This window comes from Janthinobacterium goodfellowi, assembly GCF_051380695.1.
In the GTDB taxonomy this organism is placed as follows: domain Bacteria; phylum Pseudomonadota; class Gammaproteobacteria; order Burkholderiales; family Burkholderiaceae_D; genus Janthinobacterium.
In genome coordinates, this window is the sequence record NZ_JBNYXN010000008.1 from 55,158 (window position 1) to 167,522 (window position 112,365).

The following is a 112,365-nucleotide window of genomic DNA, read 5'->3' on the forward strand; positions in this document are numbered from 1 at the left end:
ATAGCAATAGCTGCAAAGGAAAATAATCTTGATTTAAGACAATACAGAGTGACGCGAATAATTCCCAGAATAAAAATTTCTAAGCAGATATCTTAATTATTATCAAAACCAATTGAATCAAAAGCATTAATAGTTGTCTTTGGGAATCGAATTAACCCATAATATTGGTTCTTCGAACTTAAATTCTCACCAAAAGTCACCAATATGTCACATTTCTCTCGTGTCCTGCCCGGCATCGCGCTGCACCAACATGGTTGCCAGCCATGAAAAACCATCTGCTTGTGGCTTTGTTTGTCGTGCTGGGCTTGTCCGCTTGCGGCGGGGGCGGCGGTGGCGGTGGTGACACGGTGGTGGCGACCACGTCGGGCAATCCCGTCGTGATTCCTGCCGTGACGGCCGTCTCGGCGGCGAACGTTGCCGTCGGTGGCAGCCTGGTGGTGACGGGCACGAATCTGAGCCGTGTGACGGCCTTCCACGTCGGGGGCGTGACGGTTGCCAGCACTGCCGTCAGCGACACCAGCGTGACCCTGACCATGCCGGGCGTACCCGTCACGGGTGCCTTGAGCCTGGTCAGCGCCAGCGGCACGGCGGCCACCAGCTATAACGTGAACGTGTACCTGCCGCTGAGCGTGAGCAGCGTTGCGCCGGCGACGGGCGGTGTCGGTTCCAGCGTGACGATCGCGGGCGGCGGCATGGGCGCCGTGACGGCGGTGCAGTTCGGCAATGGCGCGGCGGCAACGCCGCAAAGCCAGACGGCGGGCAGCGTGACGGTGCTGGTGCCTGCGGGCGCGGCAACGGGACCGCTGACGGTGCGCGGTCCGTACAACGATGTCATCAGCAGCGACACGTACACGGTCCTGGCCAGCGTGGCGGTGACATCGATCACGTCGGCCGTCAACGGCGCGACCTTGTCAGTGACAGTGCAGGGCAGCAATCTCGACCAAGTCAGCGCGGCGACGGTGGGCAGTACGCCAGCCGTCATCGTCAGCGCCAGTTCCAGCCAACTGGTATTATCCGCGCCAGCCTCGGCAACGGGCAGCGTGATGCTGTCGGCCGCTGCGCGCATCGCCGTGAATGCGGGCACGGTATCGGCCTTTACCTTGGGCAGCATTGATTTCGCGCAGGTACTGAACCTGAACGCCAGCGATGCAGCCTTGCGCCTGACGCGCGGCAAGTCGGCCGCCGTGCGCGTGTCCGTGCTCGCTACGCAAGCGGGCCAGGCCAGCCCGGCCGTGGTCTTGAATGCGACGGCCGCCAATGGCAGCAACTTGGGCAGCATCACCATGAGCGGTCCATCGGTCTTGCCGACGGTGAAAAGCGATTACAGTTTCAACGGCAACTTCAGCGCCGTCCTGCCTGCTGGCTGGATCTTGCCCGGCGTGCGCGTGCGCGTGACGGCCGTGGGCAATGATGGTACGCAAGTGAGCCAGGAAGCGGCGCCCGTCGTGGCCAGCGCGGCGAAAATCCACCTGGTGCTGGTGCCGCTGAGCACCGACGATGGCGTGGCGCAACTGCCTGACGCCGAGGTGATCCGCACCGCGCTGACCCGCGTGTATCCGTATGCGGCGGAAAATATCAGCATTACCACGCGCGCCCCGCTGAGCGTGCCGGGCAGCAGCACGGCCGACAGCTGGTGGAACACGACCCTGGAAGCCCTGAACAGCAAGCGCGCCCAGGAAGATAACGGCGCCTATTATTATGGCTTCGTGCCGAAAATGTCCTCCACGCGTGCCGCCGGTCTGGCATATGTCAATCCGGCTGGCAGCGACAGCGCCTTTACGGCGGCCATCGGCCTGGACGCCAGGTTCAGCAGCATTGCCTCTGTCGATCCGTTCGGCAATAGCTGGCCTGAATGGCTGACCACGCTTGTGCATGAGCTGGGCCACAATCATTCGCTCAAGCACGTCGCTTGCGGCGGCCCGGCCGGTGCGGTCACCGACTACCCGTATGCAAACGGCGACCTGGGGCCGCAACCGCTGTACAACAGCAGCTATGCGGGCGGCATCGGCCAGTTGAGCAAGGCAGTCTACGGCAGCACGCCGATGAAGGACGTGATGAGCTATTGCAGCGGCGCCTGGTTCTCCGACTACAGCTATGTGCGGGTGCAGCAATTCCTGGAAAGCCGCAGCACGCTGGCGACGGGCAGCAATGTGCTGGCCGCCAGCATGTCCGTGGCCGAGAACGGCTATCTGACCATTTCCGGCCGCATCACGCCGACGGGCGTGGCCCTGCGCCCTGCCGTGGCTTCGTCGACGCGCACCGGCGGCGCCGCCAGTGGCAGCGGCCATGCATATACCCTGCGCGTGTTGATGGCGTCGGGACAGACTATCGACTTGCCCTTCGATGGGGTCTCCGTGGCTGACCATGGCGGCAGCGCCATGAGCCATTTCCGCGTCAGCTTCGCCAATCCGGGCGACATCAGCGATGTACAAGTGCTGCAAAATGGCAAGGCCCTGGCCAAGCTGGAGCGTCCGGCGCGCCGCAGCAAGGCCGCCGCCAACGATGCCACGTTCGACGCGGCACAAAGCGGCGGCAAGCTGGCGCTGGTCTGGAATGCCGAGGCGGAACCCTACGCCGCCGTACTGCACGTGGCCGCCGATGGCCGCAAGACGGTGGTCGCCAGTGACTTGACGGGTGGCAAAGCCAGCGTCGATGTCAGCGCCTTGCCGGCCGGTGGCCGCTTCGAGGTCAGCCTGTCGTCGTCCGTGGGCGGACGTTTGATGAAGGTGCAGCGCCGCTAAGCCAGCGGGCTGGATGCAACGAGGGCTTGCCGCGGCAAGCCCTTTTTTGTGTGTGTGGAATATGCACAGATCCTGTACCTGGCGAGGGCTGCCGTTTTACCTTCCGCCTGCCTAGAATGGGGCTTCATCCACTTGCGGAGCATCCCATGCCCATCCTGAACCTGCGTTTGTCCACCACGCCCGATGCGCGCCAGTCGGCCGCCATCGCCGCCACCTTGAGCACCTTGACGGCACAGTTGCTGCACAAGGCGCCCGCATTGACATCGGTGGCGATCAGCCATCTTGACGCGGCGCACTGGTTTGTCGGCGGGCCATCCCTGCAGGTGCAGGGCAAGGCCAGCTTTTTCCTCGATATCCTGATCAGCGATGAAACGAATATGGCGGCGGAAAAGGCCGCGTATATCGCTGCCGTGTTCGCCGCCATGCGCGAGCATCTCGGGGCCTTGCATGACGTCAGCTATATCCACGTGCACGACGCGCGCCAGGCAGCCTGGGGCTACGGCGGCTTGACGCAGCAGTTCCGCGCCGTGTACAAGGCGCTGCAGCAGGCTTGATCAATCCCAGTGGCGATTTTGATAGTGTTGCACGGCGAAATCGACGAAGACCCTGACCTTCGGCGACAGCTGGCGGCTGTGCGGATACAGCGCGTACAAGGTGCGTGGGCGCAAGGTGTAGCCGGGCAAGACTTCCACCAGCTGGCCGCTGCGCAGCGCGTCGCGCACGATGAAGTCGGCCGCGCCGGCGATCCCCATGCCGCCCACAGCGGCCTCGCGCAGGGCGACGCTGGTATTGGCGCGCAGGCTGCCGCGTACGGCTACCTTGTGCGCGGCGCCGCCTGCGTCCGTGAACGACCACTCGGCCGGCTTCTCGCCGGAGCTGTACAGCAGGCAATCGTGCTGCGCCAGGTCTTGCGGCGTGGCCGGATGGCCATGGCGGGCCAGGTAGGCGGGCGAGGCGACGGCCAAGGTGCGGCTGCTGCCCAGCTGGCGCGCCACCAGGGTGGAATCGGGCAAGCCGCGCGCCAGGCGCAGCGCCACGTCGAAGCCATCCTCGATCAGGTCGACGATCCGGTCATTGCAGACCAGATCGATGTGGATGTGCGGGTAGCGGCGCGTAAAGTCGGGCAGCCAGGCGGCCAGTTCCAGGGTGCCGAAAGCCATCGGTGCATTGATGCGCAGGTTGCCGGACGGCTGTGCCTGGTGCATGGCGACGGCGCGGTCGGCCGCATCAAGGGCGTCGAGGATGTCGCGGCTGGCCAGATAATATGCCTGGCCGGCGGCCGTCAGGGCGAAGCGGCGCGTGGTGCGGTTGAGCAACTGGGCGCCCAGCTGGCTTTCCAGCTGGCGGATCTGGCGCGACACGATGGAGTGGGAAATGCCCAGCGCGGCGCCGGCGGCCGTGAAACTGCCCAGTTCCACGACGCGGCGCAAGGCGCGCAGGGCGGTCAGCTGGTCCACGGGCGCTTGCGGCCGGTATCGATGGCTGAATTAAACGAAACGCTTGCCTTCGAGGGGGAATCCCTTGATGAACTCGGCTGCGGGCAAGCGCTTGCCGCCCGGTTTTTGCAGTTCCGTCAGGCGCAGGGAGCCATTGCCGCAGGCCACGACGATGCCGTGCTGGGCGTCGGCCGCCAGCACCTGGCCCGGCGCTTCCTTGCTGTCCGCTTCGAGTACCTCGGCGGCCCAGATCTTGATGGTGGTGCCATCGACCTGGCCGCAGGCGCCGGGAAACGGATTGAAGGCGCGGATCTTCAGGCCCAGTTCCAGCGCAGGCTGGCTGAAATCGAGCGCCGCTTCTTCCTTGGCGATCTTTGCCGCATAGGTGACGCCCGCTTCCGGCTGCGGCACGGCTTCGAGCGGCTGCTGCTGCATCTTGCGCAGGGTCTCGACGATCATCTTGCCGCCCAGTTTGGCCAATTTGTCGTGCAGGGTGGCGGTGGAGTCGCCCGCTTCGATGGGCGTGCGCTCGATGGCCAGCATGGGGCCCGTGTCGAGGCCTTCTTCCATCTGCATGATGGTCACGCCCGTTTCATCGTCGCCGGCCTCGATGGCGCGGTGGATCGGTGCGGCGCCGCGCCAGCGCGGCAGCAGGGAACCGTGGATATTGATGCAGGGTTTGATGTCGAGCGTGCTGCGCGGCAAGATCAAGCCGTAAGCCGCCACCACCATCACGTCGTAGTCAAGGGCCAGCAGGCGTTCGTGGGCCGCCTTTGCCTCGGCGGCGCGTTGCGGATCCTTGCTGTCCATGCGCAGGGACAGCGGCTGCAGCACCTCGATGCCATGCTGCTGCGCGTACTGCTTGACGGCCGAAGCGTGCAGCTGCATGCCGCGTCCGGCGGGGCGGTCGGGCTGGGTCAGCACCAGCGGAATCTCAAATCCCGCTTCGTGCAAGTCTTTCAGTGCCGTGGCGGCGAATTCAGGCGTGCCTGCGAAGATCACTTTCATATGGTTCCTTGACGTGAGGTGCGCAGGCCCGCGCCCGAGGGCGCCAGGCTGGCGTGGTGTAACGACTACTGTTGCTGCTTAGTCTATCAGCAGTAGCTTAGAAACGGCGGTTCTGTGCGCGCAGGCTCGCTTCGCGCTCGAGACCGCGGATTTCCTTGATCATCTTGGTCTTGATGCGGTTGCGCTTGAGCGGCGACAGGTATTCGACGAATACCTTGCCCAGCAAATGATCCATCTCATGCTGGATGCAGACGGCCAGCAAGCCATCGGCTTCCAGCTCGAACTGCTTGCCGTGGCGGTCCAGGGCGCGCACCTTGATGCGGGCCGGGCGCTCGACGCCATCGTAGACGCCGGGCACGGACAGGCAGCCTTCGTCGTAGACCTGCTTTTCTTCGCTAGCCCAGGTGATTTCCGGGTTGACGAATACTTGCAGCTGGTTTTTCTCTTCGGTGATGTCGATCACCATCATCTGGATATGCGCGTCCACTTGCGACGCGGCCAGGCCGACGCCAGGAGCGTCGTACATGGTTTCTGCCATGTCATCGATCAGGGTTTGCAGGCGCGCGTCGAACTCGGTGACGGGCTTGGCGATCGTGTGCAGACGAGGATCGGGGTAACGCAGGATATTTAATATGGACATACGGATTCGACTGGTTAAGGTGGGCGCCGGTGCGCCGGATTATTCATGCCTGGGCCATGCGGACGATGGCAGGGCTATTTTATTTTTGAGTACGCTACGGTTGGGCGCGTGTGGCGCAACGGCGCGGCAGATGCGTTTGCCAGTGCGCTATTCGTTTGCTGCAAAGGGAAATTTTATCACAGACGCCCATGGCCCTGTGGACGGCGGGCCGTTTTGCGGCGCCATTGCACGCATCCTTGCGCGCGTCGGTATCGCGTGCGCGCCATGGCGCTAGCATGGGATGGCACAGTACACAACGAGGTTGTCATGCATGCAATCGCAACGAGGGCGGACACGGCCACGGAACTGGCGGGCTGGCTGCGCCTGCAGCATCTGCCCGGCGTGGGGCCGGTGGCGGCGCGCGCCTTGCTGGCCCGCTTCGGCTTGCCGCCGGATATCTTTGCCGCGCCGTTCGAGGCCTTGCGCGAGGTGGTGCCGGCCAGCGTGGCGCGCGCCATCGTGCAGCCGCCCAAGCCGGTGGCCAACAGCCAGCTGGAACTCACCCTGCAGTGGCTGCAGCGGCCTGGAAATGCCGTGCTGACCCTGGCCGATGCCGCGTATCCGCCCCTGCTGCTGGAAATCGCCGATCCGCCGCTGTTGTTATATGTGCGGGGGCGGGCGGAACTGCTGTCGCGTCCCGGCGTGGCCATCATCGGCAGCCGCAATGCCAGCGCGCAAGGCATGCAGAATGCGGCCGCCTTCGCGCAAGCGCTGAGCGCGGCAGGCTTGACCATCATTTCCGGGCTGGCGCTGGGCATCGACACGCACGCGCACGAGGGCGGCTTGCGCGACGCGGGCGGCACCGTCGCCGTGATCGGCACAGGCGCCGATCTGGTGTATCCACGACGCAACCTTGATCTGGCGCAAAGAATTGCCGAACAAGGCTGCATCGTCAGCGAATACGCGCTGGGCTTGCCGGCCATGCCGGGGAACTTTCCGCGCCGCAACCGCCTGATCAGCGGCCTGGCGCGCGGCGTGCTGGTGATCGAGGCGGCCGCGCAATCGGGTTCCCTGATCACGGCGCGCCTGGCCGGCGAGCAGGGGCGCGACGTGTACGCCTTGCCCGGTTCCATCCACTCGACTTTGGCCAAGGGTTGCCATGCGCTCATCAAGCAGGGCGCCAAGCTGGTCGAGTCGGCCGATGACGTGCTGCAAGAGCTGCAATGGCTGGGCAGCGTCCCCAGCGTGCAGGCCGCGGTGGAAGACGAACCGCCGCTGCTGGCCGCGCTGGGCCACGACCCGCACGATGCCGATACCCTGGCTGCGCGCAGCGGCCTGGCCATGGGCGCGTTGATGGGGGAATTGCTGGCGCTGGAGCTGGCGGGCCTGGTTGAACGCTTGCCGGGAGGACTGTTTCAACGCTGCAAATGACAGCTTGTCACTTGTGTGGCGGCCTTGCCGCACGGGGGCGCTTTGTCGGTGTGCGCCCTTGTGTCTTAGCGAACTTAGCTGCTAGAGTAGAGCCATGTTCGATATCCTGGTGTACCTCTACGAGACTTACTATCGCCCCGATGCCTGCCCCGAGCCGGCCGTCCTGGCGCGCAAACTGTCGGCCGTCGGTTTCGACGACGTGGAGATTTCCGAAGCGCTCGTCTGGCTGACGGACTTGAACGCCATGGCCGGCGCCGAGCAAACCCTGACGGCCAGTTCCACGGGCACGCGCTTCTATGTGCAGCAGGAAAGCGACGTGCTGGGCACGGCCGCCATCGGTTTCATCCAGTTCCTGGAAAGCGCCAAGGTGCTCTCGCCGCTGCAGCGCGAAATCGTCATCGAACGGGCGCTGGCGCTCGACGAGGCACCCGTGTCGCTGGGCAAGCTGAAAGTCATCGTGCTGATGCTGCTGTGGAGCCAGGGCAAGGAACCGGACGCCTTGATGTTCGATGACCTGTTCGTCGACGACGAAGACTTGCCTCCCCGCTTATTGCACTAATATATAGTGTCGTCATTGGCTGCGCTGCGGCTGTTGGCCTGACCCTGGCGCCGCTGCCGCGCCATCCCCTTTAAGATGCACTGCACCGGCGCGCACGCCAGACCATTGTGTTTGCGCTTGCGCATTCTTGCTTGCAGATAACTTGCCGAATTCTTCAATAGGCGCTTATCATTGGCCGCTTGACAAGACCACAAGTCACAGGGCCTTGCGCAGACAAAAGCGTCGGCGCCTGGCAATGCACTGTATGATGCGCATGCTGAAACTATCCTAGAGCATTTTTCGAGACTAAAAAATATGACAAAAACCCTCATCATCGCCGAGAAGCCTTCTGTCGCGAACGATATCGCGAAGACGCTTGGCGGCTTCACCAAGCACGATGAGTACTTTGAATCGGATGAATACGTCCTGTCGTCGGCGGTCGGCCACTTGCTGGAGATCGCCGTGCCGGAAGAATTCGACGTGAAGCGCGGCAAATGGAGTTTCGCGCACTTGCCGATGATTCCACCGTATTTCGCGCTGAACCCGATCGCCAAGACGGAAGCGCGCCTCAAAGTATTAAACAAGCTGATCAAACGCAAAGACGTAAGCACCCTCATCAACGCATGCGATGCGGGGCGCGAAGGCGAGCTGATTTTCCGCCTGATCGCGCAAAACGCCAAGGCCAAACAGCCGGTCAAGCGCCTGTGGCTGCAGTCGATGACGCCGGGCGCCATCCGCGACGGTTTCTCGCACCTGCGCAGCGACGAAGAAATGCTGCCGCTGGCCGACGCGGCCCGCTGCCGTTCGGAAGCCGATTGGTTGATCGGCATCAATGGCACGCGTGCCATGACGGCGTTTAATTCGAAAGAAGGCGGCTTCTACCTGACCACCGTGGGCCGCGTGCAGACGCCGACCCTGTCCATCGTGGTCGAACGCGAAGACAAGATCAAGAAATTCGTGCCGCGCGACTTCTGGGAAGTGCGCGCCGAATTCGTCTGCGCGGCCGGCATCTATGAAGGCCGCTGGCTCGACACGAAGTTCAAGAAGGACGAGAACGACCCCGAGAAGCGCGCCGAGCGCCTGTGGAGCAAGACGGCTGCCGACTCGATCGCCACCGCCTGCCGCGGCCGCCAAGGCACCGTCACGGAAGAATCGAAACCGACCACCTCGATGGCGCCGGGCCTGTTCGACCTGACCAGCCTGCAGCGCGAAGCGAACTCGCGTTTCGGCTTCTCCGCCAAGAACACCCTGGGCCTGGCCCAGGCGCTGTATGAAAAGCACAAGGTATTGACGTATCCGCGTACCGATTCGCGCCACTTGCCGGAAGACTACATGCCGACCGTGCTGCAGGCGCTGGAAACGGTCAAGGAAAACAGCAACTACCACCAGTTCGCCAAGCAGATCATCGACAAGGGCTGGGTCAAGCCGAACAAGCGCATCTTCGACAACACGAAGATCTCGGATCACTTCGCGATCATCCCGACGACGATCGCGCCAAAGAATCTGTCCGAGCCGGAACAGAAGCTGTACGACCTGGTCACGCGCCGCTTCATGGCCGTGTTCTTCCCGCCTGCGGAATTCCAGGTCACCACGCGCTACACGGAAGTGTCCGGCCATCAGTTCAAGACTGAAGGCAAGGTCATGACCAATCCGGGCTGGCTGGCTATCTACGGCAAGGAAGCGTCGACGGACGCCGACAAGGAAAGCAATGGCAACGGCAACCTGGTGCCCGTGGCCAAGGGCGAGAAGGTGCAGACGGAAAGTGTCAGCGCCAACGGCCTGGTGACGAAGCCGCCCGCGCGCTTCACGGAAGCGACCTTGCTGTCGGCCATGGAAGGCGCCGGCAAGCTGATCGACGACGACGAGCTGCGCGACGCGATGGCCGGCAAGGGTCTTGGAACCCCGGCCACGCGCGCGGCCACCATCGAGGGCTTGCTGACGGAACGCTACCTGATCCGCGAAGGCCGCGAACTGATTCCGACGGCCAAGGCGTCGCAGCTGATGACCTTGTTGAAAGGCCTGGGCGTCAACGAATTGACGGCGCCGGAGTTGACGGGCGAGTGGGAATACAAGCTGTCGCAGATGGAAAAAGGCAAGATTTCGCGCGAAGAATTCATGCGTGAAATCGCGCAAATGACGCAAATCATCGTCAAGCGCGCCAAGGAATACGACAACGACACGATTCCCGGCGACTATGCCACCTTGGAAACGCCGTGCCCGAATTGCGGCGGCGTGGTGAAGGAAAACTACCGTCGTTTCGCCTGCACCAAGTGCGAATTCTCGATGAGCAAGACACCGGGCTCGCGCCAGTTCGAAATCGCCGAAGTGGAGCAATTGCTGAAGGACCGCACCATCGGCCCGCTGCAAGGCTTCCGCTCGAAGATGGGCCGTCCGTTCGCCGCCATCCTGCGCATCGTGCGCGATGAAGAGATCAAGAACTTCAAGCTGGAATTCGATTTCGGCCAGAACGACGAGAGCGAAGATGGCGAAGGCGTCGATTTCACGGGCCAGACGCCTGTGGGACCGTGCCCCAAGTGCAATGCCGGCGTGTATGAAATGGGCCTGGCCTATGTGTGTGAACACAGCGTGGCCAAGCCGAAGACGTGCGATTTCCGCAGCGGCCGCATCATCTTGCAGCAGGAAATCTTGCCGGAACAAATGGCAAAACTGCTCAACGATGGCAAGACGGACTTGCTGCCGGGCTTTGTATCGCAGCGCACGCGCCGTCCGTTCAAGGCTTTCCTCGTGCGCGGCAAGGATGGCAAGGTGAGCTTCGAGTTTGAAGAGCGCAAGGCCAAGCCGGGCGCCAAGACCAAGGCCGCAGCGGCCGAGGTCGAAGGCGAAGAAGGCGCGGCGCCAGCGAAGAAAACGGCCGTCAAGAAAGCGGCAGCCGTCAAAAAGGCGCCAGCCAAGAAGGCCACGGCCGTGAAAAAGCCGGCCGCCAGGAAGGCGCCGGCGAAGAAGGCGGCAGCGGCGGAGTAATTCGACGCCAGCCAGACAAAAGCCAGGGATTTCCCTGGCTTTTTTTACGTCCCGATTTGATGGGGCAATGGTCAGGCTGGCGGTGTGGCCGGCGCCACCAGGCCCATTTCCTTGAGTACTTCATGCGCCGAGCGGAAGGCGTCGATGGCCAGCGGCATGCCGCAATACACGGCCGCGTGCAGCAGCACTTCCTGGATTTCCTGCATGGAGGCGCCATTGTTGACGGCGCCGCGCACGTGGCCGCGCAGCTCCTGGGCGCGGCCCAGGGCCGTCAGCATGGCGATCGTCGCCAGGCTGCGCGTTTTCAAGTCCAGGCCGTCGCGGCACCAGGTCGTGCCCCAGGCATTGCGCGTGACGAAGTCCTGCAAGGGCGCCGTGAAGGCGTCCACCTGGGCAAAGGCGCGCTCGACAAAGGCGTCGCCCATCACTTGTTTGCGCATGCGCAAACCATTCTCGAATTGTTCATCCATGCCGCGCTCCCGTTGCTGTACGTTTTCGATACTAGCGAGCCGGCATGGGGTGGTCAAGCTTAGTCGAGATAGTCCGAGTATTCGCGCTGCGCGTAATTCTGCAAATTCGCCCACGGCTGCGCCTTGCTGATGGTCGGCTGCAGCTTGACGTCGACCCGGCGATAGAACGTGTTGGCGCGGTCGCCGCTTTCGATGATCAGGGGAATCTGCTTTTGCTCATCCCACAGGATGCGCTGGAACACGCCATTCTTTTCCACTTCGCGCCAGCGCGCGCCCGTCACGTTCGATGCCTGTTTCGACAGCGGCATGGCGGCCACCAGTTTCGGGTCCAGCAGATAAAAACTGTTTTCCCAGGAACCGTCGAAATTGACGTTTTCGTACTCGGCCTTGGGAATCGAGACGACGATCTTGTCATGCGCGTCGATGTATTCCACGCGCACCGTGTTCTTTTCCAGCATCACGTGGCGCGGTATCAGCACGGGATTGAAGTGCTTGTGTTCATGCTGCGTGGCCGCAGTCGACGTTTTCAGGGCCACCTTGGTGTTGTCGCCATGCTTGTGGCCCGCATGCGCGTCCGTCGATGGCGCCAGCACGCGCTCGACCCACACGTGGCCGGGGCGGCGCAGCATCTTTTCTTCGTAGCGGCTTTCGCGCGTCACGCCTTCCGGCGTCAGGACGCGGCTGTAATAGGTGATGCCCAGGTCCAGGTCGGCAGGGGCGGAAGGCGTGGCGGGAGCGGCTTGGGCGCTGGCGGCAAAGCCGGCGGCCAGGAGGACGGCGATCAGGGACGATTTCATGGTGTTGCCTTTACGTGCAGAGGGGCGGAGGGCATACGCCATCCGCCCCGGTGGGGTTACCGTGTTGATGCGGATCAGAAGCCGAAGGCCGCCTTCAGCAAGTCGAACACCTTGGTGTTGTCCAGGGTGCCCTTGAAGGACTTGGCGCCGGCGCCCGTGGCCAGCAGCTTGACGTCGCCGCCGCCGTGGGTTTCGCTGGCCAGGCGCACGCCTGTTTCTTGCAGGTAGTTGTCTTTCAGGGCCGTGGCGCTGTCGACGTTGCTGCGCAAATCAGGGCGGTTCGGGCCATTGCCGAAGACCAGGGTGGTGTAGGTATTGCCATCGGCATCCTTGCTTGGCTGGTTATCCTTGTAGCCGCGGTTGATGTCGAGGATAGGGTTGCCGCGCTTGCCGTAGCCGTTGAAGGCCAGCGTGTGGTCATGGTCGGCCGTGACGACGATCAGGGTATTGGCCAGGGTCGGGTCGGTTTCCTTGATCTTGGCGATGGCCGCCTTGATGGCGTCGTCGAAGGCGATGGTGTCCGTCAGCGCGCGCTTGGCGTTGATGCCGTGCAAGGCGTGGTCGATGCGGCCGCCTTCGACCATCAGGAAGTAGCCGTTCGTGTTTTTCGACAGCAAGTCGATGGCTTTGAGCGTCATTTCCGACAGGCTAGGCTGGGTCGCGCCTTCGCCCAGCGGCGGCGTGGCCGTGCGGTCCAGTTCATATTCGAGGTGGCTGCGGGTGCTGTACAGGCCGATGAACTTCTTGCCGCTCGGCGCTGCCGCCATTTCCGCTTTCGTCGCGGCCACGGTGTAGCCCTTGGCGGCAAATTCCGTCAGCAGGTTGCGGCCATCGGCGCGGCCGTACTTGTTGCTCGTCGACCAAGGCGTGAAGTGGTTGCGGCCGCCACCCATCAGCACGTCGACGCCATCGCCGAGGGCTGCGTTGTAGCCGGCGCCGCCTGGCGCCGTTTGCGCGGCGATCGCGTATTGCGCATTGCGGTTGCAGATGTGCGAGAACGTCGTCGCCGGCGTGGCGTGCGTCAATTCCGTGGTGGTGATGGCGCCCACGGCCTTGCCCTTGGCTTTCGCCAGTTCCAGGATGGTCGGTACGGTCTTGCCGCCGGCCGGGCAATTGTCCACGCCCAGGTTGCCGTTGGCATCGCGGCCGGGTTCCTTGGCGATCGTGTCCTGCGCCATCGAGATGACTTCATTGTTCATCTTGACGCCGGTCATGTAGGCGGCCATCGATGGCGCGCTGTCCGTCGTTTGCGCATCGTTCGAGAACGTCTTGATGCGCGCCGTGCGTTCCAGCGTGTCCATCGTCAGGCTGCCGTCTTCGCCGTATTTGTAGATGCGCGACGCCGTCACGACGGACGGGCCCATGCCGTCGCCGAGGAAGAAGATGACGTTCTTGGCATCGGCGGCGTAGGCGCTGGCGACGCTGGCGGCCACGAGCGTGGTCAGCAAGGAGAGTTTCAGGGCGGGTTTCAATGCGAGTTTCATGTGCTTGTCCAATTCTTGTCTCTTGGGGATTACAGACCGCCGGCGGTCTTGACCAGGCCGAATACTTTGGTGTTGTCGATGGTGCCCAGGAAGGTTTCCGAACCCTTGCCGATGGCGCCCAGGAAGACGTCGGTGCCGCCGTGGGTTTCGTTGCCTGCCGTGGTGCGGATCACCGCTTCCTGGTGGTAGGTATTGGCGCTGGTGACGGTTTCATCGAGGCTGGCCATGGCGGCGCGGCTCGACTGCGTGCGGTTTTCGCCATTGCCGAAGCCGATGATCGAATACGGTGCGCCGTCCAGGTCCTTCTCGACCGCGCCGGTGACGTAGTTCTTCACCACGCCCAGCACGCCAGGGTTGCCGGCAGCCGTCTTGCCCGTGCGCTTGGCGTAGCCGTTCAGCACCAGGGTGTGGTCATGGTCGGCCGTGACGACGATCAGGGTATTGGCCAGGGTCGGATCGGTGAGCTTGGCTTTTTCGATAGCGGCCTTGATGGCGTTGTCGAAAGCGACCGTGTCTTGCAGCGCCTTCTTGGCCGTCGTTTCGTGCAGCGCATGGTCGATGCGGCCGCCTTCGACCATCAGGAAGTAACCCTTCTTGTTCTTGGCCAGCACGTCCATGGCCTTGGTGGTCATTTCCGCCAGGCTAGGTTCCTTGGCCGCATCGCGGTCCAGGTCGTAGCTCATGTGGCTGGAAGTGAACACGCCGAACAGACGGTCCGTCTTGGCCGGATCGACGGCCTTGAAGTCGGTGGCGTTATTGGCGACCGTGTAGCTCTTCGCTTTCAGTTCGGCCACCAGGTCGCGGTCGTCGGAACGCTTGCCGCCATCCTTGAACGGTTTGAAGAATTGCGCGCCGCCACCGAGAACCACTTCCAGGCCGGTGGTGCCCAGCGCGCTGTTGTAGCCCGTGCCGCCTGGCACCAGGGCCGCGGCGATATCGTTTTCCAGATCGCGGTGGCAGATGTGCGCGTAGGTCGCGGCCGGCGTGGCGTGCGTCACGCGCGCCGTGCTGACGACGCCGGCGGCAAAGCCCTTGGCCTTGGCCAGTTCCAGCAGGGTGGTGGCGGGCGTGCCGTTGCCGGTGCCGCATTTGTTGACCAGCTTGTTGCCGTTCGCATCCGTGCCCGGATCGATGGCGACCGTGTTGGCGGACATGGAAATGACTTCATTGTTCATCTTGACGCCGGTCATGTAGGCGGCCATCGATGGCGCGCTGTCGGTCACTTGCGCGTCGTTCGAGAACGTCTTGACGAAGGCCGTTTCCGGCAGGGTATCCATGGTCAGCGAGCCGTCTTCGCCCACCGAATAGATGCGCGCGGCCGTCATGGTGGTCAGGCCCATGCCATCGCCGAGGAAGAAGATGACGTTTTTCGGCGGTGCTTCAGCCACTACCTCTTCTTTTTTGGCATCGCTGCCGCAGGCGGCCAGCATCAGGGTGATGGCGACGCTGCAGCCAGCGACGGAAAATTTTCTGCGTGTCATGTGGTTCATCCGGCTAGGTTTGAAAGAGCTAGCAAGATAGCAATCCAATGTGACACCCTCATGACGCTGTGACATGTTTTGTGACGGCGCCACACCGCCGCAGCGGCGTGGCTTTCGCGCACGTCTACGCCGGAAAAATACACCGTACCGTGTCCGCCATCGGTAGATTACATCGAAATAAGCAACAAACTATTGCGATTTAGCGGGTTTTTCTGCCGAATAAAGCAACGTAAGATGTCCTCATCCCAATCATCTTGTGAAGGCACATCATGTTCTCCAAATCCATCAGCAGCGTTCTTGTTTCCACCCTGTTTGCCGCCGGCGCCGCTTCGGCCGCCGCCAGCGCTCCCTTGAGCCTGGAAGTATTCAACCCGGGCGAAGCGGCGATTTTCCCCGTCGCTTCCGTGCTGGTGGCGGGCAAGCATGACGCCGTGCTGATCGATGCGCAGTTTTCGCGCGCCGAAGCGCAAAAGCTGGTGGAAAAGATCCGCGCCAGCGGCAAGAAACTGACGACCGTGTACATCAGCCACAGCGATCCCGATTTTTACTTTGGCCTCGATGTGATCAAGGCGGCGTTCCCGCAGGCAAAGATCGTCGCCACGCCGGAAACCGTGGCCGAGATCCGCCGCAAGGCCGACGCCAAGGTCGCCTACTGGGGCCCGATTTTGAAGGACAATGCGCCGCACGCCATCGTCATTCCCGAAGCCTTGAAAGGCAAGCGCATCAGCCTGGAAGGCCAGTCGCTCGACATCGCCGGCCCGACGCCAGCGCGCACCTATGTGTGGATTCCATCGATCAAGGCCGTCGTCGGCGGCGTGGTACTGTTTGGCAACTTGCACGTGTGGACGGCCGATACGCAAAGCGTGCAATCGCGCCAGGACTGGCTCAAGACCCTCGATGGTATCGCGGCCCTGAAACCTGTGACCGTCGTGCCTGGCCACTTCAAGGTCGGTTCGTCCCTGACGCCCGACAGCATCGGTTTTACGCGTGACTACCTGGTGACGTTCGAAGCGGAAACGGCCAAGGCCGCCAACTCGGCCGCCCTGATCGCCGCCATGAAACAGCACTACCCGCAACTCGGCCTGGATGGCGCTTTGGAAACGAGCGCCAAGGTGGCAAAGGGTGAAATGAAATGGTAAGCGGCAACAAGGAGGTCTCCATGCCCACACTGCACTACATTTTCGACCCCCTGTGCGGCTGGTGCTACGGCGCCGCGCCGCTGGTCGAGGCGGCGCGCGCCGTGCCCGGCCTGACGGTGGCCTTCCACGGCGGCGGCATGATGACGGGCAGCAATCGCCGCCAGATCACGCCCGCATGGCGAGGCTATGTGCTGCCGCATGACCGGCGCATCGAGCAATTGTCGGGCCAGCCCTTCGGCGACGCCTACATCAACGGCTTGCTGAACGATACGACGGCCATGATGGATTCCGAACCGCCGATCACGGCCATCCTGGCGGCTGAATCGCTGGCCGGCAAGGGTCTGGACATGCTGCAGCGCGTGCAGCGCGCCCATTACGTGGACGGCTTGCGCATCGCCGACGTGCCCGTGCTGGTGTCCTTGGCGCAAGATCTGGGCATGGATGGGACGGCATTCCAGGCCGAGTATGCGCGGCAGACGGGCGCCGCCACGCAACGGCACATCGATGCCAGCCGCGCCCTGCTGGCGCAGGTGGGCGGGCAGGGCTTTCCCACGTTCGTGCTCGACGATGGCAGCGGCAAGCTGTCCGTGATCGATATCGGTGGCTTCCTGGGCCAGCCGGCGAAGTTGCAGGCGGAACTGGGCGGCGTGTGCGATGGCCACGGTTGTGCATTGTAAATAGCTATCGGTTCGATAAAATCAATTAACTTTTCCTTTGTTGTTGACCTCGTTACACTGGTTTCATTAGTCAACAACGAAGGAAAAGCAGTCATGAGCCAACAGCCGCCATTCAGTACCGCCTCGGGCATCCCCGTCGCCGACAACCAGAACTCCATCAGCGCCGGTCCCCGCGGCCCCCTGCTGCTGCAAGACTTCCACCTGATCGAAAAACTCCAGCATTTCAACCGCGAGCGCATCCCCGAGCGCGTCGTGCACGCCAAAGGCTCGGGCGCCTACGGCACCTTTACCGTCACGCACGACATCTCGCGCTACACCAAGGCCAGGCTGTTCAGCGAAGTGGGCAAGCAGACGGCCACCTTCGCCCGCTTTTCCACCGTCGGCGGCGAACGCGGCAGTGCAGACACGGAACGCGACCCGCGCGGCTTCGCCGTGCGTTTCTATACGGAAGAGGGCAACTGGGACTTGGTCGGCAACAACACGCCGATGTTCTTCATCAAGGACCCGATCAAGTTCCCCGATTTCGTCCACACGCAAAAGCGGGATCCGCAAAGCAATCTGAAATCGGCCGAGATGATGTTCGACTTCTGGAGCCATGCGCCGGAAAGCCTGCACCAGGTTACCATGCTGTTCTCGGACCGGGGCACGCCGGACGGCTACCGCCACATGGATGGCTTCGGCAGCCACACGTATAGCCTGATCAATGCGGACGGCCAGCGTGTGTACGTGAAATGGCACTTCAAGACGCGCCAGGGCATCAAGAATTTGCCTGCGGCGGAGGCGGGCCGCCTGGCCGGTGCCGATCCCGACTATGCCCAGCGCGACCTGTTCGGCGCCATCGAACGCGGCGATTTCCCCCAGTGGGAAGTCAAGCTGCAGGTGGCGACGCAGGAGCAACTCGATGCCTGGGAGCAGCGCACGGGCTGGAACCCGTTCGACCTGACGAAGGTGTGGCCGCACGCGGACTTCCCGCTGTTGCCCGTCGGTATTTTCGAGCTGAACCGCAATCCGGACAATTACCACGCGGAAGTCGAACAAGCCGCCTTTTCGCCGGCCAACGCCGTGCCCGGCATGGGATACTCGCCGGACAAGATGCTGCAAGGCCGCTTGTTCGCCTACCACGATGCCCAGCTGTACCGCGTCGGCACGAACCACCAGCATTTGCCCGTGAATGCGGCCCGTTGCCCCTTCCATAACCAGCAGCGCGATGGCGGCATGGCGATCCACAACGGCGGCGCGGCGCAGAATTACGCGAACGTGGCAGCGGCAGGCACGCAGCCGCAAGGGCTGGGCCATGGTGAGCCGGCGCTGGCGCTGGCTGGCGGCGCGGCCCGCTACGATGGACGCGGCGTGGAAGACGATTACACGCAGGCCGGCAATCTGTTCCGCTTGATGTCGGCCCAGGCCAAGCAAAACCTGTTCGACAACCTGGCCGGCCCCTTGAGTCAGGTGCGGCCGGAAACCTTGCAGCGCCAGCTCGCTCACTTCGACCGGGCCGACCCAGCCTATGGCGCCGGCGTGCGGGCCGCCCTGCAGGCGCGTGGCGTGGCCCTGTAATTGCGTGTTGCAGGCGGAACTTGCTTGTTCCGCCTGTTATTGATGTGGCACAAATTAGAGCTTGATATCAAATATTGCCGTATGGACATATTTGATATCCATGCGTAGACTTGTCGGTCTGATGATCGCGCCGCCTTCCTGGCGGCGTCCTGACTAGAAAGTCTTGCAATATGAATATGGCGAAGCTGTGCGTGCATGGGGACGACCCCACGCTCAAATCCATCCTCGAAGTCTTGCCTACCGATCCGGAGCGGCAATGGCGCAAGGGCGAGGCGAAGGGCGCGAATCGCGTGCATCTCGATTCCGGCTTCGAAGTGCTGATCGCACAGGCGCCCAAATCGCAAGTGTTGCCCTCGCGCATACGCAGCTACCTGGCCGAATGCCGCTCGCGCGGCGTGACGTTCACCATGCCGCGCATCGTGGCCGAGCTGCAACTGGAGTTGAACGGTGACGACACGGTCGATGCGCCGCTCGACCTGAGCCTGGCCGACATGCAGCACCTGACGGAAATGGGCATCAGCCTGAGCCTGGTGACGCGCTGCGCCGCAGCCTGATTCCCGTGTGACACGCAAAAAAATGGCCGCCCATCATTGAAACGGGCGGCCATTTTTCGTCATGGCTCGTCGAGCTCGACGGTGACCATATTGTCATCGGGCTTGCGGTCGATCAGCTTGTTGTCCGGATCGATGCCGGCCTTGCCGGGGCGGCTGCCGACGATGACGGTGTAGCTCGCTTCACGCGCCGTCATGCGCAGCCGTTCGCGCAGCAGCGGATGGCCATTCGCGTCGTCGACGCCGATCTCGATCCAGTCGTGCAGCGGCGCGTCGTGTTCCTCGCCCTGTTCGCCGGCCGTCAATTTGCTTGCCTGCACCTTCATGGTGACGGCGTATTTGCCATCGCTGCGTTTCGTGGCCGTGGCGGCAAGGGCGCGGTTGTCGAACAGCACGATTTTCTCGAACAGGTCATCGATCAGGTAAGCCTGCTCGGGCGGCGTGACCTGGCGCAAGCCCTGGACCAGCGCCGTCACGCTCGCATACGGCGGGCCTTTCTGGCCGTAGGTCTTGAGCAGCTCGCGCAGCACGCCGTTGACCTTGTCCTCGCCGATGATGTCTTGCAGCAAGTACATGGCCAGGCTGCCCTTGTGATAGTGGATGTAGGCCTGGTTTTCATTCTCGGCCAGCGGCAATTCCTTCTTGCGTTCCTCGCTGCGCCCCATCAGGTATTGATTCAGGTCATAGCGCAGGAAGCGGCGCATCTTGGCCGGTCCCGCGGTTTTCTTCATCACCATCAGGGCTGAATATTCGGCCAGGGTTTCGCTGAGCACGGTGGCGCCCCGTGTATTGCCGCCCACCAATTGATGCGCCCACCACTGGTGCGCCACTTCATGCGCCGTGACGTAGAACGGATAGTCGATATCCTTCGGGTTCTTGTCGTCCACCTTGGCGATGAAACCCAGGCCTTCCGAGTACGGTATCGTGTTCGGGAACGATTGCGCAAACGTGGCGTAGCGGGGGAATTCGACGATGCGCAGGATCTTGTGCTGGTAGGGGCCGAAGTTCTTCGTGTAGTACTCGAGTGCTTCCTTGCTGCCGCGCACGAAACGCTCGAGGTTGTATTCATGGCCAGGATGGTAATACACGTCGATGGCCACGTCTTGCCAGCGCTCGTGCTTGACGGCGTAGCGGGCCGACTGGAACGCGTAGAAATTCAGGATCGGCTGGTCCATCGTGTAATGGAAGTAATGGCGGCCCTTGGCGATCCAGTCGTTGTCCAGCATGCCCGGCGCGATGGCCGTCTGGCCGTCGACGGTGCTGACGGTGGCGTCGAAGTTGATGCGGTCGGCGTCGTTGCTGATGTAGTTGTCGGCCAATCCCTTCGGGTCGTCGCGCGGCAAGGCCCGTTCGCGTGCGGGCAAGCCGTGTTTCTTGCGGTCGCGCGGGTCCGTCAATTCCTGCTGCGGCTGGTAACCGATGTGCGGCAGCACGGCATTCGTGAAGAAGGTGCCGTTGGCCACCACGGGCGTGTCCTGGCCCAGGCCGAAGATGCCGCGCGGCGCGTAGCGGATGTCGAAATCGAGGCCCAGGGTGGCGCCCGGCGCCAGGGGCGCGGCCAGGCGGTAGCTGTAAAAGCCCAGCTTGCCGTCATCGAGGCCGGGATGCACGCGCGCGTCAAACCGCAGGCGCATGGTGGCCGTCGGGTCTTGTTGCACAAAAATGTGGCTGATCGGCAAGCTGGTCTTGTTTTGCAGCACATAGCGGCCCGTGACGGCCAGGGTGCGCTGCGCCGGGTAGATGGCCACGTCGAGTTTCACGTCGGTGATTTTCGGCTGCGGCGTGGCGGCGAACTTGCGGTACTGGCGCTCGATGCTGGCGCGGTCCGCATCGCGGGAAAATTCGGACTGGTAATCGTTGGCCACGTGGAACACGTAAAACAGCACGCCGCCGGCGCCGACGAAGATCAGGGCGCCGACGGCAAAGCTGGCCAGCACGCCATGCGTCAGGCCGTGGCGCGCCAGGCGCAGGCGGATGCGCCAGCTGTCCTGCGCGCCGCGGGGCCAGAACAGCAGCGATAGCACCGTCAGCATGACGGCCGCGCCGCTCCAGTACAGCAAGTACCAGCGCTCGCGCAACACAAAGTGGCCGGCGCCGTTCATGGCCGAATACACGACATCGGGCGTGCTGCCGTACAAGAGCAGCGGGTCGCCCAGACCCAGCGAGGAAAAGCTGATGCTGGCGATGTGGTACAGAATCATGGCGAAATACGCCAGGTATTTCTGATTGATCAGCACCTGCACGAAGATGGCCAGCACGGCGACCAGCGCATAGTAGGGCAGGTGCGACAGGAACAGCGATTCCACGTACAGGCCGGGGTCGAGGCGGTAATAGCCCTTGAAGACCTGGATCGACATGCCGCACAGCATGATGACCAGGCTCAGCAAGGCTTGCAGGCCGACCAGCGCACACAGTTTCGAAAGCAGGGGCAGCCAGTTCGGCACGGGCAGGGCGTCGAGCATCAGATACGTGCCCGCTTCCCGTTCGCGCCACACCAGCTCGCCCGCGTAGAAGGTGGTAATGATCAGCATGAACAGGGCGAACGAGGCGCTGACCATGTCCAGCACCTTTTCCGTCACGGGATAGGTATTCGTGCCGTACATGGAACCCATGTCCAGCGCGCCCGCATACATGGTCAGCACGCCGGCCAGCACGATGACGACAAAATAGATGTTCTTGATGGTTTCGCGCAGGTTCAGCCAGCTCATCTTGAGGAGCAGGGCGGCCAGGTTGCGCTGCGCGAAGTCCGGCGTTTCCTGCGTGGACAGCGAAGCGTTCGACAGGCGCTGCGGCGCCTCGCCCTCGCTGCGGCGCCGGGTGGCGCCCGCGTCCGTCGTCGCGTGGAACTGGAAGCGCCAGTAGCCGAGCAGCAAGGCGACCAGGGCGAAGCCGGACCAGATGGCGCGGTTCAGCAGATACACGCCTTCCAGCGTCACGAGGCGCGCGTTGCGCTCCGCGTTCGGCCAGTATTCCGTCAGGCGTATCAGCGCCGTGGTGCCGAAAGGGTCGATCAGGGCGGCCAGGGTCTTGTAGTCGAGGTCGCGCGCCAGCGACGGCGCCACCAGGTAGCCGATCAGCATGACTACCGAGCTGATGTACACGGGCAGCATGCGCCGCGTCAGGGCCGCGATGACGAAGAAGATGGCGCCGAAGATGAACAGGTTCGGCAGCAAGGTAAATACATACGGCATCAGGTAGGCCAGCGCCCGTTGCGGCCCCAGCCTTTCCGGGTCGATGCCGGGCAGCCAGGCGCCCAGCCAGGCACCGATCACGATGCTGGAAAACACCACGGCCAGCACCAGGTAGGCGCCGAGGAAGCGGCCGAACACGTACTGGTATTTTTTGATCGGCGCGCTGAAGAAGAAATGCTGCATGCCGTATTCGAAATCCTGCTGCACCGAGCGGCCCATCATGGCGGCCACCACCACGGCGCCGAAGCAGCCCAGCAGGCTGCACGTGAACGCCAGCGAACGGGGGGCGTTGATCAGGAACTTGCCGCCGAAACTGATGCTCGCTTCCTTGAAGACGCCGCCGGCGGCCGCCATCCACAGCATGGCCAGCGCCAGGAACATGGCGAAATACACCCAGGTGGACAGCAGCTTGAGCCGCTGTCGCGCTTCAAAGCGGGCGATGGCAAACATGGCCGCCCCCTCAGTCGCACTGCGGGGCGACGCGGTGGCGCCCGGCAATGGTGGCGAAATACAGGTCTTCCAGGTCGCCGATGGCTTCCTCGAAGCCGTCGCCCGGGTCGTCGTCGCTGTAGACGTGGATCAGGGTGCGGCCCGACAGCAAACGCGTGGAAATGACGGCGTGGCGCTGCTGGAAGCTGGCCAGTTCTTTCTTTTCGACAAAGCGCGCCCAGATCTTGCAGCTGACTTCGTCGATCAGTTCCTGGGTCTTGCCGCACAGCAGCAAGTGGCCCTTGTTGATGATGGCCATGTTGGCGCACAGGTCGGCCACGTCGGACACGATATGGGTCGACAGGATCACCGTCTTGTCTTCGCCGATGTCGGACAGCAGATTATGGAAGCGGACTCTCTCCTGCGGATCGAGGCCGGCCGTCGGCTCGTCGACGATGATCAGTTTCGGGTCGCCCAGCAGGGCTTGCGCGATGCCGAAGCGCTGGCGCATGCCGCCGGAAAAGCCGCCCAGGCGCTGGTGGCGCACGTCGAACAGATTGGTTTGCTGCAAGAGTCCATCGACGACTTCGCGCCGGCGCGCCCGCTGCGACAGCCCTTTTAACATGGCGAAGTGGTCGAGCAGCTCGTAAGCTGTCACTTTCGGGTACAGGCCGAAGTCTTGCGGCAGGTAGCCCAGCATGCGGCGGATCTCGTCCTTGTCGTCGAGCACGTCGTAATCGCCGAAGAAGATGGAGCCGGAATCGCACTCCTGCAAGGTGGCCAGGGTGCGCATCAGGGTCGACTTGCCGGCGCCGTTCGGTCCCAGCAAGCCGAACATCCCGGGCGGTATCGTCAGCGAAACGTTGTCCAGCGCCACCACGCCATTCGCGTAGGTCTTCGACAATTTGCGAATCTGCAATTCCATACAACTCCTTGCTCATGCTGTTGCAATCCCATGTGACGGGACTTCTCTATGCTGGCATTGTATTGAATTTAAGACGTACTGGGCAGTTGCATGCGATACACGGCATTTTCGTATGCCCAGAGTGCAGTTGGCGGGGGTGGACGGCGGGCCGCTTGTGGCCCTTTCGCCCGCCATGAGAGTATCAGTTACGGAACAACACCGACTCCCGGTTGAACCACCAGCGGCACAGCATCAGCAGGGCGCCCGCGATGACCGTGGTCGAGGCCAGGATCACGCCGAACATGCGGTAATCCATGGTCCCCTTGACCAGTTCCTTCATGGCCAGCGACACGTTGGTCAGCGGCACCATGGCCCACATCCAGTTCAGCTCGACGCCGGGCAGCATGGCCGCCACCGTGGGCAGGATGACGAACAGCATCAAAGGCGTGATCATGCCGGCCGCTTCCTTGTAGCTTTTCGCGTAGATCGAGATCGACAGCAGCAGCGAGGCAAAGATGGCGGCCGTCGGCACCAGCATCAGGGTCACCATGGCCAGGTCGGGCAAGCCGATGCTGCGCACCATGACGGCCATGCTGCCTTCGAGCGAGCTGCCGAAGATGGCCAGCAGGGCGCCCATGCTGCCGACCATCAGCACGGCCGAGGTCATGCCGACGGTAAACAGCACGAGGAATTTGGCCAGCACGATGGCGCTGCGCGGCACGGGCGCCAGCAGCAGCGTTTCCAGGGTGCCCCGCTCCTTTTCGCCGGCGCCCAGGTCGATGGCCGGGTACATGGCCGCCGTCAGGCATACCATCAGCAGCAGATAGGGCAGCATGCCGCCGACGATGGCGCCCATCTGCTCGCGCTCGTTGGCCGTCGATTGTTTGTCGAGCACGATGGGGTGCAGGGCAAAGGCCAGCTGGGCCGGACTCAGGTTCAGCGCAGACAGCGCGCTTTCGCGCAGGCTGGCGTTGTAGGCCTCGACGATCTCGCGCACGCGCTGCTGGGTCACGTCGACCGTGCTGGCGCTGTTGTAGTGCAAGGTGACCTTGGCTTGCTGCTGTTGCTGCAGCGCCTCTTCAAACCGGGGCGGAATGACGACGGCAAACTTGATGGTGTCGTCGCCGATGGCGCGGCGGATCTCCCCCTCGCTGGCCAGCGGCACTTCGCGCAGGTTGTGCTGCTGCGCAAAACGCGCGCTCAAGCCCGGCGAATGGTCCTTGCCGAACAGCGTATAGCGCATTTCCGCCGTCTTGGCGTTCTTGAACATATTGTTCGAGACATACGCAAAGCCGCCAAAGATCAGCGGCATGGCAAAGATGGGGATGAGGATGGTGAAGATCAGCGTCTTGCGGTCGCGCGTGAGTTCCAGCAGCTCTTTCAGATAAATGGTCCACATGACTCAGGCTCCCTGGTTGATGACGCTGACGAAGGCGTCGTACAGATCGGCACTGCCGCCCAGGTGGCGCAGTTCGTCGACGGTGCCATGGAAGGCGGTGGTGCCGCGGTTGATGATGCAGACGCGGTCGCACAGTTTTTCCACCTCGTGCAGGTGGTGCGTGGAAAAGATCAGCGGCACGCGCAGCGCCTTGTAGCTGGCGATGAAGTCGAGCAGGATCTTGGCCGACATCACGTCCAGGCCCGTGGTCGGCTCGTCGAGGATCACCACCTGCGGCTCGTGCACGACGGTGCGGGCGATCGCGCACTTCTGTTTCATGCCCGTCGACAACTGATCGGCCCGCTTGCTGCCGTATTCTTCCATGTGCAGCAGGGAAAACAGTTCGTCGCAGCGGCGTTTCAGCTTGTCGGCCGGCATGCCATGCAGGCGGCCAAAGTATTCCACGTTCTCGCGCGCCGTCAGGCGGCCGTACAAGCCTGTCGAGCCGGACAGGAAGCCGATGCTCTGGCGCGCCACCAGCGGCTGGCGCAGCACGTCGACGCCATTGACGAGGGCGCTGCCCGCGTCCGCCTGCAAGGCCGTCGACAGCAGGCGCAAGGTGGTCGTCTTGCCGGCGCCATTCGGACCCAGCAAGCCCAGCACTTCGCCGGGGGCGCAGCTGAAACTGACGTCGCGCACGGCGTGGAACCAGCCCTCGTGTTCGCGCGGATCGCTGACGTGCACGCCCTTGCCCTTGTGGGGCGGCATGCGGAAACGTTTTGCCAGGTGCTTGACCTCTATCATGTGTTTCATCCATTCGACGGTGAACAACGAGAGTAGCATGCAAAAAATGTAACTTGCAAGGCGGAAATATCGTTTGGTCTATTGAAAAAAACAGCATCTTCATGCAAGCTGGCCCGGTGGGCGCCGGCGGACGGCGCGGGAGAGCGCGATGCAAACGATCGATCAGGCAATGCAGGACAAGGTACTGGCCGTGGCCCGCGCCGGCATGACCAGTGCCGAAGCCATCGGTTTCTTCCGCGTCAGCCTGGGGCTGTACTATCTGGCCGGCCTGATGACGGAGGAAACCCTCGATTTCAAGCTGATCGACGCGAAGTACAACCGTTTTATTTACCACTCGCTAGGCGGCGGGCACAGCATCGCCAGCGTGCTGCAATTCATGAGCGGCGAAAAAGTCTTGCGCGTGCTGCAATCGGAGCGTTTTCGTGCCGCGTTTGCCGAATACTGCCCGGACATCCCCGTCGACAGCATTTCTTTCCTGATTTCACTGAACCTGGGCGTGGCGAAAAGCCTGTCCGGCCTCGATGCCGTCGGCCCCGTGGTGGACTGGATCGAGCAGGAAAAAGCGCGCACAGGTCAATAAAGCCCCGTTCGCCCTGCGCACGGCGTGGGGACGGCTGGCCGCTATCATCCTATAATTCATGTTTTCCCTTACATGAATAGCCCACGATGACCGCGAACCGCCATTTTGACCCCCTGGATCGTTTGATTGTTGGCGCCGACAAGGCCTTGCGCGTCATCGCGGGCGTGGCCTCGGCCTCGCGCCCCACGCCGGCCGCGCATGCGCCCGATGCGGAACTGAGCCCGGCCGAACAGCGCCACAGCGCCGGCTTGATGCGCGTCAACCATGTGGGCGAAGTGTGCGCGCAAGCCTTGTACAACTCGCAGGCGCGCTATGCGCACAGCCCGGCCATCCGCGCCCAGTTCGACGAGGCGGGACGCGAAGAGGAAGACCACCTGGCCTGGACGGCGCAGCGCCTGACGGAGCTGGGCTCGCGTCTGAGCCTGCTCAATCCCCTGTGGTATGCGGGTTCGTTTGCGCTGGGCACCATCGCCGCGCGCATGGGCGACGGCCGCAGCCTGGGGTTTGTGGTGGAAACGGAACGCCAGGTGGAAGCGCACCTGGCCAGTCACCTGCAGGAATTGCCGCCGCAGGACGCCAAGTCGCGCGCCATCGTCAAGCAGATGGCCATCGACGAAGTGGAACACGGCGCCGCCGCCCAGCGATTGGGCGCCATCGACACCCCGGCGCCCGTGAAGGCGCTGATGGGCATCATGGGGAAAGTGATGACGAAAACCGCGTATTACCTGTAGGTCGGATTAGCGCGGCAATTCCGCGCGTAAGCCGACAACATTGTTGGCGCCGTTGGTGTCGTCGGATTACGCGCTCACGCGCTAATCCGACCTACTCCTCGATGATTTCGAACGAGTGGGTGATTTCCGCCGTTTTCGCCAGCATGATAGACGCCGAGCAATATTTGTCGTGCGACAAAGTCACGGCCCGTTCCACGGCCGTCGGTTTCAGGGCCTTGCCCCGCACGGTGAAGTGGAAGTGGATCTTGGTAAATACTTTCGGGTCGGTGTCGGCGCGCTCGGCCTTCAGGGTCACTTCGCAGCCGCTGACGGCTTCGCGGCCCCGCTTCAGGATCAGCACCACGTCATAGGCGGTGCAGCCGCCCGTGCCCAGCAAGACCATTTCCATGGGGCGTGGCGCCAGGTTGTGGCCGCCGCCTTCGGGCGCGCCATCCATGGTTACCAGGTGGCCGGAGCCGGTTTCTGCCCGAAAACTCATGCCCGACGGGCCATTCCAGCTGACTTTGCATTCCATCGTACTCTCCGAAAATTGTAAGCGTTTTGTATTGTAATAGAGGAATGCTCATCCATGTGCCGGCCGCCAGCCCGCAGCCTGTCTGCATTGCGGCTTGACGCGGCAGGGCAAAGCCGCTTATACTTGTCGGCTTTCCGTTCGCTCAGGAAAAGTAAATAAGGCAGAGTCCGCATAGCAGCATCGGCGGAACCACCATTTGAGCGTGTAATCTATTAGGAAGTCAACATGAAAACATTTTCCGCTAAAGGACATGAAGTCCAGCGCGATTGGTTCGTGGTTGACGCGACGGACAAAGTCCTCGGACGTGTTGCCAGCGAAGTGGCACTCCGACTGCGCGGCAAACACAAACCAGAATTTACTCCTCACGTCGATACCGGCGACTTTATCGTCGTCATCAACGCAGGCAAACTGCGTGTGACCGGTACCAAAGCTACTGAGAAAATTTACTACCGTCACTCTGGCTATCCAGGCGGCATCTACGAAACCAACTTCCAGAAAATGCAACAGCGTTTTCCAGGTCGCGCGCTTGAGAAAGCGGTCAAGGGCATGCTGCCTAAAGGCCCACTCGGCTACGCAATGATCAAGAAGCTGAAAGTGTACGCGGAAGGTTCCCATCCGCACGCTGCTCAGCAACCTAAAGCACTTGTTCTCTAAGGAACTGACATGATCGGTAATTACAATTATGGAACCGGCCGTCGCAAAAGTGCAGTGGCTCGGGTTTTTATCAAAGTTGGCACAGGCTTGATCGTTGTTAACGGCAAACCAGCAAACGAATACTTTTCGCGCGAAACGGGTCTGATGGTCATCCGTCAACCACTGGAACTGACCGGCAATGTTGAGCGTTTCGACATCAAAGTCAACGTCCATGGCGGCGGTGAGTCGGGCCAGGCTGGTGCAGTTCGTCACGGCATCACCCGCGCTCTGATCGACTACGATGCAGCGCTGAAACCGGAACTGGCGAAAGCCGGCTTCGTGACCCGCGATGCACGTGAAGTCGAGCGTAAAAAAGTTGGTCTGCGCAAAGCACGTCGCGCAAAGCAATTCTCGAAGCGTTAATTTCCACGCTACAGCACCTTTCGGGGTGCTGCTCGAAAAGCCGCTGGACTTCGGTCCCGCGGCTTTTTTGCATTTCAGCGGGATGTGCCGTTGCGCTGTAAAATACGCGGAAACACCCATGGGTAGCGTTTCCCTTCATCTTTATGCAATCTATACACAAGGAAAGAACATGATCAAAGTTGGCATCGTCGGCGGCACTGGATACACGGGCGTGGAGTTGCTGCGCTTGCTGGCAACCCATCCAGATGTCGAGTTGACGGCGATTACTTCGCGCAAGGAAGATGGCTTGCCCGTTGCTGACATGTATCCTTCCCTGCGCGGCCACGTGAGCCTGGCGTTTACTTCGCCGGACAAGGCGAAGCTGGAACAGTGCGACGTGGTCTTCTTTGCCACCCCGCATGGTGTTGCGATGGCGCAAGCTCCAGCCCTGCTGGCCGCCGGCGTGAAAGTCATCGACCTGGCCGCCGACTTCCGCCTGAAAGACCAGGCCAAGTTCGAGCAGTGGTACAAGATTCCCCACACGGCGCCCGAGCTGATCGAACAGGCCGTGTACGGCTTGCCGGAATTGAACCGCGAAGACATCAAGCAGGCCAGGCTGATCGCCAACCCCGGTTGCTACCCGACCACCATGCAGCTGGGCTTTTACCCGCTGCTCAAGGCGGGTCTCGTCAACGCGGGCGGCTTGATCGCCGACTGCAAGTCGGGCGTGTCCGGCGCCGGCCGCAAGGCGGAAATCGGCATCCTGTTCTCGGAAAGCAGCGACAGCTTCAAGGCCTACGGCGTGGCCGGCCACCGCCACTTGCCGGAAACGACGGCGCAGCTGCAGCGTTTCACGGATGAGAAAGTGGCGCTGACCTTCACGCCGCACCTGGTGCCGATGATCCGCGGCATGCATTCGACCCTGTACGCGCAGCTGAACAAGGATGTCAGCAATGAAGAGCTGCAAGCCTTGTTCGAAGCGCAATACAAGGACGAGCCTTTCGTCGACGTGATGCCGTTCGGCTCGCACCCGGAAACACGCTCCACGCGCGGCTCGAACACGCTGCGCCTGGCCTTGCACCGTCCCGAAGGCGGCAATACCGTCATCGTGCTGGTGGTGCAGGACAACCTAGTCAAGGGTGCTTCGGGCCAGGCCGTGCAGTGCATGAACTTGATGTTTGGCTTGAAAGAAACGGCCGGTTTGCAACATATCGCATTGCTGCCATAAAAATAGGCAGCAGTGCTTGCGCAGGTCCGGCGCCTTTTTGCCGGACCTGTGCTAAATTGGACTGCCACGTACACCAACAGGATGACGTTCATGTTCGAGCGCAACGCGAAAAACCCCATCGATACCCTGATCGGCGCCTCCACGCGGATCGAGGGCGACTTGCTGTTTTGCGGCGGCTTGCGCATCGATGGTCATGTACGCGGCAACGTCACGGGCGAGGCGGGCGAGCCCACGCATGTGGTATTGGGTGAGGCGGGCCGCATCGATGGTGAAGTGCGCTGCTCGAGCCTGGTTGTCAGCGGCGAGATCAACGGCCCCGTGTACGTGTCCGAAATGCTTGAAATCCAGCCAAAAGCCCGCATTGTAGGAGAGGTCTATTACAAGGTGCTGGAAATGCACAGCGGCGCATTGGTGCAAGGCAAGCTCAGTCGCCACGACAGCGCCGACCCCGTGCTGCACCTGGCCGTGTCGGAAATGTGAGCAGGAACAACACCAGCCAGCCGTGCCAGCGGCGGCCGCAGCGCGAGTTGCGCCAACAGTCTATAATGACTTAATGTTTTCTAGTAGGAGTGCCTGATATGAATGCCGTCGCTGAAATGCAAGATGTGATCCCTTCCCCTATTATCTTTACCGATAGCGCCGCCGAAAAAGTCGCGCAGCTGATCGAAGAAGAAGGCAATCCCGACCTGAAATTGCGCGTCTTCGTGCAGGGCGGCGGCTGTTCCGGCTTCCAGTACGGCTTTACGTTCGACGAAATCGTCAACGAAGATGACACCACCATGGTCAAGAACGGCGTCCAGCTGTTGATCGACTCCATGAGCTACCAGTACCTGGTCGGCGCGGAAATCGACTACAAGGATGACCTGGAAGGCGCGCAGTTCGTGATCAAGAATCCGACCGCGACGTCGACTTGCGGTTGCGGTTCGTCGTTCTCCGTATAAGCGAGCACACCTGAGAAAACGTCCATGGCGGCGTTGCATTGCCTCGCCGTACTCTTCGTACTGTCTTCGGCAACGCGCCTTGCCCTGAGCGTTTTTCAGGCGCGCCGGTTTACAGGCGCAATATAAAAAATAGCGGATCATCGATCCGCTATTTGTGTTTCTGCGCCCGCTTAGCGCGGGTAGAGCGCGCCCAGTACCCGCAAGCCCTGCGCCCCCGTCACGGCCGGCAAGTTGCCCGGCTTGCGCTGTGTAAAGCGCCAGGCCAGCCAGGCAAACGCCAGCGCTTCGACCTGGCTGGGCGCCACGCCCAAGGCTTCCGTCGATTCCACCGCCATGCCCGGCAATGCATCGGCCAGCGCCGCCATCAGGCTGGCGTTCTGCGCGCCGCCGCCGCACACGTACACCGTTTCCGCCTGCGCTCCGTCGCGCGCGATGGCGTGCGCCAGGCTGGCGGCCGTCAGCTGGGTCAGGGTCGCCTGCACGTCGGCGGCTTGGGCGCCACGGTGATTCGCCAGCTTGCCTTGCAGCCAATCTGCGTGAAAGAGGTCGCGGCCCGTGCTTTTCGGCGCCGGCAAGTCAAAATAGGGATCGTCGAGCAAATCTGCCAGCAGGGCAGGCAAGACTTTGCCCGTGGCGGCCCAGGCGCCGTTGGCGTCGTAGGGCTGGCCCAGGTGCTGCAAGACCCAGCCATCCATCAGCGCGTTGCCGGGACCCGTGTCGTAGCCCGTCACCGTGCCGTCCGCGTGCAGCACGCTGATATTGCTGATGCCGCCGATATTGGCCAGCACGCGCGTGTGGCCGGGCAAATTGAAAATGGCCTGGTGAAAAGCGGGCACCAGCGGCGCGCCCTGGCCGCCGGCCGCCACGTCGCGGCTGCGCAAGTCGGCGATCACGTCGATGCCCGTCAGTTCCGCCAGCAGGGCCGGGTTGTTCAGCTGGCGCGTAAAGCCCAGCTCGGGGCGGTGGCGGATGGTCTGGCCATGCGCGCCGATGGCGGCGATGGCGTCCGCACCGATGCCCGCGTCGCTCAACAGCATGGCGACGCAGTCGGCGTAATGGCGCACGAGTTGATTGGCCGCCAGCGCTTCGCGTTCGATTTCATTCTGGCCGGCACTTTGCAAGGCCATCAGGTCGGCGCGCAGGCTGGCGGGAAAGGGAATATAGGCGTCGCCCAGGCTGCGCGTGCCGCCATCGTCGGAAAAGTCGACCAGCGCGCCGTCAACGCCGTCCAGGCTGGTGCCCGACATCAAACCGATATACAGCATGGGGATTTCCTTGAATGCGTCAGTGAAGAAGTGCATTGTGCCGCATTTGTGCCGGACGCAAAAGCGCGGGGGAAAAAACAAAGGCACCGGCCATCTGCATGGGCGGTGCCTTTGTATGTTGCCCGAAGGCAGTGTCGCTTAGCGCGACGCCAGTGCCGTGTCGTTCGGTCGCAGCAGGGTGAAGCGGTGCATCATGTCGGCGGAGACCATGCGGAAACGGCTCAGCTCGGCAGCCGTCAACGGCGCCTGGGCTTGTACGTTCAGCTTGCTTGGGTCTTGTGCCACGCCGCCGACGCGGAATTCATAGTGCAAATGGGCGCCCGTGGACCAGCCGGTGGTGCCGACGTAGCCGATCACATCGCCCTGACTGACTTTTTGACCTTTTTTCAAGCCCGAAGCGAAGCGGCTCATGTGCGCGTAGGCGGTGCTGTAGTTGGCCCAGTGTTTCAGGACAACAACATTGCCGTAGCCGTTCTGGCTGCCGACGGAATCGACCACGCCGTCACCGGAAGCGCGGATGGGCGTACCCGTTGCTGCGGCGAAATCGATGCCCTTGTGCGCTTTCCAGTTGCCGGAAATCGGGTGCACGCGCATGGAGAAGCCGGACGAGATGCGGGAAAATTCGAGGGGGGATTTCAGGAAGGCTTTTTTGAGGGACTTGCCGTCGAAACTGTAGTAACCGCCGCCTTGCTTGCTGGCTGGGTCTTCGAACCAAACGGACTGGTAAGTCGTGCCGCGGTTGGTGAATTCACCGGCCAGGATGCGGCCCGCTCGGACAAATTCGCCATCTTGCCAGAATGTTTCGTAGACAACATTAAACGAGTCGCCGCGTTTCAGGTCGGAGCGGAAGTCGATATTGGTCGAGAACATTTCCACGATTTGCGCGGAAATCGAGTCTGGCAGGCGGGTGCCGTCCAGGCTGGAGTCGGTCGCGGCGAACAGGGTGGAAGTAATCTTGCGCGCGTGCATTTCAACGCGGCGTTCCAGCTGGGCTGCCACTTCCGTGGCCACGAACTTGTCGCCCTTGCGGGTGATCAGAATGTTCTTGACCGATTTGTCGGTGCCGTCGACGAGGGTGGCACGCATCCAGTTGAGGTCGCCGTTTTCGGTCGTTTGCGCTTGCACGCGCTTGCCCGATTTCAGCAACATCACGCCGCGCGCGATCTTGTCGGTTTTGATGAAATTGGCGGCCGCCGGATCATCCACGCCGAGACGGGTCAGCAGGGTGGCGAGGGTATCGCCAGCGCGGACTTTTTCTTCGTGGGTGAAATTCTGGTCTACCTGTTCCATCGCGGAAATTTGCGAAGTGAGATCAGGCATTTCCAGGTTTTGGGCGATGGACGTGACCGGCAAGTCCGATGCGTCGGGCGCCATGGGCGACACAGCGACCGCGCCGAAGGCGGCTACGGCGAGCAGCACTGCGGACGCGCCGATAATGCGTGCCTTGCGTGTCGTCGTCAGCTGTGTGTACAAGCGTGAGCCTGTGATTTTATGTATAGGGTTCATGCAATCAGTTAAAATTTGCCCTTGAACGATTCGTGAACTAGTGCTCTTTGTTATTGTTATTTTGGTTCGTTTTCATACGGCAAGATTGATGGGATCGAGCATTATAGCAAACTCCGCAAACCTACTACCATTTTGAGATCTACAGTCAAATTTTATGGAAATCAACACCACCGCATCGCCTACAAAGGCTAACGCCGCTCAGACCGCGCTTCCACTGTCGGACAGAGTACAAGAAGCCCTCGCGATTACCAAGCGTGGCGTCGACGAACTCTTGATCGAAAGCGAATTTGCGCAAAAATTAGCGCGCTCCGAGAAAACTGGTGTTCCACTGCGCATCAAACTGGGCCTGGACCCGACGGCACCCGACTTGCATCTGGGCCACACTGTCGTGCTGAACAAGATGCGCCAGCTGCAAAACCTCGGCCATCAAGTCATTTTCCTCATCGGCGATTTTACTTCCATGATCGGCGACCCTTCGGGCCGCAACGTCACGCGTCCGCCGCTAACCAAGGAACAGATCGAGATTAACGCGATGACGTATTTCGCGCAAGCATCTTTAGTGTTGGACGCCAGCAAGACCGAGATCCGTTATAACTCCGAGTGGTGCGATCCGCTGGGCGCGCGCGGCATCATCCAGCTCGCTTCCCACTACACGGTGGCGCGCATGATCGAGCGCGACGACTTCACCAAGCGCTTCCAGGGCGGCATTCCTATTTCCGTGCATGAATTCCTGTACCCGCTGATGCAAGGCTACGACTCGGTGGCCCTGAAATCGGACCTGGAACTGGGCGGCACGGACCAGAAGTTCAACCTGCTGGTGGGCCGCGAACTGCAAAAGCAGTACGGACAGGAGCAGCAGTGTATTTTGACCATGCCGCTGCTGGAAGGTTTGGATGGCGTGGAAAAAATGTCCAAGTCGAAGAATAACTACATCGGCATCACGGAACCGGGCAACACCATGTTCGCCAAGCTGATGAGCATTTCCGACGTCATGATGTGGCGCTACTACGAACTGCTGTCGTGGCGCTCGATCGCCGAACTGGCGCAACTGAAGCGCGAAGTCGAGGAGGGCCGCAATCCGCGCGATGCCAAGGTTGCGCTGGCGCAAGAGATCGTCGCCCGTTTCCACTCGCAGCAGGCGGCCGAAGATGCGCTGGCCGATTTCGTCAACCGCTCGAAGGGCGGCATTCCCGACGATATCCCGGAAGTGACCTTGGCCGGCGCCCCGCTGGGCATCCCGCAATTGCTGAAACAGGCGGGCCTGTGCCCGTCGACGTCGGAAGCCATGCGCAAGATCGACCAGGGCGGCGTGCGCATCGACGGCACCGTCATTAGCGACAAGGCGCTGCAAGTGGAAGCCGGTCAGTTCGTGTTGCAAGTTGGCAAGCGCAGTTTCGCGCGCGTCACCTTGACGGCATGATCGCGCTGCTGCAAAGAGTCACGCAGGCCAAGGTCGACGTTGCCGGCGCCACCATCGGCGCCATCGACGCCGGCCTGATGGTGCTCGTGTGCGCGGAGCGGGGCGATACGGAAAAGGAAGCGGACGCCCTGCTGGCCAAGCTGCTCGGCTACCGCGTGTTTGCCGACGAGGCGGGCAAGATGAACCGCAGCGTGACGGACGTGGCCGGCGGCTTGCTGCTGGTGCCGCAGTTCACCCTGGCGGCCGATACCAAGTCCGGCACGCGCCCGTCGTTTACGCCGGCGGCCGCGCCCCAGGACGGCTTGCGCCTGTTCACGCATTTCGTGGACCAGGCGCGCAGCCGCCATGCGACCGTGCAAACGGGGCAGTTCGGCGCCGACATGCAGGTGTCGCTGACGAACGATGGCCCCGTCACCTTCTGGCTGCAAGTGAACGTCAAACAATAACGATAAGGGGAGCAAGCGATGAAATTGTGGAGCGAGACGTTTCGTGATGGCGGCCTGATGCCGGCCGACTATGCCTTTGCCGAGATCGATCCGGCCAGCCGCGTGCGCCTCGCCGGCAACCGCAATCCCCATCTGGCCTGGGACGAGGTGCCCAACGGCACCGAGTCGCTGGCCCTGTTCTGCATCGACCCCGATGCGCCGCAAGACGCCAGCCTGGCCAACCGCGACGACCAATCCCTGTCGCTGACGGCGCCGCGCGGCGACTTTTATCACTGGAGCTTGCTCGACTTGCCGCCCGCCATGCGTTCTATTGCTGCCGGGGAATTTTCCAGCGGCATCACGCCGCGCGGCAAGGCTGCAGGTACTGGGCTGCGCCAGGGCATCAACGACTACACGGGCTGGTTTGCCGGCGATGCCGCCATGGCCGGCGATTATTACGGCTATGATGGCCCGTGCCCGCCATGGAATGACGAGCGCATCCACCACTATATTTTCCGCCTGTATGCGCTCGACGTGCCAAAGTTGGCCTTGCCCGAGCGTTTCACGGGACAGCAAGCGCATGCCGCGCTCTACGGCCACATCCTCGACGAAGTCCAGCTCGTCGTCGCCTACTCGCTCAATCCCGAGCTGGCACTTACCCTGAAGAAATAACGCATGAGCACCACGATTTTATTGATACGCCATGGCGAAACGGCCTGGAATGCGGGCCGCCGCCTGCAGGGCCATATCGACATCGCCCTGAACGAGGCGGGCCTGGCGCAAGCGGGGGCGCTGGGGCAGGCGCTGGCGGACGAAGCACTGGCCGCCATCATCGCCAGCGATCTGCAGCGCGCGCAGCAGACGGCGCAAGCCGTTGCTCAATTGAAAGATTTACCCGTGCAGACGGACCCCTTGCTGCGCGAGCGCTGCTATGGCGCCTTCGAAGGCTTGCTGTACGCGGACATCGCTGCGCGCTATCCGCACGAGTATGCGCAATGGCAATCGCGCCAGATCGATGCCGTGATGCCGTCGGGCGAGCGCGACGCGGAGAGTTTCCGCCAGTTCTATGCACGCGCGAATGGCGCCATCGCCCGCTGGGCCGAACGCTATGATGGCCAGACGATCGCCATCGTGGCCCATGGCGGCGTGCTCGAGTGCGCCTACCGCGAGGCGGTCGGCATGACGCTCGACAGTCCGCGCGACTTCCAGGTCAAGAATGCCAGCGTCAACCGTTTTTCGTATGCGGATGGCAAACTGCATTTAGTGCACTGGGGAAATATCGAACACCTGAGCGCGCCCGCGATGGACGAGCTGGGCTAAGGCCCCATCCTCACTCTGACGCACTGAGCCAAAAAAATAGTGCTTATTAAATAGGCAGGGAATCGGTTAAAATAGCAGGTTCCTCCGTCCATTCCAGGTTCTTCAGTGCAAATCGGCCCTCACATTCTGCGCAACAATGTTTTCGTCGCTCCCATGGCGGGCGTGACGGATCGGCCTTTCCGCCAGTTGTGCAAGCAGTTGGGTGCCGGCTACGCCGTGTCGGAGATGGCGGCGTCGAATCCGCGCCTGTGGGCAACGGAAAAAAGCGCGCGCCGCACGGACCACGACGGCGAAATGGAGCCGAAAGCCGTGCAGATCGCCGGCGCCGATCCGCAAGACCTGGCCGACTGCGCCAAGTTCAACGTGGACCGGGGCGCGCAGATCATCGACATCAACATGGGTTGCCCCGTGAAGAAGGTATGCAACAGCTGGTGCGGTTCGGCCCTGCTGCAAGATGAAAGCCTGGTCGAAAAGATTTTGCACGCCGTCGTCAATGCCGTCGACGTGCCCGTCACCCTGAAATTTCGCACGGGCTGGAACCGTTCCAACAAGAATGCCCTCACCATCGCCCGCATCGCCGAGCAAGCGGGCATCCAGATGCTGACCCTGCACGGTCGCACGCGTGCCGATGGCTACAAGGGCGATGCCGAATATGAAACGATTGCTGCCGTGAAAGCCTCGGTGGGCATCCCCGTGGTGGCCAACGGCGACATTACCAGTCCGGAAAAGGCCCGTTTTGTGCTGGATCAAACGGGCGCCGATGCTGTCATGATCGGCCGCGCGGCGCAGGGCCGGCCGTGGATTTGCCGCGAAATCGACCATTTCCTGCGCACCGGCACCTTGTTGCCGGCGCCGTACGTGGATGAAGTGCGTACCCTGATGGATGAACATTTGCGCGCCCATTACGCGTTTTATGGCGAATTCCTCGGCGTGCGCACGGCGCGCAAGCACATCGGCTGGTATGTCAGGGATCTGGAAGGCGGCGAAGCGTTCCGCCAGGAAATGAACTTGCTGGAGTCGACGGATGCGCAATTGCTGGCCGTCGATCAATTTTTTGAGTCGCAATGGAAATTTGGCGAACGGTTACAATACCGCCTCTCCGAATCCAGTGAAAGTGGCCTGATCGATGTGATCAAACCTGCGGCCACGGCAGCATGAGCAGATAGCAACAAGCAGGTTAAATCAGTTACCAGCAGTACAAGGGCGAGCGCCTATACAGAGCGTCATGCAATATTAATTACAACACCGAGGCAAGAGGGCAGCACGCGGACCGCATGAGCGACGCGGCACCGGATAGCCAGGTGTTCAGCCGGTTGAAGCATAAAAATGAGCAAAGAAAGCATTCAGGAAGTCGTACAGAAAAGTCTAGAAGATTACTTCAATGACCTGGGCGAACAGCAAGCATCGAATATCTACGACATGGTCGTGCTGACCGTGGAAAAGCCCATCCTGGAAGTCGTGATGACACGCGCCGATGGCAACCAGTCGCACGCCGCGCAGATGCTGGGCATTAACCGCAATACCCTGCGCAAGAAATTGCAGGAGCACGGTTTGCTGTAATGCCGGCATGCAAGTGACGCCAAGATTTGAATCCGCCGCAGCGGGCCCAGCCTGATAGCTGACTGCTGCGCCATTCGCCAAGAACACTTAACCACCTAGCCACAGCCATGATCAAACAAGCTCTCCTCTCCGTTTCCGACAAGACCGGCGTTCTCGACTTCGCCCGTGCCCTGTCCGCCCTCGGCGTCAACCTCCTGTCCACCGGCGGCACCGCCAAATTGCTGGCAGACAACGGTGTTCCCGTCACGGAAGTTGCCGATTACACGGGTTTCCCGGAGATGCTCGATGGCCGGGTGAAGACCCTGCACCCGAAGGTGCATGGCGGTATCCTGGCGCGCCGCGATTTCCCTGAACACATGTCGAAACTGGTCGAGCACGACATGCCGACCATCGACATGGTGGTGGTCAACCTGTACCCGTTCCAGGGCACGGTCGCCAAGGCCGATTGCACCCTGGAAGACGCGATCGAAAACATCGATATCGGCGGCCCGACCATGCTGCGTTCGGCGGCCAAGAACCACAAGGATGTGGTCGTCATCTGCGATCCGACCGACTACGACGCGGTGCTGGCGGAAATCCGCTCGGCCGACGGCAAGGCCGGCGACGTCAGCTATGACACCAAATTCATGCTGGCGAAAAAAGTCTTTGCGCACACGGCGCAATACGACGGCGCCATCACCAACTACCTGACCAGCCTGGGCCCGACGAAGGTGCACGCTGAGCGCGGCGCCTATCCGCAAATCCTGAACGTTGCATTTGAGAAAGTGCAAGACATGCGCTACGGTGAAAACCCGCACCAGAGCGCCGCCTTCTACCGCGACCTCGTTACCACCGACGGCGCGCTGGCCAATTACCGCCAGCTGCAGGGCAAGGAATTGTCGTACAACAACATCGCCGACGCCGATGCGGCCTGGGAATGCGTGAAGAGCCTGGGCGGCTTCGAGCAAAGCGCCGCTTGCGTCATCGTCAAGCATGCGAACCCATGCGGCGTGGCCCTGGGCAAGAACGCGGCCGAAGCGTATGCGCGTGCCCTGCAGACGGACCCGACTTCGGCCTTTGGCGGCATCATCGCGTTTAATACCGAACTGGACGGCGCCACCGCCGGCGAAATTGCCAAGCTGTTCGTGGAAGTGCTGATCGCCCCGTCGTTCTCCGCCGAAGCGAAACAAATTCTGTCGAGCAAGCAAAACGTGCGCATGCTGGAAATTCCGCTGGGCAATGGCGTCAACGCCATGGACTTCAAGCGCGTCGGTGGCGGCTTGCTGGTGCAATCGCCGGACGCGAAAAACGTCGGCATCGGCGACTTGCGCGTGGTCAGCAAGCTGCAGCCGACACCGCAGCAATTGTCCGACCTGATGTTCGCCTGGAAAGTGGCGAAATTCGTCAAGTCGAACGCCATCGTCTTCTGCGGCAATAACATGACCCTGGGCGTGGGCGCAGGCCAGATGAGCCGTATCGACTCGGCCCGCATCGCCTCGATCAAGGCGCAAAACGCGGGCCTGTCGCTGACCGGTTCCGTGGTGGCGTCGGACGCCTTCTTCCCGTTCCGCGACGGCCTCGACGTCGTCGTCGACGCGGGCGCGACCTGCGTGATCCACCCGGGCGGCTCCATGCGCGACCAGGAAGTGATCGATGCGGCGGACGAGCGCGGCGTCGTGATGTTGTATACCGGAACGCGTCACTTCCGTCATTGATAGTGAAGAGCAGGTCGGATTAGCGGTACGCGTAATCCGACATGCGGCTTCTCGATAAGGTACTCAGCGGCAGGCACCGGTTATTCACCGGTGCCTGCCGTATTCATTATAGAATCTGGCGATGATTATTCTTGGCATCGATCCTGGCCTGCGCACGACCGGCTTTGGGGTCATTGAAAAACACGGCAACAAGCTGCGCTATATCGCGTCGGGGACCGTCAAGACGGGTTCCGAAGGGGAATTGCCGCCGCGCCTGAAGATCATCTTGCAGGGCGTGAGCGAGATCGTCGGCACCTACCAGCCCGATTGCGCGGCCATCGAAAAAGTGTTTGTCAACGTCAATCCCCAATCGACCCTGCTGCTGGGCCAGGCACGGGGCGCGGCCATTTGCGCGCTGGTCCACGCCGACCTGTCGGTGGCCGAATACACGGCGCTGCAAGTGAAACAGGCCGTCACGGGCCACGGCAAGGCGGCCAAGGAGCAGGTGCAGGACATGGTGTCACGGCTGTTGTCGCTGCCCGGCTTGCCCGGCACGGATGCGGCCGATGCCCTGGGCGTGGCCATTTGCCATGCCAACAGCATCGATGCGCTGGCCATGATCGGTGCGCTGGCGCCCCAGTTGCAGGGCTTGCGTATGAAGCGCGGCCGCCTGGTCGGATAGTTGCGACTGCCATGCCACGTCCATGGCGTCGTTGCACTGCCTTGCCGTACTATTCGTACTGTCTTCGGCAGTGCGCCTTGCCCTGAACATGGCCTGACAGCCGCAACACTTCAATACGCTTTTGTTTACAATTTAATTTCATTAGGAACACGCGATGATAGGCCGTCTCTCCGGTATTTTGCTTGAAAAAAATCCGCCACAATTGCTGGTCGATTGCCAGGGCGTCGGCTATGAAGTCGACGTGCCGATGAGCACGTTTTACAACTTGCCCCACGTGGGCGAAAAAGTCGTGCTGTTCACGCACCAGGCCATCCGCGAAGATGCGCATTTGCTGTTTGGCTTCGGCAATGCGGCCGAGCGGGCCGTGTTCCGCCAGTTGATCAAGATCACGGGCGTGGGCGCGCGCATGGCACTGTCCATCCTGTCCGGCATGACGATCGCCGATCTGGCGCAGGCGATCACCCTGCAGGATTCCGGCCGCCTGGTGAAAGTGCCGGGCATCGGCAAGAAGACGGCGGAACGGCTGTTGCTGGAATTGAAGGGCAAGCTGGGGGCCGACATCGGCGCCGGCGGCACGCACGCGGCGCCGGATGCGCAATCGGACATCTTGAACGCGCTGGTCGCGCTCGGCTATTCGGACAAGGAAGCGCTGGCGGCCGTGAAAAACGTGCCGGCCGGCAGCGGCGTCTCGGACGGCATCAAACTGGCGCTGAAAGCGCTGTCGAAAGGCTGATAGGGCATGAGCATCCAGACCGACAGCTTCACGGAACAGCGCATCATCGACGCGGCGCCCATCTCGCACAACGAAGAGGCCATCGAACGGGCCTTGCGCCCCAAGCAGCTCGACGAGTATGTGGGGCAGGAAAAGATCCGCGACCAGCTGGAAATCTTCATCACGGCCGCGCGCCAGCGCAAGGAAGCGCTCGACCATACCTTGCTGTTCGGCCCGCCAGGCCTGGGCAAAACGACCCTGGCGCACATCATCGCGCGCGAAATGGGCGTCAATCTGCGCCAGACCTCCGGGCCCGTGCTGGAGCGCCCGGGCGACCTGGCGGCGATCCTGACGAACCTGGAAGCGAACGACGTCCTGTTCATCGATGAAATCCACCGCCTGTCGCCCGTGGTGGAAGAGATTTTGTATCCGGCCCTTGAGGATTATCAAATCGATATCATGATCGGCGAAGGCCCGGCCGCCCGTTCCGTGAAACTCGATCTGCAGCCGTTTACATTAGTGGGCGCCACCACGCGCGCGGGCATGCTGACCAACCCGCTGCGCGACCGCTTTGGCATCGTCGCGCGGCTGGAGTTCTATAACACGGGCGAGCTGACGAAGATCGTCACGCGCAGCGCCGCCTTGCTGAAGGCACCGATCGACCCGGAAGGCGCGCATGAAATCGCCCAGCGCGCGCGCGGCACGCCCCGCATCGCCAATCGATTATTGCGCCGCGTGCGCGATTTCGCGGAAGTCAAAAGCAATGGCGACATCACCAAGGTGGTGGCCGACCGCGCGCTGGCCATGCTCGACGTCGATTCCGCCGGCTTCGACGTGATGGACCGTAAATTGCTCGAAGCCGTGCTGTTCAAGTTCGGCGGCGGCCCCGTCGGCATCGGCAACCTGGCGGCGGCCATCGGCGAAGCGGCCGATACCATCGAAGACGTGCTGGAACCGTATCTGATCCAGCAAGGCTTTTTGCAGCGCACGCCGCGTGGCCGTGTCGCCACGCCGGCCGCGTATCTGCACTTCGGCGTCAGCGCGCCGCGCATGGGCCCGGGCGGCGAAGCGTGGGAACTGTGATGGCGGAAGCTGGTGTGCAAGCGAACGTGGGCATGCAGATCTGGATCGACGCCGATGCCTGTCCCGTGGTCATCAAGGAAATCCTGTACCGCGTGGCCGACCGCCTGGAGTTGCCGCTCACCCTGGTAGCGAACCAGGGCTTGCGCGTGCCGCCGTCGCGTTTCATCCGCACCGTGCAAGTGCCGTCCGGTGCCGACGTGGCCGACCAGGAAATCGTGCGGCTGTTGAATCCCGGCGACCTCGTCATCACGGGCGACATCCCGCTGGCCGCCGACGTGCTCACCAAGGGCGGCTTTGCGCTGAACCCGCGTGGCGAGTTTTATACGAAAGACAATATCGCCCAGCAACTGACGATGCGCGCCTTCATGGAAGAACTGCGCAGCGGCGGCGTCGACACGGGCGGCCCGGCCGCCTTCAGCCAGTCGGACCGGCAGCAGTTCGCCAACAGCCTGGACCGGCATCTGAGCAAGCATCACCGCAAGCCGGCAGCGCCGCAGACGTAAAAAAACCGGCTAACAAGCCGGTTTTTTTATGCGCATGCAATTTAACGCATGACTTTGCGCGTGCCTACGACTTCCACCGTCACGCGGCGGTTCTTGGCGCGGCCGGCGGCACTCGTGTTGTCGGCCACGGGCTGCGTTTCTCCCTTGCCTTCCGTGTAGACGCGGCTCGTTTCCACGCCTTGCGCCACCAGGTAAGCCTTGACGGCTTCGGCGCGGCGCAGGGACAGCTTCTGGTTGTAGGCGTCGGAGCCGACGGCATCCGTATGGCCGACCGTGACGATGACTTCCAGGTCCATGCCGGTCAACTGACCGAGCAGCTGGTCCAGTGCCGCCTTGCCTTGCGGCTTGAGCGTCGATTGATCGAAATCAAACAGCGCTTCGGAAGCAAACGACACTTTTTCCGAGACGGGCGCCGGCGCCGGCTTTGCCTCGGCCGCAGGGGCCGGCATGGTTTCGCTGATCGGTGGCAATGCCGCCGGCACCGGCTGGTAGGCTGGCGTGGCGCTGGCCGGGCGGCCCAGTTTATACACGAGGCTGACGGAATACAGATCCGCATCGCCGCGGTTGCCGACGGCGTCGTTCAGGCGATAACGCTCGACTTCGCCGCGCAGGGCCAGCGCTTCGCTGAACTTGTATTCGAGGCCCAGGCCCAGCTTGGCATTGAGCTTGCGCTCGCTGGCATGCGTATTGGTCGAACCCAGCAGGCGATTGCCGCTGAACTCCGTGTTCGTCTTCGTGTAATGCATGCCGACACGGCCCAGCAGGGACAAACGCTGCGACAGCGGCAGCTGGCCCAGCAAGTCCAGGTTCACGCCGCGAAAGGCCGCTTGTCCGTTGAGTACGCCGTTGCCGCTGGTGGTCGATTTGAAATCGAACTTGCCCAGGTCAAAGTAACCGGCTTCCACGGCGACATACTGGTTCAGTTGCCGGCCGACAAACAGTTTATAGCCGGTGTCGCGCTGGTCCTTGCTGAAACCGGTGACGGTTTCGCCGTTGGCTGCCAGGCTGGCGCGCAGGCGCGGCTCGTCGATGGTGGCGCGCGACTGGCCCGCGCCCGCGCCGATGTACCAGGCGCTGTTGGCCCAGTCCGGATTGATGAAGGTGTTGTCCTGCGCCTGCGCCGATTGCGCCGCCAGCAAGGCGCCGGCCATCACGCTCAGTGCGCCCAGTGTGTGTGCGATAGTCATGGTCATGTCCCGTTTATTTGGTGATCTGGTTGTTGCGCAGGGTAACGGCAGCGGCCGTCAGCACGCGGCCATTGAGCAGGGTCGTGTTGTCGCCCACCGTGATGGCGGCCGACTGGCCCAGGATATTGCCCTTGAAGACGCTGTTGGCGGCGAGGGTGGTCGGGCCGACAGGCAGCCAGGTGACGTTGTCGGCCGTGGCGCCATTGTTCAGGGCCACCACCGAATTGACGGTCGAATCGAGCGTCAATGCCGTGCGGAAGATGTACACGCCGGGACCGTTCAGGGTCAGCGTGCCGGTGATGCTGATGGCGCCCGCATAGCAGTACACGCCGGGGCCGAAGGTCTGGCCGCCGAGGTCGATGCCGCCGGCAAAGCTGACGTCGCAGCTGCGGCTGTTGCCGTCCGTGATCGCCGCTTGCAGGTCCGTCATGGCGCCGGCCAGGATGGCACCCGACTTGTAGTTGGTATAGCCAGCCGCCTGGGTCGGATCGACCGTTTGCGATGGCGAACCGACGTCACCCGTGATCAGGGTGGTGCCGCCCGAGTTGTTGGTGATCGAGGTGCCGGCCAGCACGCCGAACGGTGCCGCGCGGCCCAGGATGATCGGGTTCAGGACGGGCGGGATGGCGACTGCCGTGACGGTCAGCAGCGCGCTGCCCGACTGGCCGCCGGCCGTGGCCGTGATATTGCTGGTGCCGGCCGTGATGCCGGTGGCGATGCCCGTGTTCAGCACCGTGGCGGCGGCGATGGTGCCCGAAGTCCAGGTGGCGCTGTTGGTGATGACGGCATTCGAGCTGTCCGAATAAGTTGCCGTGGCAACGAATTGCTGTACGCCGCCGACGGCGATGCTGGCGGTGGCTGGCGTGACGGCGATGCTGACCAGGGTGGCGGCAGGCACGGTGACGGTGGTGCTGGCGTTCTTGCCGTTGAAGCTGGCATTCACGACGCTGCTGCCAAAGGCCACGCCAGTGACCAGGCCGCCGCTGGCGACGGTGGCCGAGGCAGGCGTGGCGGAAACGAAGGCGCTGCTGGCGGTGACGTCGACGGTGCTGCTGTCCGAGTAGGTGGCGATGACGGCCAGCTGGCGCGTTGCGGCGATCAGCACGGTCGGGTTTTGCGGCGTGACGGCGATCGACAGCAGTACCACGGGCGGCGGCACGACAACTGCCGTCACCGTCAGGGCGGCGCTGCCCGAGCGCGCGCCGGACGTGGCCGAGATGTTGGCGACGCCGACAGCGATGCCGGTAGCGGTACCCGTATTGAGCACGGTGGCCGTGGCTGGCGCTGCGCTAGTCCACAGGGCGCTGGCCGTGATGTTGGCGGTCGAGTTATCCGAATAGGTGGCGGTGGCAACAAATTGCTGCTGGGCACCGACGACGATGCTGGCGGTGGCTGGCGTGACGGCGATGCTGACCAAAGTAGCGGCAGGCACGGTGACGGTGGTGCTGGCGGTCTTGCCGCCGAAACTGGCCGTCATGACGCTGGTACCGAAGGCGACGCCGGTCACCAGGCCGTTGGCGCCGACCGTGGCCGACGCTGCATTGGCCGCGCTGTAGGTGCTGCTGGCGCTGACGTCAGGAGTGGTGCCGTCCGAGTAGGTGGCGATGACCGTCAGCTGGCGCGTCGCGGCCATCAGCACGGTCGGATTTTGCGGCGTGACGGCGATCGACAGCAGCACGGCAGGCGTGACGGTCAGCACGGTGCTGGCGGTCAACGTTCCCGTGGTGGCCGTGATCTGCGTGGCACCGGCAACTTTGCCCAGCGCCAAGCCGCCAGCGGCGATGCTTGCCGTTGCTGGCGTCGCCGAGGCGAAGGTCGACACGGCAGTGACGTCGCGCGTGCTGTTGTCGCTGAAGCTGCCCGTCACCGCGAATTGCTGCGTGCCGCCGATGGCGATCGATGGCGTGAGCGGCGTGATGGCGATGGCGCGCAAGGTGGCTGGCGAAACGGTCAGTTGCGCCGCGGCGCTCTTGCCGCCGAACGTGGCGCTGATGCTGCTGCTGCCGGCAGTGACGCCGGCGGCAACGCCGCTGCTGGCGTTGACGGTGGCGCTGGCCGGCGTGGCCGAGGTCCAGGCTGCCTTGGCGCTGACGTCTTGCGACGAGCCGTCGCTATACGTGGCGATGGCCGTGAATTGCTGGCCGGCACCGATGGCGACCGTGGCCGTGGCTGGCGTGACGGCCAGGCTGGACAAGGTGGCGCCCGGCAAGCCGAGGATGGGCTCGCGCCCCTGATCGCCGCCGCCGCAACCGGCAAGGGCGCCCATGGCCAGCAAACCTGCCGAGATGAGCAGCGGGTTCAGATATCGCTTGAAGAGATTCATATAGTTCCTTTTTGCATGGCAATCATTGCCGGGCATCCGCGGATGAGGTCATCCGGCAGAGCCATGCCGCCTTTCGCTACAGGGCGATGGCGTCACAGGCATGCACTATTTCATTTAGGAAACTGGAGGTATGTGCGCTGGCGCGCTTAGCTTGTCTTTGACGGGAAATCGCCGAAAACGCGCGCGATTCAGCCTGGAAAACAACGGCCGTGTGCGGAAAACAGACACAAAAAAGCCGGCGCAGGGCCGGCTTCGATAGCGCAGGGGAGCGATTACTCTTCACGCAGCCAGGTTTGCGTGCGGCCCAGCATCGGTATGCCCTTGTAAGCGCGCATGCTGATTTTCTTGCCGCCATCGCTCAGACTGATTTTGCTTTTATAGACAGTGCCATTTTTGGGATCGACGATTTCACCGCCGGTAAATTCGTTGCCATCTTTTTTCAGGCCAGTCAGGATCACCATGCCGATAACGGGCTGATCCTTGCGCGCACCTTCGCACTTTTCACACTTTGGATTCTGGTCTTCATTCGGCTCGCGGAACAGCTTTTCAATCTGGCCTTGCAGTACGCCATTGTTTTCCGTGATGCGTATCAGCGCCTTTGGCTTGCCAGTTTCATCGTCGATGTTTTTCCACAGGCCAACCGGCGATACATCTGCGGCCAAGGCGAGGGCAGGGGCGACGCACAGCATGGCGCTGATGGCAAATGCGGCAAATTTCATGGTAAGTCTCCTCATTGGTTTTTGTTTGTCGAGTGTAGCAAATAAATGACCGGTCGTACTATTTTCTACTAAATTAATCGCCTAGCCATGACAGCATAGGCGCATGGCCAAAAAAAAGCCGCCCGGTAGGGCGGCTTTTCAACTGCTACATTGCTTGGGTTTTCTTAGGACGCTGACAACTTGGCAAACTGCTCGCGCATCTTTTCCAGCGTCGCGGAGAAGTTGGCGACGCGGGCTTTTTCCTGCGCCACCACTTCAGCCGGTGCGCGGGCGACAAAACTTTCGTTCGACAGTTTGCCGTTGGCTTTGTTGATCTCGCCTTCAAGACGTGCCATTTCTTTCGACAGGCGCTCGCGCTCGGCGGCCACGTCGATTTCCACTTTCAGCATCAGCTTGGTGGTGCCGACGATGGCGACGGCGGCGGGCGAGTCCGGCAGCGCGTCGACGATCTGCACTTCGGCCAGCTTGCCCAGCGACTGGATGTACGGTGCGTACGACGCCAGCGCGGCCTTTTCCGCCGCATTGCCCGCTTCGACGATCAGCGGCACGCGCACGGAAGGCGAGATCTGCATTTCACCGCGCAGGTTGCGCGTCGCATCCGTCAAGGCTTTCAGCTGCTGCATCCACGCTTCGGCCGACTCGTCGATCTTGTCGGTGTTGGCGATCGGATACGGCTGCATCATGATCGAATCACCTTCCGCCTTGAGCGTCTTGCCGGCCAAAGGCGCCACCGTCTGCCACAGGGCTTCCGTGACGAAGGGGATGATCGGATGGGCCAGGCGCAGCACCACTTCCAGCACGCGCAGCAGGGTGTGGCGGGTGGCGCGCTGCTGGCCTTCCGTGCCCTGTTGCACTTGCACCTTGGCTACTTCCAGGTACCAGTCGCAATACTCGTCCCACACGAATTTGTAGATGGTGGCGGCGATATTGTCGAAACGGAAGTCTTCGAAGCCCTTGGCCACGTCCAGTTCCGCCTTTTGCAGCAGCGAGATGATCCACTTGTCCGCTTGCGACAGGTCGGCGTCGTTCGGGGTGCAATCCTTGCCTTCTGTATTCATCATGACGAAACGGGTGGCGTTCCACATCTTGTTGCAGAAGTTGCGGTAGCCTTCGCAGCGGCCCAGGTCGAAATTGATGTTGCGGCCCAGCGAGGCATAGCTGGCCATGGTGAAGCGCACGGCGTCCGTGCCGTAGGCGGAAATGCCTTCCGGGAATTCCTTGCGCGTCGCCTTGGTGATCTTTTCCGCGTCGCGCGGGTTCATCAGGCCCGTGGTGCGCTTGACGATCAAGCCTTCCAGGTCGATGCCGTCGATCAGGTCGATCGGGTCCAGGGTGTTGCCCTTCGACTTGGACATTTTCTGCCCCGTCGAATCGCGCACCAGGCCGTGCACGTAGACGGTTTCAAACGGCACCTTGCCTGTGAAGTGCGCCGTCATCATGACCATGCGCGCGACCCAGAAGAAGATGATGTCGAAACCCGTCACCAGCACGGACGACGGCAGGAAGGCCTTCATGTCCGGTGTTTCTTCAGGCCAACCCATGGTCGAGAACGGCACCAGAGCGGACGAGAACCACGTGTCGAGCACGTCGTCGTCGCGCTTCAAGGGGCCCGTGCTGCCTGCGGCCTGCGCCTTGGCGATGGCTTCCGCTTCCGTCTTGGCAACGAAGATATTGCCCTTGTCGTCGTACCAGGCCGGGATTTGATGGCCCCACCACAGCTGGCGCGAGATGCACCAGTCCTGGATGTTGTTGAGCCACTGGTTGTAGGTGGTGCTCCAGTTTTCCGGCACGAACTTGATTTCGCCATTGGCGACCTTGTCCAGCGCCGTCTCGGCGATCGACTTGCCTGGGAAGAAGGTGCCTTCCGGGGCCGGTTTGCTCATGGCGACGAACCACTGGTCCGTCAGCATCGGCTCGATGACGACGCCCGTGCGGTCGCCGCGCGGCACCATCAATTTATGGGGCTTGACTTGTTCCAGCAAGCCTTGCGCATCGAGGTCGGCGACGATCTGCTTGCGCGCGGCGAAACGGTCCATGCCGCGGTAGGCGGCCGGCGCGTCGTCGGTGATCTTCGCGTCCAGGGTCAGGATGACGATCTGCGCCAGTTTGTGGCGCTGGCCCACGGCGTAATCGTTCATGTCGTGCGCGGGGGTGATCTTCACGCAGCCGGTGCCGAATTCCTTGTCGACGTATTCGTCGGCAATGATGGGGATTTCGCGGTCCGTCAGCGGCAGTTTGAGCATCTTGCCCACCAGCGCCGTGTAGCGCTCGTCCGTCGGATCGACGGCCACGGCCACGTCGCCCAGCATGGTTTCAGGACGGGTCGTCGCCACCGTCAGGAAACCGCTGCCGTCGGCCAGCGGGTATTTGATGTACCACATGGAGCCGTCTTCTTCTTCGGACACCACTTCCAGGTCGGACACAGCCGTGCCCAGCACGGGGTCCCAGTTGACGAGGCGCTTGCCGCGGTAGATCAGGCCTTGCTCGAACAGGCGCACGAAGACGTCGGTGACGACTTTCGAGCGCGGCTCATCCATCGTGAAGTATTCGCGCTGCCAGTCGGCCGAGGCGCCCAGGCGGCGCATTTGCCCGGTGATGATGGAACCGGATTTTTCTTTCCACTCCCACACTTTTTCCACGAATTTCTCGCGGCCCAGGTCATGGCGCGAAATCTTTTGCGCGTCCAGCTGGCGCTGCACGACGATTTGCGTGGCGATGCCCGCGTGGTCGGTGCCGGGAATCCAGGCTGTGTTGTGGCCCAGCATGCGGTGGTAGCGGGTCAGGCCATCCATGATGGTCTGGTTGAACGCATGGCCCATGTGCAGGGTGCCGGTGACGTTCGGCGGCGGCAACTGGATGCTGAAGGAAGGTTTTCCGGCATCGAGGGTGGCGGTAAAGTAACCGCGCTGTTCCCACTCGGTGCGCCAGAATTGTTCAATGTCGGCGGGCTCGAAAGACTTGGCTAATTCCATGATTTGGCGTGTGATTGGCAAAAGGAACCATTATAGATGACGCGGCAACGCCTGCAGCGTGGCAAGCGGCCTTTTTCAGTGTTTTGGCGGCCTGGCGGGGCGCGAACCAACAACAGAGGGCGCAATAAAACGGGGGAGAAAGGGCGGCCGATGCTATAATGCCGGCCTCGGCGCCTCCTGCCCCATCCTTGCGGACGGCGCCAGCAGACGCGGTGGGATCAACGTTTCATATCCAGCACCCGTCCGCGTCTCACGGCCAGCGCATCTGCGATGCCAGCCACTTTCAGCGCGTCCCCTTCGGGCCGGGCGCCTGAGCCACGCGCACCGCCAGCGGTGCACCATTCACGGCGGAATCAAAGCGGCACGTCATTGCACGCCGCTGCCGCCACAGCTTAGCCAGGATCTGTTGTCCGGCGCGTCGTCTTTTGATACGGCACACCCCGCTTGGCGCCTTGCCGCCTGTGGCCCTGCCGTGGCCGCCGCTTTCCTGGTTTCGCTTTTACAAGGAAATCACCATGAAAAAAATCGCCATCGTTGCCGGCCTTGCCACCACCCTCGGCGCCATGTCCGCCGCCCACGCCCAGTCGTCCGTCGACGTGTATGGGCTGATGGACGCGGGCCTGGTGCAGGAAGGCGGCGTCAGCAAGCTCACCAGTGGGATATCGGCCGGCTCGCGCCTGGGTCTGCGCGGCACGGAGTCGCTGGGCGACGGCTGGCAAGCCGTGTTCACCCTGGAAGCGGGCGTCCTGAGCGACACGGGCCGCTCTGACCAGGCGGGGCAATTGTTCGGCCGCCAGGCCTTTGTCGGCCTTAACAGCCCGCTGGGCATGCTGACCGTGGGGCGACAGTACAACCTGCAAAGCCAGGCGCTGACCGACGTGGCCGACCCCTTCGAGGGCGGCTTTGCCGGCGCGGCGACCAACCTGGCCGGCTATTCGGCCACGCGCATCGACAATACCGTTCGCTACACCTCGCCGGAATGGCGCGGCGTGACGGGCACCGTCATGTATGGTGCCGGCGAACACACGGGTGTGGCGGCGGACCAGCGCTCGCTGGGCCTGTCCCTGGGCTATGTCAACGGACCGTTGACCCTGCGCCTGGCGCGCCAGAGCCGTGCCGGCGAGCCGGGCAAGGCCGACGCGAACAACACGATTCTGGCCGGTAACTACAACTTCGGCGTGGCCACGGCGTTTGCCGGCTATGGCCGCAACACGGGCGAGGGCAGCTCGATGTTCTTCGCGGAAAACCCATATGGCGCGGCGCAGGCGCCCACCGCTTCGAACGACAGCCGCGACGCCATCGTCGGCGTTTCCGTGCCGCTCGGTGCGACGACCTTGCTGGCCTCGTATGTGCGCAAGGATGACCGCGATAGCGCCAACCGCGATGCGCAGCAGCTGGCCATCGGCGCCACGTACGCCTTGTCCAAGCGCAGCAAGGTATATGTTGCCTACGCGCATATCCGCAACCGCAACGACGCCGCCTACATGGTGGGCAACGCCACGGAAGTGGGCACGGGCAACCGCGCCTTCAACATCGGCTTGCGCCACGCGTTTTAACGCATGGTCAAACCATCGCCAGGGCAGGCAACATGCTGCCTTGGCGTAATAATTCTTCAAAGGCGGGCGCGGCCAGGGGGCGGCTGAACAGGTAGCCCTGCATCTGGTCGCAGCCGTGCTGGCGCAGGAAGGCCAGTTGCTGCTCTGTTTCCACGCCTTCGGCGATCACTTTCAGGCGCAGGCTGTGCGCCAGCGAAATGATGGCGCGCACGATGGCCGCATCGTCGTCGCTGTGCGTGATGTCGCTGACAAAGGTTTTGTCGATTTTTAATACATCGATGGGGAAGTGGCGCAGGTAGGCCAGGCTGGAGTAGCCGGTGCCGAAGTCGTCGATGGACAGTTGCACGCCCAGCGCCTTCAGGTTGGCCATGATGGCGGTGGCTTGCTCCACGTTATGCATGACCATGCTTTCCGTTAATTCCAGTTCCAGATGGGCGGCGTCGAGACCCGTCTCGGCCAGTGCCTGCGCCACAGCGTGCAGCAGATTCCTTTGCTTGAATTGTCGTGCCGACAGGTTGACGGCCAGGCGCAGCGGGCCATGGCCTGCCAGTTGCCAGGCACGCGTCTGGGCGCACGCCGTGCGCAGGACCCAGTCGCCGATGGGCGTGATCAGGCCCATTTCCTCGGCCAGGCCGATGAAGCTGGCAGGTGGAATACGCCCCAGCTGCGGATGTTGCCAGCGCAGCAGCGCTTCCATGCCCACCACCGCGCCGCTTGCCAGATCCAGCTGTGGCTGGTATTCGAGGTGAAATTGCCCCCGCTCCAGGGCGTGGCGCAATTCGCTCTCCAGTCCCAGTTGCTCCAGGGTGCCCGCATTCATGCCCGAGGCATAGAATTGCCAGTGGCCCCGTCCCTGTTCCTTGGCGCGGTACATGGCGATATCGGCGTGCTTGATCAAGGTGTCGGCATTCTGGCCATCGTCGGGATACACGGCCACGCCCATGCAGCAGCTGAGAAAAAATTCATACTCGCCCAGTTGCAGCGGCTGCGCCACGGCGTCCTGGATGCGCTGCAGGATGGCGGCGCCCGGTTCGCCATTGCCATGCTGGGGCAGCAGCAGCACGAACTCGTCGCCGCCCAGGCGTGCCACCGTGTCGACTTCGCGCGTGGCGTCGCGCAGGCGCTCGGCCACGTTTTTCAGCACCAGGTCGCCCGCGTCGTGGCCCAGCGTGTCGTTGACGAATTTAAAGCGGTCGAGATCGATGAACACCACCCACAGGGGCAGGCCGCTGCGCCGCGTCACGGCCATCGCCTGTTCCAGCCGTTCGCGCAGCAGGGCGCGGTTGGCCAGCCCCGTCAGGATATCGTGCCGCGCCTGGAATTCCAGTTCCTGCTCGAAACGCATGACGGTGCTGATGTCATATTGCGCCACGACAAAGTGGCTGACGGGACCATCGCCATCGTCGCGCACGGGAGCGACGAACAGCTCGCTCCAGTAGCAGCTGCCATCCTTGCGGAAATTGCGCACGATGGCCTTGCCTTCGCGCTGTTCGCGCAGTGCGGCCGTAATTTCATGCATGTCTTGCCGCCCCTGCTCCGGGCCCTGCAAGTCTTCCAGGCGCTGGCCGATGACTTCGCTGGCCGCATAGCCGGTGATGCGCTCGAAGGCGGGATTGACGTATTCGATCAGGTAGCCGGGCGCGTCGGCGCTGCACAGGATGATGGCATTGGCCGACACTTCGATGATGCGTTCGCGCAGCCGCAGCGACTTTTCATTGTGCATGCGCGCCGCGATATCCTCGGACAGGCGCAAATTGGCAAACTGCAAGGCCGCCGTGCGTTCGCCCGTGATGCGGGCAATCACGGAATTGCGCGACACCAGCTGGTACACATACGCCGTTGCCAGCAGGCTCGACAGCAGTCCGCCCAGCAGCACATACAGCGAGCCGCGATGGTTGGCGTCCAGGCTCATGCCGTTGGCCGGCAGCATGGCGGCGCGCAGCGTTTGTCCGCTGGCGTGGTACTGCAGCAGCAGCCGGGTACTTTCCGACTCGATCTGGCGCGCCGAGACATAGCACAGGGCCGTCAGGCACAGCCCGACCGCCAGGGTGATCAGGGCCGAGGTGGAAACGGAAATGGAGATACGTTTGAAGAATGATTGCATGATGGCGTCCGGTAGCAGCGCCGGCGCCGATCCATGATCCGGCAGCCTTGGCAGTGACTGAATGTAGGGCGGCAAGCGCCGCGGAGTCCGTTCGCTGGCGAACGGACAAGCATGCCTGCAAGAAATATAGTCGGGTCATTGTGCAGGCGCTGTGTTACGCTGCTGCATATGGCGCCCCTCGTTCGGACGTCTTTCACTTCTCTCCCTAGCTGACGACTGGAAACCAGGAAAACTGCCCATGTCGAGTCCGCATGCCCAGCTGCACAACCCGAATCAAAACCATTTGCTCTCCGCCATGCTCGACGCCGATTTCGCGCGCCTGGCTCCCCATCTGGAGCAAGTCTCCATGCTGCTCGGCGACGTGATCTACGATTCTGGCGACAAGCTGCAGTATGTGTACTTCCCCACCACGGCCATCGTTTCCATCCATTACCTGCTGGAAAACGGCGGCTCGTCCGAGATCGCCGGCGTCGGCAACGAGGGCATCGTGGGCGTGTCGCTGTTCATGGGCGGCAACTCGACACCGAGCCGCGCCGTCGTGCAGACAGGCGGTGTCGGCTACCGGCTCAAGGCTCACCTGCTGATGGAAGAGTTCGACCGCGCCGGCCCCGTCATGCGCTTGCTGCTGCGTTACACGCAAGCGCTGATCACGCAAATGTCGCAGACGGCCGTGTGCAACCGCCACCATACGGTGGAGCAGCAGCTGTGCCGCTGGCTGCTGCTGACCATGGACCGCCTGCCGAACCGCGAGCTGACCATGACGCAGGAACTGATCGCCAACATGCTGGGCGTGCGCCGCGAAGGCGTGACGGAAGCGGCGGGGCGCCTGCAGACGCGCGGCTTCATCAGTTACCGGCGCGGCCATATCTCCGTGCTGGACCGTGCCGGCCTCGAAGGCCACGTGTGCGAATGCTATGGCGTGGTCAAAAAGGAATTCGCGCGCCTGCTGTCGGACGTGCGCCAGCGTCAGGGTTCCTAAGACCGCAATCCCCCTTCCTATCGTTGTCATTGCCCAGGCTACCTCATGCAATCTGTTGAAAACATTCCTCCGCGCGCGCCGTCGCGCTGGCCCATGGCACTGGCCTTTTCCTTCAGCGCCGTCGCGTTGCTGGCCGTCGGCGTGCTGGCCTGGCGCGCGCCGTTCGAGACGGCCTGCGTCATCGATGCACTGGTCTTCCTGCTGCTGATGCTGCTCGTGGCGCTGTACCGGCGCACAGTGGCGGCCAGCCTGCCGCGCCAGCTGCTCAAGGCGGGCGCCTTGCAGGATGCGATTTTCAACAGCGCCAATTTTTCGTGCATCGCCACCGATGCGCAGGGCGTGATCCAGATCTTTAACGTGGGCGCCGAACGCATGCTCGGCTATGAAGCCAGCGACGTGGTCGACAAGCTGACGCCGGCCGGTATTTCCGACGCGCAAGAAATCGTCACCCGCGCGGCCGCCCTCAGCGCCGAGCTCGACACCGTCATCACGCCGGGCGTGGAAGCGCTCGTGTTCAAGGCCACGCGCGGCATCGAAGACATCTATGAGCTGACCTACATCCGCAAGGATGGCAGCCGTTTCCCCGCCATCGTCTCCGTGACGGCCTTGCGCGATGCACAGAGCAAGGTCATCGGCTATCTGCTGATCGGCACCGACAACACGGTGCGCAAGCAGGTCGAGGCGGAACAGGCGCTGCTGGACCAGCGCCTGCGCGAACAGCAGGCGTACACGCGCTCGCTGGTCGAGACCAATAATGCCGAGCTGAAGAAGGCGCGTCTGGTGGCGGAAAAGGCCAACCGCGCCAAATCCGAATTCCTGTCGAGCATGAGCCATGAATTGCGCACGCCCCTCAATGCCGTGCTGGGTTTCGCCCAGCTGATGGCGTCCGACGTGCCGCCGCCGAGCCCGCCGCAGCAGCGCTCGATCGAGCAAATCCTCAAGGGCGGCTGGTATCTCTTGCGTTTGATTAATGAAATCCTCGACCTGGCCATGATCGAATCGGGCAAGGTCACCCTGTCTCAGGAAGCGATGTCGCTGCTCGACGTGCTGCAGGATTGCCAGGCCATGATCGCGCCGCAGGCGGAAAAGCGCGGCATCCGCATGCATTTCCCCCGCTGCGGCAAGGCGTTCTATGTGCATGCGGACCGCACGCGCGTGAAACAGGTGATGATCAACCTGCTGTCGAACGCGATCAAGTACAACCAGGGCGGCGGCGCCGTCACCGTCGAATGCAGCCGGCATGGCGAGCGCGTGCGCGTGAGCGTGCGCGACAGCGGCGCCGGCCTCGACGCGGCCCAGGTAGCGCAGCTGTTCCAGCCCTTCAACCGCCTGGGACAGGAAAACAGCACGGAAGAGGGCACGGGCATCGGCCTGGTCGTCACCAAGCAACTGGTCGAATTGATGGGCGGCACCATCGGCGTCGACAGCACCGTCGGCGTGGGCACCACGTTCTGGTTCGAGCTGGCCGCCAGCAGCGCGCCGGAACTGGTGCTGGGCGACGGCGATGCGCTGCCGCAGGTGCAGGAACCGCAGGAAAGCCAGCGCACCTTGCTGTACGTGGAAGACAATCCCGCCAACCTGGCGCTGGTCGAGCAATTGATCGCCCGCCGCAGCGACTTGAAACTGCTGACGGCCATCGATGCGCACCTGGGCATCGACCTGGCGCGCACCTATCAGCCCGACGTGATCTTGATGGATATCAATCTGCCCGGCATCAGCGGCTATGGCGCGCTGCATATCCTGCATGATGATCCCCTCACCAGCCACATTCCCGTCATGGCCCTGTCGGCCAATGCCGTGCCGCGCGACATCGAAAAAGGCTTGCAAGCGGGATTCTTCCGCTATCTCACCAAGCCGATCAAGGTCGTCGAATTCATGGATGCGCTCGATGTAGCCCTGCACCATGCAGCCGCGCACGGCCTGGCCGACGACACTCACGCAATACGCTAATTCAGCACTCAATTTTAGGAATACCGCCATGCTTCAAGCCACCGAGATCCTGAACGCCAGCATCCTCATCGTCGATGACCAGGAGGCCAACGTCATGCTGCTCGAACAGGTGCTGCGCAATGCCGGCTACACGCGCATCACGTCCACCATGGACCCGCAAGCCGTGCGCGCGCTGCACCAGCAGCACCGCTACGACCTGATTCTGCTCGACTTGCAGATGCCGGAAATGGATGGCTTCGAAGTCATGGAAGGCTTGCGCGACCTCGAAGCGGGCAGCTACCTGCCCGTGCTGGTGATCACGGCCCAGCCCGGCCACAAGCTGCGCGCCCTGCAAGCGGGCGCCAAGGATTTCGTCAGCAAGCCCTTCGACCTGGTGGAAGTCAAGACGCGCATCCACAACATGCTGGAAGTGCGCTTGCTGTACCAGAAGCTGGCCGAATACAACAAGTCGCTGGAACAGATGGTGGAAGACCGCACGGCGGAATTGCGCGAAAGCGAAGCGCGCTTCCAGCGCTTCACGGAACTGTCATCCGACTGGTACTGGGAACAGGATGCGCAGGGCAACCTGACGCGCTTTTCCGGCCCCGTGGCTGAGATGCTGGGCATCGGCAGCGAGGAAGAGCCGCAGCGCTGGAATGCCGCCGAGCGCGCCTTGCTCGACGCAAAAATTGCCGCGCGCGAACCGTTCCTCGATTTCATCTACAGCCGCGCCAACCTCGACGGCAGCACGCAGTATCTGCAGGTCAGCGGCGAACCGATGTTCGACAATGGCAGCCGCTTCATCGGCTACCGCGGCATCGGCCTCGATGTCACGGAGCGCTTGCGGGGAGCGTGATTTATACTTGGTGTTATTGATATTGACCAGGAAAAATCATGACTGACAAATCACCACCGCAATACTGGTTCCCCGCCAAGACCTATGGCTGGGGCTGGGGCTTGCCCATCACCTGGCAGGGCTGGCTGGTGTTCCTCGCTGCGCTGGCCCTGTTCGCCTGCGGCGCCTTCCTGTTCCCGCCGCAAACCATGCTGCTCGGCTACATCGTCTATGAAGTGGCCATCGTTGCCGTGCTCATTTTCATCTGCCAGCTGAAGGGCGAACCGACCGCCTGGCGCTGGGGCAAGAAGAAATAATCGTGCCGCCATCTGCTGCATTGCAGCAGATGCGCAAAGACGACACCTGCAAGAAATCATCTGGCCACGCGGCGCGAACCGCGTATAATTGGCTCGCTGCCGCAAGGCGGCAAACGCTAGGGGTCCTGCCTTTCGCTGTGGAAACACAGTGCAAGCGCGGGTGAGAAATACCCTCCGAACCTGATCTGGATAATGCCAGCGAAGGGAAGCTTTAGGATGAACGCACCCCGCCTTTCCGCGTGCGCACAGCCGAACCTCCTTAGCTGGCTCCAGGCTTAAAAATAGTCTAGCCAAGGAGCCAAAATGAACGCCAACCCGAAATTCCTCTCCGCCACCGCCACGGTCGACGAAGCCGCCATCGCGCCGCTGCCCAATTCGCGCAAGATCTACGTGCAGGGCAGCCGTCCCGACATCCGCGTACCCATGCGCGAGATCAGCCAGTCCGACACGGAAGCGTCGTTCGGCGGCGAAAAGAATCCGCCGATCTACGTCTACGACACCTCCGGTCCCTACACGGACCCGGATGTGCAGATCGACATCCGCTCGGGCCTCGATACGCCGCGCCTGCCGTGGATCATGGAGCGGGCCGATACGGAAGAATTGTCCGGCCCCACCTCCGACTACGGCATCGCCCGCCTGGCCGACCCGAAACTGGCCGAGCTGCGTTTCAATCTGCACCGCAAGCCGCGCCGCGCCATCGCCGGCAAGAACGTGACGCAAATGCATTACGCGCGCCAAGGCATCATCACGCCGGAAATGGAATTCGTCGCCATCCGCGAAAACATGCGCCGCCAGGAGTATTTGCGCGAGCTCAAGGCTTCCGGTCCCATGGGCGAGCGCCTGGCCGAGCTGATGGGCCGCCAGCATCCGGGTCAGTCGTTCGGCGCCAGCATCCCGGCTGACATCACGCCGGAATTCGTGCGCGAGGAAATCGCCCGCGGCCGCGCCATCATTCCCGCCAACATCAACCACCCGGAAGTCGAGCCGATGATCATCGGCCGCAATTTCCTCGTGAAAATCAACGCGAACATCGGCAATTCCGCCGTCACCTCGTCGATCGGCGAGGAAGTGGAAAAGATGACCTGGGCCATCCGCTGGGGCGGCGATAACGTGATGGACTTGTCCACCGGCAAGCACATCCACGAAACGCGCGAATGGATCGTGCGCAACAGCCCCGTGCCCATCGGCACCGTACCGATTTACCAGGCGCTGGAAAAGGTCAATGGCAAGGCCGAAGATCTGACGTGGGAAATCTTCCGCGACACCCTGATCGAGCAGGCCGAGCAGGGCGTCGACTACTTCACCATCCACGCGGGCGTGCTGCTGCGCTACGTGCCGATGACGGCCAAGCGGCTGACGGGCATTGTCTCGCGCGGCGGTTCCATCATGGCGAAATGGTGCCTGGCGCACCACCAGGAATCGTTCCTGTACACGCATTTCGAGGAAATCTGCGAAATCATGAAGGCCTACGACGTGTCGTTCTCGCTGGGCGACGGTTTGCGCCCCGGCTCTATCTACGACGCCAACGACGAAGCGCAGCTGGGCGAACTGAAGACCCTGGGCGAGTTGACGCAGGTTGCCTGGAAACACGATGTGCAAGTGATGATCGAAGGCCCGGGCCACGTGCCGATGCAGCTGATCAAGGAAAACATGGACTTGCAGCTGGAGCAGTGCGGCGAAGCGCCGTTCTACACCCTGGGGCCGCTGACGACCGACATCGCGCCCGGTTACGACCACATCACCTCGGGCATCGGCGCGGCCATGATCGGCTGGTACGGCACGGCCATGCTGTGCTACGTGACGCCGAAGGAACACCTGGGCTTGCCCAACAAGGCGGACGTCAAGGACGGCATCATTACCTACAAGATTGCGGCGCATGCGGCCGACCTGGCGAAAGGCCATCCGGGCGCACAGATCCGCGACAACGCGCTGTCGAAAGCCCGCTTCGAATTCCGCTGGGACGACCAGTTCAACATCGGCCTGGACCCGGACAAGGCGCGCGAATTTCACGATGAAACCTTGCCCAAGGATTCGGCCAAGGTGGCGCATTTCTGCTCCATGTGCGGTCCCCATTTCTGTTCGATGAAGATCACGCAGGAAGTGCGCGAATACGCGGCCGGCATGGGCATCGCGGAAGACAAGGCGCTCCAGCAGGGCATGGAAATCAAGGCCATCGAGTTCATCAAGAACGGCGCCGAGCTGTACCGCAAGGTCTGAAGGAGAGCGTGATGCCTGCATTGATATCCATCACGCTCAACGGCGCGCCGCACCAGGTGCCGCCCGGGCAAACCCTCGATCAATTGATCGCCGCGCTGTCGCTGGAAAACCAGGCGCTGGCGCTGGCCGTCAACCGCAACGTCGTGCCGCGCAAGGCGTGGCCAGGACAGGTCTTGCAGACGCAGGACCAGGTTGAAATCGTCCGCGCCATCGGCGGCGGCTAAGTTGAGAAAAGACAAGGAACAAAACATGAATACGGCAACAAACAACGACCTGCTGACCATCGCAGGCAAACAGTATCGATCGCGCCTGCTGGTGGGCAGCGGCAAGTACAAGGATTTGCCGCAGACGCGCGAAGCGACGGACGCGGCGGAAGCGCAGATCATCACGGTGGCCATCCGCCGCGTGAATATCGGGCAGGACCCGAACGCGCCCAGCCTGCTCGACTTCGTGCCGCCGGACCAGTACACGATTCTCCCGAACACGGCCGGCTGCTACAACGCGAAAGACGCCGTCTACACCCTGCAGCTGGCGCGCGAACTCTTGGGCGGGCGCAATCTGGTGAAGCTGGAAGTACTGGGCGACGAAAAGACCCTGTTCCCGCACATGCCGGAAACCCTGATCGCGGCCGAAGCGCTGGTCAAGGATGGTTTTGATGTGATGGTCTACTGCAGCGACGATCCCATCCAGGCGAAGATTCTGGAAGATATCGGTTGCGTGGCCGTCATGCCACTGGCATCGCTGATCGGCTCGGGCATGGGCATCCTGAATCCGTGGAACTTGTCCTTGATCATCGACCAGGCGAAAGTCCCCGTGCTCGTCGATGCTGGCGTGGGCACGGCGTCGGATGCGGCCATCGCCATGGAACTCGGTTGCGATGGCGTGTTGATGAACACGGCCATTGCCGGCGCGCGCGACCCCGTGCGCATGGCGCATGCCATGAAGCTGGCCGTGCGGGCCGGGCGCGAAGCGTTTTTGGCGGGACGCATGCCCCGCAAATTTGCCGCTTCCCCATCGTCGCCGATGGCGGGCCGCCTGGCGTGATGGGGCCAACGTTGCCGACGGTGCTGGTGTTTGCCGGCGTCGATCCGTCGGGCGGCGCCGGCATCGCCGCCGATATTGTCGCAATTGCGGCGCAGGGCGCGCATGCCTTGCCCGTCGTGACGGCGCTGACGGTGCAGGACAACGACAGGGTGTTCGGCGTGCAGGCGGTGGCGCCGGAATGGCTGCGCCGGCAGGCGCTGGCGCTGATCGACAAGATCGCCATCGATGCCGTGAAGATCGGCATTCCCGGCAGCGCCGCGAATGCGGCCGTCATCGCGCAGCTGATCGCGCAATTGCGCCAAAGCCGGCCGGACTTGCCCGTGGTGCTCGATCCCGTGCTGGCCAGCGGCCATGGCGACGTGCTCAGCCGGGACGATGCCGTGCTGGCGCTGGCGCCCTTGTTGCCGGTGACTACCGTGATCGTACCGAACGGGCTGGAAGCGCTGGCCCTCGGCGGCGAAGCAGCCTTGCGCGCGCAAGGCTGTGGCCACGTGCTGGTGACGGGCGGCCATGGCGACGGTGACAGCGTCATCAACCGCTGGTTTGACGCAAAGGGCGGGGAGCGCGAGTGGCGCTGGCCGCGCCTGCCCGGAGAGTTTCACGGCAGCGGCTGCACCCTGGCCTCGGCCATCGCGGCGCGCCTGGCGCAAGGCGTGCCGATGCAAGATGCGCTCGATGGCGCGCAAGCCTATTGCCATGCGGCGCTGGCCGGCGCGTATGCGATTGCGCCAGGTCAACTCATGCCGCAACGATTCATTCAATAAGGAAATATCATGCGTGGACTGTATCTGGTTACCCCGAACTGGGACGACACCGACCGCCTGCTCGACGTAAGCGAGCAAGCCTTGCACGAAGGCGTGGCCCTGCTGCAATACCGCCACAAGAGCGCCGAGGCGCCGCAGCGGCGCGAGCAGGCGGGCGCCTTGCTGGCCCTGGCCCGCAAGTATGGCGTGCCCTTCATCATCAACGATTTTATCGAACTGTGCGAAGAGCTCGACGCCGATGGCGTGCACGTGGGCGGCCTGGACGCGTCCGTGGCGCAGGTGCGCGCGCGCCTGGGCAAGGACAAGGTCGTCGGCGCTTCCTGCTATGGCGACATGGCCCTGGCAAGGACGGCCGAGGCCGGCGGCGCCAGCTATGTGGCCTTCGGCGGCTTTTATCCGTCGCTGGTGAAAAAGTATCCGGTGACGACGCCCCTCGATATCGTGCTGCAGGCCAAGCGCGAGATCGCCTTGCCGTGCGTGGTGATCGGCGGCATGACGCCGGAGAACGCGGCGCCGCTCGTGGCGCGCGGCGCCGACATGGTGGCGGCCATCAGCAGCGTCTTTAACAATGCATACGAGGCGGACGATGTGAATATTGCGGTGCAGCAATTCAATCAATTGTTCGCGGCATGAGCATGGACATACGGGGCTGGTTTGGGGCAATAATCGGCATATAATAAGAACATCATTCATTACCGAGGTCCCCCACCCATGAGTCAGCCAGCCGCCGCGAAACGCCTTATCCTGATCGTTGACGATGACCAGCTCCTGTTGGAATTCCTCGGCGAAGTCCTGCGCCATGCCGGCTACGAGACGGCCCTGGCCCATTCGGCCGAAGTGGCGCTGCAGTTGATCGCCCAGCGCGAGCCGGACCTGGCCTTGCTCGACATCCACATGCCGGGCATGTCCGGCCTGGAACTGGCCAAGCGCCTGCATGGCGAGACGGCCGTGCCGTTCATGTTCCTGTCCGGCAGCGGCGACAGCGAATCGGGCAAGCAGGCGGCCGCCTACGGCGCCGTCGGCTATGTCGTCAAACCCGTCGACGAAGGCCGTTTGATGCCCGCGTTTGAAGCGGGCCTGGCGCGCGCCGATGAGATCCGCCAGCTGCGGCGCACCGAGCTGAACCTGAACGCGGCCCTGGCCGCCGGCCGCGAAACGAGCCTGGCCGTGGGCCTCTTGATGGGAAAATTCCAGACGGACCGCAACACGGCCTTCGAAGTGCTGCGCGACCACGCCCGTTCCAGCCGCCGCAAGATCAATGAAATCGCCAGCCAGCTGCTGCTGGCCGAGGAAACCCTGAACGGCTTGCACGGCGCATTTTTGAACCGGGCAAAGACCAAGTAAGCGTATCCTCTCGCGCCCGCATGCCTGCCTTGCTATGATGTGGCGATACGGCGCGCTGGCGCGCCTGGTTCAACCATAGACAGGACACACATGAAAACCAAAGCAGCGATTGCCTGGAAGGCGGGCGCCCCGCTGACCATCGAAGAAGTCGACCTGGCCGGCCCGCGCGAGGGCGAGGTACTGGTCGAAATCAAGGCCACGGGAATTTGCCACACCGATTACTACACCCTGTCGGGCGCCGATCCGGAAGGCATCTTCCCGTCCATCCTCGGCCATGAAGGCGCCGGCATCGTCGTCGACGTGGGCCCGGGCGTGAAAAGCCTGAAGAAGGATGACCACGTCATTCCGCTGTACACGCCGGAATGCCGCCAGTGCAAATTCTGTCTGTCGCAAAAAACGAACCTGTGCCAGTCGATCCGCTCGACCCAGGGCCGCGGCCTGATGCCGGACGCCACCTCGCGCTTTTCCATCGACGGCAAGCCCATCTTTCACTACATGGGCACCTCCACCTTCTCGAACTACATCGTCGTGCCGGAAATCGCGTTGGCGAAGATCCGCGAAGACGCGCCCTTCGACAAGGTCTGCTACATCGGCTGCGGCGTCACCACCGGCGTGGGCGCCGTGCTGTTTACGGCCAAGGTCGAGGCGGGCGCGAATGTCGTCGTGTTCGGCCTGGGCGGCATCGGCCTGAACGTGATCCAGGCGGCGAAGATGGTCGGCGCGGATAAAATCATTGGCGTCGACATCAACCCGGCGCGCCAGGCCATCGCGCGCAAGTTCGGCATGACGCATTTCGTCAATGCCAACGAAGTGGACAACGTGGTCGACACCATCGTGCAGCTGACGGACGGCGGCGCCGACTACAGTTTTGAATGCATCGGCAACACCACCACCATGCGCCAGTCGCTCGAGTGCTGCCACAAGGGCTGGGGCCAGTCCATCATCATCGGCGTGGCGGCGGCCGGCCAGGAAATTTCCACCCGTCCATTCCAGCTGGTGACGGGGCGCGTGTGGAAAGGCTCCGCTTTCGGCGGTGCACGCGGTCGCACGGACGTGCCGAAGATCGTCGACTGGTATATGGAAGGCAAGCTCAATATCGATGATCTGATCACGCACCGCTTGAAGCTCGACGACATCAACCAGGGCTTCGACCTGATGAAGAGCGGCGAATCGATCCGCTCCGTCGTGCTGTACTAATAATTTACGCCGTACCACGGCGTTTTGCGGAGGCTTCGGCCTCCGTTTTTTTTTGTGCGGCATTCCATCCATCGTCCGTGTCTGCCATCCAGGCCAGCCTTTTTGCAGCCTGTCGCACCGCGCTGGAGCCGTGCGCCATCCGCCGCTACAGTTGATGCTCCACTACTTTTGCAACGAGGCAGCCATGTCCACTTCCTACCGTTTGATCCTCAGCCTGGCCGGTATTGTGCTTGGCGGCAGCGCGCTGGCCGTGCAGCCGCCGCAGCCGCCCGCACCGCCAGCCGCACCGGCCGCGCCGAGCAAGCAGATCAATATTTCCATGGGCAGCGGCGACGGCTATGCGCTCGTCGACAGCAGCGAGGACAGCGTGACCATGGCCGGCACCGATGTCGACGGCCAGCAGATCAAGCAGCTGCAGCGTTCGCTCAAGGGGCAGTTCCTGTGGTTCCGCGACCAGGGCAAGGGTTATGTGACGCAGGATGCCGCGCTGCTGGCCCGCGTGCGCGACGCCTGGAAACCGTCGCAAGATCTGGGCTTTCAGATGAGCGGCCTGGGCAAGCAGATGAGCGAACATGGCAAGGCGATGGGCGAACTGGGCAGCAAGATGGGCGCCCATGGCGCGGCGCAGGCGAACGTCGGCGCGCGCGATGTGGCGCAACTGCAGGCGCTGGGCCGCCAGCAGCAGGAACTGGGCCGCAAGATGGGCGAGGCGGCACGCCGCCAGGCGCAGGCCACCACGGAGACGGCGCGCCGCGCGGCCGGGCGCGAGGTGGAACGCCTGCAGCAGCAGATGGAAGACGCGCAGGACGCCATGGAAGAGGTCAACGACCGCATTGCCGCCGCGCAAGAGCGCGAGGCGGACAAGGTGGATGCGCTGTCGCGCCAGATGGATCAGCGCGGCAAGCCGATGGAAACCCTGGGCAAGCAGATGGAAGCGCTGGGACGCCAGCAGGAAAAGGCCAGCAAGGCGGCCGACAAGACCACGCGTCAGGTGATCGCCCAGGCGCTCAGCGAGGGCAAGGCAAAGCCGGTGCGCTAGATTTGGTTCCAGGCGGCGGCCACGGCGCGGTAATGCGCCGGCAGCTGCTGCCTGGCCTCGTCTGCGCTCGCATACACCTCATCCTGCACGGTTTCCCAGCGCGCGTCGCAGCTGAAACGGTAGACGCGCGCTTCGCCTGCATACTGGCACACGGCCAGGCCGTGGATGGCGATGGGGGTGGTGCCGTCTTCAGCGGCGACGTGGCCGAAGGGCAAGTCGGACCAGGCCCAGGCCAGTACGCGGGCGCCGTCGAGGTGGGTGGGTGGTGTCATGGGGATACAGGCCGTTGTGTCGGATGCCGATTGTAGCGCGCGCGGGTAAAATGGCGCGACCGCTGGACAAATGCACAGTATTTTTAGCCATGCCGGTATAATCACGGCATGCAAAATCTTCTTCACAACCTCAATCCCGAACAATTGGCTGCCGTCACCCTGCCGGCCCAGCATGCGCTGATCCTGGCCGGCGCCGGTTCGGGCAAGACCCGCGTGCTGACCACCCGCATCGCGTGGCTGATCCAGACCCAGCAGGTATCGCCGCCCGGCATCCTGGCCGTGACGTTTACCAATAAAGCCGCCAAGGAAATGCTCACGCGCCTGTCGGCCATGCTGCCGATCAATACGCGCGGCATGTGGATCGGCACCTTCCACGGCCTGTGCAACCGCTTGCTGCGCACGCACTACCGCGACGCGGCCTTGCCGCAAACGTTCCAGATCCTCGATTCGCAGGATCAGCTCTCCGTGATCAAGCGCTTGTTGAAGGCGAACAACATCGATGATGAGAAATTCCCGCCGAAGACGGTGATGTATTTCATTAACAATGCCAAGGACCAGGGTTTGCGCGCCACGGACGTGGAAGCGTATGACGCGCACGAGCGCAAGATGGTCGAGCTGTACCAGCTGTACGACGACCAGTGCCAGCGCGAAGGCGTCGTCGATTTCGCGGAATTGCTGTTGCGCACGTATGAATTGCTGAGCCGTAACCAGCCCCTGCGTGAACACTACCAGGCCCGTTTCCGCCACATCCTCGTGGACGAGTTCCAGGATACGAATAACCTGCAATACAACTGGTTAAAATTGCTGGCCGGCCATGGCAGCCGCGATGGCGGGGCCCTGTTTGCCGTCGGCGACGATGACCAGAGCATCTATGCGTTCCGCGGTGCGAATGTCGGCAACATGAGCGCCTTCGAGCACGAATTCCAGGTGAAGAACTTGATCAAGCTCGAGCAGAACTACCGCTCGCACGGCCACATCCTCGACAGCGCCAACGTGCTGATCGCGAACAATAGCAAGCGCCTGGGCAAGAATTTGCGCACGGACGCGGGCCATGGCGAGCAGGTGCGCGTGTATGAAGCCAGTTCCGACCTGCAGGAAGCGCAGTGGATCATCGAAGAAGCGAAAAGCCTGATCGCCGATGGCGCCTCGCGCAGCGAAATCGCCATTCTGTACCGCTCGAATGCGCAGTCGCGCGTGATCGAACACGCGCTGTTCTCGGCCGCGATTCCGTATCACGTGTATGGCGGCCAGCGCTATTTCCAGCGCGCCGAGGTCAAGCACGCGATTGCCTATTTGCAATTGATGGACAATCCGCACAATGACTCCGCTTTCTTGCGCGTGGTCAACTTCCCCACGCGCGGTATCGGCATGCGCTCGATCGAGCAATTGCAGGGCGCGTCCGAGCAGTACGGCATTTCGCTGTACGCAGCCGTGCCGTATGTGGCGGGCAAGGCGGGCAGCGTGCTGGCCGGCTTCGTCAAGCTGATCGAGGGCGTGCGTTTCGAAACGCAGCAATTGTCCCTGCCGGAAATGGTCAGAGTGGTGCTGGAAGCGAGTACCTTGCTCCAGCATTATCAGAATGAAAAAGAAGGCGCCGACCGCATCGAGAATCTGGAGCAGATGGTCAGCGCGGCCAGCCAGTTCGTTTCCGAGGAAGGTTTCGGCCAGGCCGCACCGGCCCACCTGGGGCCAGCCGCCCAGGCGCAGTCGGGCGCGCCCGTCGTCAACCAGGACGGCATCGAGATACTCGACGCCGACGCGCCGCTGCCGGCCGTGATGTCGCCGCTCTCCGCCTTCCTCTCGCACGCGTCGCTGGAAGCGGGCGACAACCAGGCGCAGGCGGGTCAGGATGCGCTGCAGATGATGACCGTGCACTCGGCCAAGGGCCTGGAATTCGACAACGTGTTCATCACGGGCCTGGAAGAGGGTCTGTTCCCGCACGAAAGCAGCTCGAAGGAAGACAACGGCGTGGAAGAAGAACGCCGGCTGATGTACGTGGCCATCACGCGCGCGCGCAAGCGGCTCTACATGAGCTTTTCGCAGACGCGCATGCTGCACGGCCAGACGCGCTACAACATGAAGTCGCGCTTCTTCGACGAGTTGCCGGAAGAGTCCTTGAAATGGCTGTCGCCGAAGGTGCAGGCCAACTGGTTCGGCAACCGCAAGTCGGCCTGGGACGAGGCGCCAAGAGTGGCCAGCCTGGGTTCGGACAATGCGATTGCGCAAAAGATCGCGCAAAAAGCCACGGGCGGCGGCTGGCGCATCGGTGAATCGGTGGCGCACGCCAAGTTCGGCGAAGGCGTGATCGTCAATATCGAAGGCGGCGGCGGCAATGCGCGCGCGCAGATCAATTTCGGACAGCACGGCATGAAGGTGCTGGACCTGGGGATCGCCAAGCTGGAACGTCTGGGACGGTGATGTAGGACGCGGGATGGCTGACGATGGCGTCGGATTACGCGGCGTGCCGCCGCTAATCCGACATCATTGTTGGCCTTGCAAGGCATTCGATATATAAAAAAAGGGCAGCCTGCGCAGGCTGCCCCTTTTTACATCTGACCGGCGATCACTCGCCGGTCTTATCCAGCGACACCGTCTTGCTCTCATCGGCGGGCACGCCGAAGATCTGGCGGTAGGCGGCGTAGAACGAGCAATGCATGATGATGGTGAGTATCATCGACAGGGGCATCATCAGCTGCATCATCAGCGGCGTGCGGCCAAAGATGACGGCCAGCAACTGGCTGGTGACGACGCTGATGGCGAACCAGGTGGCGGCGAAGACGATGAAGGCCGACAGCGAACGCCAGACGGCGAAAAAGCTGAAGAACAGCGCCTTGCCCAGGCCGGTTTGGCGCCAGTAGATCAGCGGCGCGGCAAAGCAGAAGGCCATGGCGGCAGGCACGTACAGCACGATGGCCAGCAGGATGCCCAGGCCCAGGCGCGAGTCGGGGATGGCGGCGCGTGCCGCGTCCTCCGTCAATTGTCCCGTGACCAGTTTCCACAGCAAGCCGTCGTCCACCAGGGTCGAGGCGCCGATGGCGACGATGGCCATGAGGATGTACAACACGCCCAGGCCCAGCAGGGACGGAAAAGCGGGCTTGCGGAAGCCCGAAATCAAGAGGCTGGGCAACACGCGCTTGCCCTGGTCGATATTCAGGCAGCCTTGCACGAAGGCGACGGAAAATACGGGGACGAGAATGACGGGCAGCAACTGGCCGAGCACGGGCACGATGCTGACGGCCAGCATGCAGAACATATAGCCGAGAAACAGCATCGACATGCCGCCAGGTTGCTTGCGAAACAGGGCGAATCCTTGTTTCACCCATTGCCAACCTGTACTTGCAGGTAATTTTTCCATGTTTAAAACAGTTCCGGAGCAGGTGTGGCGATACGTTCGCGCAGAATGCGTTCGAAATGCGCGGGATCGTGCGGGGTCAGCATTTCCGCTTCGCGCGGCTGGTAATAATCGTACAGGCGCGACAGCCAGAAGCGCAGCGCGGCGGCGCGCAGCATCGGTTGCCATGCCGTTTGTTCTTCCTGCGTAAACGGACGCACGGCCTGGTAGGCGTCGAGCAGGGCGCGCACGCGCACCGTGTCGAGCACGCCCGTGTCCAGGTCCACGCACCAGTCGTTGACGGTGACGGCCACGTCGAACAGCCAGGTGTCGCAGCCGGCAAAGTAAAAGTCGAAAAAGCCCGTCAGGCGCTCGCCGTCGAACATGACGTTGTTGCGGAACAAGTCGGCATGCACGGGACCGCGCGGGATGGCCTTATACGTATCGCAGGCAGCAAAGGCATCCTGGAAGTGGATTTCCGCGCGCAGCAGGTGCGCCCTGGCATCGTCGAGGTGGTGCAAGACCAGCGGCGTGGTGGCGTTCCACCAGTCCAGGCCCCGCAGATTCGGCTGCTGCAGGGGGAAGTCCTGCGCCGCCAGATGCATCTTGGCCAGCATGGCGCCGACAGCGGCGCAATGCACGGCTTGCGGCGCCATCTGCGAGCTGCCGTCGAGTTTGCTGACGATGGCGGCCGGCTTGCCTTGCAGGGCCGTCACCAGTTCGCCATCCGCATTGGCGATCGGCGCGGGCACCAGCACGCCCCGGTCCGCCAGGTGGCGCATCAGTTGCAGATAGAACGGCAATTGCTCGAAGCTCAGGTTTTCAAAGATCGTCAGCACAAACTCGCCGCGCTCCGTGCTCAGGAAGAAATTGCTGTTTTCGATGCCGGACGCGATGCCCTTGAGCGCCAGAGGTTTGCCGAGTGGAAACTGCGTGATCCACTGGCCGATATCGTCCAGGTGTAGCGCGGTAAAAACTGCCATGGGAAAGAGAGGAATGGTCTAAAAGGTCAAAAAAAAGCCGGCTGCCCCCGCGCATGGCCGGGGCAGGGCAGAAGAGAGTGGCTGCTTACTTCGCTGGTGCTGGCGGTGCTGGCGCGTCCGCTGCCTCTTCATCGCGTTGTTTCTGTTTCTTCTTGCCCAGGTCGAATTCCAGCACTTTCCATTGCGGGCCGCGCAGGGCGTTGCCGTTGGCCTGGTCGGCACCGGCGGCCGGCTTCATGTAATAGGTGCTGCCGCCGCTGGTGACTTTCACTTCGCTGGTGACGCCTGCTTCGCGTTTTTCGGTAATCTGCTGCTTGGCCGCGGCCGGCGCCACAGTGATGGGGGCTTCGCCCATTTCCTCGATACGTTCGAGCTGTGGCGGCGCGTCGCTCGGTTTGGCCGGCGTCTGGGCGCTGGCAATGGCTGAACATGCCAGCAGGGGCAGGGCGAGGAATGTCCAGAGTGTCGATGTACGCATCATGATGGGTTCGCTTCCATGTGTGGGACTGCAGCGCGTGCAGTGGTGTAATGCCGTCAATTTATCTATAAGGCATTGTAACAAACTGATAGGCAATGCTGTTTAAATGAGCGGAAATGGCTGGCAGCGGCGGCCCGCACGCCCGTTCGGTGCCGCCAGGGTGGCAAAAACGCCAGGAACGGCATGCATGGCGGCCGGTGGCGCGGCCCTAAACTCTGCGATAATTGGACGATATTCCACCCGCCCGCCGCTCTGCTCCCTGGGCGGGCGCGCTCACCTTATTTTATTGGTATTATGCAAAACACCCTGCTGTTAGTCGACGGTTCCAGTTACCTTTATCGCGCCTTCCATGCGCTGCCCGACCTTCGCAGCCCGGACGGTTACCCCACGGGCGCCATGCACGGCATGGTCAACATGCTGCGCCGCCTGCGCGCCGACTACCCGGCCGCCTACATCGCCTGCGTGTTCGATGCCAAGGGTAAAACTTTCCGCGATGATATGTATCCCGAGTACAAGGCCACGCGCGCCTCGATGCCGGACGACCTGCGGCTGCAGATCGAACCGATCCACGAAGCCGTGCGCGCCATGGGCTGGCCGATTTTGATGGTCGACGGCGTGGAAGCGGACGATGTGATCGGCACCCTGGCCGTGCAGGCGGCCGCCGCCGGCATGAACGTGGTGGTGTCGACGGGAGACAAGGACCTGGCGCAGCTGGTCAACAGCCAGGTGACCCTGATCAATACCATGAGCAATGAAAAGCTCGACGAAGCGGCCGTGCTGGCCAAGTTCGGCGTGCCGCCCAACCGCATCATCGATTATCTGTCGCTGATCGGCGATACGGTCGACAACGTGCCCGGCGTATCGAAATGCGGGCCGAAAACGGCCGTCAAATGGCTGACCTTGTACGACAGCCTGGAAGGCGTGATGGAAAACGCGGCCAAGGTGGGCGGCGCCGTCGGTGAAAACCTGCGCACGGCCCTGCCATGGCTGCCGCAGGCGCGCGCCTTGATCACCGTCAAGACCGATTGCGATCTGTCCGGCCACATGACGACGATCGCCGACTCGCTGGTGGCGAAACATGAAGACAAGGAAGCGCTGCTGGCCTTCTTCAACCGCTACGGCTTCAAGGCCCTGCTGCGCGAACTGGGCGCCACGCCGCCGCCGATGTCGCCCGTCGGTGCACCGCCTGCCGCCGGCGCCTCCGCCGTCAACACGACGGGCGACATGTTCGCCGATGCCGCGCCAGCGGTCGAAGCCGAGTATGAAACCGTGCTGACAGATGGACAGCTCGACAGATGGATCGCGCTGATCGATGCGGCTGCCCTGACGGCCGTGGACACGGAAACCACGTCGCTGGAACCGATGACGGCGCAAATGGTCGGCATTTCCCTGTCCGTGGCCGAACATGCGGCCTGCTACATCCCGCTGGCCCACGATTATGCGGGCGCGCCCGAGCAGTTGACGCGCGAACACGTGCTGGCGAAACTGCGCCCGTGGCTGGAAGATGAAACCAAGCCCAAGCTGGGCCAGAACCTGAAATATGACAGCCACATCTTCGCCAACCATGGCGTGACGTTGCGCGGCATCGCCCACGATACCTTGCTCGAATCGTATGTGTTCGAATCGCACAAGAAACACGACATGGACAGCCTGGCCCTGCGCCACCTGAACTACACGACCATCCCGTTCGAAGACGTGTGCGGCAAGGGCGCCAAGCAGATCACGTTCAATCAAGTCGAGGTGGAGCAGGCGGCGAAGTACGCGGCCGAGGATGCCGACGTGACCTTGCGCCTGCACAATGCCATGTGGGGCAATGTGGCGAACGATGAAAAACTCACGTTTATCTATGAAAAGATCGAAATGCCGACGGCCGTGGTCTTGCAAAAGATCGAGCGCAACGGCGTGCTGATCGATGACGAATTGCTCAACATCCAGTCGGCCGAGCTGGCCGTAAAGATCCTGGAGCTGGAAAAGAAGGCGTATGAACTGGCCGAGCAGCCGTTCAACCTGGGTTCGCCCAAGCAGATCGGCGAAATCTTCTTCGAGAAATTGAAGCTGCCGGTGGTCAAGAAGACCCCGACGGGCGCGCCGTCGACGGATGAAGAAGTGCTGCAAAAGCTGGCCGAGGATTATCCGCTGCCGAAAGTGCTGCTCGAATACCGGGGCATGGCCAAGCTGAAGTCGACCTACACGGACAAATTGCCGAAGATGATCAACGTCACGACGGGCCGCGTGCATACGAACTATGCGCAAGCTGTGGCCGTGACGGGGCGTCTGGCGTCGAACGACCCGAACTTGCAGAATATCCCCATCCGCAGTGCGGAAGGCCGCCGCATCCGCGAAGCGTTTATTGCGCCGCCGGGCAGCCACATCGTTTCGGCCGACTATTCGCAGATCGAATTGCGCATCATGGCGCACATCTCGGGCGATGAAGCCATGCTGCGCGCATTTGCCGACGGCATCGACATTCACCGCGCCACGGCCGCTGAAATCTTTGGCGTGCCGGCCGCGGAAGTGCAGAGCGAGCAGCGCCGCTACGCCAAGGTCATCAACTTCGGTTTGATCTACGGCATGAGCGCCTTCGGCTTGGCCGGTAACCTGGGCGTGGACCGCACGGCCGCGCAAAGCTATATCGACCGCTACTTTGCCCGTTTTTCGGGCGTGAAACAGTACATGGAAGACACGCGCCAGCAAGCCAAGGCGCGCGGCTACGTGGAAACCGTGTTCGGCCGCCGTTTGTGGTTGCCGGAGATCAATTCGCCGAACGGCCCGCGCCGCCAGGGCGCGGAACGGGCGGCGATCAACGCGCCGATGCAGGGCACGGCCGCCGACCTGATCAAGCTGGCCATGATCGCCGTGCAAGGCTGGCTGGAAACGGACGGCTTGCAAACGAAGATGATCATGCAGGTGCACGATGAACTGGTGCTGGAAGTGCCGGACGCGGAACTGGAACTGGTCAAGCGCAAGTTGCCGGAACTGATGGCCGGCGTGGCCGCGCTGAAAGTGCCGTTGACGGCCGAGGTGGGCGTGGGACGCAACTGGGACGAAGCGCATTGATGCTGCGTCGGCTTACGCGGGGCATGCCCCGCTAAGCCGACCTACATGTTTAATTCAGCAATGACCGTAGGGCTGCTTAGCGCAGCGTAAGCCGACATTGTTTGTCAACACACCTTTCAGGAGAAACGCATGAGCGACATGATCACCGATTGTGAAAGTTTGCTGGGCCAGAGCAGCGTGTCCGGGCCGGACGGCCGGCGCGGTTTCCTGAAGGTGGCGCTGGGCGCGGGCTTTGCCGTGGCCGCGCTGCCCGTGGCGGCGCAAAACGTCATCAAGACGGATTCCGCCGGGCTCGTCACTGGCACCATGTCGGTGATGGTCGATGGCCAGGCCGTGCCCGTGTATGCGGCCCAGCCGGAAGGCAAGACGGGTTTGCCCGTGGTATTGGTTATTTCGGAAATTTTTGGCGTGCATGAACATATCGCCGACATGGCGCGCCGCTTCGCCAAGCAGGGCTACCTGGCGCTGGCGCCCGACCTGTTCGTGCGCCAGGGCGATCCGACCAAGGTGGCCAGCATCCCGGAGTTGATGAAAGGCATCATCGCCAAGACGCCGGACGCGCAAGTGATGGCGGATCTCGACGCGGTTGTTGCGTGGGCGAAACAGAATGGCGGCGACACGAGCCGCCTGGGCATCACGGGCTTTTGCTGGGGCGGCCGCATCACGTGGCTGTACGCGGCGCACAATCCCGCCGTCAAGGCGGGCGTGGCCTGGTACGGCCGCCTCGTGGGCGAACCGACTCCCTTGCAGCCGAGCAACCCTATCGATATCGCCGCCACCTTGAAAGTGCCCGTGCTGGGCTTGTATGGCGGCAAGGATACGGGCATCAGCCAGGAATCGATCGCCAAGATGAAAGAGGCGCTGGCCAAGGGCGGCAACAAGTCCGAGTTTGTCGTGTATCCCGATGCGGGCCACGCCTTCAATGCCGATTACCGTCCCAGCTATGTGGCGGCCGATGCGAAAGACGGTTACGCGCGCTGCCTGGCCTGGTTCAAAAGCCACGGCGTGGCGTAATGCCGCAACAGCCAACTACCTGAATTTTCCGGAAGTTGCCGCGAAAAGCGCACCGGGCTGTAAAATGCCCGGTTCGCGTCAATGCAGTACAATTGCATCTTCACTGCGCCACGCTGCCGCCAAGCGCGCACAAGATTGAATAATAAGCAACATTATACAGATCAAGCCAGACGCCAGCATTGCGGGCGCCCGTAGGCCGGCGCCATTTTGAGGTAAGAAAATCATCGATCCCGTCCTTATATCCATTTTGCTCGCGACCACGATCGCGGGCGTGTTCAGCATTACCGCGGCGGCGATCTTTTCGTTTGCATTCTTGTCCAAGGTGGTCGAGCGCATGGTCAGCTTGTCCGTCGGCATCATGTTGTCGACGTCCTTGCTGCACGCCTTGCCCGAAGCGTTCGAGTCGCAGGCGGATCCGCGCAGCCTGTTCGCCACCTTGCTGGCGGGCTTGCTGGCCTTTTTCATGCTGGAAAAATTCGCCATCCTGCGCCATTCGCACCACCACGAAGGCGACGGCCACCACCATGCGCACGGCCACGACAAGCACGAGGCGGGCAAGGCCGGCTGGATGATCCTGGTCGGCGACGGCATGCACAACTTTACGGACGGCATTTTGATCGCGGCCGCTTTCCTGGCCGACCCGAAACTGGGCCTGGTCACGGGCCTGGCCATCATCGCGCATGAAATCCCGCAGGAAATCGGCGATTTTATTGTACTGCTCAACGCCGGCTTCTCGCGCCTGCGCGCCTACATCTTCAATCTGCTGTGCAGCCTGATGGCGGTGGCGGGCGGCCTGCTCGGCTATTTCACCCTGGACCGCGCCAGCAATCTGATCCCGTACGTGCTCGTGTTCGCCTCGTCCGGCTTCATCTATATCGCCCTGTCCGACCTGATGCCGCAGATGCAGCGCCGCGCTACCTTGCGCGAAACCATCCCGCAAGTGCTCTTGATCGCGCTGGGCGTGTGCATCGTGCTGTTCCTGACGCACAAGCGCCACGGCGGTTGATGCCTGGCACTGCCGGTGCAGTGCCACCTATGCTATATTGCCTTTCTGACTAACTTGCACAGAAAGGAGGAAAATATCATGGAAGAAAACTTGTTGCTCGCCTTGTGGCGCGCACGCTCTTTTAGCGCATTTGCCAGCTCTTGCCCACGTTCTATCGCGCTGCGATAACCTGGCCAGAGCAAAGTTACCCTCCTAGACGAGTCCTTTCCTGGTACTCCGTTGTCGTTAGCGCTCCTGTTAACGCGGATGCTTGCATCCCGCACAAAGACAAGAGCCATGACTACCCTGATTTCTACCCAAGCTTTACAGCTGGATACCCACGACGGTTTCCTGTTCAACGAACTCGCCTTTACCTTGCGCCAGGGCGACCGCATCGGCTTGATCGGCCACAACGGCTGCGGCAAATCCACCTTGCTGGGCTTGCTCAGCGGCACGCGGGAAGCCACTGCCGGCACCATCCACTATGCCCGTGCCTGCCGCTTGCAGCACGTGGAGCAGCATTTGCCGGCCGAACTTGCCGGCCTGAGCCTGTACGACGCCTTGCTGGCGCCCGTGCTGGAGCAGCCCGAGCTGCATTGGCGGGTCGACAGTCTGCTTGCCGAGTTAGGCTTCGGGCACGAGACGGCGCAAGTGCCCGTGCACTCCTTGTCCGGCGGCCAGCACACGCGGCTGCTGCTGGGGCGCGCCCTGCTGCAGGAGCCGAACGTGCTGCTGCTCGATGAACCGAGCAATCACCTGGACTTGCCGTCGCTGCTGTGGCTGGAGCAATTCCTGCTGCGCTGGCGCGGCGCCTTCATCCTCGTCTCGCACGACCAGCGCCTGCTCGACAACGTGGCCACGCGCAGCTGGATCTTGCGCGATAGCCGCCTCTACGACTTCGACTTGCCGTGCGGCCCCGCGCTCGCGGCGCTGGCCGAAGCCGATCTGGCCGCCGCCGCCCGCCACGCGGCCGAACAGAAGGAAATCGACCGCCTGTCCGCCAGCAGCGCCCGCCTGGCCCTGTGGGGGCGCACCTATGACAATGAAGACCTGGCGCGCAAGGCCAAGACCATGCAGCGGCGCATCGACAAATTGAAGGATGCGCAATCGTTCGTCAGCGATGGCGCACCGTGGCGTTTGAGTTTGCGTGGCAAGGCGCTGGCGGCCGACCAGCTGCTGGCGCTCGATGCCCTGGACGTGCGCGCCGTGCCCGCTTCTCCCGTGCTGTTCCACACCGGCCAGCTATGGCTGAAACCGGGCGACCGGGTCGCCTTGCTGGGCGCCAACGGCAGCGGCAAGTCGTCCCTGCTGCGCCTGTGCTGGCAAGCGATCCAGGCACAGGAGGAGCGTGCGGACTTGCGCTGGCACCACGCCGCCAGCATCGGTTACTACGACCAGTCGCTCAGGCAACTGGCCGATACGGCCGATTTGCCCGACGCCCTGTACCCGTTTGCCGTGCAAAACGAAGCGGCGCGCAGCCAGGTGGCGCGCAAGCAGGCGTTGATTGCGGCCGGTTTCCCGTATGGGCGCCATGGCCAGACGGTGGCGACCCTGAGCGGCGGCGAGCGGGCGCGGCTGCTATTCCTGGGGCTGTCGCTGGCCAGCTATCATTTATTGTTGCTCGATGAACCCAGCAACCACCTGGACATGCAGGGCAAGGCGGAACTGGGGCAAGCCTTGCGCGGCTTTGAAGGCGCTTGTCTGCTGGTGTCGCACGACCGCGACCTGATCGAAACGGCCTGCAACCGTTTTTGGGTGGTGGCCGACGGCCAGCTGGAAGAGTGGCTGGACGCCGCCAGCGCATATGCGCGGTTGAGCGCGGAAGATGGGCAGGCGCCGCTGCCGGTGCCGCGCGTGCAAGCGGCTGCACTTGCACCAGCGCAAACCGACATTGATGTTCAACTGGAGCGCTTGTGCGAACTGGAGCAATTGCTGGCGGAAGACTTGGCGAGAAAGCCGCGCCACCAGAAGCCGGCCAGCCAGCAAATGTGGCAAGACGAGATCGCTCAGTTGAGTCGCAGCTTGGGCATCATGGCGTAACGGGTGTTGTCCGGGCGATTGCCTCTGCTGGTGGCAATCGCCCGTGTCGCCGGGGATATTACAGGGTGACCGCCGCTGCTGGCGGTTGCTGGCGGTCCATGCGTTCGAGTTCCTGCACCGCAGCCAGATATTCCGTATAGATGGTCAGGCCGGTCGCCCTGGTTTTTTCGAAAGACTCTCTGGCCTTGGCCTGGTCGCCCTTCACCAGATAGAACTGTCCGATATAAAAATGCGCTTCGCACAAGGCCATCAGCCTTTCGTCGCCTTGCATCTTTTGTACTTGCGCCAGCACCGTTTCGGGCGATGATGCACCGGTAAACATGCCGTAGGCGGCACGCGGCCAGGCGCCGTTCAACTCCTGGTCCAGCTGATGTTTCAGCGCCGCCGGTACCGGCTGGCCGGCGCGGCCGAGTGTCCACAAGTACCATAATTTGGCATACGGCATACCGGCATTGCCATCATCCGATAGCGCCACTTGCCCAAGATCCTGCAGGGCTTCGTCATATTTTCCCAGCTGGTAATAGACCTGTCCGCGCTGAAAATGGGCGCGATGCGGTTCGATGCCCAGCGTCAATGCTTCCCTTATCTGCTCGAGGGCGGCAGGGAATTGCCCACGCTTCTCGTAGATGATGGCCAGGTCAAGCGGATATTCGGCATCGGATGGGTCGAGCTTGACCGCTTGCAGCAGGTCGGCCAGCGCTTCGTCGGTTTGCATCAGGTTGCTGTAAGCCACGGCGCGCGCGGCATGGGTTGCCGCCATGTCCTTGCCCGTGAGCTTGCCACTCTTGATGACCTTGGTGTACGCGTCAAGCCGGCTCTGCTGCGCATCCCTCAGCCTTTTCGCCAGCAGCTGCGCCGGATCGCTATTTGCCGGTGCTGCCGCTTTCACCAGACCGGGCGTTATCGGTACGACGCCGCGTATCAACTCGCCCATCCGTTTCAGGTCGCCGAGATAGGTTTTCATGCCGGTTGCCGGCACCGCATCGGCCACGATCTTCAACTCCAGATCCATGTGATGGGTGTTGCCACGGAATCGTTCATTGAGTTTTAGCCTGAAATAGTCGTTGTTCAGCTTCTGGCTATTGGGATCGAACATGGCGCTGACGTTGCTGGGCAGCACTAGGTCAAACGAATAGCGCAGGAATTGCGGCGCATCGGGCAATACCATGGGAGTGTTGCGTTGGGCACCGCTGACGGCCCGGATGGCATCAAGAAAGTTGGACGGTGCAAAAGTGACGAAACGGATGTCTTGCCGCATTTCACCGGGCTTGTCGATAGTGTAGCGGTCCACAATGGTGAGCTGGTTCGCTGGCAAATCGTCGCTGAGGATGGCAGTGCCGACGCGGCGCGCGTCCGGATAACGCTGCGTCAGGTAGCGCGTACGCATCGCATCAAATTGCGCCGGCAAGCGCTGGGCGCCCTGGCGCATCGATTCGGCATATTTCCCACGTACGATCAGTCGGCTTTCGAACGTGGCCGGCTTATCGAAATCGGGCCAGGACATAGTTTCGTGCAATTCGCTGTTGGGCAGGGCCAGGTAGCTGTCGGTATTGCGGATCGTCACCAGGGAGCGGCTTGCCTTGTCGGCCACCAGCACTTCGGCCCCGGCCAGATACTGGGCCTTGGTTTCGAGCGTGCCTTCCTGGCCGACCTGGGTCGGATCGATGAAGTAATCCTTGCCTTGGTGGGTGAGCTTGACGATGACATGGTCGAAGACACCAGGCGAGGGTGGCAAGGCGTCCATATTCTTGTAGCGCTTGGAGGCAACGAGGACGATGTCGGCAGACACGCCGAGCCGCCTGAGCAGGCTCACCAGCAACAGCGATTTATCCTTGCAGTCGCCATAGCGGCGCTGTAGCGTCACTGCTGGCGCGGCGGGGCGGTGCGTGCTTTCGTCGAAAGAGACGGAAAAATAGCGGATCTCGTTCTGCACATAACGGATGGCTTGCAGAATTTTTTCTTCCTCCGTTGCCGCGCCTTGCAAAGCGGCGATACGGCGTTCGAATTCCGCGTCCGGCACTTCTTTATTGGCGAACATGTCCGCCGCCCAGCGCGCGACATCGTTCCACGTGCCGTACTCGGAAAATTCCAGCGACGTCATCGCATCGTAGGAAGGGGGCGTGAATTGTTCCGGCGTTACCATGGCTGGTCCGCGCTCCTCGAATTGCAGCCGTATCATGTCGCCCACCGTGCTGCGCTGCGGTTTGCCCGCATCTTCCTTGGGGGCCGGGCCGACGAAGCGGTAGCGTATGGGCTGCGCGGCGGGATATTGCAAGACCACTCGCCGCAGCTGCATTGGTAAACTAGGTGTCCATGCGGCTGATTCGAAGTATTTTCCGCCAAAGACAGGATTGACGCCCTTGGTGGTGTAGGCGAATTCCAGCGTGTCGCCGACACGCAGGTCGTCCAGCAGAATCGAGGCGGTGACGATGCCTCTGTACAAGCCCTGTTCGAGGCCGGTTTCCCGTTGCAGGAAGCGCACTTTTACCGTATCGCGCACATCGATGACGGTTGTCCCCCGTACGATGCGCAGGGCGTTCAAGGTAAGCTTCTGGTACTCCGGCACGAACGTCATGATGAGCGGGCCGAGGCTGGCCATGCCGGCCGGGCTATTGAACTGGATGATACGGCGTGAATAGAACTCTGGCGCCGCTCCCGCCATGAAGTGGGTTTCTGACAGACGCCATATGGCGTCTCCGCTCAGGTTGGTGTCGGGGATGTCGGCAGGAATGACCCAGCCAGGGGCGGGGCCCGTTGCGTACGCCCCTTGGTTTAGCTGGGTTTCTTTGTACCCGGACTCTGCCTGGGGAGATTGTGCGTGGGCGTAAGCAGACATCAACAATGACGCCACAGTTGCCGCGACCAAGAAGAACCGCATGACGATATTCCTATATCAATAATTTCATTGGTAAAAAGTTATTGTATAGGAGTCACATGTCGTATAGAAACTTTTCAGCGTGGCATATGCTGACTGGTTGCACCGTCCACAGGTACCGTGAAGCGCCCTGTATCAGGACGGCGTTTGCGTCAGGCGTTGCAGTTCGAGCAGTGCATTGCCGTATTCGGTATACATGACCATGCCGGTGGCAACCGTCTTTTCAAAGAATTCCCTGGCTTTGAGGCGGTCCTGCTGCAACAGATAGTATTGGCCGATATTAAAATAGGCTTCGCACAGGGATAGCAGGCGCTCATCGCCTGTCATTGTTTCGGCCGCCGCCAGTACTTGTTCCGGCGTCGAAATGCCGGTGAACAAACCGTAGAGGGGACGTGGCCAGGCGCCGCTGGCCTCGGCGTTCAATTCCTGCCTGAGCGTGTCCGGCAAGGCGAGTCCTGCAGGTCTCAGCGTCCACAGATACCACAGCCTGGCATACGGCTGCGCCTCGATGTTTGCCGTCGAGACGGCAAGCGGTTCCAGGTCCTCGAGCGCACGCCGGTATTGGCCCATCTGGTAATAAGTCTGGCCGCGCTGGTAGGCGACTTCGCCAGCGTCGTAGCCCAGCGTCCGGGCTTGTTCCAGCTGCGCGATGGCGGACTGGAATTGTCCGCGCTGGACCTGGATCGATGCCAGCGTCATATGGTAGACAGCCGTCGAGGGTTGCAGTGCCAGCGCCCGCGTCAAGTCGGCCCATGCCAGCTCGGCTTGCTGCAGATTCGCATGGGCCGAGCCGCGTAGCCAGTACGCCTGGGCCAGTTCCTGCTTGTCTTCCGGCTTGCGCGCGATGGTCGCGCTGTGCTCGGCGATGTCTTTTTCCAGGCTGCTGCGCATGCGCTGGCCCGGGGTATTGGCCGCAGTGCCTGGTTTGTTGCTGTTGATCCACATTTCCGGGACATTGAAGGAGCCGCCCATCATCTGGCTGATGTGTTGCAGTTGCGCGAGGAATTTGTCCAGGTCGCGCGCCGGCACCGAATCGCTCAGGAAAGTGAGTTCCAGCATGATGCGCGCCACATTTCCGCGAAATTGCTGGGACTGTTTGTAAGCGAAGAAATCGCCGTCGTAGCGCGTGGTGGTGGGGTCGAGCAAGCCGCTGACATTGTCAGGCAGGTTGATTTGAAAGGTATAGCTCAGCGTCTTGCCGGCGCCTGGCAAGACAAAGGGGACGCCGCGTGCCGCCTCATCCTTGACACGCGTCGCTTGAATGAAATTCAAGGGGATGAATGCGAAGAGCCAGCCTTTGCCCAACGCGGTCGCTGCGTGCTCGATCGTGTAGCGGTCGACTATGGTGATGTGCGCACCAGGCCGATAGTCGGCCAGTTCCGCGGCCCCAAGGCGTTGCGTGCCGGGATAGCGGGCCTGTACCAAGGCCAGGTCCAAGGGAGCATAGTCGGCCATGCGTGTCGAGAGCCTCTGCTGCACCTTATCCGCCGCCATGCCGTCGTAGCTGGTGCGCTTTTCAAACAGTACCGGCTGGTCGAACGCCCTGACGTTCATGACTTCCGTCAATTCATACGCGGCGGGTGGTTTTTGCGCGGCGGCAGGCAGGCTGAATACCAGGCATAAGCTGGCCAGTACGCTCAAGAGGGAACGTTGCATCGGCAATTCCTGAAAATGACAAAGATCGGCGACGAGACGCCGCGCTGGCTGCTTATGCTTCTCCCGTCGCCACGGGCCGCGCCGGATCGGCGCACCATTCGCTCCACGAACCCGGATACAGGGCCGCGCCAGGCAAACCGGCCACTTCCAGGGCCAGCAGGTTGTGGCATGCCGTCACGCCGGAGCCGCATTGCAGGATAGTAGATTCAGCCGTGCTGATTAGGCCCGCGAATTCCTGCTCCAGTTCTTTAGCGGATTTGAAGCGGCCGTCCGCCTGCAGGTTATCCTTGAAGAAACGGTTTTTCGCGCCGGGGATATGGCCGCCCACGGGGTCGATGGTTTCGTTTTCGCCCCGGTAACGGTCCGGGGCGCGCGCGTCGATGACGGTCAAGGCTTGCGTTTCCAGATTGGCGACGACGTCCTGCACGCTGACCGTGCGCACCAGGCTGGCTTTTTCCGTGAGATTGCCGACAGGGCGTGGCGCGACTGGCGTGACCAAGGGCAAGCCCTGCGCCTGCCAGGCGGCCAGGCCGCCGTCGAGCACGGCGACGTTCGGGTGGCCGACCCAGCGCAGCAGCCACCACAAACGGGCGGCGAACATGCCGCCCTGGCCGTCATAGGCGACCACTTGCGTGTCGTCGTCGATGCCCCAGCCGCGCAGGGCGGCCAGCAGGGCGTTGCGGTCGGGCAATGGATGCCGTCCTGTAAAGTCCGCGCCGCGCGCCGTCTTGGGGCCGGACAGGGCCGTGTCGATATCGGCGAATTGCGCGTTCTGGATGTGGCCGGCGGCAAACGCATCGCTGCCGGCCGTGGGGTTGAGCAAGTCGTGGCGGCAATCGAGAATCACCCAGTCGCTGTCATTCAGGTGGCTGGCCAGTTCGCTGGCCTGGATCAAGGTGGTATACATCAGGAACGCTCCTTTACACTTCGCTGGCGATGGGATCCGTGCGCGCGATGGCCGCGCCACGGGCCGTGTTGCGGGTATTGTAATAGGTGGCGGCGATGCCCGAGGCGAGAATGATGCCGATGCCGGTCCAGCCGTGCCAGTCGAACAGGTCGCCGAAGATCACCACGCCCCAGAAGCTGGAAAAGACGATGCCTGTGTATTGCAAATTAGCAACAACGAGGGTCTTGCCCAGGCGGTAGGCGCGCGTCATGGCCATTTGCGCCATGGTGGCGCACAGGCCGATGGCGGCCAGCAAGCCGATGCCGTAGCCGCTCGTGTGCGCGTGCCAGACGACGGGGCCGCCGCCGGCGCTGGCCACGTGGCCGATCACGCCGGCCAGGAAATTGACGACCGAGAAATAGAACACGACCCGGTATTCTGGCTCGCCCAGCAAGCCCAGTTTGCGCACCTGCAAGTAGGCGAGGGCCGACAGCATGCCGGAAATCAAGGCCGTGATGGCGCCGCTCAGCTGGTCCGTCTCGAACACGGGTTGCAGCAGCAGGGTCACGCCGACAAAGCTCATGGCAATGGCCGCCACCAGCGGCCACTCGACCTGTTGCATGCCTTTCCACCAGCCGCCGGCCAGCAGGATGACGGCGATCCAGATGGGCGCCATGTAATTGAGGGTCATGGCCGTGGCCAGCGGCAGGATGGCGATCGCATAAAACCACAGCCACAGGGCGATCACGCCCACCACGCCGCGCCACAGATGCTGGCCCGGCATCGTGGTTTTAAAGCTGCCGCCCTGGTACAGAATCGTGCAGCTCATGACGAGCATGCCGATGATGCCGCGGTACATGACGATTTCGGACGTCGAATACAGATCCGACGCCAGCTTCACGCACACGCCCATGATGGCGAACATAAAGCTGGCAAACAGCATCCAAAGTGACTGCATGAGTAAATCCTGACGATGAAAATGAAAAAGGCCGCGCAATGCGGCCCTTGAGGAAATTACAGTTCGATATTGCTGCGGTACCACTCGTGGAAATGTTGCATGCCGTCTTCCATGGGCGACTGGTAAGGGCCCACTTCGTTCACGCCGCGCTGCATCAGGACCTTGCGGCCCGCATCCATGCGCTGGGCGATTTCATCGTCCTCGACGCAGGTTTCCATGTAGGCAGCCCGTTCCGCTTCGACGAAGTCGCGCTCGAACAGTACGATTTCTTCCGGGTAATAGAACTCTACCACGTTGCGCGTTTTTTGCGGACCGTCTGGCCACAGGGTCGAGACGACGAGCACGTGCGGATACCATTCGACCATGATGTTCGGATACAGGGTCAGCCAGATGGCGCCATACGGCGGCGCTTCGCCGCCGCGGAATTGCAGCACCTGCTCCTGCCATTTCTTGTAGGCGGGCGAGCCGGCCTGCTGCAGGCCGCGGTGCACGCCCACCGTCTGCACGCTGTAGTCCTTGCCGAATTCCCAGCGCAGGTCGTCGCAGCTGACGAAGCTGCCCAGGCCCGGGTGGAACGGTTCCACGTGATAATCCTCGAGGTAGACTTCGATGAAGGTCTTCCAGTTGTAGTCGCACTCGTGAATTTCCACGTGGTCGAACATATAGCCGGAAAAATCGAGGTCTTTCGAGACGGATAAATCTTTCAATTTTTCCATCACGTTGTAGCCGTTTTGCTCGAACAGCAAGCCATTCCAGCTTTGCAGCGGCGTTTTCGACAGGTTCAGGCACGGCGTCTCGGGGAAGTGCGGCGCGCCGAGCAATTCGCCCTTGAGGTCGTAGGTCCAGCGGTGCAGCGGGCAGACGATATGGTTCGCATTGCCGCGGCCATTGAACATCAGCGCCTGCCGGTGGCGGCACACGTTGGACAGCACTTCGATGCCATTGGCGTTGCGCACGAGCATGCGCCCTTCGTTCTCAGACGCCAGGGTCGCAAAATCGCCGGTTTCCGGCACCATCAGCGCATGCCCGACATAGCGCGGGCCGGCTTGGAACAATTGCTGCATTTCACGCTGCAACAGCGTTTCGTCAAAATAGACGTGGACCGGAAGTTGCGCGTTTGAACGCGCCAGCTTGGCGTGAGTAGCCAGATCGGACATCCCAACCCCCCATAAATGTACAACGGTCAGCAGTGCCCCAGGCCATTCCCTGGGCAACCGCTACAGAGAGAAAGAATCCGCAAAGACCTGAATTCAAATTTGTTGAAACGGTATTTCGGACAGAACCGGCGATTATAGCGCGGATCGGCCTCGACATTATCAAAACTCCCCGGCAAATACGCTATTAATGAGAAACGTTGTCATTTACCGTGCCATTTCCGGCGACTGGGGGCGATTGCGCTAAAATTCACTGACAAGCTGGCAACGCTATTGACTTTGAGCGCGCCGATTGCGCTTTAGTTTTCACTTAATAGTGTGGTTTGTTCTAAAATAACGCTTCTATGCTGGCCGGGAGTCCCCGGCGTCTCCCTACAAGCCCCTCGTGCCACGAAGAGATCTGAGTCTATGTCGAAGAAATTAACTGCCGCTGCCGCAGCGCCGGCCTCGTTTGAAGAGGCGATGGCGGAACTGGCGCAGCTGGTAACGCAAATGGAAGCGGGCCAGTTGCCGCTGGAAGCATCGGTCGCGGCGTACCAGCGCGGCTCGGAACTGGTCAAGTATTGCGCTACCCAGCTCGACAGTGTCGAAGCGCAGGTGAAAGTACTGGAAGGCGACATGTTGAAACCGTTCGTGGATGCCGGCGAGGCCGCACAATGATGGCCAGTATGCAACAGGACAGCGTCACGTTCGGCGACTGGATGCAAAGTACCCAGTTCGGCGTGGAAGGCCGCCTCGACCAGTTCCTGCCTGCGGCGGACGCGGTGCCGCACAAGCTGCACGCGGCCATGCGCTACGCGCTGCTGGGCGGCGGCAAGCGCGTGCGCCCGCTGCTGGTGATGGCGGCCGGCGAACTGTTTGACGCCGATCAAGATACGCTTGCGCGCGCCGCTTGCGCGCTGGAAATGATTCACGTGTATTCGCTCGTGCATGACGACATGCCGTGCATGGATGACGATGCCTTGCGCCGTGGCAAGCCCACCGTGCACATCGCCTACGATGAAGCGACGGCCCTGCTGGTCGGCGACGCGCTGCAATCGCAGGCCTTCATGCTGCTGGCCGACGGCGCGGCGATTCCGCCGGCGCGGCAAATGGCCATGATCAGGCTGCTGGCGCACGCGTCCGGTTCCGCGGGCATGTGCGGCGGCCAGGCGATCGACCTCGACAGCGTCGGCCTGGCCTTGACCCTGCCGCAGCTGGAACAGATGCATCAACTTAAAACGGGCGCCTTGCTGCGCGCGGCCGTGATTCTCGGCGCGCTGGCCGGCAAGGACCTGGCGCCAGACGAGATGACGGCGCTGAACGCCTATGCGCGCGCCGTCGGGCTGGCGTTCCAGGTGGTCGACGACGTGCTCGACGCGACGGCCGATTCGGCGACCCTGGGCAAGACGGCGGGCAAGGATGCGGCCGCCAACAAGCCCACTTACGTATCGATACTGGGGCTGGAACCATCACGAGCCCTGGCAGAACAATTGCGGTGCGACGCCCATGCGGCGCTGGCGCCATTCGGGGACAAGGCACGCCGTCTGCGCGAGCTGGCGGACCTGGTCGTGCAGCGGAAGGCATAAATGAAACTGTTAGAAACCATCAATGAACCAGCGCAAGTGCGCAAGCTGGCCCGCTCGCAACTGGTGCCGCTGGCCCAGGAATTGCGCAGCTTCCTGCTCGATTCCGTTTCCAAGACGGGCGGCCATCTGTCGTCCAACCTGGGCACGGTCGAGCTGACCGTCGCGCTGCACTACGTGTTCAACACGCCGCACGACCGCATCGTCTGGGACGTGGGCCACCAGACCTATTCGCACAAGATTTTGACGGGCCGGCGCGAGCGCATGCATACCTTGCGCCAGAAGGACGGCATTTCCGGCTTCCCGAAGCGCGACGAGAGCGAATACGACACGTTCGGCACGGCGCACTCGTCGACGTCCATTTCCGCCGCGCTGGGTATGGCGCAGGCCGCCAAGATCAAGGGCGACCCGCTGCACGCGATCGCCGTGATCGGCGACGGCTCGATGACGGCCGGCATGGCGTTCGAGGCGATGAACAATGCGGGGGTGCAGGAAGACGTCAATCTGCTGGTGATCTTGAACGACAACGACATGTCGATCTCGCCGCCCGTGGGCGCGCTGAACCGCCACCTGGCGCGGCTGATGTCGGGCCAGTTCTATGCGGCGGCGAAAAATGTCGGCAAATCCGTCTTGCCCGGCCCCGTGCTGGAACTGGCGAAGCGCTTCGAAGAGCACGCCAAGGGCATGGTCGTGCCCGCCACCATGTTCGAGGAATTCGGTTTTAACTATATCGGCCCCATCGATGGCCACGACCTCGATTCGCTGATCCCGACCTTGCAAAACATCAAGCAACTGAAGGGTCCGCAATTCCTGCACGTGGTGACCAAGAAGGGGCAGGGCTACAAGCTGGCCGAGGCGGAACCGATCCTGTACCACGGCACGCCGAAGTTCAATCCCCTGGAAGGCATCAAGCCGGCCACGGCGCCGGGCAAGATGACGTACACGGAAGTGTTCGGCAACTGGCTGTGCGACATGGCCGCCCACGACAAGCGCCTGGTGGGCATCACGCCGGCCATGCGCGAAGGCTCGGGCATGGTCAAGTTCGAACAGCAATTCCCGACCCGTTACTTTGACGTTGGTATTGCCGAACAGCATTCCGTGACGTTTGGCGCGGGCCTGGCCTGCGAAGGCTTGAAGCCCGTCGTGGCCATCTATTCGACCTTTTTGCAGCGCGCCTACGACCAGCTGATCCACGACGTGGCCCTGCAAAACCTGGACGTGACGTTCGCGCTGGACCGCGCCGGCCTGGTGGGCGCCGATGGCGCCACGCACGCGGGCAATTACGACATGGCGTTTTTGCGCTGCATCCCGAACATGGTCGTCATGGCCGCGTCGGACGAAAACGAATGCCGTCAAATGCTGACCACGGGTTACCACTACCCAGGCCCGGCCGCCATCCGCTATCCGCGCGGCGCCGGTGCCGGCGTGGCCATCGTGCCGGAACTGACCAGCATCGAGATCGGCAAGGGCGAGATCAAGCGCCAGGGCAAGCGCATCGCCATCCTGGCTTTCGGCTCAATGGTGGCGCCGAGCGTGGCGGCGGGCGAGAAGCTCGACGCGACGGTGGCCAACATGCGTTTCGTCAAGCCGCTCGACGTGGCACTGGTGAAACAGCTTGCCGCTGAACACGATTATCTGGTGACGGTGGAAGAGGGCTGCATCATGGGCGGCGCCGGTTCGGCCGTGGCCGAAGCGCTGGCGGCCGAGGGCATCGTCAAGCCGATTCTGATGCTGGGCTTGCCCGACACCTTCATCGACCATGGCGACCCCGTGCAGCTGCTGAAAAGCGTGGGCCTGGACGCCAGCGGCATCGCCGCCTCAATCGAGCAGCGTTTCCCGGCGGCAGGGCCGCGCCTGGCCATGGTCAGTTAATTTGGCCTGCAGACAGAAAAGCGACACCGCGGTGTCGCTTTTTTTTCGCTTACATTCCATTTACATTGCACTGCAACATTTTTCGTCCGGGAATGCTACGATGACGCTTTGATACCCCTTTTCAAAGCCGATCTTGCATTTCAGGAAACTCCACCGCCGTTCGCGCATGCTGGCAAGCCGCTGGCTGACGGGCATGCACGCCTACACCGACAAGCTGGCGCAGCGCCGTCCCCTGTGGATGGTCAGCCTGGCCATCGACGAAACGAACCTGTCCGAAGGCTTGCGGGCCGCCTGCGCCTCGAGCGCCATGCTGCTCTTGGGCTTGCTGTTCGATCATCCCGATTTTTCCTGGGCTGCCATCGGCGCCTTCTGGACTTGCCTGGCCGACGCGGCCGGCACGCGGCGCATGCGCTTCGTGTCGATGGTGGGCTTCGGCCTGCTGTCGACGGTGGCCGGCGGCCTGACGGCGCTGGCGGCCGGCCATGGCGTGGCGACGGCGGCCATCGCCGTGCTGCTGTTTTCCTGGGCCGGCGCGCTGGCGCGCATCTGGGGCGCGGCCACGGCGCAAGTGGCCATCCTGGCGGCCACGGCCTGCGTGGTGATGGTCACGCACCCATTGGCATCGATGACGCAGACGGCGCCTTTCCTGGGGCTGTACATGTTCGGCTGCCTGTTCGCCACCGTGCTCAGTTTTACGGTGTGGCGCATCCATCCGTTCGGCCCGAGCCGGCGCGCCATCCGCGCCGCGTATTCGCGCTTGGCCGGCATCGCGCGCGACAATGCGCGCTTCCTGGAACAGGGCCCGGCGTTGCCGGACGCGGCCGCGCATGGCGCCAGCTACCGTTCGCAGGCGCGCGCCGCGCTGGAAGCGGCGCGCGTGGCGCTGGCCGCCGTGCCGCCCGCGCGCGCGGGCCGCAGCGCCCTGTACGACAACCTGCTGCTGGCCCTCAGCGACGCCGAGCGCATCTTCGCCTATCTGATCGCCGTCACGCATACGTGCGAGCGCGAGCAGCAGCGGCTGCGCCAGGACCCGCGCGCGCGGCGCAGCCTGGAAGTGATGGCCGTGCTGCTGCGCCGCCTGGGGCAAGCCGTGCAGCGCCAGCCGGAAACGCCGCCCCTGGAACTGCAGCGCCGACTGGCCGGCTGCGGACGGCGCCTGGAAGCGGCGCTGGGCGCCTTGCTGCCCTTGCGCCTGAATGTCGACTTCATGGAACTGGGCTTGCCGCGCGCGGCGCAGCTGCCGTGGCGCGAAGCGGCTTTCCTGGCGCTGGGGCAGGCGTGGCAAACGGCGAAAGTCAACGCCACGCCGCAGTCGCTGAGCTGGCGCCATGCGGCGCGCGTGTCGCTGGCGACGACGGCCGGCTTTTTGCTGGTCGAGGCGCTGCATATTCCCTTCGGCTACTGGGCCACCATGGCGACCTTATTGATATTGCAGCCGTCCGTGTCGACCACCTGGCCGCGCGGCATCGAGCGCGTGGCGGGCAGCGTGCTGGGCGCCGTGCTGGCCGTGCTGATCGGCCTGGCCGTGCATACCCCGCTGGCGATCTCGCTGGTGGTGTTTCCCCTGATCGTCGCCACCATGGCCTTGCGCCGCGTCAGCTATAGCCTGCACGTGCTGTTCATGACGCCCGCCTTCGTGCTGGTGGCCGACTATGCGGCGCCGGCCAGCGAGATGGTGTATGCGGTGAGCCGCCTGGGCAACAATGTACTCGGTTGCGTGCTGGCCCTGCTGGCCACGTTTTTCCTGTGGCCGGACCGCGAGGCGGACGACCTGGACCAGCGCCTGGCGAAAGCCGTGTCGGCCAACCTGAAATACCTGCTGGCCGTGCTGGCGGCGGGAGGGAAATGGGATAGCGCCATCGCGCGCCTGCGCCGCGAGGCGGGTCTGGCCAGCAATAATGCGGAACAAGTCTTGCAGCGCCTGCGCATCGAGCGCCGCCTCGACCGCAGCAGCGGCGTGGGTCTGGCGGCGCTGCGCACCTTGCCCCTGCTGCGCCGCGTGGCGGGCAGCACGGCGCGCATCAGCCTGAGTCCCCAGGCCGAGCCGGCGCCGCCCGAATTGCAACGCTGGATCGCTGAAGTCAGCGGGGAAATCGATGCGCTGCTGCGCGGTGAGGCCGAGGCCGGCGCGCCCGGCCCTTGCGTTGCCGAAGGCTTGACGGCCCTGCAAGCCGACGCGGTGGCGCAGGTGCAGCTGCTGCGGGGATTATTGCGCGAACATGTGCAGGCGCGGCCCGTGAGCTTGCCTGTGCCGGCCTGAATGTAGCCGCTCGGCCGGTTGCGCCCGCACCCGGCCTCTGCTGCTTGCGGCGCCGATATTGTATAGACGTTTGGCGCCTGCCAATCTCTCCAAATTTCACATTGCATGGACTTCGCCGATATATTTTCCAAACTGGAAATTTATCGAAAGGAAACGTTGACTCTAAAATAAGTGCGGTCTATATTCGATTTTGCAGGATGTAAATTCGATAAAGTAATAAGCATCGTACTGCAGGTGGTATTTCTTTTTTTTACGTCAATCTTCTGGCCAATCCAGCATGCAAGGCCGAATGCAGCGTGAATTAAGAAACCGGGTGGACCGGGGGGAGAGAATCGCCCCGGTTTGGGGGGAACGACGTCGAGGTGGCTTCATGATGCAAAAGAAAATTAAAACCATCGCCATGTATGGCTTGATCCTGGCCGCCGGCCTGGGCAGCGGTTATGGCCTGTCCTTGTTGCCCGGCTTGCTCAAGTCGAATTACACGGAAGGCGATTACGCCGCGTATTTCCCGAATGCCCAGGCGAAAGTGGTGCTGTACGGCACGGACTGGTGCGGCTATTGCGCCAAGACGCGCGCGTATTTCAAGGAAAACAAGATCGAATTCGTCGATCTCGATATCGAGAAATCCCCGGAAGCGAAAAAAGCCCACGAAGCACTCGGTGGCGGCGGCGTGCCCGTGGTGTTGATCGGCAACCGCAAGATCCAGGGTTTCAATGCGGGCGCGCTGGAAGCGGCGCTGAAGAAAATCTGATCGCCGGATGGCGCGTAAGGGATGGCGCGCCATGGATGTTGCTCATCGTCTGATATTTCAATAAAGGAGTACCAATGTTTAAAAAACTGGGTTTCTTTTTGTTTGCCATGGGCTTCAGCGCTTCGTATGCGATGGCAGGCGGCGGCGAACCGGAATGCTATTCGCAATGCGATGATGGGCTGGAGCAATGCATGATCAACCATCCGACCGCGCCGGGCGCCTGCACCAAGATTCATCAGATGTGCTACGACCGCTGCGATCCGTACTTGCCGTAAATAAATGATTTTGCCGGCTGTCCAGGACTCTGGCCAGGCCGGCATCGGCGGCTTATCCCCGCGTGCGGTCATGCCGCCACAGCACGTCGCTGCCGCCGGCAAAGCGGTTCAGCACGCGCGACAGCACGAACAGCAGGTCCGACAGGCGGTTCACGTACTGGCGCGGGTGTTCGTGCAGGGGCTCCGCATTCGCCAGCGCGACGATGCTGCGCTCGGCGCGGCGGCACACGGTGCGGCACACGTGCGCGAGCGAGGCGGCGCGCGAGCCGGCCGGCAGGATGAATTCACTCAAGGCCGGCAAGTCCGCATTGTATTTCGCCAGCAGGTCGTCGAGGCGCAGCACGTGCTCTTCCTTGATCAGCTGGTAGCCTGGGATGCAGATTTCTCCGCCCAGGTCGAACAGGTCGTGCTGGATGGCCACCAGCTCCTCGCGCAAGGCGTCGGGCATGGCTTCGCACAGCAGCAAGCCGATGTTGGAATTGAGTTCATCCACGTCGCCCATGGCGTGGATGCGGGCGCTGTCCTTGCTGGTGCGGCTGCCGTCGCCCAGGCCGGTGCTGCCATTGTCGCCCGTGCGCGTGGCGATTTTCGAAAGTCGGTTGCCCATGATGCTGGTCCTGTCAAAGAAGAATGGGGGCAGCATACGACACTGTGCGCCGACCGGCTGCGGATTTGCAGGCAAATCGGACAAAAAATGCGGTGCGGGCCACTTTTGTGCTTACAATCGTTGCACGCCCATGCCCATTTGCCTCCCATCTTATGCTCAATGCCGCCCCTGCTGAATCCGGATTGACCGCCGCGCGCCAGCAAGCCGTCGTCGCGGCCCTGCTGGCCGTGCTGCCGGCCCGCTGCGTGCTGTCCGACGCCGAAGACACGCGCCCGTACGAATGCGACGGCCTGGCCGCTTACCGCCAGCTGCCGATGGTGGTCACCTTGCCCGATACGGAAGAACAGGTCATCGCCATCCTCGGCGTCTGCCGGGAATTGAAGGTGCCGATCGTGCCGCGCGGCGCCGGCACGGGATTGTCGGGCGGCGCCTTGCCCATCGCCGACGGCGTGGTGCTGTCGACGGCGCGTTTGAACCGCATCGTGCGCCTCGATGCGTATGCGCGCACGGCCGTGGTGCAGCCAGGTGTGCGCAACCTGGCCATTTCCGAAGCGGCCGCGCCCCACGCGCTGTATTACGCGCCCGACCCGTCCTCGCAGATCGCCTGCAGCATCGGCGGCAACGTGGCGGAAAACTCGGGCGGCGTGCATTGCCTCAAATACGGTTTGACCGTGCACAATGTACTGCGCGTGCGCGTCGTGACCATCGATGGCGACGTGCTGGAACTGGGCGGCGAATGCCTGGACTCGCCCGGCCTGGACCTGCTGGCGGTCTTCATCGGCTCCGAAGGCATGCTGGGCATCGTCACGGAAGTGACGGTCAAACTGATCCCGAAACCGGCGACGGCACGGGTCATCATGGCGTCGTTCGGCGACGTCGTCACGGGCGGCAATGCCGTGGCCAACGTGATCGCCGCCGGCATCATTCCGGCCGGACTGGAAATGATGGACCAGACTTCGTCGCGCATGGTCGAACCGTTCGTCAAGGCCGGCTACGACACCGACGCGGCGGCCATTTTGCTGTGCGAGGCCGATGGCACGCACGAGGAAGTGGAAGAGGAAATCGCCCGCATGACGGCCGTGCTGGAAGGGGCGGGCGCCAGCGCGATTGCCGTCTCGCAGTCGGAAGCGGAGCGCATGAAGTTCTGGTCCGGCCGCAAGAACGCGTTTCCCGCCGCCGGGCGCATCTCGCCCGACTACTACTGCATGGACGGCACCATTCCGCGCAAGCGCCTTGCCGAAGTCCTGACGGGCATCGCCGCCATGGAAACGACGCATGGCCTGCGCTGCGCCAACGTGTTCCACGCGGGCGACGGCAATCTGCACCCGCTGATCCTGTTCGACGCCAACATGCCCGGCGAATTCGAGCGCGCCGAAGCGTTTGGCGCGGACATCCTGGCCCTGTGCGTGGCCGTGGGCGGCACCATCACGGGCGAACATGGCGTGGGCATGGAAAAGATCAATTCCATGTGCGTGCAATTTACGCGCGCCGAACTCGATGCCTTCTTTGCCGTCAAGCGCGCCTTCGATCCCCATACCCTGCTGAACCCGGACAAGGCGATTCCCACCTTGAACCGCTGCGCCGAATTCGGCAAGATGCATGTGACGGCGGGGCGCCTGCCGTTCGCCAACCTGCCCCGTTTTTAACCGCCGGAGACTCCTTTGCAAGCAATCGTGGAACAATTCAGGCAGCAGATCCTGGCGGCCAGCGCGGCGGGCAAACCCTTGCGCCTTCGCGGCGGCGGCACGAAAGACTGGTATGGCCAGCAGTTTGATGGCGCCGTGCTCGATACGCGCGCGTATGCGGGCATCATCGACTATGAACCGACGGAATTGGTGATCACGGCCCGCTGTGGCACGCCGCTGGCGGACATCGAGGCGGCGCTGGCCGCGCGTAATCAGATGCTGGCCTTCGAGCCGCCCCATTTCGGCGCTGGTGCCACGGTGGGCGGCGTCGTCGCCAGTGCCCTGTCCGGCCCGCGCCGGGCCAGCGCGGGCGCCTTGCGTGACTTCGTGCTGGGCGCCGTGCTGATGGATGGCCATGGCGAACGCCTGGCCTTTGGCGGGCAAGTGATGAAGAACGTGGCCGGCTACGATGTCTCGCGGCTGCTGGCCGGTTCGCTGGGGACCCTGGGCCTGATCCTGGAAGTGTCGCTCAAAGTGCTGCCTCTGCCGCTGCGCGAAGCGACCTTGCGCGTGGCGTGCGCGGAAATCGCCGCCTTGCGCCTGCTCAATGAATGGGCCGGTCAACCGCTGCCGATATCGGGCAGCTGCTGGCATGACGGCGTGTTGACGGTGCGCCTGTCCGGCGCCGAGGCGGCCGTGTCGGCGGCGCTGCACGCGCTGGGCGGCGAGGTGCTGGCGCCCGAAGACGCGGCCGCCTTCTGGCTGTCCGTGCGCGAGCAAACGCACGCCTTCTTTGCGGGCGCGGGCAGCTTGTGGCGGCTGTCGCTGCCGCCGCACGCCAGTGCCGTGATCGTCAAGGGGCGCCAGTTGATCGAGTGGGGCGGGGCGCAGCGCTGGCTCAAGCTCGACGCCGATGCCGATGCGGCCGGGGCGCAGGACATCCGCCAGGCCGTGGCTGCCGCTGGCGGCCACGCCACGCTGTTCCGCGGCGGCGACAAGGCCGTAGGCGTATTCCATCCGCTGGCGCCGGCCGTTGAAAAAATCCACCAGCGTCTGCGGCAGGCTTTCGATCCGGCCGGCATCTTCAACCCGCACAGAATGTATTGAGCGCGCATGCAAACCAATCTCGCCGATTTCATCAAGAATACGCCGGCAGGCGACGAAGCCGAAGCCATCCTGCGCGCCTGCGTGCATTGCGGCTTTTGCACGGCCACCTGTCCCACCTACCAGTTGCTGGGCGATGAACTCGATGGCCCGCGCGGACGCATCTACCTGATCAAGCAAGTGCTCGAAGGCGCGCCCGTCACGGCCAAGACGCAGACGCACCTGGACCGCTGTCTGACCTGCCGCAATTGCGAGTCGACCTGTCCGTCCGGGGTGCAGTACGGGCGCCTGGTCGACATCGGCCGCAACGTCGTCGAGCAGCGCGTGCAGCGCCCCTTGCGCGAACGCGCGCTGCGCTTCGCCCTGAAGGAAGCCTTGCCGCGCCGCTGGCTGTTTACGCCCGTGTACAAGGCGGGGCAGGCGCTGCGCCCGCTGCTCTCGAAAAGCTTGCAGGATAAATTGCGCCCGGGCGCGCAAGCCGGTGCGTGGCCGGCGCGCCAGCATGCGCGCAGCATGCTGCTGCTCGACGGCTGCGTGCAGCCGGCCATGTCGCCCAATATCAACGCGGCCACGGCGCGCGTGTTTGATGCGCTCGGCGTGCAGTTGATCGTCGCGCCGAAGGCGGGCTGCTGCGGCGCGCTGCGCCATCACCTGAACGACCAGGAAGCGGCGCTGGACGACATGCGCCGCAATATCGACGCCTGGTGGCCGTATGTCGACAGCGCCGAAGCCATCGTCATGACGGCGTCCGGCTGCGGCGCCACGGTGAAGGAATATGGCCATCTGCTGGCGCACGATGCGCAGTATGCGCAGAAGGCGCGGCGCATCGCGGAACTGACGCGCGATCTGTCCGAGATCATGCCGGCGTTTGAAAACGAGCTGGCGGCGCTGCTGCAAGGACGCATCGGCAAACGGGTGGCGTATCACCCGCCCTGCACCCTGCAGCACGGCCAGCAGGTGCGCGGCAAGGTCGAGCAGGTGCTGCGCGCCGTCGGCGTCGACGTGCGCCTGTGCGCGGACAGCCATTTGTGCTGCGGTTCGGCGGGCACGTATTCGATCCTGCAGCCGGCCCTGTCGCAGCAGCTGCGCGACAACAAGGTGGCCAACCTGGAAGCGTGCGAGCCGGAGATGATCGTGTCGGCGAATATCGGTTGCCTGAGCCATTTGCAGTCGGGCACGCAGACGCCCGTGCGGCACTGGATCGAGCTGATCGACTCGGCCCTGACGTCTAAATAGGTACCTCGCTGAACTGCGCGATGCGCCATTGCGGGGCCGGGATGAAATTGTTCGCCCACTCCAGCACGGCGTCGGCCGGCATGGGGCGGGCGATGCCGTAGCCTTGCGCCAGGTCGCAGCCCAGCTGGATCAGGCGCGCGCCATGCTCGACGCTTTCCACGCCCTCGGCGATCACCGTCAGGCTGAAGGAACGGGCCAGACCGATGACGGCGCGCACCAGGTGCAGGTCGTCGCGGTCGTTGAGCATATTGCGCACGAAGCTCTGGTCGATCTTGACGATATTGGCCGGCAGGCGTTTCAGGTAGGACATCGACGAGTAGCCGGTGCCGAAATCGTCGAGCGCGAAGGTGATGCCCAGCGCCTGGCAGGCGCGGATGATGCGGCGCACGTCCTCGATGTCGTGCAGGGCCGACGATTCGAGGATTTCCAGTTCCAGCATGCTGGCGCGCACGCCGGGAAATTCGCCGAGGATGGTTTCCAGGCGCGAGACGAAGTCCGGTTGCTGGAAGTGGCGCGCGGCGATGTTCACGCTGACCACCCAGTGCTTGCCGGTCGCGCTCCAGCGCTGCATCTGCCACAGGGCCTGGCGCAGCACCCATTCGCCGATGTCAATGATCAAATCCGTCTGTTCCACCAGCGGCAGGAACTGCGCCGGCGCCAGCACGCCGCGGCGCGGATGCTGCCAGCGCAGCAGCGCTTCCATGCCCACCACCGTGCCGGCGCGCATATTCACCTTGGGCTGGTAGTACAGCCGCAGTTCGCCGTTGATCAGGGCGTGGCGCACCTCCGTGCGCTGGTTGTGGTGGGTGCGCACTTCCTCGTCGAGGTTGGTGTCGAAGAAGTGGTACTGGTTACGCCCCGTCAATTTCGCCTGGTAGACGGCGTGGTCGGCGTGGCGCAGCAGGCTTTCCGTATTCAGGTCCTTGCCCGCGTAGACGGCGATGCCGGCGCTGGCCGTCATGTGCAGCGCCTGCTGGTCGCACTGGTAGGGGCGGCCCAGCTCGGCCATCAGCTGCGTGACGTTCTGTTCGATGCTGGCGATGCTGGCCTGGCCGCACAGCAGCAGGACGAATTCATCGCCGCCCAGGCGCGCCGCGTAGTGGACCTGGCCCGTAAAGCCGTGCAGGCGGCCCGCTACCTGCTTGAGAATTTCATCGCCCGCCTCGGCGCCGTAGCGGTCGTTGATGGCCTGGAAGTGATCGAGGTCGAACAGGCAGACGGCCAGCAGGCGCTGGCGTTCGCGCGCCAGGAACAGTTCCTGTTCGAAGCGGGCGGCCAGCGCGGCACGGTTGGGCAAGCCCGTCAGCACATCATTGTAGTTTTGCCACGACAGCTTTTGCAGCGCCTGCTGCATGTGCACGGTTTCGTTCAGCTGTTCGCCCAGTTGGCGCTGGCTGGTCTTGAGCGAGGTCAACAGTTCTTCGATATCGCCGGCCATGCCATTGAACGACTGCGACACGGCTTGCGCTTCGGGCGTGGCGCCGGCCGCCAGGCGCACGCCGAAGTTGCCATCGCGGAAGCGGTCGGTCGCCTGCACGAAGCGCGCCAGCAGCTTGCGGTGCGCGGCCAGGATCAGGCCCAGCAGCAGGAAGACGAGGACGATATTGATGGTGCTGAGCACGGCCTGCTCGCGTACGCGGTGCCACACCTGCGCCAGGGGCAGGCCGGGCGTGTAGTGCAGGTCGAGGGTGCCGTCGCCGCCGTCCGGCAGCGCCACCGTCAGGCGGCTGCGGATGGCCGTGATGCCGGCCAGGCGCGCGAACCACGCTGGCACCGTCGCCAGTGTGTCGGCCAGCTTGCTGTCGGCCAGCACCTCGACATGCTCGCCAGCCGTGTCCCAGCGGGCGGAAACGAGGCTGCGGTTCAGCGGCAGGGCGCTGCGCAGCACTTGCCGCACGCTGTCGTGCATCGCGTGACTGTCCGCGTGCACGGCCAGCGGCAGCACGCTATTGGCGAGGAACAGGTCGAGTTGCCGGGCATCGCTCTGGTAGCGCGCATTGGCCAGCGCCGTTTCCGAACCGAGCAGGGCGTGATAGCGAACGGCGGAAACGGCGAGTATCAGGAAGAAAATAGGAATGAAGAGGCGGGAATAACTGCCCATCCGCATCCATGAAGATATTATTTTCCCAAAGACTGGCATCGTTTTTTGATCGATATCTGCGAATAATTATGCAAACATTATCACCGAAATTTGCTATTGGAAACACAATATTGATATCAAGCATGAAATAAATGCGGATTTATTGATTTTGTATGAGTGTTGTCTTTAATCAAAGCATCGAGTTTCTATTCCTGTAGTAATTGCCGAATGTCGGCCGCCAGGCTGGCCGGTTTGCTGGCCGTCGCATAGCGGCGAAATACGCTGCCATCCTTGCGCACCAAAAACTTGGTGAAATTCCATTTGATCGACTGCGTGCCCAATATGCCGGGCGCCGCCTGTTTTAATTGCGCAAAGACAGGGTGCGTATGCGGGCCATTCACGTCGACCTTGGCAAACAGGGGAAAGGTGACGCCGAAGTTCTTTTCGCAAAAGGCTTTGATTTCCCCATTCGAGCCCGGTTCCTGCTGGCGGAATTGATTGCAGGGAAAGCCCAGCACGACTAGGCCCTGCTCGTGGAATTCGCGGTACAGCGCTTCGAGCCCCTGGTATTGGGGCGTGAAACCGCAGGCGCTGGCCGTGTTGACGATCAGCAGTACCTTGCCCTTGTAGCGGGCCAGGTCGACGGGCGTGCCGTCCAGCGCCTCGGCCTGGAAATCGTGGATGCTGGTCATGTCAGAGGAGCCCCAGTTTGGTGGCGCCCGTTTGCGGGGCGGGTTCCGGCGCCGTGGCGCCCTTGAGTTTGATCGTCAGGCGCAGGTCGTTGACGGAGTCCGCATTGCGCAGCGCGTCTTCGTAGCTGATGGCGCCCGCTTCGTGCAGGTCGAACAGGGCCTGGTCGAAGGTCTGCATGCCATGCTCGCGCGATTTTTTCATCAATTCCTTGATCTCGTGCACCTGGCCCTTGAAGATTAGGTCGCTCATCAGCGGCGAGTTGAGCAGGATTTCCAGCGCCGCCTTGCGCCCGCCGCCGTCCTTGTTGGGGATCAAGCGCTGCGAAATCATGCCCTTCAAATTGAGCGACAGATCCATCAGCAATTGCTGGCGCCGCTCTTCGGGGAAGAAATTGATGATGCGGTCCAGCGCCTGGTTGGCGTTGTTCGCGTGCAGGGTGGCCAGGCACAGATGGCCCGTCTCGGCAAACGCGATGGCGTGGTCCATGGTGTCGCGGTCGCGTATCTCTCCGATCTGGATCACGTCGGGCGCCTGGCGCAGCGTGTTTTTCAGGGCCGTGGCCCAGTCGTCCGTGTCGACGCCCACTTCGCGCTGGGTGACGATGCAGTTGCCGTGCGGATGGATGAATTCCACGGGGTCTTCGATGGTGATGATGTGGCCATGGCTGTGCGCGTTGCGGTGGCCCACCATCGCCGCCAGGGTGGTCGACTTGCCGCAGCCCGTGGCGCCCACCATGATGACGAGGCCCCGCTTGCTCATCACGATGTCTTGCAGGATGGCGGGTAGACCCAATCCATCCAGGGTGGGGATGGCGGTATTGATCAAGCGCAAGACCATGCCTGCCTGGCCCATCTGCACGAAGGCGGAGACGCGGAAACGCCCGAGTCCCTCCGGGCTGATGGCGAAATTGGCTTCGCGGCTGGATTCGAACTCGGCCGCCTGGCGTTCGTTCATGACGGCGCGCACGTAGCCGGCCGCCTGCAGCGCATCGAGCGGGCCGCCCGCCAGCGGCGTCAGCTTGCCGTCGAGCTTGATAGCGGGCGGAAAGCCGGCCGTGATGAACAGGTCGGAGCCGCCCCGTGCGCGCATCTGCGCCAGCAGCGCGTGCATGGCGCCATAGTGTTCGTGCGTCGTCTGCATGGTTTATCCGGGGAAGTTTTCAGGCGACTTGGCGGCCGAGCGGGCCGTCTCGGCCGTGATCGTGCCGCGCCGCACCAGGTCGGACAGGCACTGGTCCAGGGTCTGCATGCCCACGTTGCTGCCCGTCTGGATGGCCGAATACATCTGCGCCACTTTCGCTTCGCGGATCAGGTTGCGCACGGCGGGCGTGGCCAGCATGATTTCATGCGCGGCCACGCGTCCAGCGCCGTCCTTGGTTTTGAGCAAGTTTTGCGAAATGACGGCTTGCAAGGATTCGGACAGCATGGCGCGCACCATTTCCTTTTCCTCGGCGGGGAAGACGTCGATGATGCGGTCGATCGATTTCGCCGCCGACGAGGTGTGCAGGGTGCCGAACACGAGGTGGCCCGTCTCGGCCGCCGTCAGCGCCAGGCGGATGGTTTCCAGGTCGCGCAATTCGCCCACCAGAATGACGTCCGGGTCTTCGCGCAGGGCCGAGCGCAGCGCGTTGCTGAACGAGTGTGTGTGCGACCCGACTTCGCGCTGGTTGATCAGGCATTTCTTCGGCTCATGCACGAATTCGATCGGGTCTTCGATGGTCAGAATATGGTGGTTCAGCCGTTCATTGACGTGGTTCACCATCGCCGCCAGGGTGGTGGACTTGCCGGAACCCGTCGGGCCCGTCACCAGCACGAGGCCCCGCGGACGCATGGCCAGTTCGCCGAAGATGCGCGGCGCGTTCAGATCTTCCAGGCTCAGCACTTTTGAGGGAATCGTGCGCAGCACGGCCGAGGCACCCCGTTCCTGGTTGTAGGCGTTGACGCGGAAGCGGGCCAGGCCGGGAATCTCGAACGAGAAATCGCACTCGAGCGCCTCTTCATACGCCTTGCGCTGGCTGTCGTTCATGATGTCGTAGATCATGCTGTGCACTTCCTTGTGCTCGAGCGGGGCCACGTTCAGGCGGCGCACGTCGCCATTGACCCGTATCATCGGCGGCAGGCCGGAAGACAGGTGCAGGTCGGAAGCTTTGTTGCTGACGGAGAAAGCGAGTAGTTCGGAGATGTCCATTTATAATCCCTGTGCCTGCATTGATGGGCTGGCGCACCGTGCCGCCGCCCCTATACACTAGAAAATGATTATGTCCACAATCGAACAGAACTTGCAAGCCGTGCGCGACAGTATTGCGCAGGCGGCCCTGGAGGCGCAGCGTGCGCCCGAGGACGTGACCCTGCTGGCCGTCTCGAAAACCTTCGGCGCGGATGCCGTGCTGGACGCCATGCGCGCGGGCCAGGCGGCGTTTGGCGAAAACTATCTGCAGGAAGCGCTCGACAAGATCGCAGCGGTGAAGGCGGCCGCGCCGGAGCATGCGCTGGCCTGGCACTTCATCGGCCCCATCCAGAGCAACAAGACGCGCCCCATCGCCGAACATTTTGACTGGGTGCATACGGTGGAACGGGAAAAGATCGCCGCGCGCCTGTCCGAGCAGCGCCCGGCCGGCTTGCCGGACCTGAATATCTGTCTGCAAGTCAATATCAGCGGCGAAGCCAGCAAGAGCGGTGTGACGCCCGCCGAATTGCCGGCGCTGGCGCATGCCGTGGCGCGGCTGCCCCGTCTGCGCCTGCGCGGCCTGATGGCCATTCCCGAGCCGGAAACGGATGTCGCCCTCCAGCGCCGGGCTTTTGCGCAATTGCACGCGCTGTACGACCAATTGAAGGCGGACGGCCTGGCGCTCGATACCCTGTCGATGGGCATGTCGGCCGACTTGCGCGCCGCCGTGCTCGAGGGCGCCACCATCGTGCGCGTGGGCAGCGCCATCTTCGGTTCCCGCAACTATTCCTGATGAAGAGAGAACAAGCATGACGACAGAATTGAATATCGCCTTTGTAGGCGGCGGCAACATGGCCGCCGCCCTGATCGCCGGCCTGGCGGGCAAGCTGACCCTGGGCGGCAATATCCACGTGATCGACCCGCACGCGCCCGCGCTGGAAAAACTGCAGGCGCAATTCGGCGTCACGACGGCAACGTCCGCCAGTGACGCGCTGCGCGGCGTGGACGTGATCGTGCTGGCCGTCAAGCCGCAAAGCATGCGCGAAGTGGCGGCGCAGCTGCTGCCCTTCCTCGGCGGGGAGCGGGCGCCATTGATCCTGTCGATCGCGGCCGGCATCCGCGCGGCCGACCTGTCGCGCTGGCTCGGCGATTATTCCGCCATCGTGCGCTGCATGCCGAACACGCCGGCCCTGATCGGCATGGGCATCACGGGCATGGTGGCCAGCAGCGGCGTGAGCGGCGAACAGAAAAAGACGGCGGACGCCATCCTGCGCGCCGTCGGCCAGACCGTCTGGCTAGCTGACGAGGCCAAGATCGACCCCGTGACGGCCGTGTCCGGCAGCGGTCCCGCCTATGTGTTTTACTTTATCGAGGCGATGCAGCAGGCCGCTGCCGAACTGGGCCTGACGCCCGAGCAGGGCACGCAGCTGGCCATTGCCACGTTTACGGGCGCGGCGCAACTGGCGGCGAACTCCAGCGAACCCGTGTCCTTGCTGCGCGAGCGGGTCACGTCGAAGGGCGGCACGACCTATGCGGCCTTGACCAGCATGGAAGAGAGCGGCGTGAAGGCTGCCATCGTCAAGGGCATCAAGGCGGCCGCGCAGCGCGGGCGCGAGATGGGGGACGAGCTGGGTAAATAATCAGATGACCCTGACGGCGCGGCCGATGTAGAGCACCGGCCCCGTCGGCCTGCCCGTGGGCGAGCCCGTCGCCGGCTCCAAGGTGATTTCAAACAATTGCTCCGGCTGCAGCGGCGGCAGCTTATCCAGGGTCAACTTGAGGCTTTGCCCCGGCTTGACGAGGCCCAGCGAGACGGGCGCGCCCCAGTCCTTGCCCTTGGTCCAGAATTGCAGCGCTTTCTGCTGCGGCACGCTAGTCGGGCCCAGCGGGATCAGGCTCAGGTCGCGGTCCTTGCCGCCGCGTCCGCCCGCCTGCACGATCCAGCCCGGCGATTTATCCTGCGGCGCCACCAGCACCACCAGGTAGCCGGGCCCGGCTGGCGCCTGCAGCTGCACGGTCACCAGCACGGCCAGCACGGCCGTGGCCAGCAAGCCGCCGCCGGCCAGTATTCTCCAGAAGGCCAGGCTGTTCCACCACGCTTGCCAGCCGCCCGCCCGCTGCACGGTTTTCGGCATGAACAGGCTGGCGCTGATGCGCGGCCACAGTTGCGCCGAGGGCGTTTCGGGCGGCGCCAAAGTCGTCAAGGGCAGCAGACGCCGTTCCCAGGCAGCCACGGCGTCGCGCAAGGCGGCGTCAAGTGGCAAACGCTGTTCCACCTCGACGCGCTCGGCCAGCGCCAAAGTACCCAGCACGTATTCGCCGGCCAGCCTTTGCAATTCCTCGTCGCTGGTGATCATCCCATGCACTCCCGCAAGGCGGCCAAGCCCCGCTTGACCCAGGCCTTGACGGTTCCCAGCGGCGCTTGCAGGCGCTGCGCGATCTCGCTATGGGAACAGCCATCGACGTAGGCGTACAGGATGCTGTTGCGCTTTGGTTCGTCCAGGTGTCCCAGGCAATCGTGCAGCTTGCCCATGTTCGCCTGCAGGGCGTAGGCGTCTAAGGTGGCGTCGGCATCGTTGCCTTCGCGTTCATGCAGCAGGGTTTCCACGGTATCCTCGTCGGCCGATACTTCATGGGCGCGGGCGCGCGCCACGTTCAGCGCCTGGTGCCGCACCACCACATAGATCCAGCCCTTGCCGCTGCCGCGCGTGGCGTCGAAGCTGCCGGCGCGGCGCCAGATATTCAGGAAGGCGTCGTGCAGCACGTCTTCGGCCAGCGCCCGCTGGCGCACGATGCGCAGGGCCACGCCCAGCAGGTAGCGTGCTTCCTGCTGGTACAGGCCGTGCAATGCCTGCTGCTCGCCCCTGGCGCAGGCGCGCAGGGCGGCATCGTAATCGTAAGGGGCGGCTTGGGCTGGCAAGGTCGGCGCAATCGTTGAGTGAACGGTTAGCAAGTTTTCAAGGCCGAGTATAGGTCAGAAACCCGCTTGCCAACCGTCGCTTGAAAGGATTTATGCCGATTTCCAAAAAATGTAGTCGGCCTGGTAGGGCACCCATTGTTTGGCGCCGACGGACTCCATGCCGCAGGGGCTGCTTGGCGCCACGCCGCCGCGGGTGGCCACGCGCTGGATGTAGCTGACGCCCTGCATGGCGCCGCTGCCCGTGGCCGGATTGGCTTTCACCAGCTGATACGGGATATTGCCCGCGCCGGCCGGTGCCACGGCCACTTGCGTCGCCGTCACTTTCGAGCCGTCCAGGTTGGCCCAGGTGGCGGGCGGTCCCACATACGTGCCCACTTGCATGCCGCTGCGGTCGTTCAGGGCCGCGTCCGGTCCCACGAAGACCCATTCATGCCCCGTCATGTCTTTCTTCGCCCGGCATTCGTAGGCGATCTTGCCCACGCCCACCGTCTGCATGGCCACCTGATGGCCATCGGGCACCTTGACGGCGTTCGGCAATTGTTCCTGCGAGTAGCGCGCGCTCATCGGTGCGCAGGCAGCCACGAGCAAGGCGGCGCACAGGACGGTGAGCGAGGGGGCGGTATGGCGTGGGGCGATGGTGGCATGCATGGCAAGCTCCTGGTAGTTGGCTCAACCGGCTGGTTGATACCATTACTACGCAGGGGCCTGCCATTTGGATGCAGCCAGGCAAAAATATTTTATGGTGGCGTTTCTTTTTTGCTGAAGCGCTGCGCCAGCGCCAGCACGACGGGCATGGCGGTGGTGGCGTGCTTGAGCAGCGCGCCGCTGGCCCGCAGCAGCGGCAGGAAGCGGCGCGGTCGCACCAGTACCAGGCCCAGCACGGCGCCGCCCACCATCAGGGGAATTTTAAAACGCGTGGCCAGGGTGTGGCGCAGATTGCCGCCCGTTAAAGGTTCCAGCAGTTGGCGCGTCTGCACGCCCAAGGCCAGGCGCTGCAGCGCGCATTCGGCCAGCAGCGCGTCGCGCCGCTGCGCCAGGCTGGCGGCCGTGTGCACATGCGACAGTTTGGTGGGATGCGTGGTCATGGCCGCTCCGATCCCCGGCGCGCCAGCAGTTGCAGCTCGTCCAGGTCTTTGTTCAGTTCGGAAAGTGTGAAGGACAGCAGTTTCGGCTTGCTGCGGAAACTGGCGCGCACGCCCAACAGGGTGGCGACGGCGGCGACGATGAAGACGGCGGCCGTGATGGCGATGGCGGCGATGCGGTGCGTATCCCAGAACAGCACGATGACGAGGAACACGATCAAGACCAGGCCGACGAACAGGCACAGCAGCGCCAGCATGGCCAGCGCCAGATAGGACAGGAAGCGCAGCGACTCTTCTTCCATTTCCACGGCCGCCAGGGCCAGACGGGTCTGGACGATGGCGGCGAGGGTCGCTGCGACTTGGGCGACATGCTGCATGATAGCCATATGCTGCCTTTCGCGTCAGGGGAGGCGGCCAGCGCCGCCGGTACTGCTAGCGGCGTGACGAGGAGAGCAGCAGGCCGAACAGCACGCCCACGACGGCGCCCGCACCGACAGCTTTCCATGGATTGTCCTGCACGTATTCGTCGGTGGCCTTGGCCGCCTTCTTGGTACGTTCGAGCAAGTCTTCTTCCAGCTTGATCAAATCTTTCTTGGCCGTTTCCAGGGTGGCGATGAACTTGTCCTTGACGGCTTTGACATTCTCGCCCGTCTGATCCTTGGCGCCATCGAGCCAGCCTTCCGCTTCGTTGATGACGGTTTTCAGGTCGCCGACCAGTTTGTCGCGGGCCTTGTCGGCGTCGGCGAGGATGCTGTCGCTGCTGGATTTTCCGGTATGTATCGAGTTCATGTATTACCTCATGGAAGTGAAACTGCACAGTGAAATACCAGTGTAGGCAGCTGCGGCCAGGCCTGTCTTGCGCCGCCTCAAGGGCTGCCGCGGCGCAAGGATCATTGCTTAACGGAAAGCAATGTCCAGTACCACGCCCGCAAACACCGCTGCTCCTAGCCAGTTATTATGCCGGAATGCCGCAAAACACGGCATACGCTCGCGTGCGCGGATCAAGGTGTAGTGGTAAACGGCGCAGCCGGCCGCCACCAGCAAGCCCGCGACGAACCAGTAACGCAAGCCCAGGTACCAGCCGCATGCCAGCCACAGCAGCAGGAAAACGGCATAGCACAGCATGACGATGGCCACGTCGTAGCGGCCGAAGGTGATGGCCGAGGTCTTGATGCCGATCTTCAAATCGTCGTCGCGGTCGACCATCGCGTATTCCGTGTCGTAGGCCACGGCCCAGAAGACATTTCCCAGCAGCAGCAGCCAGGCGACGACGGGCACGGCATCCGTGATGGCGGCAAAGCCCATGGGAATGCCGAAGCCGAAGGCGATGCCCAGATACGCTTGCGGAATCGCAAAGAAGCGCTTGAAGTAGGGATAGGTGCCGGCGATGATGACGGCGGCCACCGACAGTTGCTTGGTCAGCGCATTCAAGGGCAGGATCAGGCAAAAGGCCAGCACGGTCAGTACGCCGGCCACGGCCAGCGCTTCCTTGCCGCTGATGCGTCCGCTGGTGATGGGACGGTCCGCCGTGCGCTTGACGAATTTGTCGATATCTTGGTCGGCGTAGTCGTTGATGGCGCAGCCTGCCGAGCGCATCAGGAAAGTGCCGAGAGTGAAGATGAGCAGCAGCCGCCAGTCCGGCACGCCCTGCTGCGCCAGCCACAGCGCGCACAGGGTAGGCCACAGCAGCAATACGGTACCGATAGGCTTGTCCAGCCGTATCAGGCGGAAATACAGCGCCAGCTTGTTCATGGAAGACTCGATCTTGTTGAATAGAAAGGTCGATTATCGCAAATAGTATGTAAATGTACTATTCGTCGTCTTCGCACAAGGGGGTGATGCCAGGCAAGTTGCAACTGGCGATGGCCGCGCACAGGGCGTCGATGGCGGCCTTGCGCGTAAAACTCTTACGCCACAGCATCACTACCCGGCGCGATGGCACGGGGGCGGCGAAGGGCCGGTATTCGAGCATGCCGTCGGTGGCGTGCATATTGGCGACGGAGGCGCGCGGCAAGACCGTCAGGCCGATGCCGCTGGCCACCATGTGGCGGATGGTTTCCAGTGAGGAACCTTCAAACGTGCGCTGCATGCCGTTGCCGGGCGAGGAAAAGCGCGCCATTTCGGGGCACACTTCCAGCACCTGGTCGCGGAAGCAGTGGCCATTGCCCAGGAGCAGCATGGTTTCCGATTTCAAATCCTGCGCGGCGATTTTTTCGCGCGCCGTCCACGGATGCTGGCGCGGCATGGCGACGACGAACGGTTCGTCATACAGTTCCTGCATGGCCATGCCGTGCTCGGGCAGGGGCAGCGCCATGATGGCCACGTCCAGTTCGCCCTGGCGCAGCAATTCGAGCAGGCGAACCGTGAAATTTTCCTGCAAAATCAAAGGCATCTGCGGTACCTGGTCTATCATGGCCTTGACCAGCGGCGGCAGCAGGTAGGGGCCGATCGTATAGATCACGCCCAGGCGCAGGGGGCCGGCCAGCGGGTCCTTGTTCTGCTTGGCGAGTTCCTTGATGGCGGCCGTCTGTTCCAGCACGCGCTCGGCTTGCGCGATGATCTGCGCGCCCAGGGGCGTGACGGAAATTTCCGCGCCGCCCCGTTCGAACAGGACCACGCCCAATTCGTCTTCGAGTTTCTTGATGGCCACTGACAGGGTGGGCTGGGCAACAAAACAGGCTTCGGCGGCGTGGCCGAAGTGCTTCGCTCGCGCGACTGCAACGATATATTTCAGTTCAGTCAGTGTCATAGGTTGATTGAAACACAGGAAGTACTTACTTGCAATGAATGAAAGGTGGCGCAAACATGAAACTGTGGCGCCGATGGCGTATTGTAGCGGATCGCCCCCTATAATGCGGGAGCGGGCGGTGGAGGGAGAGGGCGATGGATGTGCACATACAGTCGCTGGAAGCGGCGATCAATTACTGGCGTGCCAGGCAACCGGCGTGCGGCAATGAATATGCGCTGTCGCCACCTGTCAGCCGCCTGGCCGGCGTGTATGCGCTGATGATTTATTACCGACAAGATCGCATCGCAGAAGAGGGCCTGGAACCGGCTATTGTGGCCTTGATCGATGCCTGGCGCCGGGATGCCGGTGGCATCCAAGGCGATAGCCACGCCTGAGCGTGACCGTATTTAACCCAACAAGAGATATCCATGCCTGAATTTGAAAACAAACTGTGTGGCCGTGACGAACTGCGCGCGCGCGCCGCAGCCCTGCCGAAACCGGTGGTGGTGACGAACGGCGTGTTCGACATTTTGCACCGCGGCCACGTGACGTATTTGGCGCAAGCGCGCGCGCTGGGCGCCTCGCTGATCGTTGCCGTGAATACTGATGCTTCAGTGAAACGTCTGGGCAAGGGCGACGACCGTCCGTTGAACAGCTGCGAAGACCGCATGGCCGTGCTGGCCGCGCTGGAGGCGGTGAGCCTGGTCGTGCCGTTCTCGGAAGACAGCGCCCTGGAAGTGGTGCAGGAGGTCGAACCGGAAATCTATGCCAAGGGCGGCGACTACGACATGGCGGCCATCCCCGAAGGGCGCGCCGTGCTGGCGTATGGCGGCCAGGCCGTGGCCATCGATTTCGCCCACGACCGCTCGACCACCAAGCTGTTGACGAAAGTGCGGACGCAGCAGAGCTGAGGACCGCCGTCAATGTTTCCATACAGATAAAAAGACGTTACTATGAGAACTGCCAGGGCTGCGACTTCGTTTCGACAGCCCCAGCACGTTACACCGTCTGATATGCATTGCTTGTCATAGAAAATACATGGATCATAAAACTTCTGGGGATTGGCCGCTGCCCTCCGGCGTCTGGTACGTCGATGACGCGGGCGCGTGGACCATGCAGCGCAGCGCGGACGGCCAGAACGTCTCGCCCTTGGTGAGCCAGGCCGATATCGGCAAGCTGATGCTCGCGCGGCGCCTGCCCGCGGCGGCCGGCGCGCCCGTGCGGCAGTTTCCGCCCGAATTTGCGTTCGACCCCGCCTCGGGCACGGCCTTGCAAGTGCCGCCCGAGGCGGCAGCCACGCCGTCCGGAGTGGCGCCTTGGGTGCCTCCTTTCGGCGCCTATCCCGTCAGCGACGTGCCGCCGGCCGGCCCGGCAGGCTTGCGCCAGGCCAGCGTGCCCCTGAAGCTGGCCGACCAGCGCGCGCGCGACGAGCATGCGCTGGCCGATGACTCGCTGCCCATGCCGCCGCCGGGCGAATACGAATTCTTTTCCGCCCGGTTCGGCACCAGCGCGCCCGCGCTGCTGGCGCTCGATCCGCGCAAGGCCGTCCTGCACGCCTGGCTGCCCGCCTCGAAACGCTGGCTGGCGCTGGACCCCGACCATGGCGGCTTGCTGGCCGAATCGGACCTGGCCCACGGCGCCTGGCGCGCCGAGCTGGTGCCGGAGTTCAATAGCGTGCTGGCCTTGCCGACCAGCCATGGCCTGGCCTGCATCCGTCCCGACGTGCCTTCGCTGAGCTACGTCGTCGAGCACGTGGGCGGCGCGCCGTGCGTGGCCGCGCCCGTCTGGTTCCAGAACCGCCTGTGGGCGCCGCTGCGCGACGATGATGGCCGCATCCGCTTCGTCAACCTGGATGCCGCGCAAAAGCCGGGCAGCGACGTGCTGCTCGACGGCCTGTTTGACCTGGGCGCCGTCAGCGCGCCCGTGGCCTACAACCGCATGGCTGTGTGGCCTTGCGCCAACGGCCAGCTGCGCCTGCAGCTGCAGCCGGACGGCAACGTGGCCGCTTCGTTTACGCCCTGGCCCGAAGGGCTGGTGCCGCATTTCGAATTCGGCAGCCCCTACGTGTCGCGCGACGGCGGCCTGTGGCAGCTGTGCTTCGAGCGTAGCCGCGGCACCTATGTCTACGTGAAACTGGGCGTGCAGTCCGAGCGGGCCGACGCGCTGGCGCCGCGCCTGTGTTCGGGCAGCTTCAATTACCGCTTCGCCGCCAAGCTGAAAACGGCGCCGTGGGAAGAGCCGGAACACGGCGACGATGGCGGCAAGAACCAGGCCGTCATGCCGCTGCTGGAATCCGGCGCTGGCAACAGCGTGTTCGGCGTGAAGTTTGCCACCAGCGCCGGCTTGTCGAGCGTGTTGCGCTCGAATGAGCGCCTGGCGGCCCAGCTGGTGCAGGACGACGAGTTGCGCGAAACCGTGTTCCACACCTTTGCCGTCAGCGAGCCGTGGCGCGTACGCCTGCTTGTCCATGAAGGCATGCTGTGGGCCTACCACCCGCTGCTGTCGCGCATCGATGGCTGGGCCTTGCAGGCATGAAGGCGCGCTTACTGACCGTGGCTTGCGCCGCGTTTTTCAGCGCCGCCGCCGCGCACGCGGCCGGCATCCAGCAAGCCTTTCTCGTGCAAAACTCGGGCTGGATGGAGCCGTTTTACACGGATGAGCATTCGCAGCTGAAAGCCCTGGTGGGCGCCGTGGCGCAGGCCGCCACGAGCCCGTCCGACAAGGTCTACACCCTGGCCTTCAGCCAGAGCAGCGGCAGCAATGTGTCGCCCGCGCTGATCGGGCAAGGGCAGGGCGGCGCCGCCGTGGCGGGCCAGCTGGCGAACTTGGGTCTGGCGCGCAAGAGCGCCGGCGGCGCGCTGGCCGACACGGATTTCCAGGAAGCCGTGACCAAGACCATCACGGGCCCGTTCCAGTCCGCGTCCGGCATCGTGTGGATTTTTACCAATAACAAGAACAGCCCGAACAACGACAGCCAGACGGCCGAGCGCAACCGCGATTTTTACCGCTTGCTGCACTTGGAACCGTCGATCACCAAGACGGTGGTGTTTCCGCTGCGCATGCCCGTGCAGGGCAAGCTGTACGGCGCCAAGGGCTTGATGGTGTATGCGCTCGCGTATGGCCAGCCCGCGTCCGAGGCTTTGACCCGCATCCTGGCCGAGGGCCGGCTGTCGCAAGTGCTGACGCGCCCGCCCGCGCGCTTGAAACCGGTGGACCAGGATGCCGTGCGCATCGTGCCCCAGTCCGTCAAGAACAGCGCCAATGTGCACGCCAGCCTGGGCCGCGACGGGCGCACCATCGTGCTCGACGTCGATGCGGCGAACCTGGTGCCGCAAGTGGTGCTGCAGGCGTCCTTGCAAAACATGTTTTTCCCGTACGTGATCGACAGCGCCAAGGTGCACGCCAGCCTGGCGGGCCAGAACGCGCCGCTGCACGTTGCGCCAGATCAAATCCGCCAATTGCAGCCGGGCGCCAGCCAGTCCGTGCAGGTACAGTTCGCGTTGCCGATGGCGCAGATTCCGTCGCCGTGGTCGGCGCAGGCGATGGCCGCCATGGGCAAGCAGGTGATGCTGCCGATGCAGGCGCAGGTGGGCCTGTCGGAACAGCGGCTGGCGCTGGCGTCCAGCTTCGGCAAGGACTTGCAGGAACTGTTCCCCGGCGACCCGATCTCTGGCATGTTCACGCCGCCCGACAGCGTGCGTGCGTCGCAGGCGACGATCCCGTTGCTGGTGCGCATACAGTATCCGCTGCTGCCCGTGCTGGTGATCCTCGGCGGCGTGCTTGCGCTCGTGCTGGGCTTGCTGGCGCTGGGTTTGCTTGGCACGCGCGCCACGCGCTACAAGGTGATGGCCGACGGCGTGCAGCGGCAAGTACTGCTCAAACCGTTCAAGAGCGTGCAGATCCGCGACGATGACGGCCGCGATATTGGCGAACTCAAGCGTGGCTTGGGCAAGCCGGCCGTCGTGCGTGTGGCCGAAGGCCATACCCTGAGCCTGGCCTGAGCAACCATTCTTTAAAAAACCTTCTATTCAACTGAGGCATACCATGGCGCAAGAGACTCCCAAAGACAACAGCGGTTTTACCCTGCCGGCCCCCGCATCCGCGCCGCCGGCAGCCGATGCAGCGGGCACACCGGCATCGGCCACTACCGCAACGACCGAAGCTGTGCCCGCGTTGGACCCTGCCAGCACGACCGACACCTCGTCGCGCGACACCCTGATCGGCGGCGTCGTGCTGTTGCTGCTGTTCATCGCCTTTTTCTTTGCCAAGAATGCGTATGCGAATGGCCTGGTAGCCAAGCGCGTGCCGCCGAACAAGGCCAATGCCTCGGGCTGGTGGCTGTTCATTTTCCTGGCCAGCCTGGCGACCGGCGTCGTGCTGGCGGCCGTGAA

102 protein-coding genes and 1 riboswitch (1 of these 103 cut by a window edge) are annotated in these 112,365 nt (G+C 62.8%); of the genes, 61 read left to right on the forward strand and 41 right to left on the reverse strand.

From position 1 onward, the window contains the following. The first annotated feature begins 263 nt into the window (after positions 1-263). Together ACQ4WQ_RS25185 and ACQ4WQ_RS25190 are read left to right on the forward strand one after the other, a co-directional pair. The gene (locus tag ACQ4WQ_RS25185; protein WP_436500832.1) at positions 264-2,741 is read left to right on the forward strand and encodes an IPT/TIG domain-containing protein; all 2,478 of its coding nucleotides are present in this window, start codon (positions 264-266) and stop codon (positions 2,739-2,741) included. Positions 2,742-2,887: 146 nt separating this feature from the next. Further along, complete coding sequence (locus ACQ4WQ_RS25190; RefSeq protein ID WP_436500834.1) at positions 2,888-3,295, forward strand: tautomerase family protein; 408 nt, start codon at positions 2,888-2,890, stop codon at positions 3,293-3,295. Here ACQ4WQ_RS25190 and ACQ4WQ_RS25195 read toward each other — a convergent pair whose 3' ends face one another. From ACQ4WQ_RS25195 to def, 3 genes are all read right to left on the reverse strand, one after another. After that, the gene (locus ACQ4WQ_RS25195) at positions 3,296-4,198 is read right to left on the reverse strand and encodes a LysR family transcriptional regulator (protein ID WP_436500836.1); all 903 of its coding nucleotides are present in this window, start codon (positions 4,196-4,198) and stop codon (positions 3,296-3,298) included. It lies immediately after the preceding gene. Between the two features lie 30 nt (positions 4,199-4,228). Beyond that, positions 4,229-5,185, reverse strand: coding sequence for a methionyl-tRNA formyltransferase (fmt, locus tag ACQ4WQ_RS25200; RefSeq protein WP_326458156.1), 957 nt, complete (start codon positions 5,183-5,185; stop codon positions 4,229-4,231). Between the two features lie 97 nt (positions 5,186-5,282). Continuing rightward, on the reverse strand, positions 5,283-5,825 hold the full coding sequence (gene def / locus ACQ4WQ_RS25205; protein ID WP_326458157.1) for a peptide deformylase: 543 nt from the start codon (positions 5,823-5,825) through the stop codon (positions 5,283-5,285). A gap of 306 nt (positions 5,826-6,131) precedes the next feature. On the opposite strand from def, the gene dprA reads away from it, so the two are divergent. The 3 genes from dprA to ACQ4WQ_RS25220 all read left to right on the forward strand — a co-directional run bounded on the left by dprA (position 6,132) and on the right by ACQ4WQ_RS25220 (position 10,755). Then, positions 6,132-7,235 carry a DNA-processing protein DprA gene (gene dprA, locus ACQ4WQ_RS25210; RefSeq protein WP_436500838.1) on the forward strand — a complete coding sequence of 368 codons (1,104 nt, stop codon included), beginning with the start codon at positions 6,132-6,134 and terminating at the stop codon, positions 7,233-7,235. Between the two features lie 94 nt (positions 7,236-7,329). Next, positions 7,330-7,794 carry a Smg family protein gene (locus ACQ4WQ_RS25215; protein ID WP_070222738.1) on the forward strand — a complete coding sequence of 155 codons (465 nt, stop codon included), beginning with the start codon at positions 7,330-7,332 and terminating at the stop codon, positions 7,792-7,794. 294 nt (positions 7,795-8,088) lie between these two features. Then, positions 8,089-10,755: a DNA topoisomerase III gene (locus ACQ4WQ_RS25220; RefSeq protein WP_436500841.1), complete on the forward strand. Its 2,667-nt coding sequence runs from the start codon at positions 8,089-8,091 to the stop codon at positions 10,753-10,755. A gap of 71 nt (positions 10,756-10,826) precedes the next feature. Here ACQ4WQ_RS25220 and pcaC read toward each other — a convergent pair whose 3' ends face one another. From pcaC to ACQ4WQ_RS25240, 4 genes are all read right to left on the reverse strand, one after another. Further along, the gene (gene pcaC, locus ACQ4WQ_RS25225) at positions 10,827-11,225 is read right to left on the reverse strand and encodes a 4-carboxymuconolactone decarboxylase (protein WP_436500843.1); all 399 of its coding nucleotides are present in this window, start codon (positions 11,223-11,225) and stop codon (positions 10,827-10,829) included. 59 nt (positions 11,226-11,284) lie between these two features. After that, positions 11,285-12,022 (reverse strand): hypothetical protein, encoded by a 738-nt coding sequence (locus ACQ4WQ_RS25230; protein ID WP_436500845.1) that lies wholly within the window; start codon positions 12,020-12,022, stop codon positions 11,285-11,287. A 74-nt stretch (positions 12,023-12,096) separates the two neighbouring features. Further along, positions 12,097-13,506 carry an alkaline phosphatase gene (locus ACQ4WQ_RS25235; protein WP_326458162.1) on the reverse strand — a complete coding sequence of 470 codons (1,410 nt, stop codon included), beginning with the start codon at positions 13,504-13,506 and terminating at the stop codon, positions 12,097-12,099. Positions 13,507-13,535: 29 nt separating this feature from the next. Beyond that, positions 13,536-14,987, reverse strand: coding sequence for an alkaline phosphatase (locus ACQ4WQ_RS25240; protein ID WP_436500847.1), 1,452 nt, complete (start codon positions 14,985-14,987; stop codon positions 13,536-13,538). Between the two features lie 269 nt (positions 14,988-15,256). Between ACQ4WQ_RS25240 and ACQ4WQ_RS25245 the strand changes: the two genes are divergently transcribed. The 4 genes from ACQ4WQ_RS25245 (at position 15,257) to ACQ4WQ_RS25260 (ending at position 18,914) form a co-directional block, all read left to right on the forward strand. After that, the gene (locus tag ACQ4WQ_RS25245) at positions 15,257-16,126 is read left to right on the forward strand and encodes an MBL fold metallo-hydrolase (protein WP_436500849.1); all 870 of its coding nucleotides are present in this window, start codon (positions 15,257-15,259) and stop codon (positions 16,124-16,126) included. Between the two features lie 20 nt (positions 16,127-16,146). Next, positions 16,147-16,803, forward strand: a complete 657-nt coding sequence (locus ACQ4WQ_RS25250) for a DsbA family protein (RefSeq protein ID WP_326458164.1) — start codon at positions 16,147-16,149, stop codon at positions 16,801-16,803. Positions 16,804-16,896: 93 nt separating this feature from the next. After that, complete coding sequence (locus ACQ4WQ_RS25255; protein ID WP_436500851.1) at positions 16,897-18,360, forward strand: catalase; 1,464 nt, start codon at positions 16,897-16,899, stop codon at positions 18,358-18,360. A gap of 170 nt (positions 18,361-18,530) precedes the next feature. After that, on the forward strand, positions 18,531-18,914 hold the full coding sequence (locus ACQ4WQ_RS25260) for a hypothetical protein (RefSeq protein WP_326458166.1): 384 nt from the start codon (positions 18,531-18,533) through the stop codon (positions 18,912-18,914). Between the two features lie 59 nt (positions 18,915-18,973). Here ACQ4WQ_RS25260 and ACQ4WQ_RS25265 read toward each other — a convergent pair whose 3' ends face one another. The 4 genes from ACQ4WQ_RS25265 to ACQ4WQ_RS25280 all read right to left on the reverse strand — a co-directional run bounded on the left by ACQ4WQ_RS25265 (position 18,974) and on the right by ACQ4WQ_RS25280 (position 25,617). After that, positions 18,974-22,552, reverse strand: coding sequence for an ABC transporter permease/M1 family aminopeptidase (locus ACQ4WQ_RS25265; protein WP_436500853.1), 3,579 nt, complete (start codon positions 22,550-22,552; stop codon positions 18,974-18,976). Between the two features lie 10 nt (positions 22,553-22,562). Next, positions 22,563-23,456 carry an ABC transporter ATP-binding protein gene (locus ACQ4WQ_RS25270; protein WP_070222726.1) on the reverse strand — a complete coding sequence of 298 codons (894 nt, stop codon included), beginning with the start codon at positions 23,454-23,456 and terminating at the stop codon, positions 22,563-22,565. A gap of 181 nt (positions 23,457-23,637) precedes the next feature. After that, the gene (locus tag ACQ4WQ_RS25275; RefSeq protein WP_326458168.1) at positions 23,638-24,834 is read right to left on the reverse strand and encodes an ABC transporter permease; all 1,197 of its coding nucleotides are present in this window, start codon (positions 24,832-24,834) and stop codon (positions 23,638-23,640) included. Positions 24,835-24,837: 3 nt separating this feature from the next. Further along, the gene (locus tag ACQ4WQ_RS25280; RefSeq protein WP_436500856.1) at positions 24,838-25,617 is read right to left on the reverse strand and encodes an ABC transporter ATP-binding protein; all 780 of its coding nucleotides are present in this window, start codon (positions 25,615-25,617) and stop codon (positions 24,838-24,840) included. Positions 25,618-25,765: 148 nt separating this feature from the next. On the opposite strand from ACQ4WQ_RS25280, the gene ACQ4WQ_RS25285 reads away from it, so the two are divergent. Next, complete coding sequence (locus ACQ4WQ_RS25285; RefSeq protein WP_436500858.1) at positions 25,766-26,197, forward strand: hypothetical protein; 432 nt, start codon at positions 25,766-25,768, stop codon at positions 26,195-26,197. Positions 26,198-26,283: 86 nt separating this feature from the next. Then, positions 26,284-26,928, forward strand: a complete 645-nt coding sequence (gene coq7 / locus ACQ4WQ_RS25290) for a 2-polyprenyl-3-methyl-6-methoxy-1,4-benzoquinone monooxygenase (RefSeq protein WP_326458171.1) — start codon at positions 26,284-26,286, stop codon at positions 26,926-26,928. 91 nt (positions 26,929-27,019) lie between these two features. On the opposite strand, the gene ACQ4WQ_RS25295 is transcribed toward coq7, so the two are convergent. Then, a complete protein-coding gene (locus ACQ4WQ_RS25295; protein WP_436500860.1) occupies positions 27,020-27,442 on the reverse strand; it encodes an OsmC family protein in 423 nt (140 codons plus the stop codon). Positions 27,443-27,667: 225 nt separating this feature from the next. On the opposite strand from ACQ4WQ_RS25295, the gene rplM reads away from it, so the two are divergent. The 5 genes from rplM to erpA all read left to right on the forward strand — a co-directional run bounded on the left by rplM (position 27,668) and on the right by erpA (position 30,646). Continuing rightward, positions 27,668-28,096: a 50S ribosomal protein L13 gene (gene rplM, locus ACQ4WQ_RS25300; RefSeq protein WP_010393282.1), complete on the forward strand. Its 429-nt coding sequence runs from the start codon at positions 27,668-27,670 to the stop codon at positions 28,094-28,096. 9 nt (positions 28,097-28,105) lie between these two features. Beyond that, positions 28,106-28,498, forward strand: coding sequence for a 30S ribosomal protein S9 (rpsI, locus tag ACQ4WQ_RS25305; RefSeq protein WP_010393285.1), 393 nt, complete (start codon positions 28,106-28,108; stop codon positions 28,496-28,498). 169 nt (positions 28,499-28,667) lie between these two features. Continuing rightward, complete coding sequence (gene argC / locus ACQ4WQ_RS25310) at positions 28,668-29,705, forward strand: N-acetyl-gamma-glutamyl-phosphate reductase (RefSeq protein WP_436500862.1); 1,038 nt, start codon at positions 28,668-28,670, stop codon at positions 29,703-29,705. 90 nt (positions 29,706-29,795) lie between these two features. Then, a complete protein-coding gene (locus ACQ4WQ_RS25315) occupies positions 29,796-30,185 on the forward strand; it encodes a bactofilin family protein (protein WP_326458174.1) in 390 nt (129 codons plus the stop codon). A 98-nt stretch (positions 30,186-30,283) separates the two neighbouring features. Then, positions 30,284-30,646 (forward strand): iron-sulfur cluster insertion protein ErpA, encoded by a 363-nt coding sequence (erpA, locus tag ACQ4WQ_RS25320; protein WP_029496047.1) that lies wholly within the window; start codon positions 30,284-30,286, stop codon positions 30,644-30,646. 170 nt (positions 30,647-30,816) lie between these two features. On the opposite strand, the gene ACQ4WQ_RS25325 is transcribed toward erpA, so the two are convergent. Beyond that, entirely contained in the window at positions 30,817-31,911 is a 1,095-nt protein-coding gene (locus tag ACQ4WQ_RS25325) for an anhydro-N-acetylmuramic acid kinase (RefSeq protein ID WP_326458175.1), read from the reverse strand. Positions 31,912-32,049: 138 nt separating this feature from the next. Beyond that, positions 32,050-33,417 (reverse strand): M23 family metallopeptidase, encoded by a 1,368-nt coding sequence (locus tag ACQ4WQ_RS25330; protein WP_326458176.1) that lies wholly within the window; start codon positions 33,415-33,417, stop codon positions 32,050-32,052. A gap of 154 nt (positions 33,418-33,571) precedes the next feature. Here ACQ4WQ_RS25330 and tyrS point away from each other — a divergent pair, with 154 nt between their 5' ends. The 11 genes from tyrS (at position 33,572) to ACQ4WQ_RS25385 (ending at position 42,795) form a co-directional block, all read left to right on the forward strand. After that, entirely contained in the window at positions 33,572-34,837 is a 1,266-nt protein-coding gene (tyrS, locus tag ACQ4WQ_RS25335; protein ID WP_326458177.1) for a tyrosine--tRNA ligase, read from the forward strand. Beyond that, the gene (gene dtd, locus ACQ4WQ_RS25340) at positions 34,834-35,283 is read left to right on the forward strand and encodes a D-aminoacyl-tRNA deacylase (RefSeq protein WP_326458178.1); all 450 of its coding nucleotides are present in this window, start codon (positions 34,834-34,836) and stop codon (positions 35,281-35,283) included. The genes tyrS and dtd overlap by 4 nt, the downstream gene beginning before the upstream one ends. An 18-nt stretch (positions 35,284-35,301) precedes the next feature. Next, positions 35,302-35,934, forward strand: coding sequence for a YbhB/YbcL family Raf kinase inhibitor-like protein (locus tag ACQ4WQ_RS25345; RefSeq protein ID WP_436500865.1), 633 nt, complete (start codon positions 35,302-35,304; stop codon positions 35,932-35,934). A 3-nt stretch (positions 35,935-35,937) separates the two neighbouring features. Further along, positions 35,938-36,582, forward strand: coding sequence for a histidine phosphatase family protein (locus ACQ4WQ_RS25350; protein WP_436500867.1), 645 nt, complete (start codon positions 35,938-35,940; stop codon positions 36,580-36,582). A 105-nt stretch (positions 36,583-36,687) separates the two neighbouring features. Beyond that, complete coding sequence (dusB, locus tag ACQ4WQ_RS25355; RefSeq protein WP_326458181.1) at positions 36,688-37,740, forward strand: tRNA dihydrouridine synthase DusB; 1,053 nt, start codon at positions 36,688-36,690, stop codon at positions 37,738-37,740. A gap of 168 nt (positions 37,741-37,908) precedes the next feature. Then, positions 37,909-38,142 carry a helix-turn-helix domain-containing protein gene (locus ACQ4WQ_RS25360; RefSeq protein WP_008445162.1) on the forward strand — a complete coding sequence of 78 codons (234 nt, stop codon included), beginning with the start codon at positions 37,909-37,911 and terminating at the stop codon, positions 38,140-38,142. Positions 38,143-38,249: 107 nt separating this feature from the next. Beyond that, on the forward strand, positions 38,250-39,836 hold the full coding sequence (gene purH / locus ACQ4WQ_RS25365) for a bifunctional phosphoribosylaminoimidazolecarboxamide formyltransferase/IMP cyclohydrolase (RefSeq protein WP_326458182.1): 1,587 nt from the start codon (positions 38,250-38,252) through the stop codon (positions 39,834-39,836). 121 nt (positions 39,837-39,957) lie between these two features. Further along, on the forward strand, positions 39,958-40,497 hold the full coding sequence (ruvC, locus tag ACQ4WQ_RS25370; RefSeq protein WP_326458183.1) for a crossover junction endodeoxyribonuclease RuvC: 540 nt from the start codon (positions 39,958-39,960) through the stop codon (positions 40,495-40,497). A 154-nt stretch (positions 40,498-40,651) separates the two neighbouring features. Continuing rightward, on the forward strand, positions 40,652-41,230 hold the full coding sequence (gene ruvA, locus ACQ4WQ_RS25375; protein ID WP_326458184.1) for a Holliday junction branch migration protein RuvA: 579 nt from the start codon (positions 40,652-40,654) through the stop codon (positions 41,228-41,230). Positions 41,231-41,236: 6 nt separating this feature from the next. Next, entirely contained in the window at positions 41,237-42,292 is a 1,056-nt protein-coding gene (ruvB, locus tag ACQ4WQ_RS25380; protein WP_070312419.1) for a Holliday junction branch migration DNA helicase RuvB, read from the forward strand. 32 nt (positions 42,293-42,324) lie between these two features. Beyond that, complete coding sequence (locus ACQ4WQ_RS25385; protein WP_077399560.1) at positions 42,325-42,795, forward strand: YaiI/YqxD family protein; 471 nt, start codon at positions 42,325-42,327, stop codon at positions 42,793-42,795. A gap of 41 nt (positions 42,796-42,836) precedes the next feature. On the opposite strand, the gene ACQ4WQ_RS25390 is transcribed toward ACQ4WQ_RS25385, so the two are convergent. The 4 genes from ACQ4WQ_RS25390 to ACQ4WQ_RS25405 form a co-directional block, all read right to left on the reverse strand. Further along, positions 42,837-43,982, reverse strand: a complete 1,146-nt coding sequence (locus tag ACQ4WQ_RS25390) for an OmpA family protein (protein WP_326458185.1) — start codon at positions 43,980-43,982, stop codon at positions 42,837-42,839. 13 nt (positions 43,983-43,995) lie between these two features. After that, positions 43,996-46,305, reverse strand: a complete 2,310-nt coding sequence (locus tag ACQ4WQ_RS25395) for a beta strand repeat-containing protein (RefSeq protein WP_436500871.1) — start codon at positions 46,303-46,305, stop codon at positions 43,996-43,998. A gap of 272 nt (positions 46,306-46,577) precedes the next feature. Next, positions 46,578-47,024 (reverse strand): DUF2147 domain-containing protein, encoded by a 447-nt coding sequence (locus tag ACQ4WQ_RS25400; RefSeq protein WP_436500873.1) that lies wholly within the window; start codon positions 47,022-47,024, stop codon positions 46,578-46,580. 164 nt (positions 47,025-47,188) lie between these two features. Beyond that, positions 47,189-49,996 (reverse strand): valine--tRNA ligase, encoded by a 2,808-nt coding sequence (locus ACQ4WQ_RS25405; RefSeq protein ID WP_436500875.1) that lies wholly within the window; start codon positions 49,994-49,996, stop codon positions 47,189-47,191. A 515-nt stretch (positions 49,997-50,511) separates the two neighbouring features. Between ACQ4WQ_RS25405 and ACQ4WQ_RS25410 the strand changes: the two genes are divergently transcribed. Continuing rightward, on the forward strand, positions 50,512-51,552 hold the full coding sequence (locus tag ACQ4WQ_RS25410) for a porin (protein ID WP_436500877.1): 1,041 nt from the start codon (positions 50,512-50,514) through the stop codon (positions 51,550-51,552). Positions 51,553-51,559: 7 nt separating this feature from the next. On the opposite strand, the gene ACQ4WQ_RS25415 is transcribed toward ACQ4WQ_RS25410, so the two are convergent. Then, a complete protein-coding gene (locus ACQ4WQ_RS25415) occupies positions 51,560-53,656 on the reverse strand; it encodes a putative bifunctional diguanylate cyclase/phosphodiesterase (protein ID WP_436500879.1) in 2,097 nt (698 codons plus the stop codon). 238 nt (positions 53,657-53,894) lie between these two features. On the opposite strand from ACQ4WQ_RS25415, the gene ACQ4WQ_RS25420 reads away from it, so the two are divergent. The 12 genes from ACQ4WQ_RS25420 (at position 53,895) to ACQ4WQ_RS25475 (ending at position 65,321) form a co-directional block, all read left to right on the forward strand. Then, the gene (locus ACQ4WQ_RS25420; protein ID WP_436500881.1) at positions 53,895-54,635 is read left to right on the forward strand and encodes a Crp/Fnr family transcriptional regulator; all 741 of its coding nucleotides are present in this window, start codon (positions 53,895-53,897) and stop codon (positions 54,633-54,635) included. Positions 54,636-54,680: 45 nt separating this feature from the next. Continuing rightward, complete coding sequence (locus ACQ4WQ_RS25425; RefSeq protein WP_436500883.1) at positions 54,681-56,585, forward strand: hybrid sensor histidine kinase/response regulator; 1,905 nt, start codon at positions 54,681-54,683, stop codon at positions 56,583-56,585. A 28-nt stretch (positions 56,586-56,613) separates the two neighbouring features. Further along, positions 56,614-57,420, forward strand: coding sequence for a response regulator (locus tag ACQ4WQ_RS25430; RefSeq protein ID WP_070222683.1), 807 nt, complete (start codon positions 56,614-56,616; stop codon positions 57,418-57,420). Between the two features lie 38 nt (positions 57,421-57,458). Then, positions 57,459-57,716, forward strand: a complete 258-nt coding sequence (locus ACQ4WQ_RS25435; RefSeq protein ID WP_436500885.1) for a hypothetical protein — start codon at positions 57,459-57,461, stop codon at positions 57,714-57,716. Positions 57,717-57,824: 108 nt separating this feature from the next. Further along, positions 57,825-57,940, forward strand: a riboswitch (TPP riboswitch). A 79-nt stretch (positions 57,941-58,019) separates the two neighbouring features. Next, positions 58,020-59,933: a phosphomethylpyrimidine synthase ThiC gene (thiC, locus tag ACQ4WQ_RS25440; RefSeq protein WP_436500887.1), complete on the forward strand. Its 1,914-nt coding sequence runs from the start codon at positions 58,020-58,022 to the stop codon at positions 59,931-59,933. Positions 59,934-59,953: 20 nt separating this feature from the next. Further along, the gene (gene thiS / locus ACQ4WQ_RS25445) at positions 59,954-60,157 is read left to right on the forward strand and encodes a sulfur carrier protein ThiS (protein WP_070222852.1); all 204 of its coding nucleotides are present in this window, start codon (positions 59,954-59,956) and stop codon (positions 60,155-60,157) included. A 25-nt stretch (positions 60,158-60,182) separates the two neighbouring features. Then, positions 60,183-60,977 carry a thiazole synthase gene (locus ACQ4WQ_RS25450; protein ID WP_436500889.1) on the forward strand — a complete coding sequence of 265 codons (795 nt, stop codon included), beginning with the start codon at positions 60,183-60,185 and terminating at the stop codon, positions 60,975-60,977. Beyond that, a complete protein-coding gene (gene thiD, locus ACQ4WQ_RS25455) occupies positions 60,977-61,741 on the forward strand; it encodes a bifunctional hydroxymethylpyrimidine kinase/phosphomethylpyrimidine kinase (protein ID WP_436501071.1) in 765 nt (254 codons plus the stop codon). The genes ACQ4WQ_RS25450 and thiD overlap by 1 nt, the downstream gene beginning before the upstream one ends. Positions 61,742-61,750: 9 nt before the next feature. Continuing rightward, entirely contained in the window at positions 61,751-62,374 is a 624-nt protein-coding gene (gene thiE, locus ACQ4WQ_RS25460; protein ID WP_436500891.1) for a thiamine phosphate synthase, read from the forward strand. Positions 62,375-62,452: 78 nt separating this feature from the next. Next, positions 62,453-63,085 (forward strand): ANTAR domain-containing response regulator, encoded by a 633-nt coding sequence (locus tag ACQ4WQ_RS25465; protein WP_034749164.1) that lies wholly within the window; start codon positions 62,453-62,455, stop codon positions 63,083-63,085. Between the two features lie 90 nt (positions 63,086-63,175). Further along, positions 63,176-64,282: an S-(hydroxymethyl)glutathione dehydrogenase/class III alcohol dehydrogenase gene (locus ACQ4WQ_RS25470; RefSeq protein ID WP_102120082.1), complete on the forward strand. Its 1,107-nt coding sequence runs from the start codon at positions 63,176-63,178 to the stop codon at positions 64,280-64,282. 184 nt (positions 64,283-64,466) lie between these two features. Then, positions 64,467-65,321: a hypothetical protein gene (locus ACQ4WQ_RS25475; protein ID WP_436500893.1), complete on the forward strand. Its 855-nt coding sequence runs from the start codon at positions 64,467-64,469 to the stop codon at positions 65,319-65,321. On the opposite strand, the gene ACQ4WQ_RS25480 is transcribed toward ACQ4WQ_RS25475, so the two are convergent. Further along, a complete protein-coding gene (locus tag ACQ4WQ_RS25480; protein WP_436500895.1) occupies positions 65,318-65,593 on the reverse strand; it encodes a hypothetical protein in 276 nt (91 codons plus the stop codon). The two genes, ACQ4WQ_RS25475 and ACQ4WQ_RS25480, sit on opposite strands and share 4 nt — an antisense overlap. Before the next feature lie 108 nt (positions 65,594-65,701). On the opposite strand from ACQ4WQ_RS25480, the gene ACQ4WQ_RS25485 reads away from it, so the two are divergent. Beyond that, positions 65,702-68,011 (forward strand): UvrD-helicase domain-containing protein, encoded by a 2,310-nt coding sequence (locus ACQ4WQ_RS25485; RefSeq protein ID WP_326458201.1) that lies wholly within the window; start codon positions 65,702-65,704, stop codon positions 68,009-68,011. Between the two features lie 145 nt (positions 68,012-68,156). On the opposite strand, the gene ACQ4WQ_RS25490 is transcribed toward ACQ4WQ_RS25485, so the two are convergent. The 3 genes from ACQ4WQ_RS25490 to ACQ4WQ_RS25500 form a co-directional block, all read right to left on the reverse strand. After that, positions 68,157-68,948: a BPSS1780 family membrane protein gene (locus tag ACQ4WQ_RS25490; protein WP_436500897.1), complete on the reverse strand. Its 792-nt coding sequence runs from the start codon at positions 68,946-68,948 to the stop codon at positions 68,157-68,159. 2 nt (positions 68,949-68,950) lie between these two features. After that, the gene (locus ACQ4WQ_RS25495) at positions 68,951-69,907 is read right to left on the reverse strand and encodes a homoserine kinase (protein ID WP_436500899.1); all 957 of its coding nucleotides are present in this window, start codon (positions 69,905-69,907) and stop codon (positions 68,951-68,953) included. An 85-nt stretch (positions 69,908-69,992) separates the two neighbouring features. Next, positions 69,993-70,388, reverse strand: a complete 396-nt coding sequence (locus tag ACQ4WQ_RS25500; protein ID WP_070222654.1) for a hypothetical protein — start codon at positions 70,386-70,388, stop codon at positions 69,993-69,995. 291 nt (positions 70,389-70,679) lie between these two features. Between ACQ4WQ_RS25500 and polA the strand changes: the two genes are divergently transcribed. The 4 genes from polA to ACQ4WQ_RS25520 all read left to right on the forward strand — a co-directional run bounded on the left by polA (position 70,680) and on the right by ACQ4WQ_RS25520 (position 77,481). Beyond that, a complete protein-coding gene (gene polA, locus ACQ4WQ_RS25505; protein ID WP_436500901.1) occupies positions 70,680-73,442 on the forward strand; it encodes a DNA polymerase I in 2,763 nt (920 codons plus the stop codon). A 129-nt stretch (positions 73,443-73,571) separates the two neighbouring features. Further along, entirely contained in the window at positions 73,572-74,456 is an 885-nt protein-coding gene (locus ACQ4WQ_RS25510) for a dienelactone hydrolase family protein (RefSeq protein WP_436500903.1), read from the forward strand. Positions 74,457-74,703: 247 nt separating this feature from the next. Beyond that, entirely contained in the window at positions 74,704-75,462 is a 759-nt protein-coding gene (locus ACQ4WQ_RS25515; protein WP_052140365.1) for a ZIP family metal transporter, read from the forward strand. A 276-nt stretch (positions 75,463-75,738) separates the two neighbouring features. Continuing rightward, a complete protein-coding gene (locus ACQ4WQ_RS25520) occupies positions 75,739-77,481 on the forward strand; it encodes an ABC-F family ATP-binding cassette domain-containing protein (RefSeq protein ID WP_436500906.1) in 1,743 nt (580 codons plus the stop codon). Between the two features lie 58 nt (positions 77,482-77,539). Here ACQ4WQ_RS25520 and ACQ4WQ_RS25525 read toward each other — a convergent pair whose 3' ends face one another. The 5 genes from ACQ4WQ_RS25525 to ACQ4WQ_RS25545 all read right to left on the reverse strand — a co-directional run bounded on the left by ACQ4WQ_RS25525 (position 77,540) and on the right by ACQ4WQ_RS25545 (position 85,013). Further along, positions 77,540-80,359 carry a DUF3857 domain-containing protein gene (locus tag ACQ4WQ_RS25525; protein WP_436500908.1) on the reverse strand — a complete coding sequence of 940 codons (2,820 nt, stop codon included), beginning with the start codon at positions 80,357-80,359 and terminating at the stop codon, positions 77,540-77,542. Between the two features lie 132 nt (positions 80,360-80,491). After that, positions 80,492-82,012 (reverse strand): hypothetical protein, encoded by a 1,521-nt coding sequence (locus ACQ4WQ_RS25530; RefSeq protein WP_436500910.1) that lies wholly within the window; start codon positions 82,010-82,012, stop codon positions 80,492-80,494. A gap of 52 nt (positions 82,013-82,064) precedes the next feature. Beyond that, the gene (locus tag ACQ4WQ_RS25535; RefSeq protein WP_436500912.1) at positions 82,065-82,919 is read right to left on the reverse strand and encodes a sulfurtransferase; all 855 of its coding nucleotides are present in this window, start codon (positions 82,917-82,919) and stop codon (positions 82,065-82,067) included. A gap of 13 nt (positions 82,920-82,932) precedes the next feature. Further along, on the reverse strand, positions 82,933-83,856 hold the full coding sequence (locus ACQ4WQ_RS25540) for a DMT family transporter (RefSeq protein WP_436500914.1): 924 nt from the start codon (positions 83,854-83,856) through the stop codon (positions 82,933-82,935). 56 nt (positions 83,857-83,912) lie between these two features. Next, on the reverse strand, positions 83,913-85,013 hold the full coding sequence (locus ACQ4WQ_RS25545) for an aromatic ring-hydroxylating oxygenase subunit alpha (RefSeq protein WP_326458209.1): 1,101 nt from the start codon (positions 85,011-85,013) through the stop codon (positions 83,913-83,915). A 405-nt stretch (positions 85,014-85,418) separates the two neighbouring features. On the opposite strand from ACQ4WQ_RS25545, the gene ACQ4WQ_RS25550 reads away from it, so the two are divergent. From ACQ4WQ_RS25550 to ACQ4WQ_RS25575, 6 genes are all read left to right on the forward strand, one after another. Further along, complete coding sequence (locus ACQ4WQ_RS25550; protein ID WP_046683420.1) at positions 85,419-85,670, forward strand: exodeoxyribonuclease VII small subunit; 252 nt, start codon at positions 85,419-85,421, stop codon at positions 85,668-85,670. Beyond that, the gene (locus ACQ4WQ_RS25555; RefSeq protein WP_436500916.1) at positions 85,667-86,578 is read left to right on the forward strand and encodes a polyprenyl synthetase family protein; all 912 of its coding nucleotides are present in this window, start codon (positions 85,667-85,669) and stop codon (positions 86,576-86,578) included. Before ACQ4WQ_RS25550 ends, ACQ4WQ_RS25555 begins: the two co-directional genes overlap by 4 nt. Continuing rightward, complete coding sequence (gene dxs / locus ACQ4WQ_RS25560; RefSeq protein ID WP_436500918.1) at positions 86,579-88,447, forward strand: 1-deoxy-D-xylulose-5-phosphate synthase; 1,869 nt, start codon at positions 86,579-86,581, stop codon at positions 88,445-88,447. A 166-nt stretch (positions 88,448-88,613) separates the two neighbouring features. Next, a complete protein-coding gene (locus ACQ4WQ_RS25565; RefSeq protein WP_436500920.1) occupies positions 88,614-90,707 on the forward strand; it encodes an FUSC family protein in 2,094 nt (697 codons plus the stop codon). 370 nt (positions 90,708-91,077) lie between these two features. Further along, complete coding sequence (locus tag ACQ4WQ_RS25570; RefSeq protein WP_436500922.1) at positions 91,078-91,458, forward strand: glutaredoxin family protein; 381 nt, start codon at positions 91,078-91,080, stop codon at positions 91,456-91,458. Between the two features lie 74 nt (positions 91,459-91,532). After that, entirely contained in the window at positions 91,533-91,733 is a 201-nt protein-coding gene (locus tag ACQ4WQ_RS25575; protein WP_436500924.1) for a hypothetical protein, read from the forward strand. A 52-nt stretch (positions 91,734-91,785) separates the two neighbouring features. On the opposite strand, the gene ACQ4WQ_RS25580 is transcribed toward ACQ4WQ_RS25575, so the two are convergent. After that, entirely contained in the window at positions 91,786-92,340 is a 555-nt protein-coding gene (locus ACQ4WQ_RS25580) for a cob(I)yrinic acid a,c-diamide adenosyltransferase (RefSeq protein WP_070290065.1), read from the reverse strand. Positions 92,341-92,492: 152 nt separating this feature from the next. Here ACQ4WQ_RS25580 and ACQ4WQ_RS25585 point away from each other — a divergent pair, with 152 nt between their 5' ends. The 3 genes from ACQ4WQ_RS25585 to glcF are packed head-to-tail and all read left to right on the forward strand — an operon-like array spanning position 92,493 to position 96,305. Further along, positions 92,493-93,986, forward strand: a complete 1,494-nt coding sequence (locus ACQ4WQ_RS25585; RefSeq protein WP_436500926.1) for an FAD-linked oxidase C-terminal domain-containing protein — start codon at positions 92,493-92,495, stop codon at positions 93,984-93,986. Positions 93,987-94,001: 15 nt separating this feature from the next. Further along, complete coding sequence (gene glcE / locus ACQ4WQ_RS25590; RefSeq protein WP_326458215.1) at positions 94,002-95,072, forward strand: glycolate oxidase subunit GlcE; 1,071 nt, start codon at positions 94,002-94,004, stop codon at positions 95,070-95,072. A gap of 6 nt (positions 95,073-95,078) precedes the next feature. Beyond that, the gene (glcF, locus tag ACQ4WQ_RS25595) at positions 95,079-96,305 is read left to right on the forward strand and encodes a glycolate oxidase subunit GlcF (RefSeq protein ID WP_436500929.1); all 1,227 of its coding nucleotides are present in this window, start codon (positions 95,079-95,081) and stop codon (positions 96,303-96,305) included. Here the strand turns inward: glcF and ACQ4WQ_RS25600 are convergent. The 4 genes from ACQ4WQ_RS25600 to ACQ4WQ_RS25615 form a co-directional block, all read right to left on the reverse strand. Further along, positions 96,298-98,406 carry a putative bifunctional diguanylate cyclase/phosphodiesterase gene (locus tag ACQ4WQ_RS25600; RefSeq protein WP_326458217.1) on the reverse strand — a complete coding sequence of 703 codons (2,109 nt, stop codon included), beginning with the start codon at positions 98,404-98,406 and terminating at the stop codon, positions 96,298-96,300. The two genes, glcF and ACQ4WQ_RS25600, sit on opposite strands and share 8 nt — an antisense overlap. Before the next feature lie 185 nt (positions 98,407-98,591). Beyond that, a complete protein-coding gene (locus tag ACQ4WQ_RS25605) occupies positions 98,592-99,077 on the reverse strand; it encodes a glutathione peroxidase (protein ID WP_326458218.1) in 486 nt (161 codons plus the stop codon). A 1-nt stretch (position 99,078) separates the two neighbouring features. Further along, positions 99,079-100,218 (reverse strand): PilT/PilU family type 4a pilus ATPase, encoded by a 1,140-nt coding sequence (locus ACQ4WQ_RS25610; protein ID WP_436500932.1) that lies wholly within the window; start codon positions 100,216-100,218, stop codon positions 99,079-99,081. Positions 100,219-100,221: 3 nt separating this feature from the next. Beyond that, positions 100,222-101,265, reverse strand: a complete 1,044-nt coding sequence (locus ACQ4WQ_RS25615) for a type IV pilus twitching motility protein PilT (protein ID WP_326458219.1) — start codon at positions 101,263-101,265, stop codon at positions 100,222-100,224. A 70-nt stretch (positions 101,266-101,335) separates the two neighbouring features. Here ACQ4WQ_RS25615 and ACQ4WQ_RS25620 point away from each other — a divergent pair, with 70 nt between their 5' ends. Beyond that, positions 101,336-102,037, forward strand: coding sequence for a YggS family pyridoxal phosphate-dependent enzyme (locus ACQ4WQ_RS25620; RefSeq protein ID WP_436500934.1), 702 nt, complete (start codon positions 101,336-101,338; stop codon positions 102,035-102,037). Between the two features lie 16 nt (positions 102,038-102,053). After that, a complete protein-coding gene (proC, locus tag ACQ4WQ_RS25625) occupies positions 102,054-102,884 on the forward strand; it encodes a pyrroline-5-carboxylate reductase (protein ID WP_436500936.1) in 831 nt (276 codons plus the stop codon). Here the strand turns inward: proC and ACQ4WQ_RS25630 are convergent, their stop codons facing one another. From ACQ4WQ_RS25630 to ACQ4WQ_RS25665, 8 genes are all read right to left on the reverse strand, one after another. Then, positions 102,885-103,601 (reverse strand): anti-sigma factor, encoded by a 717-nt coding sequence (locus ACQ4WQ_RS25630; protein WP_436500938.1) that lies wholly within the window; start codon positions 103,599-103,601, stop codon positions 102,885-102,887. Continuing rightward, positions 103,598-104,164, reverse strand: coding sequence for a sigma-70 family RNA polymerase sigma factor (locus ACQ4WQ_RS25635; RefSeq protein ID WP_436500940.1), 567 nt, complete (start codon positions 104,162-104,164; stop codon positions 103,598-103,600). The genes ACQ4WQ_RS25630 and ACQ4WQ_RS25635 overlap by 4 nt, the downstream gene beginning before the upstream one ends. Positions 104,165-104,254: 90 nt before the next feature. Continuing rightward, positions 104,255-104,812: a DUF3455 domain-containing protein gene (locus ACQ4WQ_RS25640; protein WP_326458224.1), complete on the reverse strand. Its 558-nt coding sequence runs from the start codon at positions 104,810-104,812 to the stop codon at positions 104,255-104,257. Between the two features lie 89 nt (positions 104,813-104,901). Then, positions 104,902-105,249: a hypothetical protein gene (locus ACQ4WQ_RS25645; RefSeq protein ID WP_326458225.1), complete on the reverse strand. Its 348-nt coding sequence runs from the start codon at positions 105,247-105,249 to the stop codon at positions 104,902-104,904. Continuing rightward, a complete protein-coding gene (locus tag ACQ4WQ_RS25650; protein WP_083293621.1) occupies positions 105,246-105,623 on the reverse strand; it encodes a phage holin family protein in 378 nt (125 codons plus the stop codon). Before ACQ4WQ_RS25650 ends, ACQ4WQ_RS25645 begins: the two co-directional genes overlap by 4 nt. A gap of 55 nt (positions 105,624-105,678) precedes the next feature. After that, positions 105,679-106,035: an ElaB/YgaM/YqjD family protein gene (locus tag ACQ4WQ_RS25655; RefSeq protein ID WP_070222586.1), complete on the reverse strand. Its 357-nt coding sequence runs from the start codon at positions 106,033-106,035 to the stop codon at positions 105,679-105,681. 108 nt (positions 106,036-106,143) lie between these two features. Beyond that, on the reverse strand, positions 106,144-106,998 hold the full coding sequence (gene ubiA / locus ACQ4WQ_RS25660; RefSeq protein ID WP_326458227.1) for a 4-hydroxybenzoate octaprenyltransferase: 855 nt from the start codon (positions 106,996-106,998) through the stop codon (positions 106,144-106,146). Between the two features lie 58 nt (positions 106,999-107,056). Beyond that, positions 107,057-107,995: a hydrogen peroxide-inducible genes activator gene (locus ACQ4WQ_RS25665; RefSeq protein ID WP_326458228.1), complete on the reverse strand. Its 939-nt coding sequence runs from the start codon at positions 107,993-107,995 to the stop codon at positions 107,057-107,059. A gap of 134 nt (positions 107,996-108,129) precedes the next feature. Between ACQ4WQ_RS25665 and ACQ4WQ_RS25670 the strand changes: the two genes are divergently transcribed. From ACQ4WQ_RS25670 to ACQ4WQ_RS25690, 5 genes are all read left to right on the forward strand, one after another. After that, the gene (locus ACQ4WQ_RS25670; protein WP_436500944.1) at positions 108,130-108,369 is read left to right on the forward strand and encodes a DUF3717 domain-containing protein; all 240 of its coding nucleotides are present in this window, start codon (positions 108,130-108,132) and stop codon (positions 108,367-108,369) included. Positions 108,370-108,402: 33 nt separating this feature from the next. Then, positions 108,403-108,885, forward strand: a complete 483-nt coding sequence (rfaE2, locus tag ACQ4WQ_RS25675; RefSeq protein ID WP_326458230.1) for a D-glycero-beta-D-manno-heptose 1-phosphate adenylyltransferase — start codon at positions 108,403-108,405, stop codon at positions 108,883-108,885. Positions 108,886-109,012: 127 nt separating this feature from the next. Further along, the gene (locus ACQ4WQ_RS25680; RefSeq protein ID WP_436500946.1) at positions 109,013-110,509 is read left to right on the forward strand and encodes a hypothetical protein; all 1,497 of its coding nucleotides are present in this window, start codon (positions 109,013-109,015) and stop codon (positions 110,507-110,509) included. Further along, a complete protein-coding gene (locus ACQ4WQ_RS25685; protein WP_436500948.1) occupies positions 110,506-111,975 on the forward strand; it encodes a hypothetical protein in 1,470 nt (489 codons plus the stop codon). Before ACQ4WQ_RS25680 ends, ACQ4WQ_RS25685 begins: the two co-directional genes overlap by 4 nt. 43 nt (positions 111,976-112,018) lie before the next feature. After that, positions 112,019-112,365, forward strand: partial view of a hypothetical protein gene (locus ACQ4WQ_RS25690; protein WP_326458233.1) — the 5' portion only. The gene runs 94 nt beyond the window's last position; the window shows 347 of its 441 coding nt (coding positions 1-347); it begins with the start codon at positions 112,019-112,021; its stop codon lies beyond the right edge, outside the window.

Excerpts from the sequence above, each read along its gene's own strand:
- ACQ4WQ_RS25235 (WP_326458162.1), bottom strand. The coding sequence starts at position 13,506 with ATGAAACTCGCATTGAAACCCGCCCTGAAACTCTCCTTGCTGACCACG.
- ACQ4WQ_RS25265 (WP_436500853.1), bottom strand. The coding sequence starts at position 22,552 with ATGTTTGCCATCGCCCGCTTTGAAGCGCGACAGCGGCTCAAGCTGCTG.
- ACQ4WQ_RS25405 (WP_436500875.1), bottom strand. The coding sequence starts at position 49,996 with ATGGAATTAGCCAAGTCTTTCGAGCCCGCCGACATTGAACAATTCTGG.
- argC (WP_436500862.1), top strand. The coding sequence starts at position 28,668 with ATGATCAAAGTTGGCATCGTCGGCGGCACTGGATACACGGGCGTGGAG.
- rpsI (WP_010393285.1), top strand. The coding sequence starts at position 28,106 with ATGATCGGTAATTACAATTATGGAACCGGCCGTCGCAAAAGTGCAGTG.
- ACQ4WQ_RS25480 (WP_436500895.1), bottom strand. The coding sequence starts at position 65,593 with ATGACACCACCCACCCACCTCGACGGCGCCCGCGTACTGGCCTGGGCC.
- erpA (WP_029496047.1), top strand. The coding sequence starts at position 30,284 with ATGAATGCCGTCGCTGAAATGCAAGATGTGATCCCTTCCCCTATTATC.
- ACQ4WQ_RS25535 (WP_436500912.1), bottom strand. The coding sequence starts at position 82,919 with ATGTATACCACCTTGATCCAGGCCAGCGAACTGGCCAGCCACCTGAAT.
- ACQ4WQ_RS25580 (WP_070290065.1), bottom strand. The coding sequence starts at position 92,340 with ATGGGCAACCGACTTTCGAAAATCGCCACGCGCACGGGCGACAATGGC.
- ACQ4WQ_RS25415 (WP_436500879.1), bottom strand. The coding sequence starts at position 53,656 with ATGCAATCATTCTTCAAACGTATCTCCATTTCCGTTTCCACCTCGGCC.
- ACQ4WQ_RS25520 (WP_436500906.1), top strand. The coding sequence starts at position 75,739 with ATGACTACCCTGATTTCTACCCAAGCTTTACAGCTGGATACCCACGAC.
- dtd (WP_326458178.1), top strand. The coding sequence starts at position 34,834 with ATGATCGCGCTGCTGCAAAGAGTCACGCAGGCCAAGGTCGACGTTGCC.
- ubiA (WP_326458227.1), bottom strand. The coding sequence starts at position 106,998 with ATGAACAAGCTGGCGCTGTATTTCCGCCTGATACGGCTGGACAAGCCT.
- ACQ4WQ_RS25450 (WP_436500889.1), top strand. The coding sequence starts at position 60,183 with ATGAATACGGCAACAAACAACGACCTGCTGACCATCGCAGGCAAACAG.
- ACQ4WQ_RS25360 (WP_008445162.1), top strand. The coding sequence starts at position 37,909 with ATGAGCAAAGAAAGCATTCAGGAAGTCGTACAGAAAAGTCTAGAAGAT.
- ACQ4WQ_RS25620 (WP_436500934.1), top strand. The coding sequence starts at position 101,336 with ATGTCCACAATCGAACAGAACTTGCAAGCCGTGCGCGACAGTATTGCG.
- ACQ4WQ_RS25525 (WP_436500908.1), bottom strand. The coding sequence starts at position 80,359 with ATGCGGTTCTTCTTGGTCGCGGCAACTGTGGCGTCATTGTTGATGTCT.
- ruvC (WP_326458183.1), top strand. The coding sequence starts at position 39,958 with ATGATTATTCTTGGCATCGATCCTGGCCTGCGCACGACCGGCTTTGGG.
- rplM (WP_010393282.1), top strand. The coding sequence starts at position 27,668 with ATGAAAACATTTTCCGCTAAAGGACATGAAGTCCAGCGCGATTGGTTC.
- thiE (WP_436500891.1), top strand. The coding sequence starts at position 61,751 with ATGCGTGGACTGTATCTGGTTACCCCGAACTGGGACGACACCGACCGC.
- ACQ4WQ_RS25330 (WP_326458176.1), bottom strand. The coding sequence starts at position 33,417 with ATGAACCCTATACATAAAATCACAGGCTCACGCTTGTACACACAGCTG.
- ACQ4WQ_RS25540 (WP_436500914.1), bottom strand. The coding sequence starts at position 83,856 with ATGCAGTCACTTTGGATGCTGTTTGCCAGCTTTATGTTCGCCATCATG.
- ACQ4WQ_RS25395 (WP_436500871.1), bottom strand. The coding sequence starts at position 46,305 with ATGAATCTCTTCAAGCGATATCTGAACCCGCTGCTCATCTCGGCAGGT.
- ACQ4WQ_RS25230 (WP_436500845.1), bottom strand. The coding sequence starts at position 12,022 with ATGAAATCGTCCCTGATCGCCGTCCTCCTGGCCGCCGGCTTTGCCGCC.
- pcaC (WP_436500843.1), bottom strand. The coding sequence starts at position 11,225 with ATGGATGAACAATTCGAGAATGGTTTGCGCATGCGCAAACAAGTGATG.
- ACQ4WQ_RS25585 (WP_436500926.1), top strand. The coding sequence starts at position 92,493 with ATGCTCAATGCCGCCCCTGCTGAATCCGGATTGACCGCCGCGCGCCAG.
- ACQ4WQ_RS25510 (WP_436500903.1), top strand. The coding sequence starts at position 73,572 with ATGAGCGACATGATCACCGATTGTGAAAGTTTGCTGGGCCAGAGCAGC.
- rfaE2 (WP_326458230.1), top strand. The coding sequence starts at position 108,403 with ATGCCTGAATTTGAAAACAAACTGTGTGGCCGTGACGAACTGCGCGCG.
- ACQ4WQ_RS25385 (WP_077399560.1), top strand. The coding sequence starts at position 42,325 with ATGCAGATCTGGATCGACGCCGATGCCTGTCCCGTGGTCATCAAGGAA.
- ACQ4WQ_RS25475 (WP_436500893.1), top strand. The coding sequence starts at position 64,467 with ATGTCCACTTCCTACCGTTTGATCCTCAGCCTGGCCGGTATTGTGCTT.
- ACQ4WQ_RS25565 (WP_436500920.1), top strand. The coding sequence starts at position 88,614 with ATGCTGGCAAGCCGCTGGCTGACGGGCATGCACGCCTACACCGACAAG.
- ACQ4WQ_RS25185 (WP_436500832.1), top strand. The coding sequence starts at position 264 with ATGAAAAACCATCTGCTTGTGGCTTTGTTTGTCGTGCTGGGCTTGTCC.
- ACQ4WQ_RS25495 (WP_436500899.1), bottom strand. The coding sequence starts at position 69,907 with ATGGCAGTTTTTACCGCGCTACACCTGGACGATATCGGCCAGTGGATC.
- ACQ4WQ_RS25605 (WP_326458218.1), bottom strand. The coding sequence starts at position 99,077 with ATGACCAGCATCCACGATTTCCAGGCCGAGGCGCTGGACGGCACGCCC.
- dxs (WP_436500918.1), top strand. The coding sequence starts at position 86,579 with ATGAAACTGTTAGAAACCATCAATGAACCAGCGCAAGTGCGCAAGCTG.
- ACQ4WQ_RS25665 (WP_326458228.1), bottom strand. The coding sequence starts at position 107,995 with ATGACACTGACTGAACTGAAATATATCGTTGCAGTCGCGCGAGCGAAG.
- fmt (WP_326458156.1), bottom strand. The coding sequence starts at position 5,185 with ATGAAAGTGATCTTCGCAGGCACGCCTGAATTCGCCGCCACGGCACTG.
- ACQ4WQ_RS25550 (WP_046683420.1), top strand. The coding sequence starts at position 85,419 with ATGTCGAAGAAATTAACTGCCGCTGCCGCAGCGCCGGCCTCGTTTGAA.
- polA (WP_436500901.1), top strand. The coding sequence starts at position 70,680 with ATGCAAAACACCCTGCTGTTAGTCGACGGTTCCAGTTACCTTTATCGC.
- ACQ4WQ_RS25600 (WP_326458217.1), bottom strand. The coding sequence starts at position 98,406 with ATGGGCAGTTATTCCCGCCTCTTCATTCCTATTTTCTTCCTGATACTC.
- proC (WP_436500936.1), top strand. The coding sequence starts at position 102,054 with ATGACGACAGAATTGAATATCGCCTTTGTAGGCGGCGGCAACATGGCC.
- ACQ4WQ_RS25430 (WP_070222683.1), top strand. The coding sequence starts at position 56,614 with ATGCTTCAAGCCACCGAGATCCTGAACGCCAGCATCCTCATCGTCGAT.
- ACQ4WQ_RS25215 (WP_070222738.1), top strand. The coding sequence starts at position 7,330 with ATGTTCGATATCCTGGTGTACCTCTACGAGACTTACTATCGCCCCGAT.
- tyrS (WP_326458177.1), top strand. The coding sequence starts at position 33,572 with ATGGAAATCAACACCACCGCATCGCCTACAAAGGCTAACGCCGCTCAG.
- ACQ4WQ_RS25490 (WP_436500897.1), bottom strand. The coding sequence starts at position 68,948 with ATGGAAAAATTACCTGCAAGTACAGGTTGGCAATGGGTGAAACAAGGA.
- ACQ4WQ_RS25190 (WP_436500834.1), top strand. The coding sequence starts at position 2,888 with ATGCCCATCCTGAACCTGCGTTTGTCCACCACGCCCGATGCGCGCCAG.
- glcF (WP_436500929.1), top strand. The coding sequence starts at position 95,079 with ATGCAAACCAATCTCGCCGATTTCATCAAGAATACGCCGGCAGGCGAC.
- ACQ4WQ_RS25410 (WP_436500877.1), top strand. The coding sequence starts at position 50,512 with ATGAAAAAAATCGCCATCGTTGCCGGCCTTGCCACCACCCTCGGCGCC.
- ACQ4WQ_RS25465 (WP_034749164.1), top strand. The coding sequence starts at position 62,453 with ATGAGTCAGCCAGCCGCCGCGAAACGCCTTATCCTGATCGTTGACGAT.
- ACQ4WQ_RS25530 (WP_436500910.1), bottom strand. The coding sequence starts at position 82,012 with ATGCAACGTTCCCTCTTGAGCGTACTGGCCAGCTTATGCCTGGTATTC.
- ACQ4WQ_RS25645 (WP_326458225.1), bottom strand. The coding sequence starts at position 105,249 with ATGACCACGCATCCCACCAAACTGTCGCATGTGCACACGGCCGCCAGC.
- ACQ4WQ_RS25420 (WP_436500881.1), top strand. The coding sequence starts at position 53,895 with ATGTCGAGTCCGCATGCCCAGCTGCACAACCCGAATCAAAACCATTTG.
- thiD (WP_436501071.1), top strand. The coding sequence starts at position 60,977 with ATGGGGCCAACGTTGCCGACGGTGCTGGTGTTTGCCGGCGTCGATCCG.
- ACQ4WQ_RS25655 (WP_070222586.1), bottom strand. The coding sequence starts at position 106,035 with ATGAACTCGATACATACCGGAAAATCCAGCAGCGACAGCATCCTCGCC.
- ruvA (WP_326458184.1), top strand. The coding sequence starts at position 40,652 with ATGATAGGCCGTCTCTCCGGTATTTTGCTTGAAAAAAATCCGCCACAA.
- ACQ4WQ_RS25670 (WP_436500944.1), top strand. The coding sequence starts at position 108,130 with ATGGATGTGCACATACAGTCGCTGGAAGCGGCGATCAATTACTGGCGT.
- ACQ4WQ_RS25260 (WP_326458166.1), top strand. The coding sequence starts at position 18,531 with ATGAATATGGCGAAGCTGTGCGTGCATGGGGACGACCCCACGCTCAAA.
- ACQ4WQ_RS25220 (WP_436500841.1), top strand. The coding sequence starts at position 8,089 with ATGACAAAAACCCTCATCATCGCCGAGAAGCCTTCTGTCGCGAACGAT.
- ACQ4WQ_RS25500 (WP_070222654.1), bottom strand. The coding sequence starts at position 70,388 with ATGATGCGTACATCGACACTCTGGACATTCCTCGCCCTGCCCCTGCTG.
- ACQ4WQ_RS25615 (WP_326458219.1), bottom strand. The coding sequence starts at position 101,265 with ATGGACATCTCCGAACTACTCGCTTTCTCCGTCAGCAACAAAGCTTCC.
- ACQ4WQ_RS25285 (WP_436500858.1), top strand. The coding sequence starts at position 25,766 with ATGCAAACGATCGATCAGGCAATGCAGGACAAGGTACTGGCCGTGGCC.
- ACQ4WQ_RS25245 (WP_436500849.1), top strand. The coding sequence starts at position 15,257 with ATGTTCTCCAAATCCATCAGCAGCGTTCTTGTTTCCACCCTGTTTGCC.
- ACQ4WQ_RS25390 (WP_326458185.1), bottom strand. The coding sequence starts at position 43,982 with ATGACTATCGCACACACACTGGGCGCACTGAGCGTGATGGCCGGCGCC.
- ACQ4WQ_RS25425 (WP_436500883.1), top strand. The coding sequence starts at position 54,681 with ATGCAATCTGTTGAAAACATTCCTCCGCGCGCGCCGTCGCGCTGGCCC.
- ACQ4WQ_RS25250 (WP_326458164.1), top strand. The coding sequence starts at position 16,147 with ATGCCCACACTGCACTACATTTTCGACCCCCTGTGCGGCTGGTGCTAC.
- purH (WP_326458182.1), top strand. The coding sequence starts at position 38,250 with ATGATCAAACAAGCTCTCCTCTCCGTTTCCGACAAGACCGGCGTTCTC.
- ACQ4WQ_RS25650 (WP_083293621.1), bottom strand. The coding sequence starts at position 105,623 with ATGCAGCATGTCGCCCAAGTCGCAGCGACCCTCGCCGCCATCGTCCAG.
- ACQ4WQ_RS25680 (WP_436500946.1), top strand. The coding sequence starts at position 109,013 with ATGGATCATAAAACTTCTGGGGATTGGCCGCTGCCCTCCGGCGTCTGG.
- ACQ4WQ_RS25470 (WP_102120082.1), top strand. The coding sequence starts at position 63,176 with ATGAAAACCAAAGCAGCGATTGCCTGGAAGGCGGGCGCCCCGCTGACC.
- ACQ4WQ_RS25610 (WP_436500932.1), bottom strand. The coding sequence starts at position 100,218 with ATGCAGACGACGCACGAACACTATGGCGCCATGCACGCGCTGCTGGCG.
- thiC (WP_436500887.1), top strand. The coding sequence starts at position 58,020 with ATGAACGCCAACCCGAAATTCCTCTCCGCCACCGCCACGGTCGACGAA.
- coq7 (WP_326458171.1), top strand. The coding sequence starts at position 26,284 with ATGACCGCGAACCGCCATTTTGACCCCCTGGATCGTTTGATTGTTGGC.
- ACQ4WQ_RS25640 (WP_326458224.1), bottom strand. The coding sequence starts at position 104,812 with ATGCATGCCACCATCGCCCCACGCCATACCGCCCCCTCGCTCACCGTC.
- ACQ4WQ_RS25270 (WP_070222726.1), bottom strand. The coding sequence starts at position 23,456 with ATGGAATTGCAGATTCGCAAATTGTCGAAGACCTACGCGAATGGCGTG.
- ACQ4WQ_RS25400 (WP_436500873.1), bottom strand. The coding sequence starts at position 47,024 with ATGAAATTTGCCGCATTTGCCATCAGCGCCATGCTGTGCGTCGCCCCT.
- ACQ4WQ_RS25570 (WP_436500922.1), top strand. The coding sequence starts at position 91,078 with ATGATGCAAAAGAAAATTAAAACCATCGCCATGTATGGCTTGATCCTG.
- ACQ4WQ_RS25435 (WP_436500885.1), top strand. The coding sequence starts at position 57,459 with ATGACTGACAAATCACCACCGCAATACTGGTTCCCCGCCAAGACCTAT.
- ACQ4WQ_RS25345 (WP_436500865.1), top strand. The coding sequence starts at position 35,302 with ATGAAATTGTGGAGCGAGACGTTTCGTGATGGCGGCCTGATGCCGGCC.
- ACQ4WQ_RS25575 (WP_436500924.1), top strand. The coding sequence starts at position 91,533 with ATGTTTAAAAAACTGGGTTTCTTTTTGTTTGCCATGGGCTTCAGCGCT.
- ruvB (WP_070312419.1), top strand. The coding sequence starts at position 41,237 with ATGAGCATCCAGACCGACAGCTTCACGGAACAGCGCATCATCGACGCG.
- ACQ4WQ_RS25280 (WP_436500856.1), bottom strand. The coding sequence starts at position 25,617 with ATGATAGAGGTCAAGCACCTGGCAAAACGTTTCCGCATGCCGCCCCAC.
- ACQ4WQ_RS25240 (WP_436500847.1), bottom strand. The coding sequence starts at position 14,987 with ATGACACGCAGAAAATTTTCCGTCGCTGGCTGCAGCGTCGCCATCACC.
- dprA (WP_436500838.1), top strand. The coding sequence starts at position 6,132 with ATGCATGCAATCGCAACGAGGGCGGACACGGCCACGGAACTGGCGGGC.
- ACQ4WQ_RS25350 (WP_436500867.1), top strand. The coding sequence starts at position 35,938 with ATGAGCACCACGATTTTATTGATACGCCATGGCGAAACGGCCTGGAAT.
- def (WP_326458157.1), bottom strand. The coding sequence starts at position 5,825 with ATGTCCATATTAAATATCCTGCGTTACCCCGATCCTCGTCTGCACACG.
- ACQ4WQ_RS25685 (WP_436500948.1), top strand. The coding sequence starts at position 110,506 with ATGAAGGCGCGCTTACTGACCGTGGCTTGCGCCGCGTTTTTCAGCGCC.
- ACQ4WQ_RS25255 (WP_436500851.1), top strand. The coding sequence starts at position 16,897 with ATGAGCCAACAGCCGCCATTCAGTACCGCCTCGGGCATCCCCGTCGCC.
- ACQ4WQ_RS25485 (WP_326458201.1), top strand. The coding sequence starts at position 65,702 with ATGCAAAATCTTCTTCACAACCTCAATCCCGAACAATTGGCTGCCGTC.
- ACQ4WQ_RS25555 (WP_436500916.1), top strand. The coding sequence starts at position 85,667 with ATGATGGCCAGTATGCAACAGGACAGCGTCACGTTCGGCGACTGGATG.
- ACQ4WQ_RS25295 (WP_436500860.1), bottom strand. The coding sequence starts at position 27,442 with ATGGAATGCAAAGTCAGCTGGAATGGCCCGTCGGGCATGAGTTTTCGG.
- ACQ4WQ_RS25545 (WP_326458209.1), bottom strand. The coding sequence starts at position 85,013 with ATGTCCGATCTGGCTACTCACGCCAAGCTGGCGCGTTCAAACGCGCAA.
- ACQ4WQ_RS25275 (WP_326458168.1), bottom strand. The coding sequence starts at position 24,834 with ATGTGGACCATTTATCTGAAAGAGCTGCTGGAACTCACGCGCGACCGC.
- ACQ4WQ_RS25630 (WP_436500938.1), bottom strand. The coding sequence starts at position 103,601 with ATGATCACCAGCGACGAGGAATTGCAAAGGCTGGCCGGCGAATACGTG.
- ACQ4WQ_RS25315 (WP_326458174.1), top strand. The coding sequence starts at position 29,796 with ATGTTCGAGCGCAACGCGAAAAACCCCATCGATACCCTGATCGGCGCC.
- ACQ4WQ_RS25325 (WP_326458175.1), bottom strand. The coding sequence starts at position 31,911 with ATGCTGTATATCGGTTTGATGTCGGGCACCAGCCTGGACGGCGTTGAC.